Source organism: Phenylobacterium sp. VNQ135 (assembly GCF_049445735.1).
Taxonomy (GTDB): Bacteria; Pseudomonadota; Alphaproteobacteria; order Caulobacterales; family Caulobacteraceae; genus Phenylobacterium.
The window spans coordinates 384237-495353 of sequence record NZ_JBMSDS010000001.1; the positions used below are offsets into that span (position 1 = coordinate 384237).

Genomic DNA, 111117 nt, shown 5'->3' on the forward strand with positions numbered 1-111117 from the left:
GCGCCGTCCAGACAAAGAACCGGGGGAGGATACCGATGGCTCGGCTCCATCAAGCCGCTCGCGCCCGCTGCTGGCTGCAATCGGCCAGCGCCATGGCTCTGCTGGCCGCGGGGCTCTGCCCCGGCGCCGCCTACGCTCAGGCCCCAGCCAGCGAACTCGGCGAAGTGGTGGTGACGGGCTCCCGCACCGCCCGCGACGGGTCGCAGGCGCCGACGCCGGTCACCGTCGTCGCGGCCGACGAGCTGGAGCGCTCCTCACCCCGCAACGTCGTCGAGGGCCTCATCAGCCTCCCCGCCTTCCGCGGATCGACGAGCACGAACACGCCGGCGCTGAGCACGGCCAACAACAACACGGGAAGCTTCCTCAACCTGCGAGGCCTAGGCGCGCAACGCACCCTTGTGCTGCTCGACGGCCGCCGCGTCGCGCCGGCGGCCAACAACGGGGCGACCAACTTCAACCTGCTGCCGCAATCGCTGATCAGCCGCGTGGACGTCGTCACCGGCGGGGCCTCGGCCGCCTACGGCTCGGACGCCGTCGCGGGCGTGGTCAACGTCGTGCTGCAGACGGACTTCGAGGGCCTGAAGGGCTCAGTCCAGGGCGGTCTGTCCAGCCATGACGACGTGGCCTCCCAGAAGATCAGCCTCACCGCCGGAGAAGGCTTCCTCGACGACCGCCTGCATGTCGTAGGCAGCCTGTTCTACAATCATACCGACGAGGTGCTGAGCGCGCTCGGAGCCCGCGACTGGGCCTCCGACGGCGACGGCCGACTGATCATCGGAACCGGCGCCGGGCAGTACAGCGCCATCTTCCGGAATGTGAACCAGAACAACTACAACGGCGGCGTCATTCTTCCCGGCACGGCGAACGGCCCCGCGAACCTCGTGGGTCCGAACGGCCTGTTCCCCACGGGCGTCAAGTTCCTGCCCGGCGGCGTGTCGTCGGTCTACAACCGGGGCACGAACGTCACCGCAAACAACGCGGTCGGCGGCGACGGCTCGCGCAACACCACCAGCCTGGCCGGCGGGCTCGAGCAGACCAGCGTGTTCGGCCGGGCGACCTACGACGTCAGCGAGGACCTGGAGATCTATGGCCAGGTGATGGGCGCGAGGGCGCGCAACATCTACCAGCCGTCGACGAACCAGAACGTGACGGCGACCGCGATCACCATCTTCGAGGGCAATCCATTCATTCCCGCGGACATCGCCGCCGCCCTGGCCGCCTCGGCGCCGACCACCACCGCCGGGACCGCCTGTGGCCGCGCAGCCGGGACGCCGACCGTGGGCCTGCGTTGCTTCAAGCTCTCGCGGATCCACCAGGAGGACGTCGGCGGTTTCAACCGCATCACCAACATCGCCAAGAACGAGACCATCGACGTGGTGGTGGGCTTCGACGCCCGCGTGTTCGGCGGCTACCGCCTGAGCGGCTACTACGAACACGGATACAACGACTACAAGACCCGCACCCACGACAACGCCAAGTGGGAGAACTTCTTCGCGGCGGTCGACGCCGTCCGCGATCCGGTGAGCGGCCAGATCGTGTGCCGCACGACGCTGACGAACCCCGGCCTTTATCCGGGCTGCACGCCGCTGAACCTGTTCGGCTTCGGCTCCCCGTCGCAGGAAGCGCTGCAGTACGCGTTCGTGACCAGCTGGTTCCGCACCGAGATCGAGCAGGACACCGCCGCCCTCGACCTGGCCGGCGAGCCCTTCAGCCTGCCGGCGGGACCCGTTGCGGTCGCCGTGGGCGCCGAGTACCGCCGCTTCCGGGTGGACCAGACCGCCGACCCCGGCAACAGCGAGATCAAGGACGGCACCGGCATCCGCGGGTTCCCCTCGTCTCTCGTCGGACTACCGGGCGCCTACAACTTCGGCAACGTGTCGGTGTTCGAAGGCGAGGTGAAGGTTAAGGAGCTCTACGCCGAGGCCACCATCCCCCTCGTGCGCGACGCGCCGCTGTTCCACAGCCTCGAGCTGAACGCCGCCGGTCGCTACACCCACTACAGCACCAGCGGCGGCGTCACGACGTACAAGCTGGGCGCCGTCTGGAGCCCGGTCGAGTCGGTCCGCTTCCGCGGCACCTATTCGCGCGACATCCGCGCGCCGAGTCCGATCGAGCTGTTCCAGGGCAACGGCCAGGGGGCCCAGACCGTCATCGACCCCTTCAACGGCAGCCAGACGTTCAACATCCTGGGCAGCGTGCGCGGCAATCCCGACCTGGATCCGGAGAAGGCCGACACCTTCGCCGCGGGCGTCGTCCTGCAGCCCGCCTTCCTCCCCGGCTTCACCGCCGCGATCGACTACTACGACATCACCGTGAAGGGTGCGATCGGGACCCTCACGACCCAGGTGACCGTCGACTCCTGCTTCCAGGGCAACGCGGCCCTCTGCTCCAACATCGTCCGCGACGCCAACGGCGTGATCATCTCGGTGCTGCAGCCCTACCTCAACCTTCAGAAGCTGAAGACCAGCGGGATCGACGTCGAGCTCAGCTACCGCACCGAGCTGCCGGGCGTGCCCGGCCGCTTCAACGCCCGCGCGCTGATCGGCTATCTCCACGAGTTCTCCACCCAGGCGCCGGGCTCGGCCACGCTCGACACCACGGGACAGGTCGGCTCGGGCGTGTCGAACCCCCGCTACCGCGCGCAGGCGGCGGTCGTCTGGGACAACGGTCCCCTGTCGCTCGGCGTAGAGGCCAACTTCATCGGCGCGGGGTATCAGAACAAGCAGCTGGCGGAAGCGCCCAACGGTCCCAACACCATCGTCGACAACCACGTGCCCGCGGTCACGACCTTCGACGTCAGCGGCCGCTACCGGTTCGGAGACCAGGACCAGTTCGAGGCGTTCGTCGTCGTGAACAACCTGTTCGACAAGGACCCGCCCGTCGCCCCCGGCACGAACTCGGCGAACTTCATCCAGACCAACTACGAGCTCTACGAGACGATCGGGCGCTACTACACCGCCGGCGTACGGTTCCGCTTCTGACGGCGGAAGCCGCGCCTGCCGGGACCCCCGGCGGGCGCGGCGCGTCATGGCCAGCCCGGGCGAACGCCGCGCGGCGCGTCAGACGGGCGGTCCGGGCTTCTTCTGGAAGAAAGCGGTGAAGTCGCCGTCGAGCCAGGTCTCCTGACCGGTCTCGCAGACGTTGCGCAACACCTGGGGCCCGACTTCGCGCAGACCCAGGCCCGGACGCGGTGTCACCAGGATGGGCGGATCGCCCGGCAGGTAGGCGAACTTGGTCCAGCCGGTGAAGGCGCTGGTCGCCGGATCCTTCACGTTCACCTCGCCGCAGAACACGATGCGGTCGTTGACCAGCTCGAAACGCTTGTAGTTGGCGCGCACGTTGCGGAACTGCGCCTCGCCGTAGTTCGGGATCTGCGTCTGGCCCTGCCGCGGCAGGGCCAGGGTGTTCGGCGCCTGGGTCGCGTAGGTCTTCGCCGCCTCGGCCATGTCGGCGGGATCGGACGCCAGCGCGGGCGTTGCCGCGGCGACGAGCGCCCCGGCCAGGACGAGACCGCGCCTCACGCCATGACCTCCGTGATCGGTTTGGACGTGGCCATCGAGCCGGTCCCGAACGTACCCACCGGCACGCCGACCAGCTGCTGAGCGGTCAGCGAGACCCGGGTGACGGGATCGGCGCCGACCTTGATGTGCTGGCCGCCCTTGTGCCGCCCGTTGGCGCCGCCGACCAGCAGCATGGGGATATTGTCGATCGAGTGGATCTTGGCCCAGCCCGTGTCGCTGTAGCCCAGCACCAGGGCGTGATCGAGCAGGGTGCCCTCGCCTTCCCTGATGCCCTCGAGCGTTTTCAGGAAGTGGCCGAAGCCGCCGACGCTGATGTCGGCCAGCTCGGACGAGATCGGCTGGTAGCCGAGCTTGCCGTCGATCGGCTCCTCGTGGGTGTGGGCGTGGTACACCGGCGTGTCGCCCGGCCGGTACATCTCGGACGTCGCCGGCGTGAACATGTAGTTGACGACGTTGGTCTGGTTGCAGGCCAGCGCCATCGCGATCAGCTCGCACATGTGCTTGTTGTTGTAGGTCACCGTCGGCACGTCGCCCTTGCGGGGCAGGTCGACGGGCGCTTTCGGCACGACGCAGGCCTCGGCCGGCGGCGGTTCACGCAGCTCGGCGTCCAGCTTCTGCTCCAGCTCGCGGACGGCGGTGTAGTACTGGTCCAGGCGGGCGCGGTCGGAGGTCCCGACATCCTGCCACAGGGCGTCGCGCTGCTCCTTCACCGCCGACAGGACGCTCTTCTTCACCAGCACCTGAGGGTCGGGCTTCCAGTCGCCGGCGTTGGGGTCGTGGAAACCGGGCCCGAACAGCCGCGTGTAGAGGGCCAGCGGGGAGTCGTCGGCCATCTTGAACGCGTCTTCGCCGCGCGAGCTGTACGCCGAGACCGCGCCACGGAAGGGCGTCGCCTCGATCGAGCGGAAGCGGGTCCCGCCGCCGATCTTGTCCGAGATTACCGTGTCGAAGCTGTTCAGCCGGTCGAACGACTTGTCCTTCGCGGGACATTGTCCGGTCATGATCGCCGCCATGCCGGTCCAGTGGGGGTGGGACGGCCGGCCGTCGAGGCCCACGGTGAAGCCGGTGAAGACGCTCGTCTTCTTCTGCAGCGAGCCCTCCAGGAACGCGAGCTGCGGCGGGAGGTCGAAGTTCGGGCCGACCGTCTTGGGCTCCCAGCGCGTGGGCGTCAGCCCCAGGCCCCAGAAGAAGGTGGCGAAGCGCGTAGGCAAAGGCGCGCCGTTGGCAAGCGCCGCCCCGTGTCCGTCCAGGAAGACGTCCAGCAGCGGGATGCCCATCGTTACGGCGCCGCCCCCCAGCAAGCCGCGCAGCATCGAGCGGCGATTGAAGCGCAGGGTTCTCATCGGCCGGTCTCCTTGCGGGGTGCAAAGGTCGCCACGCGGGTGGACGGCTCCGTCGGACCCTTCGTCGCGGGGCTGGCGCCCGGGCGGGCGGTGTAGAGGGCGGGATCGGCCGCCAGGCGCTTCATCAGCGCGGGGACGCGATACCCGTCGTCGGCGAAGCTCTTCGCCAAGGACTGGGCCAGGGGCTTGTCGGGGCCGCTGGCTGGCCGGCCGATGCCTGAGGCCAGCAGGTTCCGGGCGAGACAGGCTGGCGCGCGCGGATTCGCCCGCAGCAGCAGCCCCAGTCCGGTCGCGCCTTCGAACGCTTGGCCGTCGAGCTCGGCCTTCACGTCGATGGGCTCGCCGTTCTCGAACTCGCGGTATTCGCCGAGGGTGTCGAACCGTTCCAGCGCCAGTCCGGGCGGGTCGACCATCGAGTGACAGCTGGCGCAGGTCTCGTCGGTGGCGTGCGCCTCCAGGCGCAGTCGCACCGTCTTCTTGACCATCCCCGCCTCGCCATTGACCTGGCTGAAGTCGACGTCTCCCGGCGGCGCGGGCGTGACCTCGCAGAGGAAGATCTCGTTCAGCGCCACCCCGCGCTTGGTCGGCGAACTGCGCGCCGGATGCGAGAACAGCGACAGGAAGCTGATCTGCGTGAGCACCCCCGAGCGGCCGGAGCCCTCCGGGAAGGTGTACGGCGCCCATTCGGCCTTGGCGGCGTAAGGGGTCTTGTAGACCATCGCCAGGGTCCGGGTGAGGAAGGTCTCGCGCGAGGTGAAGATGTCCCGGTAGTCGCCATTCCGGCGGACCAGCAACTCCACCACCGTACGCAGCGTCTGCTCGCGAGCCTCGCTGGCGAGCTGCTGGCTGTACTTCGGGAACTTGCTCGGATCCTTCGACTGGTGGTCGAAGAGCTCGAGCTGCAGCATGTCGTCGAAAAAGGCGCGCACCCCGTCCTCGAGGCGCGGCGAGGCGGTCAGCCGTTCGACCTGGCCCTGCAGGCCGGCGGGCTTGAGCAGCTCGCCCGTCTCCGCCGCCCGCAGAAGCTCCTCATCCGGCGTGGTGTTCCACAGCAGGTAGCTCAGGCGCGAAGCGCGCGAATATGCGTCGAGGGCGACCGCGCCGTCCGCCGTCCGCCCCTTCCCGGCGCGCTCGATACGGAAGAGGAAGTCAGGGGCGGCCAGCAAGCTCGTCAGCCCCTCGCGCAGGCCGGCGTAGTAATCCTGGTTCTGCGCGGCCACCTCGTGGGCGAGTTTCACCCGCGAGCGCAGCTCCGCCTCGGTGAGGGGTCTGCGGAACAGCAGGCGACCGTACTGGCTTAGCGTCTCGGCCGCGCACGCGTCATCGGGCCCCGCCGGGGCCGCCGGACGACATCCCTTCAGGTTCTCGCGCTGTGCAGGCGCCGTCGCCTGCTCGGCGATGCTCGCCGCCATGGCGTAGTACTGCTCCAACCCGGCGGCGGAGATCGCCGCCCCCGCGGCGCCGACGGCCAGCAGCCCCTCGCGCCGCACTTCGGGTTCGAACCGACCCTGGACCTTGACGCCGGCGCCGAAGATGTCCGCGACGGAGCGCCGATACTGCTCGGCGGTGAGCCGGCGCATCCCGACCACCTCGCCGGCCGAAGCGGACGACCGCGCCGCCACGCCGGCGTCCGTCGCGCAACCGGCGACCGTCATCGCGCCGATCGCCACTGCGGAGGCCAGGGCGAGCGCCCTGAAGGTGCGCCGGGCCATCATGGCGCCACCGGCCCGGCGGCGGCCGCCAGTTGGCTGGGCGCCTTGCCGTCGAAGACGCGCGGCACGGAGACCACCTCGCGCGAGTCCGGCGTCAGCACGAAGGCCGGCACAGCGCGCAGGCGATAGGCCAGCGAGATGCGCCGGTTCTTGCCGGTCTTCGGATCCGGATCGGCGTCGGCGTGCCGCTCCAGCGCATAGTAGAAGCTGGGCAGGTCGATGCCCTGGTTCATCTCGGTGTCGCGGCCGTTCACGGCCTGCTTCTTGTAGAGCACCTTCCAGTCGCGGTAGCCGCCGACATACCCTTCGAGGCCGCCGTCCGGCTTCATCTGGAAGCGAAGGCGTGCCTGGGTGAGCTGGATCTGGTCCGGCATGCGGATGTTCCAGGCCTCGTCCCGGAAGCGCAGCTCCGACGGCGCCTGAGTCTCCACGACCCCGTCGCGGATCGTCGCCTTGACGATGCTCTGCGTCCGAAGGTCGGGCTTCACCGAGAAGCTGACGTCGTGCGCCACCTGGCCGAGCGCGTCCTTCATGATGCGCTCCTGCGCCTGGTAGAAGGCGAAGGTCACGTCGTCGTCGTTCATCGGGTCCTTCGTGCCCGACATCACGATGAGGACCGTGTACAGGCCGTCGCGCATGTAGCCGTTGATGCCGACGCCCCTCTGGGACTTGTAGGGCTGGCCGCGGTAGGACGCCCAGCATCCGGCGGCGCGGTAGTACGCATTGTCGATGCCGGCGACGCCCTCGGGCGTGGCGAAGCCGCCGGTCTTCGGATTGCCGTCGAGGTCGAACCCGTAGGCGATCTTCCCCGTCACCGGCGGCAGGCCCAGGTCCGGCGCCAGCGTCGGGTTCTCCCAGACGTTCTCGTAATTCGGGCCGCGGAAGCGCAGCACGCGCTGCAGGTCGGGCCGATGCTCGGCGTCCATGTAGTAGGCGATGTCGGCGTCCTTGCGCCAACGCGTCTTCAGGACCTTCTTCCAGCCATGCGGCGGCGCCGTGCCCTTCGGACAGTCCGTGCCCGGCGCCGGGTTCTCATCCTTCGGACCGCCGTGGAAGAAGGCCGGCTCCATCCAGTCGACGACATATGCGCGGGTCCAGGGTTCGGCCGCGGCCGCGGACGGCAGCGCCGCCGCGGCGAGCAAGAGGGCGAGAAGCCTCATTCCATGTCTCCTCCGCCGGCTTCTGCGAGCCGGTCCGCACCGTCGCGGCGGGCGCATACATGCAGGGCTGAATGTATACGCGGCGCGCTACGAACCGTCCAACCATCCGGCGCCGAGCAAATAAATGCAATCAAGAATGTTTGTGTGTTGACGACATCGCGTCGCCCTCGTTAGCTCGGGGCAAGAAGCGGCGCTCGACCGCCCGGGAGGACAGGAATGCAGCCCATCCGACGTCGCACGTTCGTGGGGGGCGCGGCGGCGGTCGCGGCCCTCGCCTCGGCCGGCCGCGCCGCGGCCAAGACCCACACGGTCACCATGGACCCGGCGGGCTCGAAATTCACCCCCGACACGATCACCGTACGCCGCGGCGACACCGTCGAATGGGAAAACACGACCAGCGTGCTGCACAGCGTGACCTTCGATCCGGCGAAGTCGAAGGTCGCCGGCAACGTGGAGCTGCCGGCTGGCGTCGCCGCCTTCGATTCCGGGCCGATGCGGCGCGAAGCCAAGTGGTCGCACGTGTTCGAGACGCCGGGTGTCTACCGGTACATCTGCCGCTACCACGAGAACATGCGGATGGTCGGGACCGTCGTCGTCAAATGAGCCCGACGGACGCCAGCGTCGCCCAATCCGGCGCGAAAGCCATCCCCCTCGCCCCTGAGACGGCGAGCGGCGCGACCCTGGGCCCTGGCTATCGGCGCTACGCGCTTCTGCTGCTCCTCGGCATCTACATCCTGAACTTCCTGGACCGGCAGGTGATCAACATCCTGGCCGAGCCGATCAAGCAGGACCTCGGCCTTGCGGATTGGCAGATCGGCCTGATGTCCGGCCTGGCCTTCGCCCTGTTCTACACGGTGCTTGGCGTGCCGATCGCGCGCGTCGCCGAGACCCGCAGCCGGCCGGCGGTGATCGCCGCGGCGCTCACGATCTGGAGCGGCTTCACCGCCCTTTGCGGCGTGGCGCAGAACTTCGTGCAGCTGTGCCTGTTCCGCATCGGCGTCGGCGTCGGCGAGGCCGGCTGCACGCCGCCCGCGCATTCGCTCATCACCGACTATGTTCCCAAGTCCCGACGCGCCTCGGCCTTGGCGTTCTACTCCATGGGCGTGCCGCTCGGCTCGCTGCTGGGCATGGCCATGGGCGGCGTCGTCGCCGACGCCTACGGCTGGCGGGTGGCGTTCCTGGTCGCGGGCCTGCCGGGCCTCGCGTTCGCCGTCATCGCCTGGCTGACGCTGAAGGAGACCCGTTCGCGGGTCCGGGAGGACGTCGCAGCGGCGCGGGCGGCGCAGCCGTCCTTCGCTGAGGCCATGCGGTTGCTGGCGCGGAAACGCACCTTCTGGCTGCTCGCGCTCGCCGCCGCGATCAAGTCTTTCATCAGCTACGGCCAGGCGCCGTTCGTCGCCTCGTTCTTCCTGCGCAACCATCCGGACCAGATCACCGGCCTGGCGGCCGGCTTCGATCTGAAGTCGGTGGGCTTCCTGGGCCTCGCCCTCGGACTCATCTCCGGCCTTTGCGGCGCGTTCTCCTCCATCGCCGGCGGCTGGATCGCCGACCGCACGTCGGCCCGGAACGTGCGCGACTGCCTGATCGCGCCGGCGCTGGCGGTGCTGGTGTCGGTCCCGGTCTTCATCCTGGCGCTGCTCACGCCCGACGCCCGCCTGGCCCTGGCGATCCTCGTGGTCCCCTACGCTCTCAACTACTTCTGGTACGGCCCGGTCTATGGGACGACCCAGGGCATCGTTCCGCCCAACATGCGCGCCACCGCCGCGGCGATCCTGCTGTTCGTCATCAACCTGATCGGCCTTGGCCTTGGGCCGCTCGCCGTAGGCCTGCTCAGCGACTACGTGGCGAACGGACTGGACCTCGGCCCCGGAGCCGGGATCCGCTGGGCGCTGATCATCGCCTCGCTGTTCGGCGTCCTGTCCGCCGGCCTGTTCTGGGCCGCCCGCAAGACCATCGCCCAGGAAATGGAAAGTTGACCGGTCCCTGCCGCAGAGGAGTCTCGATGTTCCGTGTTCGCGTAATCATGGCCGTGTGCGCCGCCGCCCTTGCCCTGGGCGGCGTGGCGAGCGCGGCCGGCATGGCCGATGTCGTCAAGACGCGCCAGGCCGCCCTGAAGGCCCTGGGCGCCGAGTTCAAGGCGCTCAACGATGAGAGCCGCAAGGGCGAGCCCGACCTGAAGCGGATCCGCGCCGCCGCGGCCGCGATGCGCAAGGCGTCCGGCGAGCTGCCGAAGTGGTTTCCGAAGGGCAGCGGCCCGGAGGCCGGCGCGCCGACCAAGACCAAGCCTGCCGTCTGGTCGGATTCCGCTGGCTTCGCGCAGTCGGCGCGTGAGTTGGGGGCCGAAGCCGCGAAGCTGCAGACCGTGGCCGCGGGCGGCGACGTCGACGAGATCCGCGCCCAGGCGAAGACGGTGGGCCAGACCTGCGGGGGGTGCCATGCGAAATTCCGTGAGAAATAGCGCTGCAGCGGCGCTGGCGTTGGCGGCCGCGCTTCATGTGGGACCGGCGGCCGCGCAGGCGCAGGGTGACTGGGTCAATGTCCGCAACGCCCGCGTCGCGGCCGCGGATGTGGCGAAGGCGGCGGCGTTCTACCGCGCCGCGTTCGGCATGCAGGAGATACAGCGCTACGAGCGGCCGGGCTTCCTGGAGGTGATCTTGAACTTCGGCCGCACCGTCGAGGAAGCGAAGGCTGCGCAGACGACGCGCATCGCCCTGATCACCCGGCGGCCCGACCAGCCGGCCGACGGGGTGTCGAACCTCGTGCTGAACGTGGGCGACATGGACCGAGTGATGGCTCGCGTGGCCGCGGCGGGCGGAACGGTCGAAAAGGCCCCCGCACGCTCCGCCGTGAGCGGCAATGTCATCGCCATGGTCCGCGACCCCGCGGGCAACCGGATCGAGCTCCTCATGCGGCCCTAGGGGGGCCTGCGTCGAGACCGGGCGCCGATCCTCGACGCGCAGATGCGGGCCGTCCGTCGTCGCCGTGACGATTCAGGTTGCCGCACGCGGCGGCGCCCCTGTACGCCCCACCTCAAATCGCAAGGGGAAACGCCATGAAGACGCAGATCACCGAACTCTTCGGCATCGAGCATCCGATCATCCAGGGCGGCATGCACATGGTCGGCTACGCCGAAATGGCCGCGGCGGTGTCCAACGCGGGGGGCCTGGGGATCATCACGGGGCTCACCCAGGGCACGCCCGAAAAGCTTGCCCAGGAGATCACGCGCTGCCGCGAGATGACCGACAAACCGTTCGGGGTGAACCTCACCTTCCTGCCGGCGGTGACGCCGCCGGACTATCCGGGCTTCGTCGAGGTGATCGTCAAGAGCGGCGTCAAGGCCGTGGAGACCGCCGGCAACAATCCGCAGAAGTGGCTGCCCGCCCTGAAGGAGGCGGGGATCAAGGTGATCCACAAGTGCACCTCCGTGCGGCACTCGCTGAAAGCCCAGGCGATCGGCTGCGACGCCGTCAGCGTCGACGGCTTCGAGTGCGGAGGGCATCCGGGCGAAGACGATGTGGGCAACTGGGTGCTGCTGCCGCGCGCGGCGGAGGAGCTGGAGATTCCGTTCGTGGCGTCCGGCGGCTGCGCGACGGGCAGCCAGCTCGTCGCCGCCCTGGCGCTCGGCGCCGAAGGCGTCAACATGGGCACCCGCTTCATCGCCACCGTGGAAGCGCCCGTGCATGAGAACGTGAAGCAGGCGATCCTCGCGGCCAACGAGCTGGACACCCGCTTGATCATGCGTCCGCTGCGCAACACCGAGCGGGTGCTGAACAACGCCGGCGTCGAGCGGCTGCTCGAGAAGGAGCGGACGCTGGGCGACAAGATCACCTTCGCCGACATCGCGCCCGAGGTGGCGGGCGTCTATCCCGCGATCATGAAGGACGGGAACATGGACGCCGGCGGCTGGAGCTGCGGGATGGTGGTGGGCCTGATCCACGACGTGCCCACCGTCGCCGAGCTGATCCAGCGCATCATGAGCGAGGCGGACACGATCATCCGCAGCCGCCTGGATCGCTTTGCGAGCACCTGAGGCGCCGCCGGAGCCTGACCGCTGGGGACCACGTCCGCGAGCGGTCCGCCCCACGACGCCACCACGTCCTTCCCGTAGATTCGCAGGTTGTGGCGGCGTCTTCAGCGCCGCCCTCATCCTCGTGCGTCAGAACGGGAAGAAGGCCGGGACGGTCAGCACCGCGGTCACGCCGGTGACGACGTTCAGCGGCAGGCCGATCCGCACGAAGTCCATGTAGCTGTAGCGGCCCATTTCGAAGACCAGCACGTTGGTCTGGTAGCCGAACGGCGTGGCGAACGCCGCGCTGGCGGCGAGCATCAGGCCCACCAGGAACGGCTGCGGACTGACGCCCAGACTCTCGGCGAGGGCCACCGCCACCGGCGTCATCAGCACCGCCACAGCCGCGTTCGACAGGATCTCCGTCAGCACCAGGGCGATGACGTAGAACAGGCCCAGCGCCAGGTGGGGCCCGAGGCCCTGCACGAGTGACGCCAGGCGGTCGGTCGCCGCCGCGGCCAGGCCCGTCACTTCCAGCGACAGCCCGACCACCACCATGCCGGCGATGAGGATGAGGATCTCGGGCCGCAGGCCTCTGTAGGCGTCGTCGGCGCTGATCACCCGGGCGAGGATCAGGCCGACCGCGCCGGTGAAGGCCGCTGCGGCGATCGGCGCGTAGCCCAGGGCGGAGATCGCCACCACCGCCACGAACACGCCGAGCGAGGCCAGACCGCGTCGCAGGTCCAGCGGACGGCGCTCGATGAACAGGCTGGCGTCACCCACCGCCACGTCCCGGCTGGATGCGGCGTCCTCAAGCGCCTGCGCAACCGACGGGGCCTCGGCGCCGTCTCGATCGCGCAGCAGCCGCGGCGCCACGAGCACCAGGTAGAGGCCCCCCACCGCGGCCACAATCACCGCGACGGGAGTGATGTCGAAGAGGCCGAATCCGGGCTGGCCGGCCGAGCGGGCCATGTCGTTGACCAGCAGGTTGGTGGAGGTGCCGATCAGGGTGCAGCAGCCGCCCAGGATGGTCACGTAGGAAAGCGGGATCAGGAACCGCTGCGGCGGCAGCTTCAGGGAGGCGGCCACGTCGCGCACGACGGGCGCCGCCAGCACCACGATCGGCGTGTTGTTGAGGAAGGCCGACACGACGCCGCAGAAGGCGATCATCAGCCAGAGGCCCGCCGCGCCCATGCGGCCGCACAGGCGCACCCCGGCGCGGATCAGCAGGTCCAGCAGGCCCGACAGTTCCATGGCGTAGGCGATGACGAACAGCGAGGCGAGCGCGATCAGCGCCGGGCTCGCGAAGGCGCCCTGCGCCTCCACCGGGCGTATCACGCCCAGCCCGAGGAGGGCCGCCGCGCCCGCGAGCGCCACGACGTCGGCGCGCATCCGGTTCCAGATGAGCGCCGCCATTACCGCCGCCAGGACGGCCAGCGCACAGCCCTGGTCGAAGGTCATCGCGACACCCTAGGTGACCCGCGCGACGGCTGCTATCCTCGATGCATGGATAGTGTCCGCGCCTGGCCGGCGGTCGGGCTGATGGCGGCTCTGGCGCTGCTGTCGAGCTGTGGCCCGCGTGAACAGGCCGCTCCGCCCGAGCCCGCCGCGCCGCCGCAGACGGCTCCCACTCCGCCGCCCACCCCGCCTGTCGTGGGCCGCGCAGAGTTGCTGGCCGCCGTCGCCGCGGCGGCGTCGGCCGTCGCGGCCGGCGATCCGCCGCCTGCGGCCGCCGGCGCCCTCGCCGGACGTCGTTTCGCGCTGCGCCTGCCCTTCGGCTGCTTCGGGCCCTCGCCCGACGCTGCGGCCGGCTACGCCTATGACGCGACGAAGCAGGTTCTGAAACTCTCCGCGCGGCCCGAGCCCTGGACCGACGCCGACTGGGCCCGCGAGTTGGCGGGAACGCCCTCGACCGAGGCTATCGAAGGCTTCTGGATCCGCCGCCCGTGGATGGCGGCGGAAGCCTGCCCCAAGGCCGCGCCGGCGCCGATGATCGCCCCGGCGCCTGAGACGGTCGGACTGGCGCAGGTGTTCGAAGAGGGCGGCTCGCGCCTGCAGCGCCGGGCGGGCCGGCCCTACGAGGCCACCGAGAAGCTTGAGACCGAGCCGCCGCCCGGCCAGGGCGGTTTCCGCCTCGCGCTGGAGGGCCGCGTCGCCGCGCCGGCCGCCGGCGGCGGCCCGATCCGCTGCCGCGCCGCACACCCCGACACCCCGCCCCTCTGCCTCGTCCTGGTCGACATCGACAGGGTCGCCTTCGAGGACGCCGCCGGCCGGCAGCTCGCCGAGTGGCGGAACTGAGCCATCCGGCGGCATTGAGGCCGGGCGGCTTCCGGCGCAGAACACGGCCATGGTCCTGACTCGCATCATCGCCGGAGCCGCCGCGTGACGGCCGAGCCCGCCGAGGCCGGCGTGGGCGCGATCCTGAAGCGCGTGGTGGCCAACGCCGGCGTGCTGCTGGGCGGCCGCACGGTCAACGCGGTCCTGGGACTCGCCTACCTCGCCATCGCCGGCCGCAGCCTGGGCGCGAGCCAGATGGGCGTGCTGGTCCTGATCACCGCCTTCGCCCAGTTTCTCGGCGATGTCGTGAAGTTCCAGTCGTGGCAGACCGTGATCCACTACGGCGCCCGCCCGCTGGCCGACGGCGACCGGCCGGCCTTCCAGCGCATGCTGCGCTTCACGCTCTTCCTGGACGTCGTCAGCACGCTGCTGGGCCTTGGCATCGGGATCGTCGGATCCTTCGCCTTCGCCGGCCGGCTAGGCTGGAGCCAGGAGATGGCGCCGGTGGCGGCGCTCTACATGCTGAGCATTGTCTTCGTCGTCTCGGCCATGCCGACGGGCTTGCTCCGGTTGTTCGACCGGTTCGACGTGCTGGCCCAGCAGACGGCGCTGGTGGGTCTCGTGCGCGTGCTGGGCAGCGTGGCGGCCTGGACCGTCGGCGGCGGCGTGCCCGCCTTCCTGCTGGCCTGGGCGGCGGGCAGCATCGCGGGCTGGCTCTACCTGGTGGCGCTAGGCTTGGCGGAGCTGCGCCGCCGCGACCTTCTGACGGGCTTCTCGTGGAAGGGCCGGCTCACCGAGGGGATGCCCGACGCCTGGCGCTTCGCGTGGAACACCAACCTCGCGTCCACGCTGGACGTGGCCTTCACCCATGTCGCGACCCTGGTCGTGGGCGCCCTCGTCGGCCCCGCGCAGGCCGCCTTCTGGCGGGTGGGCCGCCAGGTCGCCGACGCCATCGCCAAGCCGGCCAAGCTCCTGACGCCTGCGCTCTATCCCGAACTGGCCCGCCTGCGCGCCGGCGAGCACCACGACGCCATGTGGCGGCTGGCCCGTCAGGTCGGCTTGCTGGCCGGCGGCGCGGGCATCGTCCTGCTCGCGCTCGCAGCCCTCGCCGGCGGCCCCCTGCTGTCGCTGGTGATGGGCAAGGCCTTCGCGCCGGCGGCCGGCGTGATGACCTGGCAGGTGGCCGCAGCCGTGGTCGGCATCTTCGCCTTGCCGCTTGAGCCGATGCTCGTTTCCCTGGGCAAGCCCGGCCGCGCCGTCTGGGTGCGTCTGGTGGTCGGCGCCGCCTTCCTTGTCGCACTCCCCTTCCTTGTCGAGGCGTTCGGCCTTACAGGGGCCGGCGCAGGCCTCGTGGGGGCGGCGGCCGCCCTTGCCCTGGGTCTGCTCTGGTTCATCCTGAGAGAGAACGGGAATCGCCGCGGCCCACCTTCGAACGAGCCCGCCGCCGACCCCGACGAAGTCTGAAAGACCTAGCGTGACGCCCACCCCCACAGCTCCCGACCGGCCGTTCCGCACCGGCGGATTCGCGACCCTCACCGAAGCGCTCGACTTCGCCGCCGCCGGCCCGACGGGCGTGAACCTTTACGGCCTGCGCGGCGAGCTGGTCCTGGCCCTGCCTTACGCCGAGCTGCGCGAACGCGCGCGCGCCCTGGCCGCCCGCCTGCTCGCCGCCGGCGTCCAGCCGTTCGACCGGGTCGGCCTCGTGGCCGAGACCGACACCGATTTCGTGGTCGCCTTCTTCGCTTGCCAGTACGCCCGCGTGACCCCGGCCCCGTTGCCGCTGCCCGCCCCGCTCGGAGGGCGCGAGGCTTATGTCGAACAGATCGGCCGCATGCTGGCCTCGGCCAAGGCCGCCGCCGTCTTCGGGCCCGAGGCGCTGATCCCGTGGCTGCAGGACGCCGCCGCCGTCGCGGGCACGCCTCGCGCCCTGCGGGTCCAGGACCTGCCGGAAGCTGCGCCCGTCGAGCTTGCGGCGCCGCAGCCCGACGACCCCTGCTACGTCCAGTTCTCCTCGGGCAGCACGCGCAACCCGACGGGCGTGCTCTGCACCCACAGGGCGCTGATGGCCAACGCCACCGCCATCACCCGGGACGGCCTGAAGGTCGTGCCGGCCGACCGCGCCTTCTCCTGGCTGCCGCTCTACCACGACATGGGTCTAGTCGGGTTCCTGATGGCGCCGCTCTCGGCGCAGATGACGGTCGACCTGATGCCGACCGGCGCCTTCGTCCGCCGGCCGCTGATGTGGCTCGACCTGATGTCCAAGAACAAGGCGACCATCTCGTACAGCCCGACCTTCGGCTACGAGCTGTGCGCGCGACGCGGCGACGGCTCGCGTGAGGGCCTCGACCTCTCGGCCTGGCGCATCGCCGGCTCCGGCGGCGACATGGTGCGGCCGGGCCCCTTGGCCGCCTTCGCCGAACGGTTCGCCCCCGCCGGCTTCTCCGACAAGGCCTTCGTCGCCAGCTACGGCATGGCCGAAGCGACCCTGGCGCTGACCATGGCGCCGCTCGACCGCGGCCTGCGCTTCGAGACCGTCGACACCGACCGGATGGAGCGCGACGGCGCAGCGATTCCCGGAGACGGCGGCCGCAGCCGCGCCTTCGTCCGCTGCGGCCCGGTGCTGCCGCTCCACGAGCTCGAGGTCCGCGACGAGGCCGGCAAGGTCCTGCTCGAGCGCCAGGTCGGCCGCATCTTCGTGCGTGGACCCAGCCTGATGCGCGAGTACTTCGGCGAGCCTGAGGCCTCGGCCCGGGTGCTGTCGCCCGACGGCTGGCTCGATACGGGCGACCTGGGATTCCTGGTGGACGGCGAGATCGTGCCGACCGGCCGCGCCAAGGACCTGATCCTGCTGAACGGCCGCAACGTCTGGCCGCAAGACCTTGAATGGTCGGCGGAATCCGAGATCGAAAGGTTGCGCAGCGGCGACGTGGCGGCGTTCTCCATCGATCGCGACGAGGGCGAACAGCTCGTCGTCCTGGTGCAGGCCCGCACCAGCGACCCCGACGCCCGCCAGGCCCTCGTCGACGACGTGGCCGCCCTGCTCCGCGCCCGCCACGGGGTGGAAGCCAAGGTCGAGCTGGTGGGAGCGCACGCCCTGCCGCAGACCTCGTCCGGCAAGCTGTCGCGGTCCAAGGCCCGCGCCCTCTATCTCGCCGGCGCCTTCCAGGCGGAGGCCACGGCCTGAGCAGGCTGGCCGCGGTCACCGGAGCCACCGGCTTCCTCGGCCGCCGGCTCGTCCGGGCGCTCGCCGAGGCCGGGTGGCGGGTCCGCATCCTGGCCCGCAGGGATCCGATCGACCCGCTGTGGGCGGGGATCGAGCCCGAAGTGGTCCCAGGCGACCTTTCCGATCCGTATGCCCTGGCCTCGCTCACGCGCGGCGCCGACGCCGTGATCCATGGCGCCGCCGTGGTGAAGGCCCGGAGCGCGGGCGAGTTCGCCGCCGTCAACCGCGAGGGCGCGCGCCGCCTCGCCGAAGCGGCGGCCGACGTTCCCCAGGTGGTGCTGGTCTCCAGCCTCGCCGCGCGCGAACCCCAGCTCTCCCGATACGCCGTCAGCAAGCGGGCGGCGGAGGAGGCGATGGCCGAAGTCCTCGGCGGGCGCCTGACCGTCGCCCGGCCCCCGGCGATCTACGGGCCGGGCGACCGCGAGCTGCTGCCTGTTTTCCAGGCGGCCGACGCCCTGCCGGTGCTTCCTGTGCTGAGTCGGACGGCCCGTGTCGGGATGATCCACGTGGACGACGCCGCGCGTCAGGTCGCTACGCTGGCGGCGCTGGCTCCCGGTCGCGTGGTGGGCCTCAGCGACGGCCGGCCCGACGGCTATCTCTGGTCGGAGCTGATGACCGAGGCCGCCCGGGCCTGCGGCCGTACGGCGCGGTTGGCCGCCGTACCGGCGTTGCTTGTCCACGCCGTCGGAATCACAAATGATTTCAGCGCCCTTCTCGGCGCCAATCCGATGCTGACCTCCGGAAAAGCGCGCGAACTGCTGCATCCCGACTGGTCCGTCGCGCCGCACGAGCGGCTGGAGGGCCTTCCCGAGCCGATCCACACGTTGACGAGCGGATTCGCCGACACGGTGCAGTGGTACCGGCGTGCGGCGTGGATGAAACATTAGCTGCGGATTTGTGACGCGCCTCGCAGGGGAAGGTGGAAATCCTAGGCCAACATGCTTAGGTACCGCCGCTGCGGTTGCAGTCTGTACGTACTTGGGGGCTTGGCACATGGTGGAACTCGCGACGGATCTTACCGTCCGCGAAGTCGCGAAAGCGGCTGAGACCGTGCTCCAACGGCCGGTGAACGTCACCCCGGACACGGACATCGCCCGCGACCTCGCCGTCGACTCGCTCGCGCTCATGAACATCGTCATGGAGCTCGAGGATCGCTTCGACCTGTCGATCCCCCTCGACCGGCTGGCGACCGTCCAGACCGTCGGCGACCTCTCCGAACTGATCAATACGCTGCGGACGAAGGCTTAAGAATGGGGCTGCTCGACAAGCATCTGGGCTATCGCGCCCCGCTGGAAGCCATCCGCGCCGTGGGCGCCGATCCCTCCAACGTGCGCTTCGAAGCCATCACCTCGCCCACCGAGGGCGTGCTGAACGGCAGGCCGGTGATCCTGCTGGGCACCAACAACTACCTGGGCCTGACCTTCGATCCCGACTGCATCGACGCCTCCGCCGAGGCCGTCCGCCAGTGGGGCACGGGCACGACGGGGTCGCGCTTCGCCAACGGCACCTTCCAGGGTCACGCGGCGCTCGAGCAGTCGCTCGCCAAGTTCTACGGCCGCAAGCACGCCATGGTGTTCACCACCGGCTACCAGGCCAACCTGGGCTCGATCTCGGGCCTGGTCGGGCGCGGCGACCACCTGATCCTCGACGCCGACAGCCATGCGTCGATCTATGACGCGGCCAAGCTCTCGGGCGCCGAGGTCATCCGCTTCCGGCACAACGATCCCGACGACCTGCACAAGCGCCTGCGCCGCCTGGGCGACGCGCCGGGCGGCCGGCTGATCGTCGTGGAAGGCATCTACTCCATGATCGGCGACGTCGCGCCGCTGAAGGAGTTCGTCGACGTCAAGCGCGAGATGGGCGGCCACCTCCTGGTGGACGAGGCCCACTCCATGGGCGTGCTGGGCGAAAAGGGCCGCGGCCTGGCCGAAGCGGCCGGCGTCGAGGACGGCGTCGACTTCATCGTCGGCACCTTCTCCAAGAGCCTGGGCTCGGTGGGCGGCTTCCTCGTCTCGGACGAAGAGAATTTCGACCTGCTGCGCATCGTCAGCCGGCCCTACATGTTCACCGCCTCTCTGCCGCCGGCGGTCATCGCCTCCACCCTCTCGGCGCTGAAGCGCCTGGAGGAGGACGCCAGCCTGCGCACCCGCCTGTCCGCCAATGCCGACCGCCTCTACGACGGCCTGCGCGACATGGGCTATTCGGTGGGTCCGCACGCCAGCCCCATCACCGCCGTCGAGATGCCCGACCAGGCGACCGCCGTCGGCATGTGGAACGCCCTGCTGCAGAACGGCGTCTACCTGAACCTGGCCATCCCGCCGGCGACGCCCGAGAACAAGTCGCTGCTGCGCTCCAGCGTCAGCGCCGCCCACACGCCCGAGCAGATCGACGCCGTCCTGGCGGTGTTCGAGCAGCTTGGCCGGGAGTTCGGGCTGCTGGAAGGCCGCCGCCGGGCCACGGCCTAGCGCTTCCGGGTCTTCCTCAGCGTCCACAGCACGCCGGGCGCCGCCAGGATCGGATGACGCTCGCGGAAGGGCGTGACCTCCAGGGCCACGCCTGTGTGCTTCTCGATCTTGTAGGCGGCATACTTCGCCGCGCCATCGAAGGTGAAGGCGGCCTTCGCCAGCCTCGCCAGGTTCAGCGGCTTGCCGAGCGCCGAGCGCACCGCCCAGCCGGGCAGGCCCTTCTTCTTCGGCCAGTAGGTCCCGGCCATCTCCGAGAATTCCACGCCCGCCGCGCGCCAGGCCATCGGCAGCAGCCGCGCGAACCGGTCGGCGTTCGAGCCCAGCACCGTGTCCGCGCGCTCAGGGCTCTCCACCCGGAACTCGGCGGCGTAGGTCTGCCGGAACAGCGCCGTCCAGTAGGCCTCCGCCCGCCCCTGCTGGGGGCCGAGCGCCGCCGCGTACCGGGAAGCGGTCTTCACCGCCTCGGCCACCGCGGCCGCCACCTCGGCCTCCTCCCCGCCCGACCAGGCGATCGCGGCCGGCTGCACGAAGCGGGTCCAGATGGTGGTGTCCAGCGTCCGCCCCTCGGCCGCGCGTCGGAACACCGAAAGCGGCAAGGTCGCCACCTTGGCCTTCAGGCCTCCGAACTCATGGTAGCTGACCTCGGGCCACAGCACCCGCTCCACCGCGCCGTGGAAGCCCGTCCGGTGCGGCCGCTTCGTCAGCACGTAGAAGTCCAGCAGCCCCGACAGGTCGCCGGTCCTGAGCGTCGAGCCGTAGTACAGCACGGCCACGTCCCGCGACCGGTCGGCCAGCGCGGCGGCGAACGCGCCCACCGGCTCGGGCAGCGGCCGCGCCAGTTCCTCGGCCAGCAGCGCCTCCAGCGGCCCGCTCACGTGATCACGAACTCCAGGTCCGGCCCCTGGCGCACGATCAGCTCGCCGCCCGGATAGATCTCGCCGTCCAGGGTGAAGTCGCCGTTGAACGCGAGCCCCATCTCCGGCACGTCGCGGCGGCGATAGCCGGCCTGCTCCAGCCACGGGGCCTCCGAGCCGGCCAGCAGCGCCGGCACGGCCCTGGGCAGCTTCAGCGGCGGGGCCTCGACGGCCAGCACCTTCAGGCCCTCATGAGGCGGCCCGAACGGCTTCAGGCCCAGCGGGAAGCGCTTGAGCGTCGCGGCCAGCACCAGGAACCAGTCGCGGGTCTCGGGCGCAGCCTCGCCGAGCGTGAGCATGGCCGGCTCGCCGCGCCGCCAGGGATCGGCCGGCCCGCCGGCCAGCGTCCGCCCGGCCGCGCCCAGGATGGTCATCACGATGGCGGCGTTGTCGAAGAAGCCGAGGCCGTGCGTCTTCTGCGCCAGCTCGGTGCCGCGCACGAAGGCGCCCATGCCGAACAGGAAGCCGCGGTGTTCCGGCACGGTTTGGCCGGGCCGCACCACCTCCAGGCAGGCGCGCAGCTTGCGCTTCTTGGGATCGCGGGCCGCCGCCAGCATGGCGCGCACCGGGGTGCCCAGCGGCACGCCCAGGTCCAGCGCCAGCGCGTTGGTCTTGCCGTTCGGGATCACCCCGAAGGTCGGCAGCTTGTCGCCGTAGGCTTTGGGGGCGCGGGTCAGCACGTCGCGCACGGTGCCGTCGCCGCCGTCGATGACAACCAGGTCGACGCCCGACTTCGCAAACCAGGCGAGGGCGTCGTAGAGGTCGTCGGGCTTCTCGGGCACGGCTTCCAGGACGCCGGGCGGCGCGTCGACCGGCCCCGCCGCCTGGTTGCGGTGGCTTTTCAGGTTGCGGATGACGCCGGCGCGGATCAACGCGCCAGCCAGGACACGACCTGGCCTTTCGGAACGGCCATCGCCTGCAGCACCTGAACGAGATGGACGACGAGGCAGATCGCGGTCCAGACGCCCACGACGAACAGCCCCCATCCGGGCTGGCCGACCAGCCAGGCCAGCGTCAGCACGATCATGTTCGGGTTCCGCCTTGCTGTGATCAGCCGGAAGAAGCTGTCGAACGGCCGCCACGAATGCACGTGGAAGCCGAACAGGCGCATGAACGCGCCCTCCTCCAACCGCTGCAGCACATAGCCCGCCAGGATCACGCCGAGCGTCAGCTCGGGGAACGGCGGCGGCAGGCCGACCTTGAAGCAGCCCACGTACCAGGCCCACCACCAGAACGGCGGGTGGATCAGGTCGATGCCATGATCGAAGACGTTGCCCCACTTGGACGAGGTCATGGTGGTGCGGGCAAGCTTGCCGTCCACCGTGTCCAGGAAGGTCATGATCCAGCCGGCCAGCAGGCCCCAGCCGAACTCGCCGATCCAGAACAGCCAGAACGCCAGCAGCACCAGCAGGAAGCCTGCGGAGGTCACCATGTTCGGCGTCAGCTTCGCCTGGGCGCACCAGCGGGTTACGATCCGCGCCGGCACGGGCCAGACGTACTTGGTCACGATGTCCGTCACGCCCTTGTACGAGCCGGCGAAGGTGCGCGCCTCGATGGCGCGGACGTTCTCGCGGGTCAGCGGCGCCAGCACCGGCGCCTCCCGCTTGCGCAGCGCCTCGTTGTAGGCGAGCTCGGCCGGCGACAGCACCGTCAGGCCTTCAGGAGCCCGGCCCAGGGCCAGATCCGCCGACGCCGCCTCCGCCGCCTCGCCGTCCACGTGCGCCGCCACGGCGCGGCCATCGTCCGTCACCAGCACCGAGCCCGGCCGCCTGGCCAGCGTCGCCACCAGGGCCTCGTCATAGACCCAGTCGCCCAGGGTGATGACCGCGCCGCGGCCTGCCTGCGCTTCCTCCGACGGCTCGACGCCGGCCCGCACGTACTGGCGCCGCAGCCGCTCGCGGGCGGTCATGCCCCAGAGGCGCACCTCGCCCGAGCCGAGGATCAGTCCTGCCGGAGTCGTCTTGCCCTCGGTCGTCAAAGTTCGCTCGCGCCTCTCACGCAAATCGCCGGAAACTGGTACGTGCCTAAGGCCCTGCAAATATTACGCGGCCCCGAATTGTCCACCTTCCGCCTCGCCCACCTGTCGGACCCGCACCTCGCGCCGCCCGAGTCGGCGATGCGCGGCGGCGGCCTCTCCAAGCGCGTGCTCAGCCGCTTCGCCTGGCGGCGCAAGCGCCATCGTCACGATCCGGCGGTTCTGGACGCGATCGCGGAGGATCTGCGCGCCGCCGGTCCCGACCATGTGGCCGTAACAGGCGATCTCACCAATTTCGCGACAGCCGAGGAATTCGCCGCCGCCGCCGTCTGGCTGGAAAGCCTCGGCCATCCGTCCGCCGTGACGGTCAGCCCCGGCAATCACGACGCGCTGGTGGCCCGCGGCGCGCCCGACCGCTTCGCCCCCTGGCGCCCCTGGCTCGGCGACGAAGCCGACGACGACTTCCCCCGCGTCCGCGTCCGCGGGCCCGTCGCCATCGTCAACGCCTGCTCGGCCGTGCCCACCGCGCCTCATCTGGCCACCGGCCAGCTCGGCGGCGCCCAGCTCGACCGTCTCGCGGACGTTCTGACCGAAACGGGTGCGAAGGGACTTTTCCGCGTGTTGCTGCTGCATCATCCGATCGCCCCCGGCGTGGTCTCGAAGCGCAAATCCCTCGATGACGCGCCGGCGCTGCGCGAGATCCTCGCCCGCCACGGCGCCGAACTCGTCCTGCACGGTCACGCCCACGAGGCGCTGCTGAACCGCGTCGCCGGGCCCGCCGGACCGATTCCCACCATGGGCGTGCCTTCCGCCTCGACCCCAGCCGGCCACCACGACCCGGCGGCCCGCTGGAACCTCATCGAGATCGCCCCGGGCGCCGCCGGCTTCCAGGTCCGCATCGAGGCGCGCGGCGTCGTGCCCGGTCCGGCCGTCCAGCCGGTCGGCGCCTACGTTCTGGCCGCCTGAACCCTTTCACGGCGCAGGCGCGGTCCCTATGATTACGGCCGCGCCGCCCTTCATCTCAGTCCGGGAACGTCGTGACCAATCCCACGGCCCAAAAGTTCGGTTATCCCCGCACGCTCGTCGCCGAGACCGCGTCCTGGCTGGTCCTCGTCCGGCCGCAGCAGCCCACGTTCGGGTCGCTGGTGCTGGTGTGCAAGGAGGACGCCCAGGCCTTCTCCGACCTCACGCCCGCCGCATTCGCGGATTTGAAGGCCGCCGTGCAGGGCATCGAAACCCTGCTCCGCGACGCCGTCGGCTACGAGAAGATCAATTACCTGATGCTGATGATGGTCGATAAGGACGTGCACTTCCACGTCCTGCCGCGCTACGAGGGCTCCCGTGAGCACGACGGGAAGAGCTTCGCCGACGCCGGCTGGCCGGGCCAGCCTCAGCTTGGATCGCACGTCGCCCTGTCCGACGACGAGGCGGCCGGACTCGCCGCGCACTTCGCCGCCCGCTGGCGAGCCTGAAAGCCGCCGCGCGTGAACCTCATCGACCGCTATCTCCTGCGAAGCGCGCTGTGGCCGATGGTCGGCGCCACGGGCGTGACGCTGGTGGCGCTGCTGCTGGAACGCATCCTGCGACTGCTCGACATGCTGTCGGCCTCCAGCGAGCGGTTCAGCTTCGTCGCCCAGCTCGCCGTCAACCTCGTGCCCCACTACATGGGCCTGACCCTGCCGGCCGCCTTCTTCATCGCGCTGATCATCGTCGTGAACCGGATGAACCAGGCGTCCGAGGTCGACGCCCTGTTGGCGGCCGGCGTTTCGCTGACCCGCCTGGCCGCGCCGTTCCTGGCCCTGGCCGCCGTCCTCAGCTTCCTGACCCTCATCGTCTTCGGCGTGCTGCAGCCCTACAGCCGCTACGCCTACCGGGCCGTGCTGCACGCCGCCCAGAACGCCGGCTGGAGCGGCGTCGTCCCGGAAGGGACGATCATCGAGCCGAACGACAAGCTGACCATGACCACCGACCAGGCGGACGCCGCCGGCCAGAGGCTCAGCCGGGTGTTCATCCGCCGCATCGACGAGCAGGGCCGCGAGGAGGTCACCACCGCCGGCATGGCCGAACTCCGCCGCTCCGAGGACGGCAAGAACGTCACCCTGGCGCTCAAGGACGGCCAGCAGCTCCGCTTCAACGCCCGCGGCGAGCCCGAGCTGCTGAGCTTCAAGGACTTCACCATGCAGCTCCCGCTCAGCGGGCCGGCCCGGCTGTTGCGCGCCCGCGGCGGCGACGAGCGTGAGCTGAACCTGTTCGAACTGGCGTCCAGGTCCCGCGACCCGCATTCGGTGATCCCCAAGGAAACCCTGCTGGCCGAACTCTACGGCCGCCTGGCCCGCGCCTTGGCCCTGCCGCTGCTGCCGCTCCTGGCGGTGCCCCTTGGCCTGTCCGCCAAGCGGTCGGGCCGGGCGCCCGGTGTGATCGTCGGCGGGCTCCTGCTGCTGGCCTTCCACCACCTGATCCAGCTGGGCCAGGGCTTCGCCGAAACCGGCCGCGCGCCCGCCGAGCTCAGCGTCGGCCTGCCGTTCTTCGGCTTCGCCGCCATCTGCCTCACGGTCTTCCTCACCAGCCGCAAGCGGCCCGGCGAGACGCCGATCGGCCGGCTGATGGAGCACCTGTCGGTGATCGTCACGCGCATCCGGGCGCGCTTCCGGCGTGAGGCCGCGAGCGAAGGCGCGCCCGCGTGAAGCTCGCCCGCTACCTCTTCCTGCTGACCGCCGGGCGCATCCTGGCGGCGCTCGCCGTCCTGGTCGGGGTCCTGCAGATCCTCGACCTGCTGGATGTGACCACCGACATCCTGGACCGCGGCCTGGGCGCGGGCGGCGTCTTCTACTACGGCCTGCTGCGGCTCCCCCGCCTGATCGAGCAGGCCGCGCCGCTGGCCGTCCTGGCCGGCTCCCTCTTCGCCTTCGCCAAGCTGGCGGGCGAGAGCGCCGTCACCGCCATGCGCTCCACCGGCATCTCCGCCTACCGCATCACCGCCCTGGCCCTCCCCGCCGCCGCCCTGCTCGCCGCCGTCCAGCTCGTCAACGGCATGATCGTCGCCCCGCGCGCCGACGCGCGCCTCACCGACTGGTGGCAGGCCACGGCTCCTCAGGAGGATCAGGTAAAGCCCCAGGACCAGATGACTTTCCGCGTCGGTCAGGAGATCGTCGTGGGCCGGCCGTCCGAGGACGCCCGCCGCCTCGACCAGCTCACCATCTACCGCCGCGACGGCCAGGGCCGCCTCGTCCAGCGCACCACCGCCGAGGCGGCGGTCTACGACCAGGGCGCCTGGCGTCTCGTCTCGCCGCGCTTCGAGGCCGTCAGCCCCGACGGCGTCAGCTCCGGCGCCGCCCAGTCCATGACCTGGACCCAGAACATCCGCCCGGCCGACATCCAGGCGCTGCGCACCGGCGCCGCGACCGTCTCGGCCGCCGAGGCTCGCCGCGCGTTGCAGGGCGGCGTCTCGGTCCGGCCCAAGACCTTCTACGACACCCAGGTGCAGCGCGCCTGGGCGGCGCCCTTCGCCTGCATCGTCATGCTGCTGCTGGCCGCGCCGGCCGCCATGGCGAATTTCCGCGGCGGGGCCTCGACCCTGATCGTCCAATGCCTGGCGGCGGGTCTGGTCTACCTCGTCTTCGACGGGGCCTTCACCGCGCTCGGCGAGAACGGGGCCGCGCCCGCCGTCCTGGCGGCTTGGGCGGCGCCGGCCATCTTCGCCGCCCTGGGCGTCACCGCCCTGCTCTACCTGGAGGGCTGATGGCTTACGACAGCCCGGCCTCCAGCGTCCGTCTCGTGCCGGTCTCCACCGCCGCCGAGCTGGAGCGGTTCATCCGCCTTCCCATGCGGCTGCAGGCGAACGATCCGAACTACATCGCGCCCCTGCTGCTGGAGCGGCGCGAAGCCCTGTCGCCCAAGACCAACCCCTTCTTCGCCCATGCCGACGTGCAGTTCTGGCTGGCGGTGAAGGACGGCCGGGACGTGGGCCGCATCTCGGCCCAGATCGACCGCCTCAACCCCCAGACCGCCGAGGGCTACGGCAACTTCGGCCTCATCGCCGCCGAGGACGATCAAGAGGTCTTCGCCGCCCTCTTCGCCGCCGCCGAGGCCTGGCTGCGCGAGCGCGGCTGCAAGGCGGCGCTGGGGCCCGTGAACCTCTCCACCAACGAGGAGGTGGGCCTGCTCGTCGAGGGCCACGACACCCCGCCGATGGTGATGATGGGCCACGACGCGTCCTTCACCGGTCCTCGCATCGAGGGTCAGGGCTACGTCAAGGCCAAGGACATCTACGCCTACGAGTGCAGCGTCGCCGACGACCTGCCCGCGCCCATCCTGCGCCGCGTGCGCAAGCCGCTGGCCGAGGGCGTGGTGCTCCGCACCCTCGACATGAAGCGCTTCGAGGAAGAGGTCCGCACGCTCACCGACATCCTCAACGACGCGTGGAGCGGCAACTGGGGCTTCACGCCCACCACCGAGGCCGAGACCAAGCAGCTCGCCACGGCGCTGAAGATGGTCATCGACCCGCGACTCACCTGGTTCGCCGAGATCGACGGCGAGCCCGCCGGCTTCATGGTCCTGCTGCCCAACGTCAACGAGGCCATCGCCGACCTGAAGGGCAAGCTCGTTCCGTTCGGCTGGGCCAAGCTGCTCTGGCGTCTCAAGGTGTCTCGGGTGAAGTCCGGCCGCGTGCCGCTGATGGGCGTGAAGCGCAAGTTCGCCTCGACCCATCGCGGCCAGCTCCTGCCGTTCCAGCTCATCGACGCCGTCGTGCTCGCCGCCCGCAAGCTGGGCTACCGCCGCTACGAGCTGTCGTGGATCCTCGAGGACAACGCGCCAATGCGGCGCATCTGCGAGGCCGGCGGGGCGCGGATCTACAAGACCTACCGCCTCTACGAGAAGGCGCTTTGACGGCCTTCTCCGCCCTGATCCTGGCCGGCTCGCGAGAGGGTGGCGCCGACCCCGTGGCCGACTATGCGGGCGTCCCGCACAAGGCGCTGATCCAACTCGAAGGCCGGCCGCTGCTGGCCCGGGTCGCCGAGGCGCTGCGCGCCGCCGGCGCCGCTCGCATCGGCGTCTCATGCAATCACCCCGCCGTCGAAGCCCTGGCGTATGAGCTTGGGCTGGAGGTGCTGGCCTCGGCGTCGGGACCCAGCCAGAGCGTGCTGGACGGCGCAAACGCACTGGGCTTCCCGCTGCTGGTCACCACCGCCGACCACGCCCTGCTGCGGCCCGAGTGGGTCACGCGCTTCCTCGCCGACGTACCGGCCGGAACGGACGTCGCCGCCATGGTCGCGCCGAAGACCGCCGTCGAGGCCGCCGCGCCGACGACGAAGCGCACCTACCTCAAGCTCGCCGACGGCTGGTGGTCGGGCTGCAACCTGTTCTGGCTGGCTTCGGAGCGTGCGCTCGGCGCAGTCGCCTTCTGGCGCAGGCTGGAAGCCGAGCGGAAGCGCCCGTGGAAGATGGCCCAGATCCTGGGGCTGGGCATGCTGTTGAAGTACGTGGCCGGCATGCTCAGCCTGTCCGGGGCCGCCAGGCGCCTCGGCGAACGCGCGGGCGTCGAAGCCCGGGTCGTGGCGACGCCCTACGGCCTCGCCGCCGTCGACGTGGACAAGCCCGCCGACCTCGATCTGGTGCGGGCGCTGACTGCGAAGGCCTAGGCCTTCACGGGCTCCTTCACCCACGCGGCGGACAGCTTCATCAGGTTGTCGACGTCGGCGGGGAAGTCCATCTCGCCCCACTGCAGGCCTTCGATCGACTGGACGCGCACGTCCACGCCGCTCCGGGCCAGCTCGTCGATCGCCGAGAGGTACCAGCGCTTCAGGCCCTCGGGCCGCTGCAGGGCGTGCTCGACCGCCGCCCGGAACTTGGCCGCGCCCACGGTCGAGAAACGCAGGAAGCCGATCGACTCGGCGTCATAGGCCTCGATCGTCTTGCCGATAGCCAGCAGCCGGCCGTTGTCGGTCAGCACCTTCATGTCGTCGGCGTCGTATCCCGGCTTGCGGTCCACCGTGACGGTGATCTCGGCGGGCGGCGCTTCCATCAGGCGCTCGACGATGCCGGGGCCCGGCAGGGTGTCGCCGTTCAGCAGCAGCACCTCGCGGTCGAACAACTCGCGCACGATCCACACCGAGGCCAGGTTGTCGGCCACCGAATAGAAGGGATTGAAGGCGAGCCGGACGGCCAACTTCAGGTCCAGCCGCTCGATCTCGGCGGCGACGGCGTCGGCGCGGAAGCCGGTGACGATCACCACCTCCTCGACGCCCGCGGCCTCCAGCCGCTGGAGCTGCCAGGCCAGCAGGGTCTTGCCCGAAAGCTCCACCAGGCACTTCGGGCGGGTTTCGGTCAGCGGCAGCAGGCGCTTGCCCTGCCCTGCGCTCAGGATGATGGCTCTGTTCGGCGACTTCACGGGCTTGATCCCTGGCGGACGGTCTGGGCCTGGATACACCGGAGGCTCACGCTCGCGGCCGTGATGCATTGCCGCGCCCCGCCCCCGTTGGCGAGGACCTTATCTAGTTCGCCTATCCGAAATGTGAAGAAACCCCGCAGGGCGAGCGGCCCGCGAGGTTTCTTTGTACCAAGTCTGGCAGGCCGCGGCGACGCGCGCCGTGGCCGGTCGGCGCCTACTTCAGGTGCTTCGCCAGGTGCTTGTTCATCTCGAACATCGAGACCTTGTCCTTGCCGTCGAAGATCGGCTTCAGCTTGGCGTCCGCCAGGATCTCGCGCTTGTTCTGGGGATTCTGAAGATTGTTCTTCTTGATGTAGTCCCAGATCTTCGAAACGGTCTCGCCGCGGGACAGCTGCCCCGAGCCAACCACCGCAGCCAGTTCCGACGAGGGCGTCAGCGGCTTTTGCAGCGCGTTCGTGTTCTTTCCAGTGGCCATGGGCTCCCCCAGCTAGAGTGTCCACGCCTCCCCGGCGCGAGGGATGCGCCGAGTGAGTCGCTTGGAAGTATCCTAGCGTGACCGGCGCATCGCGCTACAGGGAAGCGCACGTCGGCTCGCTTTATGGGCGCAGGCCGCCCGTGGTGGGGTCTTCGTAGGCGCCCGCGGCGCGGGCGGCGTCGCGGTCCAGCGGACGGCGGGCGTCCGGCGAACGGCTGATGTCGTCGTCTCCGCCGGCCGCTTCCACCATGTCGTATTCCGCACGGGTGGCGGCTTCCGTCAGGGCGTCGGTGCGCTTGTCGCGGCTGAAGTAGCGGTAGGCGCCGTAGGCCAGCGCCAGGCCGAGTACGACCACGCCGACGACGTTCATCAGGCCCCAGCCGACGCCGCCGGCGTCCACTTCGCCCGGTCCCGGCCCGTTGGCCGAGCCCATGGAGTTCAGGATGCCGACGCCTGCGGTCAGGGTGAACGCCCAGAAGGCGGCGGCGAGCGCCCAGGCCACCCACAGGAAGATCTTCCCGCCGACGCCGCCGCTCGTGGTCTCGACCACCTCGTGGCGGCGCTCGTAACCCGTGTCGTAACGGGTGCTGTCCAAGTCGCTATAGGGCCGAACGGCCATGTCGCGTCTCCCGATTTGTCTCGGGAGTTCCAACACCTGGGCCGCCGGGCCGTTCCCGCGAACTGCGCCGCGAGCCCGAGGGGATGAGGGCGAAGTTCCTGCGCTCAGCCGTCCAGCTTCACCGTCACCTTGGCAGACAGCCCAGGCCGCAGCTTCGCCACTTCGGGCTGCCCCGGCTCGAAGACCAGCCGCACCGGCACCCTCTGGACGATCTTGGTGAAGTTGCCGACGCCCGGTTCGAACGGCAGCAGGGCGAATTCCGAGGCCGAACCGGGCGCGAAGCTCTCCACCCGCGCCTTCAGGGTCACGCCCGGCATGGCGTCCATCTTCACGCTCGCCCTTTGGCCCTTCAGCATCCGGGCCGTCTGCGTCTCCTTGAAGTTGGCCGTGATGTAGAGCCGGTCCAGCGGCTCCAGGGTCATCAGCCGCGAGCCCGGCTGGACGTAGTCGCCGACGTTCGCCTGCCGGTCGCCGACCACCCCGGCGATCGGGGCCCGGATCGCCACATGGGTTTCGTCCTGGCCCGCCAGGGCGCGCGCCGCCGCCGCCTTCGCCCGGGTCGCCCTGGCCTGCGCCAGCGCGGCCTCCAGCTCCCCTCGCCGCCGCTCGGTGGCCAGCGCCTCGCTGCGGCTCACGGCCAGGCTCGCGCGGCTCTTCTCGGCCTGGGCCTGGGCGGCGATAGCCTGGGCCTCCACCCGGTCGGCGTCGCGCCTCGGCGCATAGCCCACCGCCAGCAGCTTTTCGTAGCGGTCCCAATCCGCGCCGGCGCGCCGCGCCTCGGCGTCCGACGCCCGGATCGCCGTCTCGGCCTCGCGCACCGACGCCCGGGCCAGCGCTTCCTCGGCGTCCAGGCGGGCGAGCGCGGCCTCCGCCGCCTGCACTGCCGCGTCGGCCACGGCCACGTCGCCCTCGGCCGACGCCAGCCTTGCGGCATATTCCTCGGGGTCCAGCCGCACCAGCACTTGGCCCGCGCGCACAGCCTGGTTGTCGGCCACCAGCACTTCGGCCACGTGGCCGCGCACCCGCGGCGCCACCACCGTGGAATAGGTCTTCACATAGGCGTTGTCGGTCGTCACCGAGCCCTTTGCGGCGTGCAGGTAGCCGACGCCGCCGGCCCCCACCACGAGCGCCGCGCCCAGCACCATGAGCCCACGGGCCGGCAGCTTGCGGGCTGGCTTCGCCGGCGCCGCCTCGATGGCTTCCATCTTCATCTGTCGAACACCAGCAGCGTGGAGGTGGCGGTGGCGTAGAGCCGGCCCTGCAGGTCGGTCAGCTTGCCCTCGGCGAAGGCGGCCCGCCGGCCGAGCTGAACCACCACGCCCTCGGCGCGGATCGGTCCCGTGTCCTTCGTCAGCGGCCGGTGGTAGGCCACCTTCAGCTCCAGCGTCGTGTAGCCCTGGCCGGCCTTCAGCTTCGAATGCACCGCGCAGCCCACGGCCGAGTCCAGCAGGGTCGCCGCATAGCCGCCGTGCACCGTGCCGATCGGGTTGTAGACGCTCTCGTCGGGATGGCCGCCGAACACGACGCGGCCCTCCTCCAGCTCCACCAGGTGGAAGTTCAGCGTCTTGCCGATGCCTTTGAACCCGTCCCTGCGTTCGGGGTCGAAGGCGGCCTGGAGCTGTTCCAGCCCGGTCATCTGGGAGAGGTCGGTGACGGCGTTCATTGGGAAGGATCCTCTGGCGCGCCCATGCGGGCCTTGATGCTGCGGCGGCAGTCGGCCAGCAGCCGCTCCGCCAGGTCGTCGTCGGCGACGGCGCGCGACAGCGTCACCGCGCCGGCCATCTCGGCCACCAGCGAGGCCGCCAGGCCGTCGCGGTCCGGCTCCGTCTCGGGCAGCCAGGCGGCGATCCGCCCGATCATGCCGCGCAGGCCCGCGTCGAAGGCCGCGCGCACGGCTTCCGGCTGCCGCGGCAGCTCGCTGGCCAGCGCCGTCACCGGACAGCCCCGCGCCCGCCGCGCCCGGTGCGCCATCGAGACATAGGCGTCGACGAAGACGCCCAGCGCCGCCTGTCGGTCCAGGCCTTCGGTCAGGCGCGCGAAGCGCCGACGGCTCTCGGCGAAGGCCTCCTCCAGGGCGGCGACGATCAGCGCCTCCTTGTTCCGGAAGTGGGCGTAGAAGCCGCCGTGGGTCAGGCCGGCCTCCGCCATCACCTCGGCCACGGCCACGCCGTCGGGGCCCTTCGCCCGCACAGCGGCGGCCGCGGCCTTCACCACCTTCTTCCGGGTCTCTTCCTTGTGGGTTCCGCTGTAGCGCATTGCACGGCCCGCCTTTATATGATGTGCATCATATTATGAGCGGCCGCGCGGAACGCAAGCCATGACCTCCTTCAATCCGGCCGCCCTGCCCGAGCGCCGCAAGCTGACGATCTTCGCCATCATGGCCTTCGGCCAGTTCATGGCTCTGCTCGACATCCAGATCGTCGCCGCCTCCCTGAACTCGATCCAGGCGGGCCTCAGCGCCGGCCCCGACGAAATCGCCTGGGTCCAGACCGCCTATCTGATGGCCGAGATCGTGATGATCCCCCTGGCCGCCTTCCTGTCGCAGGCGATCTCCACCCGCTGGCTTTTCGCCGCCTCGGCCGCGCTCTTCACGCTCTCGAGCCTGCTCTGCGGCCTGGCCTGGGACATCGAGTCCATGATCGCCTTTCGCGCACTCCAGGGCTTCGTCGGCGGGGCCATGGTGCCGCTGGTCTTCGCCACCGGCTTCGCGATGTTCGAGGGCCCGAAACGCGCCGCCGTCCCGGCCATCCTCGGCATGGTCTCGACGCTGGCCCCCACCCTCGGCCCCAGCCTCGGCGGCGTGATCAGCGACGCGCTGGATTGGCGCTGGCTGTTCTTCCTCAACGTGGTCCCCGGCCTCGCCATCACCATCCTGCTGCCGATCCTGGGCAAGGTGGACGAGGCCCAGCCCGCCATGCTCCGCCGCATCGACTGGCTGCACGTGGCGTCCCTGGCCGTCTTCCTGGGCGCCCTGCAGTACGTTCTGGAGGAAGGCACCCGCCACGAGTGGTTCCAGGACCCGGCCGTCGCCACCGCCGCCTGGCTCTCCTTCGTCGCCGCCGTCGTCTTCTTCGAACGGACCTTCTTCTCGTCCATGCCGGTGCTGAAGCTCACGCCCTTCCGGCGGCCGACCTTCGCCATGGCCTGCGTGCTGAACTTCGTGATCGGCTTCGGCCTCTACGCCGCCACCTACCTGACGCCGGTCTATCTCGGCCGGGTGCGCGACTTCTCCAGCCTGCAGATCGGCGGCACGGTTTTCGTCACGGGCGTCGCCATGATGATCACCGCCCCCATCGCCGCCCGCCTCTCGACGAAGGTCGACGGCCGCTATGTCATCACCGTGGGCTTCCTGATGTTCGCCGCGGCGCTGTGGATGTTCTCCTGGGTCACGCCCAATTGGGGCTTCGGCGAGCTGTTCTGGCCCCAGGTGATGCGGGGCCTCGCCATGCTGCTCTGCATCGTGCCCGCCGTCGGCATGGCGCTGAACGGCGTCGCGCCGGCCGAGCTTCGCTATGCCTCGGGCCTCTTCAACCTGATGCGCAACCTGGGCGGCGCGGTCGGCATCGCGCTCGTCAACACCTGGCTGGGGGACTTCACCCGCGCCCACGCCTCCAGCCTGTCGGCGGGCCTGGGCGAGCGGCCCGACCGCGCGGCCGAGATGCTGGCGGGTCTCGCCCGCAACGCCCAGGCCCTGACCAGCGACGCCGCCCAGGCGCTGCAGATCGCTCAGGCCCAGATGGGCGCCGTAGTGGTCCGCCAGGCCCTGACGCTCGCCTTCGCCGACACCTACCGGCTGATGGCCTGGCTGTTCCTGGCCGCCCTGCTGATCGTCCCCTTCGCCAAGCCCGCGCCGGCCGGGGGACCGCCGCCGTCGGACCACTAGGCGATCATTGACTTAACCCCACGGGAAGCCGCCAACTTCCGCGCAAGGGACACAGAGCCTGCGTTGGGAGGAATGGTCATGGCCGGATGGACGATCGCGCCGATCTGGGAGGCGGTGGCCCAGTCGCAACCCGACACGCCGGCGCTGGTCCACGGTGAGCGCGAGATTTCCTGGGCCCAGTTCGACGCCCGCGCCGATGCGCTGGCCGCCCACCTGCTCGCCAGGGGGCTGGGCCATCAGGCCAAGGTCGCCGCCTACCTCTTCAACGGCCCCGAATACCTCGAGACCTACTTCGCCGCGTTCAAGGGCGGCTTCGCCCCGGTCAACACCAACTACCGCTACGGCCCCGAGGAGATCCTCTACCTCTTCGACAACGCCGACGCCGAGGCCGTCGTCTTCCATGCCGGCTTCGCCGAGGTCCTGGAGCCCATCCGCGGCCGCCTCGCCCAGGTGAAGACCTGGATCGCCGTCGCCGAGTCCGGCCGTCCGGTCCCGCCCTGGGCCGAGGACTACGACGCCATCGTCGCCCGCGCGCCGGCCCAGCGCCCGGTCCGCGGCCCCTGGGGCGTCTCCGGCGACGACCTCCTGCTGCTCTACACCGGCGGCACCACCGGCATGCCCAAGGGCGTCATGTGGCGCCAGGACGACCTCTTCCAGGTGCTGGGCGCCGGCGGCAACGCCGCGCTCGGCATCCCGCCGGTCGCCTCGATCACCGAGCTGATCGAGCGGATCCGCGGCCCCGAACACCTGCGCCCCGTGACCATGACCGCCGCGCCCATGATGCACGGCACCGGCCAGTTCTCGGCCTTCATCTCGCTGAACATCGGCGGCACGGTCTGCGCCCTGCCCTCGCGCCGGTTCGACCCCGTCGAGCTTTGGAACGAGGTGGAACGCCTGCGCGCCACCAACGTCGTCATCGTCGGTCTGGCCTTCTCCACCCCGATGCTCGAGGCGCTGGACGCCAATCCCGGCCGCTGGGACCTCGCCTGCGTCCGCGCCATGAGCTCGTCCGGCTCGATGTGGAGCCAGGAGAACAAGCGCGGCCTGCTCGGCCACATGCCCCAGGCGATGATCGCCGACAGCTTCGGCTCCTCCGAAGCCGTCGGCCTCGGGGCATCGGCCTCCGCCGCCGGGATGGAGGCGCCCACCGCCGCCTTCATGCTGGGCCCGAACACCGCCGTCTTCACCGAAGACGGCCGCCGCGTAGAGCCGGGTTCCGGCGAGCGCGGGCTCGTCGCCGTTTCCGGCTTCCTGCCCCAGGGCTACTATAAGGACCCCGAAAAGACGGCCAAGACCTTCAAGGTCATGGAGGGCGTCCGCTGGTCCGTTCCCGGCGACTGGGCCGAGGTCAACGCCGACGGCACGCTGAAGCTGCTCGGCCGCGGCTCGGTCTGCATCAACACCGGCGGCGAGAAGGTCTTCCCCGAAGAGGTCGAGGAGGCGCTGAAAACCCACGCCGACGTCCGCGACGCCGTCGTCGTCGGCGTGCCCGACGCCCGCTTCGGCGAGCGCATCTGCGCGGTGGTCGAGCCGGAGGCCGGGGCTGCGCCCGGCCTTGCCGAGCTGTCCGCTCACGTCCGCGAGCACCTGGCCGGCTACAAGGCGCCCCGCGAGCTGATCCTGGTCGACACCATCGGCCGCGCCCCCAACGGCAAGGTCGACTACAAGGCCATCAAGGACCGCGCCCTGAAGGAGCTGGGCCAGCCCGCCTAGCGGAGCCGTTCAGTCGGCGGGCCTATTTCCGGGGCCGCGCTTCCTTGCTCAGCCGCGTCATCAGCAGCGCCGCGCGCTTGGCCTGCACGTCCAGGCTCTTGAGGTCCACGGTCTCGCCCGGCGCGTGACTGCCGTCGCCCGCCGTGCCCAGGCCCACCAGCCCGTCGATGAAGGAGACGAAGGCGATGTCGCCGGCGCCGCGTCGGGCCGGGTCGCCCTGCGGCATCTGCCGCAGGCCCAGCGTCGTGTTCACGTCGTTCAGCTTGGCGAGCAGCGCCTTGTTGCCCTCGGTGGGCGCCATGGCCGGATAGCCGCCTTCGTCGAAGGTCAGCTTGGCGTCTGTCTTCGGCAGGTGCCGGGCGACGATGGCCTGCATCTTCGCCCGTACGCGCGCCTCCTGCTCGTTCGACAGGGTGCGGATGTCGCCCAGCGCGATCGCCTCGGCCGGGATGACGTTCGACTTGCCCGTCGCCTGGCCGCCGGTCTTGTCGCCCGCCACCGACGCCTGGGCCCCGCCCACGACGACGCCGACGTTGTAGGTCAGGTTCGGCTCGGCCAGTTCGCGGCGGAATTCGTCGAGGATCCGCGTCAGCTCGTAGATCGCGCCGCAGCCCGGCCCTTCCATGCAGACGCCCGACGAATGGCCCGACCTGGCGGTGGCCTTCAGGGTCCAGGAGTTGGACGAGCGGCGGGCGATCGAGCCGATGTCCTGGTCGCCGTCGCGCGAGAGGCCCTCGAAGTCCAGCGCCACGTCGCTGGCCTCGCCGGCCGCGATCAGGTCGCCCCGGGCGACCGCGATCGGCGCCCCCGCGTCCTCCTCGTCGCCGGTCAGCACAACGATGATGTCGGCGTCCTTCAGCGTGCCGGCCGCCTGCATGGCCCGCAGGGCCGCGACGATCACCACCATGCCGCCCTTGTCGTCGCCGACCCCCGGCCCCTCGCCGATGTCGCCCTTGCGGGTCCAGGCCTGGAACGGGCTATCGGGCTCGAAGACGGTGTCCAGATGACCGATCAGCAGCATGCGCTTGCCGCGGCCGTTCCCCTTGTGGGTGGCCACGATGTGCCCGGCCCGGCCGGCCTTCTCCATCGGGACCCATTTGACGTCGAACCCCAACGGCTCCAGCTCGGCGCGCATCATCCGGCCGACCTGCTCCACGCCCTTCAGGTTCATGGTGCCGGAGTTCACCTTCACCAGCTCTTCGAGCAGCTTGATGTGCCGCTCGCGCTCGGCCTCGACCGTGGCGATCATCTTCGTCTCCGCCGGCGTCGGCGGAGCGGCGAAGGCCGGGGCCGCGAACGCAAGGCAAAGCGCGCCCATCAGGGCGGGACGAAGACACGACATCGGTAAGCTCCCGAGGCTGGGTTCAGCCCGGCTGATTGCTGCGCAGGCTGCGGACGAATTCGACGAGGGCCGAGCGCGAGACGCCCCGCGGCAGGTCGGCGTAGGCCTTGAGCAGTTCCAGCGCGCCCGGCTCGGCCAGCAGCGCGGCCACCTCGTCGACGGCGCTGGAGGTCGGAGAGGCCTCTCCAAACATCTCGGAGACCGGCACGTTCAGGGTCTTGGCGATGCGGGCCAGCATGGAGGCGCTCACGCGGTTCGCGCCGCGCTCGTACTTCTGGATCTGCTGGAAGGTGACCCCCGCCGCTTCCGCCAGCGCCTGTTGGGACAGGCCTTTCAGCTTGCGGAGCAGCCGGATGCGCGCGCCGACGGCGATATCCACGGGGTCGGCGACCGCATCGGGTTTGTTGGCCATGAACGTTCCGGAGCCTCTACTGTAGTCGGCGTGTCTAGCGCGCCCGGTTCGCCTCGTCATCCGTCGGAGGCGCCCAATCCTCCTGCGGCGACTTCTGATCCGAGATGCAGTAGCACGCCTCGGCGATCACGATGCCCAGCGCCCGCCGCAGGGCGCCGACGGCGGGATTCTCGCGCTCCACCGCGATGAGTTCCTCTTCGTAAGGGGCCAGCAGCTCAACCAGGTTCTGGGCCAGCTTTCTGGCGTGCTCCGGATCGTGACTCATGTCGCCCCCTGTGGGCCGAACCTGTGCGATTGCAAAGTTGAATGCAAGCGACCCCAGGGTGCGCCCTGGGGTCGTGTTCGCGTCGGCCTGATTGGCGATCAGTTGGCGGCGATGGCCTGCGCCGCCGCCTGGGCCTGGATCACCGTCCGGCCTTCCCGTTCGGCGATCCGGCGGAAGGTGGCCAGCGCCTGCCCGGTCACTTGGTCCATGTTGTAGTAGCGATAGGTGGCCAACCGCCCGACGAAGTGGACCTCGGGCGTGTCCAGGGCGAGCGCCTCGTACTTCTTGTACAGCGCCTGGTTCTCGGGCCGCGGCACCGGATAGTAGGGGTCGCCTTCGGCGCTCGGATATTCGTAGGTGATCGTCGTCCTTTCGCACTCCTGCCCGGTCATGTGCTTGTACTCGCTGACGCGGGTGTAGGGCGTTTCCTCGTTCGGGTAGTTCACCACCGCCACCGGCTGGAACCAGGGCTGGTCCAGCGTCTCGTGCTGGAACCTGAGGCTCCGGTACGGAAGCTTGCCGTAGCGATAGTCGAAGTATTCGTCGATCGGGCCGGTGAAGATCAGCCGGTCGAAGTCGGCCTCCTCGCGCACATCCTCGTACTCGACGCCAAGCGCGAGGGTGATGCCCTTCTGGTCGACCATGTTCTCGAACATCCGGGTGTAGCCGTCGAGCGGCATGGCCTGGAACTGGTCGGTGAAGTAGCGGTCGTCGGTGTTCGTCCGCGTCGGGACGCGCGCGGTGACCGCCTTGTCCAGCTCCGACGGGTCCATGCCCCACTGCTTGCGGGTATAGCCGCGGAAGAACATCTCGTAGAGCTCGCGGCCCACTTGGCTGATCACCACGTCCTCGGACGTGCGGATCTTCTCCACGGGCTCGGCGCGGCCGGCCAGGAACGCCTCGGCGTCGGCCTCGGTCTGCAGGTCCAGCCCGTACAGCATGTTCAGCGTGGTGCGGTTGATCGGCATCGGCACGTGCAGGCCGTTCTTCACGCACGCCAGCACCCGGTGCTCGTAGGGCCGCCACTTCGTGAACTGCGACAGGTAGCGGAACACCTCCTCCGAGTTGGTGTGGAAGATGTGCGGCCCGTACTTGTGCATCAGGACGCCGCCGGCGTCCTTCTCGTCGTAGGCGTTGCCGCCGACGTGCGGTCGGCGGTCCACCAGCAGGACCCGCTTGCCGAGCTGACTGGCGAGGCGTTCGGCCAGCACCGAGCCTGCGAATCCGGCGCCGACGATCATGTAGTCGTAGGGCTTGGCGCGTCCCGCCGGACGGATGGCCGGCATCGCGACGTCGGTCGCCGCGCCCGGGCTCATCAGCTCGGTCTTCGCCTGCTCGCGCGAGAGCAGCACACGGCTGATCTCCAGGTTCATGCGGGTGAAGGTCTCGTCCCAGGACAGGGCGGAGAGCTTCGTGTCCACCGCCTTCAGCCAGTCGCCCTTGAGGCGCGACAGGGCCAGCGCCTGGTCGCAGGCGGCGATGAAGTCCTCTGCGGTCTCGGCGATCTTCACCGCCTCGAGGTCGCCGTAGTGGCGCACCACGTCGACGATCGGCGTCGAGACCACCGGCCGGCCGCCCGACAGGTATTCCGGCGTCTTCGTCGGGCTGATGAAGCGGGTCGACTCGTTGATCGCGAAGGGCATCAGGGCGACGTTCCAGCCGCCCAGGTAGGTCGGCAGCTCGTCGTACGACTTGCCGCCCAGGTAGTGCAGGTTCGGACGCTTGGGCAGGCTCTCGGGGTCGATCTTCACCACCGGGCCCAGGATCACCAGGCTCCATTCCGGCCGGGCGTCGGCCAGGGCCGCCAGCAGGTCCAGGTCCATGCGCTCGTCGACGACGCCGTAGAACCCGAGCCTCGGCCAGGGCAGGTTCGCCTGGTCCGCGGGTTCCTCGCGGGCGGCGCGGGCCTTGGCGAAGTGCGCGCGGTCCACGCTGGACGGGAACGGATGCGCGTTCGGGTGCCGGTCGCGCTTGGCTTCCCACAGGCTGTAGCCGCCGGTGAACACCACGTCGGCAAGTTCGAAGAGCTCGCGCTCCAGGATGGTCAGTTCGGGCGGCGCGAACTTGAAGTTCGCCAGTTCGTCCATGCAGTCATAGACGGTACAGGCGGCGTCGAGGTGCCGCGAGAACGGCAGCATCATCGGCGTGTAGTACCAGCGCAGCAGCGCAGCGGAGCCGCTGCCTGCCAGCATCGCATCCAGCAGGCCCTTCAGCGCGGCGTCGCGCTCTTCGCCCTCGAGGCCCTCGGGAAGCTGCGGCGTGGCCACGATCACCCCGCTGTCGGGGCAGATCTTGCTGGAAAGCGCCGGCGGCGAGCCGGCCCGGGCCGGCATGGGCTCCTCCCAGAACACCACCTTCCGGGTCTGGGCGAAACGGGTCATCAGATGCTGAGGACGCTGGAACACGAAATCCCATCGCAGATGGGAGAAGCAGACGAGGGTCTCTCGACCGTGGGAACGCGCCCCCACGTGCGGCGGAAACGGCGCAGCGCCGACGGCGCTCGGAACCCACGGAGTGTTCAAGACGCGATCCCCTGGAATGAAAAAAGACACACGAAGCCCGGGGGTAAAACGCCAAGCGGCGGCGATGGTTCCAAAGCTTTGCTTCGGACGCCAGAATTCGCTCCAGTAATCAAAAGATAACAGGCTCAAGTTATCTTGAAACTTGAGCTTATGTCGGGATCTCGACTGTTTATGTTGCCGCTTCGACCTTGCGGCCGGTCGAGCGACGCCCCGACCCGTAGGCCGGTTGAGCCTCCCACCGCAATGCGTCCGCGACGATGCGGTCCAGGTCCGAATACCGGGGCTCCCACCCCAGCAGATCCTTCGCGCGGCTGGCGTTGGCCACCAGGCTTGGCGGATCGCCCGCCCGGCGCGCGCCGACACTGTGCGGAACCGGACGGCCCGCCGCGCGGCCGACGGCCTCCACCACCTCCCGCACGGAATTGCCCTTGCCGGTGCCGACATTCACCGCCTCGAAGGCGCCCGCTGGAAGCTCCACCTCCAGCGCCGCCACGTGCGCGGCCGCCAGGTCGTTCACATGGATGTAGTCGCGCAGGCAGGTGCCGTCCGGCGTGTCGAAGTCGTCGCCGAACACCGTCAGCGGCTTGCCTTCACCCAGCGCCGCGGCGATCGCCAGCGGGATCAGGTGGGTCTCCGGCTCGTGCGCCTCGCCGATCAGGCCCGACGGGTCGGCGCCGGCGGCGTTGAAGTAGCGCAGCGCCACGGCGCTCAGGCCATAGGCCTTGCACTGGGCCTGGATCATCCATTCGCAGGCGAGCTTGGTGTCGCCATAGGGGCTAGCCGGCGCCTTGGCGGCGTCCTCGGGGATGGTCTCCAGCGCCGCCCGGCCGCCCTGCCCGTACACCGCCGCGCTCGACGAGAAGACCATGCGCTCGACGCCGCGCTCGCGCATGGCGGTGAGTAGGCTCACCGTGCCGCCGACGTTGATCTCCCAGAAGAGGTCCGGCTGGACCACCGAACGGCCGACTTCGATCAGCCCGGCGAAGTGGATCACCGACTTGGCGCCGTACTCGTCCAGCGCCTCGGTCACGGCCCGGACGTCGCGGATGTCCCCATGGACGAACGCGCCCCAGCGCACTGCCTCGCGGAAGCCGGAACTGAGACTGTCGAAGACGACGGGGAAAAAGCCCCGCTCGCTCAGAGCCTTCGCCGTATGCGCGCCGATATAGCCGGCCCCGCCCGTCACGAGGACGGCGGGCTTCGATCCCCGATCCATGGTTCGGATAATCCCCTGTCCGCGGGTCGGGTTCCAGCGCCGAACGCCGGTTTTGGAACGAAATCCGTCAGCCGCGGCTTAGAAAATCGGGATGTGACGGGAAAGCCAGGGTCTATGCCAAGCACAGTCGAGCTGTGGGGCGGTCACGAATGCACCGTGAACCGCGTCGGACCTGCGTTCTACGATCAGACGATCCGCTCAGGCCACCAGGACCGCCCCGAAGACCTCGACCGCTTCGCCGCCCTCGGCCTCACATCGCTGCGCTACCCGGTGCTCTGGGAGCGCGTTGCCCCCGACACGCCGCACAGCCGCGACTGGCGCTGGAGCGATCAGCGGCTCGCCCGCATCCGCGAGCTGGGCATGAACCCGATCGTCGGCCTGCTGCATCACGGCTCGGGGCCCCGCTACACCAGCCTGGTCGATGACGCCTTTGCCGGCCTGTTCGCCGACTACGCCCGCGCGGCCGCCGAGCGGTACCCCTGGGTCTCGGACTGGACGCCGATCAACGAGCCCCTGACCACCGCCCGGTTCTCGGCCCTCTACGGCCTCTGGTACCCGCACCTGTCGGACGAGCCGTTCTTCTGGGCGGCCCTCCTCAATCAGATCGACGCCACGCGTCTGGCCATGCGCGAGATCCGCCGCGTGAACCCCGACGCCCGCCTGATCCAGACCGAGGACCTCGGCCGCACCTACGCCACCCGCCCGCTCGCCCCGCAGGCCGAGTTCGAGAACCATCGCCGCTGGCTGACCTGGGACCTGCTCGCCGGCAAGGTGACGCCCGACCACCCGCTGTTCGGCCGGCTGGCGTCCTGTGGCTTCGGCGACCGGCTGCGCGCCATCGCCGACGATCCCTGCCCGCCGGACGTCCTGGGCGTGAACCACTACCTCACCAGCGAGCGGTTCCTCGATCACCGCCTCGACGCCTATCCGCCGGAGCGTCACGGCGGCAACGACTGGGCGCGCTACGCCGACGTGGAGGCCATTCGGGTCACCCTCCCCGCGCCCGGCGGCCTCGAGCAGGCGCTGGAGGAGGCCTGGGCCCGCTACGGCCGGCCGCTGGCCGTGACCGAGAGCCACAACGGCTGCACCCGCGAGGAGCAGGTCCGCTGGGTGCGCGAGGCCTGGGAGACCGCCCAGCGGCTCCAGGGGCGCGGCGTCGACATCCGCGCCGTCACGGTCTGGGCGCTGCTCGGGACCTACGACTGGAACAGCCTGCTGACCCAGCCGCTCGGCCACTACGAGACCGGCGCCTTCGATGTCCGGGCCGGCGAGCCCCGCCCGACCGCCATCGCCGCCGAGATCAAGCGCCTCGCCCAGGGCGGCGAGCCGCACCCCGGCACGGAAGGCCCCGGCTGGTGGCGGCGCGACATCCGCCTGGAGTTCCGCCCGGTGTTCCGCCACGCCGAGACGCCCGAGCCCCGGTCGGCATGGCGAACGGACGGTACGCGGCGGCCGCTGCTGATCGTGGGCGCCACCGGCACGCTCGGCAAGGCCCTGGCCAGGGCCTGCGAATGGCGCGGGATCGCCTACCACCTCACCGCCCGCGCCGAGCTGAGCCTCGACGACGAGGCCTCCATCGCCGCCTGCCTCGACACCTGGGATCCCTGGGCCGTCGTCAACGCCGCCGGCTGGGTGCGCGTGGACGAGGCCGAGGACTGCCGCGACGACTGCATCGCCGCCAATGCGACGGGCGCGGTCCGCCTCGCTGCGATCTGCGCCAGCCGGGGGCTGCCGGTCGTGGGCTACTCGAGCGACCTGGTGTTCGACGGGACGGCGGGCCGTCCCTATGTCGAGAGCGACGCGCCCTCGCCGCTCAACGTCTACGGCGAGAGCAAGGCGCTCGCCGAGGCCGGCGTGCGCGAGGCCAATCCGCAGAGCCTGATGATCCGCACGGCGGCGTTCTTCTCGCCCTACGACCCATACAATTTCGCGAGCCACGTCCGCCGCACCCTGTCGGCGGGCCACTCGCTGCCGGCGGCGGAGGATCTCGTGGTTTCGCCCACCTACGTGCCCGACCTGGTGGACGCGAGCCTCGACCTGCTCCTCGACGGCGAGACCGGCGTCCGCCACCTCGCCAGCGCCGGCCAGGCGAGCTGGGCCGACTTCGCGCGCATGGTCGCCCGCGCGCTCGACCTGGACGAGGCCCTGGTGATCGGCGTGGAGGCGAAGAGCTTCGGCTGGGCCGCCCAGCGTCCGCCGCACGTTCCGCTCGACACCGAGCGCGGCCAGGTGATGCCGAGTCTCGACAACGCGGTCGCGCGCTACGCCGCCATCGTCCGCCAGGCCGAATTCGCGCCGGAGGCCGAGGCCATGGCCGACCTCCTGCACCCCGACATGCCGGTGCGCAGCCTCCAGCGACTGTCCTAGCCGGGCGGACCTAGTTGCGGGTGGCGGCCGGCGCGTCGTCGCCGTCGTCCTCGTCGTCCTCGACCTCGAAGACGTCCTCCTCGGCCTCGGCCAGCAGCTCGTCGAGGGCGTCGATCACCGCGTCCAGCTGCTCGGGGCTGGCGGCGAAATCCATCTTCTCGCCGGCGTCGTCCTCGAGGTGCAGGACGAAGTCCTCCTCGCGGATCGAGATGGCGAACTTGGCGAGCTGTCTCATGCGGGCCTCCTGACCGACTAGGGGCATAACCGCCGGGCGCGCCTTTCGTTCAGGTGAGCTCGCGCAGCGCCGCCATCACGCGGGCCGCCTTCTCCGCCGTCTCGTCCGGGCTCTGTCCGGCGCGGTACAGCTCGCCGCCCAGTCCGAACGCGCGGCAGCCGGCCGCCCACCACTCCGCCATGCTGTCGGGGCCCACGCCGCCCACGGCCCAGACCACCGCCTCGGGCGGCAGCACCGCCTTGAGCTGCTTCACATGGCCGGGGCCGTAGGTCGCCGCCGGGAACAGCTTCAGGTGCCGGGCCCCGGCCTCGATCGCCTGGAACGCCTCGCTCGCCGTCGCGAACCCCGGCGCCGGGTCCAGTCCGAGCTCCACCGCCCGGCGGATCACCTCGGCCGAGGTGTTCGGCGAGACGATGATCCGCCCGCCGGCCTCGGCCACCGCCTCGACGCGCTCGGCCGTCAGCACCGTGCCGGCCCCGATGCACATCCGGTCGCCGAAGCCCTCGGCCAGCTTCCGGATGCTGGTCAGCGGGTCGGGCGAGTTGAGCGGAACTTCCATCCCGCGCACGCCGGCCTCGAACAGCGCCTGGGCATGCTCGGCCGCCTCCTCGGGCCGAATGCCGCGGACGATGGCCACCACGGGGGCTTCCGCGAGCGCCGCTTCCAGCTTCATGGCCGAACCCTCTCGTAGAGCGCGAAGAGGCCCGCGACCGCCGCGGCCTCGCCGTCATGCACGTCGGCCTCGATGCCCCGCGCCGCAAGGGCCCGCGCGTAGAGGCCGCACAGCTTCGCATCCCCCAGCAGCGACACCGGCTCGTCGCCGGTGCAGCCGAGCAAGGCCGGCGTCGCGGCCACCTCGGCCCCGATCAGCAGGCCCGAGAGGTAGCTGGGCGTCTCCTCCGCCGGTCGCCCCTCGCCCACCACCCGCGCCCGGGCCGTGAACAGCCGCGCCGCCAGCGCATCGCCCGCGCCCGCCGCCGCGACCCCCGCGTCGAACGCCGCCATGTCGTCGGCCGCGACCTCGCTCTTCAGCACGCTGTGCGTCTTCAGCACCGCGAACAGCTCGCCGGTCATGGCGGTGACGAACCGCGTGAGCCGCCCGTCCTCCACCAGCATCCACTTGGCGTGGGTGCCGGGATGGCAGACCAGCCTGCGCCCGCGTCCCCGCTCAGGCTCGGCCGCCAGCCAGCCGAAGAGCTGCGTCTCCTCGCCCCGCATCACGTCGCCCTGACCGTTGAAGCCGGCCCAGCGCACGCCCGGGACGATGCGGATCCAGTCCGGTCCATCCACAGCCTTCAGCCGCGCCGCGAGGTCGTCGAGGTCCGCCGGCGCGTCGGCATAGGGCGCCAGCGTCCAGCCGAGGTTCGAGCCCACCATGCCGCACAGCATCGCCGGCAGGCGCTCAGCCGAAAGCGCCGGCCGCACCTCGTCCCGGAACCGCGCCTCCGCCTCGCCCGGCTTCAGCTTTGCGACGCCCAGGCCCGGGAAGTCCCGATCCGCGACCACGCCGCCGCGCGCGTCCAGCGTCCAGGCGCGCAGGTTCGTCGTGCCCCAGTCGCACGCCAGCAGCGCCGCCGTCACAGCCGCCCCGCGTCGACGATCAGGTTCTGGCCGGTGATCATCCGCGCCGCGTCCGAGGCCAGGAACAGCGCCGCGTCGGCGATGTCGTCGGGATAGAGCCGGTCCTTCAGCGCCACCTGCTCGCGCCACTGCGCCTCGGCCTCCGGCGTCAGCCACAGCTCCAGTTGCCGCTCGGTGATCACCCACCCGGGCGACAGGGCGTTCACCCGCACCTTGTCCGGCCCCCATTCGCGCGCCAGGCCCTTGGACAGCGAGTTGATCGCCCCCTTCGCCGCCACATAGGTCGCCATGTGAGCCGGTCCCCACAAGGCGTTGATCGAGCTCACGTTTATGATCGCGCCGCCGCCGGCCTGCTTCATCATCGGATAGGCCGCGGTCGAGGCCACGAAGGCGGGATCGAGGTTCACCGCCAGCCCCTTGCGCCAGGCTTCCACCGAGGTGTCGGCCGCGTCATGCCGGGTGTCGTTGGCCACGTTGTTGACCAGCACCGTCACCGGCCCCAGAGCCTCCGCCGCGCCCGCGATCGCCGCCTGCAGAGCGGCCGCGTCGGTCACGTCGCAGCGCCGGAACCACGCACGCTCTCCCAGCTTCGCCGCCAGCGCCTTCCCCTCGTCCTCCTGCAGGTCGACGAAGCCCACCTTGCAGCCCTGGCCGTGGAAGCGTTCGACGAAGCAGGCTCCGATGCCCGAGGCCCCGCCGGTGACGAACACCGTCCGCCCCTGCAGGTCGGGATAGCTGGCGCGGCTCATCTAGTGGCTCTCGCGGGTGACTTCGGAGCTCGACTTCCCGACCAGGAAGTCCAGGTCGGCCCCCTGGTCCGCCTGTAGCACCGTGTCGATGTAGAGCTTGTACCAGCCGCGCTCGAACTGCGAAGGCGTGCGCGCCGCCTCCCATTCGTGCCGCCGCTTCACCAGCTCCACCTCGCTGACCAGCAGGTTCAGCGTCCGGTTCGGGCCGTCGAACTCGATCTCGTCGCCGTTCCGCACCAGCGCCAGGGGCCCGCCCGCCTCGGCTTCCGGCGAGACGTGCAGGATCACCGTGCCATAGGCCGTGCCGCTCATCCGCGCGTCCGAGATCCGCACCATGTCGCGCACGCCCTTGTGCAGCAGCTTGGGCGGCAGGGCCATGTTCCCCACCTCGGGCATGCCCGGATAGCCCTTCGGCCCGCAGCCCTTCAGCACCAGGATCGAGGTCTCGTCGACCTCCAGGTCGGGGTCGTCGATGCGGGCGTGGTAGTCCTCGATGTCCTCGAACACCACCGCCCGGCCGCGGTGGGTCAAAAGCTCCGGCGTCGCCGCGCTCGGCTTCAGGATGGCCCCGTCGGGACAGAGGTTGCCGCGCAGCACCCAGACGCCGGAGGACGGCCCGATCGGCTCGGCCACCGTCCCGATCACCTCCCGGTTCCAGACCTCGGCGGCCTCGGCGATCTCGCCCTGGGTGTGGCCCGAGACCGTCAGGGCCTCGCGCCGGAACAGGCCGCCCAGCTCCTTCATTACCGCCGGACACCCGCCCGCGTAGCAGAAGTCCTCCATCAGGTACTTGCCCGACGGCATCAGGTTGACCAGCAGCGGAACCTCCCGGCCCAGGCGGTCGAAGTCCTCCAGCGAAAGCTCGATCCCCACCCGGCCGGCCAGGGCCAGCAGGTGCACCACCGCATTGGTCGAGCCGCCGATCGCCGCGTGCATCAGGATGGCGTTCTCGAACGCCTCCCGCGTCAGGATCTGCGACAGCTTCACGTCGTCCTTCACCAGCTGGACGATGCGGTTGCCGGTCAGGTGGGCCAGCGTCTTTCGCCGGCTGTCCACGCCCGGCAGGGCGGCGTTGTTCGGCAGGCTGACGCCCAGCGCCTCGATCAGGCTCGCCATCGTCGAGGCCGTGCCCATGGTGTTGCACACCCCGTGGCTGCGGCTCATCGAGCTCTCGGCCGACAGGAAGTCCTTCAGCGTCATCTCCCCGGCCCGCACGGCCTCGGAGAACCGCCACACGTCGGTGCCCGAGCCGATGTCCTTGCCGTGCCACTTGCCGTTCAGCATGGGCCCCGAGCTGACCACCATCGTCGGCAGGTCCACCGAGGCCGCGCCCATCAGCTGTCCCGGCGTGGTCTTGTCGCAGCCGCCCAGCAGCACGACGCCGTCGATGGGATTGGCGCGGATGCTCTCCTCAACCTCCATCGCCAGCAGGTTGCGGAACAGCATCGCCGTCGGCCGCATCTGGGTCTCGGGCAGGCTCATAGCCGGGAACTCGATCGGCACGCCGCCGGCCTCCCAGACGCCGCGCTTCACGTATTCGGCCAGGTCGCGCAGGTGGAACTGGCAGGTCACCAGCTCCGACCAGGTGTTGCAGATGCCGATCACCGGCCGGCCGTCGAACACATGGTCCGGCAGGCCCGTGCCCTTGATCCAGCTGCGATGGATGAACCCGTCCCGGTCGAGCTTGCCGTAGCTCTTCTGGCTCCGCAGCGGCTTCTTCGCCATTCCCGCGACCCCTCGCCTTTTTCTGGATGCCCGCAAGATAAACCCTTCAACGTGGCGGCGGTTCAGGCCGGCCGCCTTCGCCGACCGCGAATTGACGCCTTCACCGCATGAGGTGACGCTGCGGCCCCCAGGTCGCCTTCGTCGATGGAAAAAGCGCATGATCGGATTGGGCGTGGCGTTCCTGGTCTTCGCTGCAGACGGCGCGGCTGGCGCTCCGTTGGACGCGGATCCGCTTTCCGCCTTTTACGGCGCGACCCTCGAGATCAGCACCCTTGACGGCTGGCGCGCGGAGCGCCGCATCCGGCCCGATCATACCTTCACCCAGACCGGATCTGACGGCGCCGTCGAAGGGACCTGGACGCTTGAGGCTGGCAAGCTCTGCACGACACAGCGCAGACCAGCGCCCCCCGCGGATCGCGCAGCGACCTACTGCAACACCGGCCCAGGGCAGAAACTCGGCGACAAGTGGATCGACCGCGATCCGGTGACCGGCAACGCAATCTTCTTCAGCCTGATCCCGAGCGCCGACTGAGCGGGACCTCACCCCTCGAACACTGGCAGCGGCAGCCCCTTCACGCCCACGTCCAGGGCGAACAGCCCGCCCGCCAGCGGCTGCTTTGCGCGCGCCTCGTCCGACAGCTCGTCCCAGGCGCTGGTGACGTAGAGGGTGCCGAGGTCCGGCCCGCCGAACGCGCAGCTCGTCGGCTGTTCCACCGGCAGTTGGACGATCTGGTCGACGCGGCCGTCGGGGCTGTAGCGGACGATCCGCCCGCCGCCCCACTGGGCGTTCCAGAGATAGCCCGCCGCGTCCACCGCCGAGCCGTCGGGGGACGCCGGCTGGCCGCGCGTATGGGCGAACTCCCGCACCTTCGACAGGTCGGCCACCTCATGGGCGAACAGGGTCTGCAGCTTGGAGTCGGCCATGTAGAGCGTCCTGCCGTCGGGACTGAACGACACGGTGTTCGGGATGTGGATGCCGCTCAGCACCCGCGTCGTCTTGCCGCCCGGGTCGGTGCGGAACACGCTGCCCGGCCGCTTGCCGCCGTCGTCGTCCATGGTCGACCACCAGAAGCGGCCTTCCATGTCGATCTTGCCGTCATTGGTGCGGAAGCCCTGGCCCAGGTCATAGCGCTGGACCATCTCGATCGTGCCCGGCTCGGGATGGATGACCGCCAGCCCCTGCTCGGTTGCGACGAACAGTCCTCCCTTCGCCCGCGGAACGGCGGCGCTTGCCCGCATCGGCAGGTCGAAGCTGCCGCTCTCCTCGGTGGCCGGCTCATACCAGGCCAGACGCCGGCCCTTGATGTCGAACCAGTAGAGCTTCTGCTCGGCCGCTGACCACACCGGGCCCTCCCCGAGGCGGTCTGCCGCATTCACGACGCAACGAACTTGCACCACATCGGCCTCCAGACCGAGCTGACTAAGAATCGTGAGACCGTTCGCGGACCACCCGCGCCCAGCCTGCGACACCCTGACTTCAGCGTTTTGGTTCCATTCAGAGTCACCGCACTACTATCCTAGTCGACAGAATCGGTAGGGGTCTCACCCAGTGTCGCTCTCCAGCTATTCCGACGTCTTCGCGATCGACCACGAACGTGGCTACGAAGAGACGATCGCTCCGGGCGACCTCGTCCGCACGGGGCCGAACCTCTATCCCCACTTCGAGGTTCTGGCCGTCCACGGCGACAAGGCCTGGGTCCGCAATGTCCTGACCGGCGCCGACCACCTCGCCATCCTCACGCGCTGCCGCAAGATCAACGGCCAGCCCGGCATCGCCGAGGCCGCGGAGTAGCGCCCGGGTCTCCCCCCCTCGGGGGAGACCGATCCCACAGCTTTTCATCTGAACCGCCCGCGCGCCCCGGAGTTATCGACTCCGGGGGAGCGATTTCGCTCGCGCGGAAGACCAGGGGAGGACGCGCCATCTCCGCCTTCATGTTCGCCACGGGGATCGAGAATTCCATCCCCACGATCCAGAACGGCCGCGTTCGCGTGGACCAGATGGACTCCTGCGGCCACTACCGCCACTGGCGGAAGGACTTCGACCTGGTCGAGGAGCTGGGGCTGAAGTACCTGCGCTACGGTCCGCCCCTGCACACCACCCTGCTCGGCCCGGACAAGCACGACTGGGAATTCTCCGACGTCACCTTCGCGGAGCTTAGGCGGCGCGACATCAACCCGATCGTCGACCTCTGCCACTTCGGCGTGCCCGATTGGATCGGCGACTTCCAGAACCCCGACTTCGCCGAGATCTTCGCGGCCTACGCGGGCGCCTTCGCCCGCCGCTTCCCGTGGGTGCAGCTCTACACGCCGGTCAACGAGATGTTCATCTGCGCCCAGTTCTCGGCCAAGTTCGGCTGGTGGAACGAGCAGGGCACGACGGACCTCACCTTCGTCACCGCGCTGAAGCACATCGTGAAGGCCAATGTGCGGGCCATGCAGGAGATCCTGAAGGTCCGCCCCGACGCCATCTTCATCCAGAGCGAGTCCTCGGAATACTTCCACGCTGAGAACCCCGCCGCCATCAAGCCGGCCGAGATCGAGAACTCGCGCCGCTTCCTCTCGCTGGACCTCAACTACGGCCACCGCGTCGACAGCGAGATGTACGAGTACCTGATGGACAACGGCATGACCCGGGACGAGTACCACTTCTTCCTGGGCAACTCGCTGCGCCACCACTGCATCCTGGGCAACGACTACTACTGGACCAACGAGCACCGCGTGTCGGCCGACGGCCTGCACCGCGCCTCGGGCGAGATCTTCGGCTACTCCGAGATCACCCGGCAGTACTACAACCGCTATCGCCTGCCGGTGATGCACACCGAAACCAACATCGCCGAGGGACCGAACGGCGACGAGGCGGTGAACTGGCTCTGGAAGGAATGGGCCAACGTCCTGCGCGTCCGCAACGACGGCGTGCCGACCGTCGGCTTCACCTGGTACTCGCTGACCGACCAGATGGACTGGGACACGGCGCTGCGCGAGACCAACATGCGCGTCCATCCGGTGGGCCTCTACGACCTCAACCGCGAGATCCGGCCGGTCGGCGTGTCGTACAAGCAGCTCATCCGCGACTGGGGCGAGGTGCTGCCGACCCAGAGCGTCTGTCTGACCGTGCCCATCGTGCCGCCGAACGAGTACGGGGAAATGGCCTCGGAACGGCACCGCGCGGACGCCCGGCGCCTGCGGGCGGTCGAGCTCGCCTCCGGCGGCGAGACGGGCTAGGGCCGCCTCATGGCGGCGGCGCTCGACATCGTCACCCTCAGGGCCGAAGCGCCGGCGGACCGACCGGGGTTCGTCGAGGCCCGGATCCTGCCCGGCCGCGGCATGATGCTGCTGCAGGCCAGGCTGCGCCTCCCCTCGGGAGAGGTCGTCGACGGCCTCTTCGCCCCGGAGGATCCGGCCGCCGAATTCGGCGGAGCCGACGACTTTGCGGGCAACAAGGCCTTCGCCTTCGGCGGCGCGGTGCTCGTCCCCTACGCCAACCGCATCCGCGGCGAGCCGATCGGAGACGCCCGCGAGATCGAGGCCGTCGTCGACGGCCGCCGCGTGCGCCTGCCCCGCAACTGGGGCGGAAAGGCCGCGGGCGCCGAGCAGTACGCCATGCACGGCCTGATCCTCGACCGCGCCGTGCCTTACGAGCAGCCGACGCCCGGACGCCTCGCCGGTCGTCTCGACGCTGGCGACTTCGGCGGCCGCTGGCCGGGACAGCTCGCCTTCGACCTCGAATGGGGTCTTGAGGCCGGCGTGCTCACGCTCGCCATCCGCGCCCACAACACTGGCGATGAAGCCGTCCCGCTGGGGGTCGGCTTCCATCCCTACATGGCCCTCCCGTCGGGCGATCGGCGCCAGGCCCGCCTGCGCCTGCCCGCCCGGATGCGGACCGAGGTCAACGACTACGACGAGGTGCTGCCCACCGGCCGGCTGCTGCCCACGGCCGGCGGCCCCTACGACTTCTCCGACGGCCGGGCGCTCGGCGAGCTCTATCTGGACGATTGCTTCACCGACCTCGTCCGGACGGGCGGCCAGGTTACCGTCGAGGTGGAGGATCCCGCGGCCGGCGTGGGCTATCGTTTCACCTCGACAAGCCCGCACGTGAAGGCCGTGCAGGTCTATGCGCCGCCCGACAAGGCCTTCGTCGTGGTCGAGCCGCAGTTCAACCTGGCCGACCCCTTCGGCGGCGTCTGGGACTCCGGCGTGGACACGGGCATCGCCCGGCTCGAGCCCGGCCAGAGTTTAACTTATGATTGCCAGCTAACGGCCTTCGCCGTGGGGAACCGCACGCGGGGGTAGTGCTTTCCCCCGCCCATGGGACACGCACGAAAGAGTGAAACGAGGCAGAAGCCCTGCGAAGTCATCGACTTCGACGACGCGCTGCTCGACTCCTGCCCGGCCGAAGAGAAGGCCGAGCTGCTGACCGAGGCGCGCATCGTGGCCCAGGCGTTCGCCCAGGAGGGCGGCGTCGAGGAGCTGCAGGAGATGGCCGAGACCCTTTCGTCCGGCTTCCGCGACGCCGAGATGGAACGCGCCCACGCCCGCAAGCTGTCCGCCGCGCTCAAGCGCCTCGCCAAGGACCCGTGGAAGGATCCCGGCCAGGCCTGACGGCTACTCCGCCGCCGCGGGTTCGCGGGCGCGCTTGCGCTTCTTCTCCGGCCGATCCAGCAGCTTGCGCAGCATCGAGGCCATCACCGGCGTCTCGTAGGGCTTGTCCAGCAGCGGGAACTCGCGGCCCTCGTTGATCTGGCCGTCGCCGACGAAGCCGGACGTCAGGAGCACCCGCAGGTCCGGCCGCAGCTCGCGGGCCGTCCGCGCCAGGCTGAGCCCGCTCACGCCGCCGGGCATGACGACGTCGGTGAACAGCAGGTCGACCTCGATGTCGGTGTGCAGGAGTTCCAGCGCCTCGGCCGCGTTCGTCGCCGTCTGCACCTGGTAGCCCAGGCCGGTCAGCACATCGAGGGTCAGGGCCAGGACCGTGGCGTCGTCCTCCACCAGCAGGATCTTCTCGGTCCCGCCGACGATCTCGGTGGCGGTCTGGGCGACCCGAGCCTCGACCTTCGCCTCGGTGCCGGGCAGCAGCAGGCGGAAGGCCGTGCCCTTGCCCACTTCGCTCTCGACCTCGACCTCGCCGTCCGACTGGCGCACGAAGCCGTACACCTGGCTCAGCCCCAGGCCCGAGCCCTTGCCCACCTCCTTGGTGGTGAAGAACGGCTCGAAGACCCGCTCGCGCACGTCGGCGGTCATGCCGGTGCCGCTGTCGCGCACCTCGATGCAGACGAGGCCCGGCCCCTTCGGCGTGGGCCGCCGCGTGGTGCGGATGGCCAGGCGCCCGCCCTCGGGCATGGCGTCCCGGGCGTTCACGGCCAGGTTCAGCAGCGCGGTCTCGAGCTGGGTCGGGTCGACGTGGGTGCTCAGCGTCTCCTCGGCGAGTTCCAGGTCGATCGTCACCGCCTCGCCCACCGCCTGGCGCATCAGCGGCGCGAAGTCGGTGATCAGCGCGTTCACGTCCAGCGTCACGGGCGACAGGTGCTGGCGGCGCGAGAACGCGAGAAGCTGGCGGGTCAGGTCGCGGCCGCGCTCGGCCGCCTGGCGGATGGCGTCAATTCGCCGGGCCTTGCGGCTCTCTTCCTCATCCTGCTTGCGGGCCAGCATGTCGATGTTGCCCAGCACCACCGTCAGCAGGTTGTTGAAGTCGTGCGCCACGCCGCCGGTGAGCTGGCCCACGGCCTCCATCTTCCGCGCCTGGGCGAGCTGCTCCTCCAGGCTGCGGCGGTCGGTGGCGTCCAGGATAACCCCGAAGATCTCGCGCGCCTCGCCGTCCTCGGACGGCGCGATCACGCCCTGGTCGTGCAGCACCCGGTACTGCCCGTCGGCGCACAGCCAGCGGAATTCGCAGGAGTACTGGCCGGTCTGGGTGGCGTTGCGGAACGCCGCGACCGTCCGCTCCAGGTCGTCCGGATGGATGCGGCTGGAGCCGAAGTCCGCCTCCTCGGTGAAGCGGCCCGCTGGGAAGCCGGTGATCTCCACCACCGATTCCGACACGAACAGCGGGGTGAACGGCGGCTCGACGCTGCGCGAGGTGAAGACGATCGGCAGCGACTTCAGGATCGCCTGCTGCTGCATCTCGGCGCGGCGCAGCGCCCGCTCGGTCTCGGCCTTCTCGGTCTTCACCCGGGCGTGCTCGTCCAGCAGCCACTGCTTGTAGGCCGACTGCCGGTTGGCCTCCTGGGTCTTCAGGTAAAGGTCGGTGAAGACCTTCGTCTTGGCCTTCAGGATGAACGGGTCGACGGGCTTGAACACCACGTCGACGGCGCCGGCCGAATAGGCCTGGAAGATGTGCGCCTCGTCCCGGAAGATCGCCGTCAGGAAGACAATGGGCGTGTCCGCGGTCCGCTTGCGCGACCGGATCAGCGCCGCCGTCTCGTAGCCGTCCATTCCCGGCATGTGCAGGTCGAGGAGGATGAGCGCGAACTCCTCGGTGAGCAGCCGCTTCAGCGCCTCCTCGCCCGACTTCGCCGTCACCAGTTCGTGGCCGAGGTCCTCCAGCGCCTGCACCGCGGCGAAGGCGTTCCGCTCATCGTCGTCGACGATGAGGATCCGGGCCTGGAGCGGGGCGTCCAGGTCGGGCGGAGCTTTCGGCTCCGCCCGCCAGGATCCGCCCGCCGGCAGTCTGGCGGCGGCTTGGTTCGTCAAGTCAGCTCGCTTGCGGCATGAGGGACACCACCGTGTCGCTGGCCAGCTTCATCGCGTCCGCGCGCTGGATCGAGACGCGCAGCACCGAGATGAGGTGGTCGATGTCGACCGGCTTCGACACATAGTCCGAGGCGCCGGCCTGGATGCACTTCTGCCGGTCGCCCTTCATGGCCTTCGCCGTCACCGCCACGATCGGCAGGTCCGACAGGGCCTGGCGGGCGCGGATCTCGCGGATCGTCTCGTAGCCGTCCATGTCCGGCATCATGATGTCGACCAGCACGACGTCCACATCCCCCTTGGCGTCCAGCGATTCGAGCCCCGCGCGGCCGCTCTCGGCGTAGCTCAGCTCGATGCCGTACTCCTCCAGCGCCGAGGCCAGCGAGAAGATGTTGCGGATGTCGTCGTCGATGACCAGCACCTTGCGGCCGGCCAGCACGGTGTCCTCGTGCTTGCTCTGGCTGAGCTTGGCCTTGGCCGGCGCGGGCAGCTTGTCCAGCGGCGCGTGCAGCAGCAGCGTCGCCTGATCGACCAGTTGGTCCACCGAGCGGGCCATCCGCACCAGGCCGCCGAACACCGCCAGCCGCAGGCGCTTGTCGTCCTCGGCCTCCAGCTCGGCCGGGGCATAGACCACCGCCGGCACGCAGCGGCCCTCAGCCTGCTTCAGCTGCTCGACGAGCTCCTTCACCGGCAGGGCGGAGGCTTCCACCACCACGCCGTCGGGCCGCTCGTTCGCGGGCCTCGCCAGCACCTCGGCGAAGCTGCCGGCCAGCTCCACCTCGGTGAAGCACTGGCGCAGCGTCTCGGCCGCCTCGCCTTCGGCGCCCACCAGCACGATCCGCCGGTCCGCCTTGTCGACGAACGTCTTCACGCCCTGCAGGGTCGAGACCACCACCTCGCGCTCCACCGGCTTGTGGGTGAAGCCGAAGGCGCCCATCGACAGCCCCAGGCCCTTCTGGTCGTCCGCCGAGATCATGTGCACGGGGATGTGCCGCGTCTCGGGCGTCCGCTTCAGGAGGTCCAGCAGCGCCAGGCCGTCCATGTCGGGCAGGCCGATGTCCAGCATGATGGCGTCGGGGCCGAACCGGCGCGCCAGCGAGGGCGCCGCGGCGCCCTCGCCCGTCACGACGCCCTTGAACCCGCTGTCGCGCACCAGGCTCAGCAGGATCGAGGCGAAACGCGGATCGTCCTCGACGATCAGCACCACCGCATCGCCCGAGTTCACGCTGTCGCGGTCGTCCGCCACCGTCTCCGCCGGCTCGTCCGAGAACGAGGACGACATCAGCGCCCGCGACGCCGCCAGGCTCGCCGCCGTCCGCGCGCCCTGGCCCGAGCTCGGGGTCTGGGCGGCCGGGCTGAAGTTCAGCGGCAGGTAGAGGGTGAAGGTCGAGCCCTTGCCCGACCGCGACTCCACCTTCAGCTCGCCGCCGAGCAGGCGGGTGATCTCGCGGCTGATCGACAGCCCCAGGCCCGTGCCGCCGTACTTGCGGCTGGTGGTGCCGTCGGCCTGCTGGAAGGCCTCGAAGATGATCCGCTGCTTCTCTTCGGGGATGCCGATCCCGGTGTCCTCGACCGAGAACGCCAGCACCTGGCCGGCGGTGTTGAGGTGGTCGTTGGCCGCGTTCCAGCCGGAATGCGCCCGCGCCACCTTCAGCTTCACATGACCCTTCTCGGTGAACTTGAAGGCGTTCGACAGCAGGTTCTTGATGATCTGCTGCAGCCGCTTGTCGTCGGTGTACATCGACCGCGGCAGGCCCTGGTCGACCTCGACCTGGAACTCCAGCTTCTTGTCGGCCGCGATCTGCGAGAACGTGCGGTCGACGTGGTCCTTGAGGCTGGCGAACGACATCTCGCCGATGTCCAGCGTGACCGTGCCGCTCTCGATCTTCGACAGGTCCAGGATGTCGTTGATGAGGCCCAGCAGGTCGGTGCCGGCGTCGTGGATGTTCTTCGAGAACTCCACCTGCTTGTCGCTCAGGTTGCCCTGGGCGTTGTCGGCCAGCAGCTTCGAGAGGATCAGCAGCGAGTTCAGCGGCGTCCGCAGCTCGTGGGACATGTTGGCCAGGAACTCGGACTTGTACTTCGAGGTCAGGGCGAGCTGTTCGGCCTTTTCTTCGAGGGCCAGCTTCGCCTGTTCCACTTCCCGGTTCTTGGCTTCCACCTGCTGGTTCTGGATCGACAGCAGGTGCGCCTTCTCCTGCAGCTCGGCGTTGGTCTGCTGCAGCTCTTCCTGCTTGGTGCGGAGCAGTTCCTCCGACTGACGCAGCGACGCGGCCTGCTGCTCCAGGCGATCGTTGGTCTTCTTCAGCTCCTCCTGCTGCGCCTGCAGTTCGGAGGTCAGGAGCTGCGACTGCTTCAGCAGGCCTTCCGTCCGCATGTTGGCGGCGATGGTGTTCAGCACGATGCCGATGGATTCCATCAGCTGGTCGAGGAACGCCATCTGCGTCTCGTTGAACTCGCCGAAGGTGGCGAGCTCGATCACGGCCTTCACCTCGCCTTCGAACAGCGCCGGCAGGACGATGATGTTGGCCGGCGGCGCCTCGCCCAGGCCCGAGCTGATCTGCACGTAGTCCTTCGGCACGTTGGCCAGCAGGATCCGCGACTTCTCGTAGGCGCACTGCCCGATCAGGCCCTCACGCAGCTTGAACTGGTTGGCCAGGTGCTTGCGGTTGTTGAAGGCGTAGGAGGCGGCCAGGTTCAGCACCGCCTGGCCTTCGTCGTCCCGGTCGGTGACGTAGAACACGGCGTGCTGGGCGTTGATCAGCGGCGCCAGTTCCGACAGCACCAGGTTCGACACCGTCGAGAGGTCGCGCTCGCCCTGCAGCATCCGCGTGAACCGGGCCAGGTTGGTCTTCAGCCAGTCCTGTTCCGTGTTCTTGAGCGTCTGCTCCCGCAGGTTGCGGATCATCTCGTTGATGTTGTTCTTCAGCTCCTCCACCTCGCCCGAGGCTTCGACGGTGATCGACCGCGTCAGGTCGCCCTTCGTCACGGCGGTGGACACCTCGGCGATGGCGCGCACCTGGGTGGTCAGGTTGGCGGCCAGTTCGTTCACGTTGTCGGTCAGGTCGCGCCACAGGCCGGCGGCGCCGGGCACCCGGGCCTGGCCGCCCAGCTTGCCTTCGATACCCACCTCGCGGGCCACGTTGGTCACCTGGTCGGCGAAGGTGGCCAGGGTCTCGATCATCCCGTTGATGGTGTCGGCCAGCGCGGCGATTTCGCCCTTGGCGTCCAGGGTCAGCTTGCGCTTCAGGTCGCCGTTGGCCACCGCGGTCACGACGTCGGCGATGTTCCGGACCTGGCCGGTCAGGTTCGCCGCCATCATGTTCACGTTGTCGGTCAGGTCCTTCCAGGTGCCGGCCACGCCGGGCACCTGCGCCTGGCCGCCCAGCTTGCCCTCGGTGCCCACTTCACGCGCCACCCGCGTCACTTCCGAGGCGAACGAGTTCAGCTGGTCCACCATGGTGTTGATGGTGTTCTTCAGCTCCAGGATCTCGCCGCGCACGTCCACGGTGATCTTCTTGGAGAGGTCGCCCTTGGCCACGGCGGTGGTCACGTCGGCGATGTTCCGCACCTGACCGGTCAGGTTGGCGGCCATCAGGTTCACGTTGTCGGTCAGGTCCTTCCAGGTGCCGGCCACGCCCTTCACCTGCGCCTGGCCGCCCAGCTTGCCTTCCGTACCCACTTCACGCGCCACCCGGGTCACTTCCGAGGCGAACGAGTTCAGCTGGTCCACCATCGTGTTGATGGTGTTCTTCAGCTCCAGGATTTCCCCGCGCACGTCCACGGTGATCTTCTTGGACAAGTCGCCCATGGCCACGGCGGTGGTCACTTCGGCGATGTTCCGCACCTGGCCGGTCAGGTTGGCGGCCATGAAGTTCACGTTGTCGGTCAGGTCCTTCCAGGTGCCGGCCACGCCCTTCACCTGCGCCTGGCCGCCCAGCTTCCCTTCCGTACCCACTTCACGCGCCACCCGGGTCACTTCCGAGGCGAAGGCGTTCAGCTGGTCCACCATCGTGTTGATGGTGTTCTTCAGCTCGAGGATTTCGCCCTTCACGTCCACGGTGATCTTCTTGGACAGGTCGCCGTTGGCCACGGCGGTCGTCACCTCGGCGATGTTCCGCACCTGGCCCGTCAGGTTCGCGGCCATCAGGTTCACGTTGTCGGTCAGGTCCTTCCAGGTGCCGGCCACGCCCTTCACCTGCGCCTGGCCGCCCAGCTTGCCTTCCGTACCCACTTCCCGGGCCACCCGGGTCACTTCCGACGAGAACGAGTTCAGCTGGTCCACCATGGTGTTGATGGTGTTCTTCAGCTCCAGGATCTCGCCGCGCACGTCCACGGTGATCTTCTTCGACAGGTCGCCGTTCGCCACGGCGGTCGTCACCTCGGCGATGTTCCGCACCTGGCCGGTGAGGTTGTTCGCCATTAGGTTCACGTTGTCGGTCAGGTCCTTCCAGGTCCCGCCGACGCCCTTCACGTTCGCCTGGCCGCCCAGCTTCCCTTCCGTACCCACTTCACGCGCCACGCGCGTCACTTCCGAGGCGAAGGCGTTCAGCTGGTCCACCATGGTGTTGATGGTGTTCTTCAGCTCGAGGATCTCGCCCTTCACGTCCACGGTGATCTTCTTGGACAGGTCGCCGTTGGCCACGGCGGTCGTCACCTCGGCGATGTTCCGCACCTGACCCGTCAGGTTCGCGGCCATGAAGTTCACGTTGTCGGTCAGGTCCTTCCAGGCGCCGGTCACGCCTTCCACTCGGGCCTGGCCGCCCAGCTTGCCCTCGGTGCCCACTTCACGCGCCACGCGCGTCACTTCCGAGGCGAACGAGTTCAGCTGGTCCACCATCGTGTTGATGGTGTTCTTCAGCTCGAGGATTTCGCCCCGCACCTCCACGGTGATCTTCTTCGACAGGTCGCCCCGGGCCACGGCGGTGGTCACCTCGGCGATGTTCCGCACCTGACCCGTCAGGTTGGCGGCCATCGAGTTCACGTTGTCGGTCAGGTCCTTCCAGGTGCCGGCCACGCCCTTCACCTGCGCCTGACCGCCCAGCTTGCCCTCGGTGCCCACTTCACGCGCCACGCGCGTCACTTCCGAGGCGAACGAGTTCAGCTGGTCCACCATCGTGTTGATGGTGTTCTTCAGCTCCAGCACCTCGCCCTTCACGTCCACGGTGATCTTGCGGCTCAGGTCGCCGTTGGCCACGGCGGTCGTCACCTCGGCGATGTTCCGCACCTGGCCCGTCAGGTTGGCGGCCATGAAGTTCACGTTGTCGGTCAGGTCCTTCCAGGTGCCGGCCACGCCCTTCACCTGCGCCTGCCCGCCCAGCTTGCCCTCGGTGCCCACTTCACGCGCCACCCGCGTCACTTCCGAGGCGAACGAGCCCAGCTGGCCCACCATGGTGTTCACGACCTTGCCGATCCGCAGGAATTCACCCCGCAGCGGGCGCTCCTCGTTCTCCAGGTCCATGGTCTGGCTCAGGTCGCCCTTCGCCACGGCGCCGATCACGCGGGCCATTTCCGCGGTGGGGTGGATCATGTCGGTGATCAGGGTGTTCACAGCGTCCACCGAGAACGCCCACGAGCCCTGGGCGCCCGGCAGCTTGGCCCGGTGGCTGATCTTGCCCTGCCGGCCCACGGTGTCGCCCAGCCGCTCGAATTCCTTCGTCATGCGGTCGTTCAGCTCGACGACGTCGTTGAAGGCTTCGGCCAGTTCGCCGGCGACGCCGGTCAGGCCGCGCGGCATCCGAACCGAGAAGTCCCCCCGCCGGAAGGCCCGGAGCGCGGCGAGCAGCTGCCCGGTGTCGACGTCGACCCCCGCGCCCCTGGTGCTCGAAACCGTGCGCGACTTCGTGGCCTTTGCGGTCTTCGCAACGACGTTGGCAGACATTATTCCCCCGAGGGCATGCGTTTGTTGCGTGGCGGGAGATACCCGGCTGCGCCCAAGCCTCGCTGGCTCGGGTCGACGCCAAGACACACCCCGCCCTCTTGGGAAAACGTAGGGTCTCCGCCATCGGTTCCAGCTTGGCTGGAAATAAATTTTGCGAGGGAAATTCGAGACCTAGAACCTATCGCATTCGGGTTCCGCCGCCAACCGGCGTTGGCGGAACTCGGCCTCCGGGGCGCCGTTTCGGCGTGGGGCGTCGAGGCCCCTGCTGGAGCGAAACCCTTAAGCGCATGTCGCAGCCTTATGACGCCGCCGCCTTCGAGCCGCCGCCGGACGCCGAGGCCTTCTACGCCGAGAGTCTCAGGCTGCTGACCCAGTCCGGGATACCGTTCCTGCTGTCGGGCACCTACGCGGTGACCGCCTACACCGGCATCTCGCGCCCGACGAAGGATCTCGATGTCTTCTGCAAGGCGGGCGACTATCCCAAGATCCTCGCCTACTTCCAGGAGTGCGGCTACCGCACCGACGTCGAGGACGAGCGTTGGATCGCCAAGGTCTGGCAGGACAACCGCTTCTTCGACGTGATCTTCGCCATGTCGAACGGCACCGCGCCGGTGACAGACGCCTGGTTCGAGAACAACGACACGATCAACGTCTACGGGACCGAGGCCAAGATCACGCCGCCGACCGAGCTTTTGGTCTCGAAGATGTTCATCCAGGACCGCTACCGCTACGACGGCGCCGACGTCGCCCACGTGATCCTTCGGGCCCACGACCGCATCGATTGGCAGCGGCTCATGACATACATGGAGCCGTACTGGGAGGTGCTGCTCACGCACTTCCTGAACTTCCGCTTCATCTATCCGACCGAGCGCGACCTCATCCCCCGCTGGGTGATGGACGAGCTGTCGGCCCGCCTGAAGGCCCAGGTCGGCCTGCCCGCGGCCCGGGTGAAGGTCTGCCGCGGCCGGCTCTTCAGCCCGCGGGACTACGTCATGGACATCAGCGAGTGGGGCTTCGCCGATGTGGTCGGCAAGGGCCTGGAGGAGCGGCATGAGCCAATCGCCTAACGGGGACACGCCGGGCAGCCGATTGAAGGTCGCGGCGATCGGCGACCTGCACGTCGGCGAGAACCACCAGCATCCCTACCGCGACCTGTTCTCGCGCATCAGCCAGGAGGCCGACGTCCTGGCCCTGTGCGGCGACCTCACCAACTTCGGCAAGACGCCCGAGGCCGAGATCCTGGCCGAGGACCTGATGTCCTGTTCGATCCCGGTCGTCGGCGTGCTCGGCAACCACGACTACGAATGCGGCCAGCCCCAGGAGGTCGCCCGCATCCTGCACCAGGCCGGCATGAAGGTGCTGGACGGCGAGGCGGTCGAGGTCGGCGGCGTCGGCTTCGCCGGCTGCAAGGGCTTCGTGGGCGGCTTCGGCCGCTACATGCTGTCCGCCTTCGGCGAGCCCGAGATCAAGTCGTTCGTGCAGGCGGCGGTCGACGAGAACCTCAAGCTCGAAACCTCCCTGCGCATGCTGCGCACGGACCGCATCGTCGTGGTCACCCACTATTCGCCGGTCTGCGAGACGGTCCAGGGCGAGCCGCCTGAGATCTTCCCCTTCCTCGGGAGCGCGCGCATGGGCGAGACCATCGACCGCTTCGAAGGCGTGAAGCTCGCCTTCCACGGCCACGCCCACCGCGGCGCCTACGAGGGCCGCACGGCCCGCGGCGTGCCGGTCTACAACGTCGCCAAGCCGGTCCTGAACCGCGACGTCGGCGTCGAATACGCCCTCTTCGAGGTCTGATCCGCAAGCGAAGCCGGTCTCATCCCCGGAAGCCGCGCAAGCGGCTGTCCGGGACTCCTACGCGCCAGATCCTTCCGGCCGACCCGACGCGGGACGACGGCTTTCCCTTGACTTCGCGTCCGTTCTATGTTCTTCTTTTGTTCATGTTGAGCGACGCCGACATGCTGCAGGAGATGGACGCGGGCCTCGCCCATGTCGCCAGCCTCCAGCTCGCGCTTGCTGACAAGCTCCACGGCATGGCCCAGGCGGCGGAAGAGGCGTCCGAGGTGGCCGATCTCGCCAAGGCCCTGGAAGGCGTGAGCCGCTCGCTGCGCCTGACCTATGCGCTCCGCGTGAAGCTGCGGAAGGACGTCCGTTCGCTCGACCGCGAGGAGACCCGCCGCGCCGAGAGTGCGGCCCGCGAAGAGGCCGAGCGGCCCTGGAACCGCATCCGCAACACCGTCCAGACGCTGACCTGGCGCGAGATCGACTGGGAGGAAGAGGACGAGGACGAGTTCGCCGAGAAGCTCGACCGCATCCTCGACTACGAAGCCCTAGACCCCGCCTTCATCCACCTGCCCCTCGAACAGCAGGTCGCACGCGTGATCCGGGCCCTCGGCTTCAAGGCCGTCCTCTATCCTCCCCCACAGGGGGAAGCGGTAGAGGCCGAAGCCCCCAGCTTCCAAAGCTCCGCCTGACCACTCCCAGCAAGGGTCAACCACGAACGAACACGAACCAACACGAACAGCACGGTTGGTCGTCGCCCCTCAGAGCTTCAGCCCTGTCGCGCGCCTCGGGCGCGCCTTCCCCCCGCAAGCCCCGCGCTTCCGGGCTCGCGCCGCATGCGCCGACCCGTTCGTGTGGGTTCGTGTTCGTTCGTGGTTCTAAAGGAGCGCCGCCCCGCCCTACTCCGCCGCCGTCAGCCGCGCGCTCTCGTCCCGCGACCGCCGCTCGCCGTCGCGGCCCTCGAACCAGGCGATCGTCGCCCGCAGGCCCATCTCCAGCGGCGTCGTCGGCCGCCAGCCCAGCAGCCTGTCGGCCTTGGCGATGTCTGGCCGCCGCCGCTTCGGGTCGTCGGTCGGCAGCGGATGAAACACGATCTCCGAACTGGAGCCGGTCATCGCCAGGACCAGGTCCACCAGTTCCCGGATGGTCCGCTCGGAAGGGTTGCCGATGTTCACCGGCCCCGGCTGAGGACCGTCGTATTCCATCAGCCGAACCAGGCCGTCGATCTCGTCGTCGACGTAGCAGAAGGACCGCGTCTGCGAGCCGTCGCCGTAGATGGTGATGTCCTCGCCGGCGAGGGCCTGGCTCACCACGTTCGACACCACCCGGCCGTCGCTGGCGTCCAGCCGCGGCCCATAGGTGTTGAAGATGCGCACGACCCGCACCTCGGCGCGGCCCAGGCGGTCGTAGTCGAAACACAGCGTCTCGGCCGCCCGCTTGCCCTCGTCGTAGCAGGCCCGCGGGCCCGTGCAGTTCACATTGCCCCAGTAGCTCTCGAGCTGGGGGTGGCTGTCCGGGTCGCCGTAGACCTCGCTGGTCGAAGCCTGCAGGAACCGCGCCCCGCATTCTTCCGCCAGCTTCAAGAGGTGCTGGGTCCCCAGCACGCTGGTGAGCAGGGTGTGCTCGGGATCGGCCTGGTAGAGCGGCGGCGAGGCGGCGCAGGCCAGGTTGTAGATCCGGTCGAACCGCATCTTCGCCAGCTTCGGCGGCAGCGGGTCCACCACGTCGGCCGTGACCAGCTCGAAGCCCTCGCGGCCTTCCAGCCGGCGGAGGTTCTCGCGCCGGCCGGTCTGGAAGTTGTCCAGGCACACGACGCGTGCGCCGTCGCTCATCAGCCGCTCGCACAGGTGCGACCCCAGGAAGCCCGCGCCCCCCGCCACCAGCACGGTTTTCCGGTGTCCGTTCTTCATGCGAAAGCCCCTTCGGCCGGCTGCTTCGTGGTCGCTGCTGCGAGATGCGTTTCGAGCTCGGCGGCGCGGTGCGCCGCGGTGTGTCCGTCGAGGATCCGCCGCCGGGCCGCTTCGGCCTGGCCGTCGCGCTGGGCCTCGCCCATGGAGAGCGCCGCCAGCACCTGCTCCGGGCTCTCGGCCAGGACGATCTCCCGGCCGGGCGTGAAAAGGGTGTCCAGGCCCTCCCAGACGTCGGAGATGATCGGCGCGGCGCACGCGCCGGCCTCGAACAGGCGCACGCTCGGGCTCCACCCCGCCGCGATCATGTCGGCCCGGGTGACGTTCAGCGTGAACCGGCTGGCGGCGTAGAACGCCGGATGGTCCGCCGGCCCCACATGCTCCAGGCGCTCGACATTGGCCGGCCAGTCGATGTCGGCCGGATACTGCGGCCCCGCCACGCAGAACCTCAGGTGCGGCGCCCGCCGCGCCGGCTCGATCAGCAGCCGCTCCAGCGTCGGCTGCCGGTCGGGGCTGTAGGTGCCGAGGTAGCTCAGGTCCCAGCGCCGCTGGACCGCCACGGGTCGGTAGGCGTCGTCGTCCACCGAGCAGTACAGCGCCCGCGCCGCGGGCGAGCCGTAGCGCCGCTCCAGCTCCGTCAGCGTCGGCCCGCCGGTGAAGGAGAGATAGACGTCGTAGCCCGGGATCAGCTCGGGGGTCAGATACTCGTGGTCGCCGGCCGCCAGCTTGGCCAGGGTCACCGGCGTGTCGATGTCGTAGAAGGCCGCCACGCCCTTCGCCGTCGCCTGGACCCAGCGGCCCACCTCGACGCCATCGGGCACGTAGCTGCCGACGATCGCCGCATCGGCCCGCTCGACCTCGCCGCGCCAGTGGGTCTTCAGCTCCTCGAGGTCGCGGTACAGCGCCAGCTGGCAGAAGTCGGGCTCGGCGAGGTCGCGATGGTTCGCGTACCAGGGCACGTCCCGCTCCAGGAACGTGACCTCGTGCCCACGCGCCGCGAACGCCCGCAGCAAGGCGCGATAGGTCGTCGCATGGCCGTTGCCCCACGAGGACGACAGCGAGAGGCCGAGGACGACCAGCTTCACGCCGGGCTCCTTTCGCGCTTGGCGGCGGCTTCCTGTTTCAGCAGGGCGTCCACGTCGGCCGCACGCCGGGCGTACGTGTGCTCGGCGACGATCCGTTGCCGGGCCGCCTCGCCGATCGCCCTCGCCCGCTCCGGCGTCAGGGCGTCCAGGTGCTCGGCCACGTCCTGGCCGTCGCGCGCGACCAGCACCTCCTCGCCCGGCGTCAGGAACAGCTCGACGCCCTCCCAGGCGTCGGTGATCAGGCAGGCGCCCGCCCCCGCAGCCTCGAACACCCGCGTCGCCGGCGAGAAGCCCACGTCAGCCATCGAATCCCGCGCGACGTTCAGCACCGCCAGGCCCGAGCCGTTGAAGGCGTTGTGGTCGTTCGTGCCCACGTGCCCCAGCCGCCGGACGTTCTGCGGCATTGGCTTGTCGTCCCAGCCGTTGCCGCCCAGCACGAAGCGTCTCTGCGGCGATCGGGCGGCGGCCTCCAGGAAGAACCGCTCCACCCGCGCCTCGCGGTCGGGCAGCCGGTTGGCGAGGAAGTTCAGGTCGCCTTCGAACCGCGGATCGGGCGGCGCCGGATGATGGGTCGTCGGATCCAGGGCGTTGTAGATCGGCCGGCAGGTCCGTGCGCCGAAGCCTTCGTAGGCCTTCACCACCGGCGGCCCGCCGCCGTAGGTCAGCACCATGTCCAGCTTCGGCAGGACGCGGCCCAGCACTGCCTCGCCGCCGCCGCGCAGCGCCGACAGCGTCGCCGGCGCGTCCACGTCCCAGAAGATCTTCACCGCGTGCGGCCGGGCCAGGGTCATGACCCCGTCCAGCAGCTCGTCGTCGAACACGCCGACGCCGCTGGCCTTCACCACCACGTCGGCCTCGGACGCCCTGGCGACGACGTCCTCCACCGCCGCCGCGGTGGCCGGATAGACCACCACCTTCGCCCAGTCCGGCGGGTCGATGTCCCGGTGCTGCTGCCGTTCGAAGGCGTCGGGCTCGTAGAAGGTGACCTCGTAGCCGCGCTTGGCGAGCTCGCTCAGCATCCCGCGGTAGTAGGTCGCCGCGCCGTTCCAGTAGGCGGAGAGCAAGCTCGATCCATAGAAGGCGATCTTCATTCGGCGGCTTCCAGTTCAGGGGCTGCCAACTGGCGCGCGACGGCCATCAGCTCGTCGGCGCGGTGGGCGCAGGTGTGTCGGTTGCGGATGGTCTCAAGGCCCGATTGGGCCAGCGCCGCCCGAAGCTGCGGGTCGCGGGCTAGGTCCGTGAGATGAGCCTCCATCTCCGCCCCGTCGCGCGCGAACAGGAAGTCCTCGCCCGGCCGGAACAGACCCTCGCTGTCGGACCAGGGGGCCGAGACCAGCGGGATGCCGCACGCCAGCGCCTCAAAAACCCGGATGGTGGGGATGCCCGGCAGCACCTTGGTGTAGAACCGCCTCGGCACGTGCACGGTCGCCAAGTGGCGGGCGAACACCTCGGGCGCCCGGGCGTTCGGCAGCCAGCCCAGGTACCGCGCCCCGTGCCGCCGGATCATCGCCTTGGCGGTGTCGGGATAGCGAACGCCGTAGATGTCGAGCGGCAGGCGGGCGGCCTTCGCCGGCGCGAACAGGAACGTCTCCAGTTCCGCCGTCCGCTCGCCGTCGCCCCAGTTGCCGATCCAGACGAGGCCTTCGCGCTCGGCCTCCTCCGCCGGCGGCTTGAAGAGGCTGATGTCGGCCGCCTCGTGCCAGACGAACACGCGCTCGCCCCAGCCCCAGCGCCGGTAGACCTCCGCCAGCGTCTCGCCGAAGGCCAGCACGCCGTCGTATGCCGCGAGATCGAAGGCGCGGATCGCGTCCGGTTCGCTCACCGCCCGGTGATGGGTGTCGTGGAACAGCAGGGTGAAGCGCGCGCCCCTGGCCCGCATCCTCCCGATGTCGGCCACCAGTTTCGGGTCGTTCCACTCGTGGACGATGACCAGGTCGGCGCCGTCCAGCATCGCCGCCACGTCGGCGGCCGGGCCGAATATCGTCGAAACCAGCTCGGGATAGGCTGCGCGATACGCCTCCAGGCCCGCCTCGCCGTGGTCCGCCAGCAGGTTCTGCAGGCTCCAGGCGCCTTGCGGCTCGAAGACGCGGACGTCGTGCCCCTGCCGGATCAGCTCTCGCAGCACGCCCCGCAGGAAGTGGGCGTTGCCGTGGTTCCAGCAGGAGGCCAGCGAGTGGGTGAAATAGACGATCCTCATGCCGCCACGAGCTCCGGCTGTACGTGGCGGTAGAGTTCATGAACGCCGGTCGCCATCGCCTGCACCGAATAGCGCTGCGCCCGCGCGCGCGCCTTCCGCCCCAGCTCGACCCGTCGCGGCTCGTCGGCGAGCAGCGCGTCCAGGGCAGCGGCGAAGGCGCCGGGATCACGCGGATCCACCAGGACCGCCGCGCCCTCCCAGAGCTCCCGGAACGTGGCGATGTCGGACAGCACCAGGGCGCAACCGGCCTGCGCCGCCTCCAGCACCCCCAGGCCGAACGGCTCATACAGGGCGGAAGAGGCGAACACCGGCGCACGCGCCAGCCAGTCCGCAACCTCGGCGGCCGGCAAGCGGCCCAGGCTCGTCGCATGGGTCAGCCGAACGCCGGCGCCGTTCGGCCCCTCCAGCGGTCCCGCCGCGTAGATGGGCGCGGAGAGTCGTTCGGCGGCAGCGTCCAGCACGCCGATATTCTTGCCTTCGTCCCACAGCCGCCCCGACGTGAAGACCATGTCTTCACGTGCAGCCTCCGGCCGCGTTGGCGCATCGCGACCGTTCCAGACCACGTGCGGCGCAGGGAGGTCGTACGCCGCGGCGGTCGCCTCGGCGAAGGCGCGGGTCGGCGCGACCAGCACGTCGCACGCGTGCAGCCCCTGCCACAGCGCCTGGGTCCGCCAGCGGAAGTCCGGCGGCATGGGCCCGTCCTTCACGTCACCCCACCAGGTCGCGAGACAGGAATGACAGGCGCCCACCACCGGCGCCTCGAAGCCGCCGATGGCGGCGAAGGCCGGGCTGTTCAGGTGGATCAGGTCCGCGCGAACGCCGCGCGCAAGCCCGCGAAGCGCCGCGCCGACTTCGAGGATCTCCGCCGGTTCGCTCGCCATCCAGTCGAGCGGCAGGCCGGTCTCGATCAGCGTGAGCCCCGGAACGGCATGCGCTCCGCGGACCTGGTCCGTGGAAGGCGCTGGTCCGAGAACCGCAAGAGTGGTCCGCACGCCTGCCGCGCCCAACCCGCGGGCGAGATCGAGGGCATAGGTCCAGACGCCACCCACCGCGTCAGCGGTCATCAGGACCTGCATCAGACCGCCTCGGCCGTCTTGCGCGCCGCGGTCCGGCCGCGCTCGGCGGCCAGCCAATCCGCGAGCGCGGCCACACCGGAACGCCAGTCGCGGGGCTCGGGCAGATGAAGCTCCCGCCGGGCCGCGGACGGATCCGAAACGTAATAGCGCTGGTCGCCCGCGCGCCACTCGGAGAACCCGCCGTCGACCTTACGTCCGGTCACCTCTTCGATGTAGGCGATCAGTTGCAGCAGGCTGACCGCGTTCGCCGGCCCTCCGCCGAGATTGAAGGCCCGACCCGAGACCTGGTCGATCCGCCGCCAGGCGGAGATGTAGGCCTGCACCGCGTCTCCCACGTCGAGGATGTCGCGCACCTGCCGGCCATCGCCGTAGATCACGATGGGCTGGCCTTCCAGCGCACGGATCAGGAAGTGGGCGACCCAGCCCTGATCTTCCGTCCCCATCTGCCGCGGGCCGTAGATGCAGCTCATCCGCAGCACGCAGGTCGGCAGGCCGAAGCTGCGGGCGTAGTCCAGCACGTACTGATCGGCGGCCCCCTTCGAGCAGCCGTAGGGCGTGTGGAAGTCGAGCGGTCGCTGTTCCGAGATTCCGCGCGTGCGGACGTCCGGGTCCTGCGGCCGGTAGGCGTCGCCGACCAGCTCCAGGGGCACGTCGGCGAGATCGCCGTACACCTTGTTGGTGCTGGCGAAGATCACCGGTGTATTCCGTGGCCGCGCCGCCTCGATCACGTTCAAGGCGCCGCGGACGTTGATCTCGAAATCCTCGACGGGCTGGACGAGGCTCGTCGTCACCGCGACCTGGGCCGCCATGTGGAAGACGACATCGGCCTTCCGCCCCGCGTCGGCGACCGCCTGCGCATCCCGGATGTCGGCCTGGACGCTGACGATGCGGGCGCCGTGCCGCTCCTGGAGCCAAGCCAGGTTGCGCTCCACGCCGGGTCTCGCCAGCGCGTCGAACACCACGACTTCATGGCCGTCGCTCGCCAGCCGGTCGGCGAGGTTCGAGCCGATGAAGCCCGCGCCGCCTGTGACGAGCGCCCTCATGCCACGAGCCCGCGCATCTCGAGCTCGCGCCGGGCCTCCTGCACGCGGTCCTCGGCCTCCTGCCGCGCCACCCATTCCGCGAGCTCGGCGAGGCCTTCTCCGAAGTCCTCCTGCGCTTCGTATCCGAGGACCGTCCGAGCCTTGGTCAGATCCGGGATGCAGTGGCGGATATCGCCCGCGCGCGCCTTGCCCGCGATGTCCGGCTTGAGGTCGGGTCGCCCCATCGCCTTGGCCTGGAGCAGCGCGACGTCTTCGACCGTGCGGTCCACGCCCGATCCGATGTTGAACACCTCCCCGTCCGCCTCGGGCCTGTCGAGCGCCAGCAGGAAGGCGCGGGCCACGTCGCGGACGTGCACGAAGTCACGCCGCTGCTGTCCGTCCTCGAAAACCATCGGCGCCTGCCCGTTGGCGATCCGCGAGGCGAAGATGGCAAGCACGCCGGTGTAGGGGTTGGAGAGCGCCTGGCCGGGGCCGTAGGCGTTCCAGAGCCGCAGGGCCGAGCCGCCCATGCCGTACTGACGCGTGAGCGTCAGAGTCAGCCGCTCCTGCACGAACTTGCCGATTGCGTAGACGGACTTCAGGCCGTTCGCCTTCGTCTCGGGCGTGTGCACGGGGATCATCGGCCGACCCCGGTCGTCCAGCGGATCCCAGGAGCCGTCCGGATTGCGACCGCCGCGGACGACGTCCTCCATCAGCACGCCGTCCTGAGTGCGGTAGAGGCCCTCGCCGTAGATGGACATCGATGAGGCGACGACGACACGCTCGACGGGGTTGTCGATGAGCTGCTGGAAGAGGACGGCGGTGCCGTAGTCGTTCACAGAGGTGTAGCGGTCGACGGCGTACATGCTCTGGCCGACGCCGACCTCGGCCGCGAGATGGAGAACCTGGTCGACCCCGGACAGGGCCTTCAGGACCGCCGCCTCGTCCCGGACGTCGCCGACGACCAGTTCGGCGCCGGCGTCCAATTCCTGCGGGCGCTCGCGGGTCGGGTGGACTTGTTCGATGAGGCTGTCGAGGACGCGGACGCGGTCGCCGCGCGCCAGAAGCGCCGCCGCGACGTGCCGGCCGATGAAGCCGGCGCCGCCGGTGATTAACACGGTCTTGGCCATAGGTTCCCTCGCGCTGCTCCCGCGAAGCTAACCCTTCATCTACATGTAAGTTCCCCAAGCTGGGCAGTAATAGTTCCAGGCTTTACTGTTCGACTAACGCAAAAATGCGCGTGAACGCGACGCGTCATAACATATGACAACTTGGAGGCAAGAATTCCGGCGCCCCACAATTGATATGCGGGTTCCCCTACGCGTCGCGCGAAGGAACAAAGCTTTGGCGAAGCTGTTTCCAAGCTACTTACGCGCGAGGGGTCCGATGAGCCGCAGGAAGCTAAGAGTGGGCGTCGTTGGCGTGGGCAACTGCGCCTCGTCCTTCGTCCAGGGTCTCACCCACTACGCCGACGCCACAGCGAACGAGCCGCCGCCGGGCCTGATGCACGTGGAGCTCGGCGGATATCACGTCGGCGACATCGAGATCGCTTCCGCCTTCGACGTCCACGCGGGCAAGGTCGGGCGGGACGTCGCCGAGGCCGTTCTGGCCGCTCCAAACAACACGATGGTCTTCACCAAACCCGAGAAGACCGGCGTAACCGTCAGCCGTGGCCCGACGCTGGACGGCATCGGCCAGTATATGGTCGGCGATATCCAGGAAGCCGACGCACCCGTGGTCGATGTGGCCGAGGAGCTGCGGCGGACCGGCACCGACATCCTGGTGTCGTACCTGCCAGTCGGCTCCGAGCGCGCGACCGAGCACTACGCAGCCCAGGCCCTGGAAGCCGGCTGCGCCTTCGTAAACTGCATTCCGGTGTTCATCGCCTCGAACCCGGTGTGGGCGAAGCGCTTCGAGCAGCGCGGCGTGCCGATCATCGGCGACGACATCAAGAGCCAGGTCGGCGCGACCATCATCCACCGGGTGCTGGCCAACCTGTTCCGCGAGCGCGGCGTGCGCATCGACCGGACCTACCAGCTCAATTTCGGCGGCAACAGCGACTTCAAGAACATGCTGGAGCGGGATCGGCTGGCGTCGAAGAAGATCTCCAAGACCCAGGCGGTCACCAGCCAGTTCGACGTACCGCCGGACGCGGACGACGTGCACGTGGGCCCGAGCGACTTCGTGCCGTGGCTGACCGATCGCAAGTGGGCGCACATCCGGCTCGAGGGGACGACCTTCGGCGGCGTGCCCCTGAACGTCGAGTTGAAGCTTGAGGTTTGGGACAGCCCCAACTCGGCCGGCATCGTCATCGATGCGGTCCGCTGCGCCAAGCTGGGGCTCGACCGGCGGATCGGCGGCCCCCTGCTCGGCCCGTCCAGCTACTTCATGAAGTCGCCGCCCGAGCAGTACACCGACAACGAGGCGCGCGAGCGGACGCTGGAGTTCATCGCCGGCGCCGATACGGCGACGCCCACCAAGGTCCGCGCGAAGGTGCGGTTGGCGTCCTGATGACCGCCCTTTCGCAAACGGAGATCCGTGAACGGGCGGCGGCGCTCGGACAGTGGTTCCACAACATCGACCTCGAGGGTGTGCCAACGGCGCCCGACCACTTCCTGAACGACTACCCGAACGTGAAGTGGCAGCGGTTCAAGCACGCCATCCCCGAGAACCTGTCGGGCAAGACGGTGCTGGATGTTGGTTGCAACGCCGGCTTCTATTCGATCGAGATGAAGCGCCGCGGCGCGGATCGCGTCGTCGGGATCGACTTCGACGACCGGTATCTGGAGCAGGCGCGGTTCGCCGCCGAGGTGAAGGGCGCCGACATCGAGTTCCGCAAGCTGTCGGTCTATGACGTCGCCGAACTGGGCGAGACGTTCGACATCGTCCTGTTTATGGGGGTGCTGTACCATCTGCGCCACCCGCTGCTGGCGCTGGACCTGATCCACGATCACGTCGCGGGCGACCTCCTGATCTACCAGTCGATGCAGCGCGGCTCAGCCCAGGAGGCGCCGGTTCGCTCCGACTACGACTTCTTCGAGCAGGACCACTTCAACGATCCCGCCTATCCCAAGCTGCACTTCATCGAGCACGAATACGCCGGCGACTGGACCAACTGGTGGGCGCCGAACGCGGCCTGCTCGGCCGCCATGCTGCGCAGCGCCGGCTTCGAGATCCTGGAGCACCCCGAGGAAGAGGTCTTCGTCTGCCGGGTAACCGAACGGCCGAAGCCCTGGGGCGCGGTCTATCCGACGAAACCGAGGTCCAACGGCAACGGGAGGGGCAAGGCGTGATCGAAGCGGTCAAGATCTGGAACGAGCCCAACAACAAGTCGCACTGGGACCCGAACCTCGATCCCGAGTGGGACCTGTTTGCCAACATGACCCGGCTGGCAGGGCAGGCCATCGCGGCCGAGAACGCCCGCGTGCCGCGGGTCCTGGGCGGTATGTCCCCGATCGACCCGCACTTCCTGAAGCGGCTCGAGGCGCGCGGCGTGATGGACCACGTCGACGTCATCGCGATCCACGGCTTTCCGCTAGACTGGAACCTCTGGCAGATCGACGAATGGCCGGCGAAGGTCGACGAGATCGCCGCGGTGACCGACAAGCCGATCTGGATCACCGAGGTCGGGGTCTCGTCCTTCGGCTCGGAAGACGTGCAGGCCTGGGGCGTGAAGAAGACCGCCGAGCTGCTGATCGGCAAGGTCCCGACGGTCCACTGGTATTCGCTCTATGACCTGCCGAAAACATGGGAGGCGACCACGCGGCACAAGGAAGCCGAGGGCTCGTCCTATTATCGGCATTTCCACATGGGCCTGCTGCGCGAGGACGGCTCACCGAAGCCCGCGGTCGAAGCCTATGCGCCTTACGCCGCCGACATGGGCCTGTGCCAATGGTTCCACTTCGAGGACCACCGGCTGGACGACGCCGTGGCCTGGATGAAGCGCCTGGGGGTGCGGCAGCTGCGGACCGGCCTTTCGTGGGCCGACAGTTTCCGGCCTGACGCAGACCGCTGGTTCGACCGCCAGATGGAGGCGCTGGCCGATTTCGACGTGACCGTCACCTTCTGCTTCACGCCCGAACACAGGGGAATCGAGCCGCACCACACCAGTCCGCCCCAAGCGGCGGAGGAGTTCGCCGAGTTCTGCGCCGCCATGGTGCGCCGGTATGCGCCCGCCCCTGCGACCCGGTCCGCGTACGCGGCGGAGTAGGATGGCGGACGAGCCCAACTTCAGCTGGATCACGGCCGATCTGGCCGTGGGGGGCGCCTTCGAGCGGGGTCGGGCGGCGACGCTGGCGAAGGACCACGGCCTTGGCGCAGTCATCGATGTGCGCGTCGAGGAATGCGACGATCCCGACGAGCTGGCCGCCTGCGGGCTGAAATTCCTGCACCTGCCGACGGAAGACCTGCGCGGCGTCAGCCAGCCGATGCTGGACGAAGGCGTCCGCTTCGCGCGCGCCATGGCGCAGGAGCGGCGCAAGCTGCTCATCCACTGCCAGCACGGGATCGGCCGATCGGCCACGGTCGCGCTCTGCGTGCTGGTCGACCGGGGCTTGCCGCCGATGGAGGCGCTGACGACCGCCAAGGACGCGCGCGCCCTCGTCTCGCCCAGCCGGTGGCAGTACGAGGCCTGGGTCGCCTGGCTGCAGCGGCGCGGGCCGCGCGCCGCCGCGCCGAGCTATCATGAGTTCGGCTGCGTCGCTTACCGCCACCTCGCCCAGCAGGCCTGACCCGTGCTCGTCTATGGCGACCGACGCCGGGAGGTCGCGCCGCGGGAGGCCATCGCCTCGGGCGATTTCTTCCGCATTGCGGAGGTGGCCCAAGGCCTGGTCGACGCCGAATTCAACGCCCGAGGCGAGGATGATCTCACGCCCCTGCACGCCGCGGCCATCGCCGACCTGCGGGCTATCTGCGGCGGGCGTCGGCCAGGGGCTTTGGCGGAGCATGCGCTTCCCAGCGGCCTGATCGTCAAGGAGCCCGAGGGCTACGCCTTCTACGCCGTTCACCCTGAAGCCTATGCGGCGGCGGCGCGGCAGGTCGCCTGGCCTTCGCCGCCGCTGGTCATCGGCCTGCGCAGCATCGGGCTTGGGCTGGCGGCGGCCGTCGCGGAGGCAGCGGGGGCCCAGGCCATGGTCAGCCTTCGTCCGGTCGGAGCGCCGTTCCGCCGGGAAATCCGCGTGTCCGATGCCCTGCGCCGGCTGCTGACGACGCATGAGGGCCCCTTCGCCGTGGTTGACGAGGGACCCGGCCTCTCCGGCAGCTCCATCGGCGCCGTCCTGGCGGCGCTCGAGGATCTCGGCGCGGCGCCGGAGCGGATCGTCGTCTTCCCGAGTCACGACGGCGAACCCGGATCCGAGGCGTCGTCAGGAATACGCCGGCGATGGCGCGCGGTCCGCAAGGCCGCGCCCACCGCCGCCTCGATCACAGGGCTGTTCGACGACCTGACCGGCGCCCCGGATGGAATTGAGGACTTGTCCGCCGGGGCGTGGCGCGAAGGAGCCCGCCTTCCGGCCTTTCCGCAGCAGGAGCGGCTGAAGTTCCGTCTGACTACGCCTTCGGGGGTCTACCTGGCGAAGTTCGCCGGCTTGGGCGAACCGGGCGAGGCGAAGCTGGCGCTGGCGCGCCGACTCCGGCGCGATACAGGCATGACCGCCGGTCCCATCGCGCTTCGGAGGGGCTTCCTGCTCAGCCGCTGGATCGAAGGCGCCGCGGCACGACCCACCCGAAGCGAACTGACGAGCTATCTGCGCGTGCGGGCGCAGCAGCCCGCCCTGCCCGGCGCGGGTCCAGAGGAACTCGCCGAGATGGTGCGTGTCAACGCCGCCGAGCTTGGGCTCAAGCTGGATGTGGCTCCGCCGAGGTTGGCCGGGCGTCCGGTGGCGGTCGACGGGCGCCTGCATGCCTGGGAATGGCTGCGCGACGGCGCGGGCCGCCTCTTCAAGACCGACGCGGTCGACCACCACCGCGCCCACGACCTGATCGGTGGTCAGGACATCGCCTGGGACGTAGCCGGCGCGGCGGTGGAGTTCGAGCTGAGCGAGACGGACTTGGCTGCCCTCGCCAGGGCCGTCGACGCTGATGAGGATCTCGTCCGCCTCCACCGCATGGCCTACCCGGCCTTCCAGGCCGGGCTGTGGACGTTCGCCGGGGACGTCGCGCAGGTCGCGCGCTATCGCGGAGCGCTCGCAACCGGCGCGAGGCTTGCCGGTTGTCTCCGTGAGAGGAGCCCGCCATGCCCGAGCAGCCTGACCTGAACCCAGGCGACGAGGTGAAACCTGGGACCGAGCAAAGCGGCGAGCACATCTGCCCCGCCTGCAACGGCTTCGGTGAGGTGGCGGGCTCGCCGTGCCGCGAGTGCGGGGGCACAGGCCGGATCACCGCGCTGGTAGGCGATGCCTAGCCTTTGAGGGTTTCCGGAACAGCGTTCGTGCGCGGCGGTTGTGGCGCTGGCGACCGATGGAGGTCGCGGAAGGGACCTAAATATGCGCAGATTTCAGATCGCGGCCGCGGTTGCGGCCGTAGCCTTCGCCGCTCATGCGGCGCCGCTGGCAGCTCAGCCCGCTCCCGGCAAGCCGATGTCGCCCGACGAATTCGCCGCCGAAGCCGCACGCAGCGACGCCTATGAGGTGCAGTCCGGCCAGCTTGCCCAGACGAAGGCCGCTTCGCCCATGGTGAAGCAGATGGGCGCCATGCTGGTGAAGGATCACACCATGACGACCAACAAGCTCATGGACACCTTGACGGCGCTCGGTCGGCCGATGAATCCGCCCGGCCTCGATGCACGGCGGCGCACGATGATCGACCAACTGGCCAAGGCAGACGGCGCGGCGTTCGACCGGCTGTTCACCCAGCAGCAGATCACGGCCCACCAGGAAGCACTGGCGCTGCACACCGGCTATTCGCAGAACGGGACGGTGCCGCAGTTGAAGACCGTGGCGTCCGACGCGGCGACCGTCGTGCAGGGCCATCTGCAACACCTGCAGAGCCACGCCGGCCACTAGCGGAGGGCACAAAAAAAGACGGCCGCGTCCGAGGACGCGGCCAAGTCATAGGGAGGAAACGCCCAAAAGGGCGAGACCTTCATGCGCCTTTGCTGCACTGCACGCAAGTCACAATTTCATATCGCCGTGAAATGGATCGTTATCCCACCCAGTCGCGGGCCAAGCGGCGGGCGGCCAGGGCGAAGAGCGCGGCGCTGACGAGATAGAAGCCAAGTCCGGAATAGATCGCGTAACGTAGCGATTCCGCACCGAAATGAGGCGCGAGGGCATCCGAAACGGCGCCGAAGAACCACGTGCCGAGGCCCAAACCGATCAGGTTGTTCACGAACAGGAAGCAGGCCGACGCCGTCGATCGCTGCGAGGGCGCGACAAGATGCTGCACCGCGGTAATCACCGGCCCCAACCACACAAGGTTCAGACCGGTGGGGATGATGAACAGCACGAAGGCGAGCCACAGCGACTTGGCCTGGATCGCCAGGAAGAAGCAGGGCAGCGCGATCAGGAACGCGACAGCCGGAATCAGCAAATAGAACGCGGGCTTGGCGCGGCCGAGCCGATCCCCCAGATAGCCGCCCAGCCAGACGCCCGCCACGCCGCCCACGAGGGTCATCGAGCCCAGGAACAGCGAGCGGTCCACCAAGTCCATGCCGAGGCTCCGCTCGAAGAACGACGGCAGCCAAAAGGCCACGCCATAGCCGCAGACCGACGAGGCGGCCGCGCCCAGTGAGATCAGCCAGAACGTCGGCTTGGCCAGCAACGCGCCGATGCCGCCGGGAGCCGGCGCACCGGCGAGCGGAGCTGGCGAGGCCTCGCGCGGCGGTTCCTTCACCACGAGGCGGAAGATCGGAGCCAGGGCGACGCCCGCCAGGCCGACGACGATGAAGGCCATCCGCCAGTCGATGGCGTGGGCGATCAGGCCGCCGAAGAGGATGCCCAGCGCCGATCCCACCGGAATGCCGAAGGAATAGGCTGCGAGCGCCCTCGCCCGCTGCTCCTTGGGAAAGTAGTCGCTGATGAGGGAATAGGCCGGAGCCACGCCCCCCGCCTCGCCGACGCCCACGCCCATGCGGCACAGGAAGAGCTGCCAGAATCCGCCCGCGAAGCCGCAGAGCGCAGTGAAGCCGCTCCACAGCGCGAGCGCTCCCGTCATGATCCAGGTCCGGCTCCAACGGTCGGCCAGCCAGGCGATCGGGATGCCGAGGCCCGTGTAGAACAGGGCGAAGGCCAGGCCGCCCATCAGGCCAAGTTGGCTGTCGGTGAGTCCGAGTTCCGCCTTGATGGGCCCCGCCAGGATTCCCAGGATCTGCCGGTCGAGGAAGTTGAAGGTGTAGGCGAGGATCAGGACCGAAAGGACAACGATCCGGTAGCCGCTGCCCGCAGGCGCCTCTTTGGCCATATTCACTCCGCGAAGGAAAACGCCCGGCTCCAAGGAGCCGGGCGTCCGCTGATACTAGAACTTCGCTTCGAGCGAGAGCGTCACCGTCCGCGGCGGGCCGTAGTAGGCCGTGATCGAGTTCCCGAACGTGCCGCCCGGGAAGTTGTAGCCGCCGATGCGGTACTCCTCCTCGGTCAGGTTCTTGCCGTGCAGGCCGACGCGGTACTTATCGTCCGCCGAGGTCCACACGACGCTGGCGTCCACCAGCCAGTAGCCGTCCTGATCGAGGATCGAGGGAACCTCGAACATGCTGAAGGACGAGCGGTACGACGCCGAGGGAATGAAGCTGATCGAGCCGTGATCGCCCAGGTCGTGGGTGTAGGTCAGGTTCACCGACCCGTTCCATTCCGGGGTGTTCTGGAACACGCGGCTGTCGGCGAAATCCTCGATCTGGCCCGTCACCGGGTTCAGCGCCTGGTACTCGTCGAATTCCGCCTTGATGTAGCCGACCGAGAAGTTGGCGCGCAGCGCGTCGGTCAGGACGGCGGAGCCTTCCAGCTCGGCGCCGTACATGTGCGACTTGCCGACGTTCAGCACCTGGCTGGCGATCCGCACGGCCGTGCCGACCACGACCGGGGTCTGCAACGTGACCTGCTGGTCCTTGTACTTGGCGTAGAAGACCGCCGAGTTCAGGGTCAGCCGGCGGTCGAAGAAGTAGCCCTTCAGGCCGCCTTCGAACGAGTCGACGGTCTCGGGATCGTAGCCCTCGCGGGAGTCAGGCGTCAGCGACGTGTCCGCGCGCATGTCGAAGCCGCCCGACTTGAAGCCCTTCGAGTACGACACGTAGCCCGTGAGGTCCTCGTTGAGGTCGTAGCTGGCGCTGACCCGCGGCGTGAACTTCTCGAAGGTCTTCGAATTGGTGAAGTTCGTCAGGTACGGCGCTCCCACGCCCGCGGCTGGAACCAGAACCGCCTGGTTGTTGCCGAAGATGGGGCTGCGCAGGCCAAGGTAGTTGGCGCGGAAGACCTGGCCGGTCTTCTCGTCGCGCGTGAAGCGACCGCCCACCGACACCTTGAACGCCTCGGTCACGTCGAAGCTGAGGTCGCCGAACGCCGACCAGCTTTCCGTGTCCACGTAGCCGGCGCTGGCGACGGTCAGGTTCGCGCCGCCGAGTACGGTGTCGAAGGCGCCCGCCGCCGTGGCGTTCAGGTAGTACAGGCCGAAGACGCCCTGCATCCGGTCGCCGGTGTAGAGCAGCTGCAGTTCCTGGGTGAACTGGTGGTCGTTGTACTTGGCCGGGATGTCCAGGTAGGCGAACGGTTCGTTGTCGAAGTCGATCGTGCCCTCGGTCTCGCCGGCGCGATAGGCGCTGATCGACTTCAGGGTGATCGCGTCCGAGACGTTCCATTCGCCCAGGAACGACACGCCACGGGTTTCGACCTTGTTGTAGTCGCCCGAGCCCGCCCGGGTGTCATAGACGTCGTCCAGAACGACGGCCGTCGGAACCGGCTGGCCCAGGATGTTGAGGCCCGGCACCTCACGGTGGCCGTGACGGGGGTTGGACCGGTCGGTGACGATGTCGCCGGCCAGACGGAAGAACAGGTCCTCGGTGGGCGTGAACTCAAGCGTCGCGCGGGCCGCGGACACGTCTTTGTTGTAGTGTTCGGCGCCGGTGTTCAGGTTCTTGCCGAAGCCGTCGCGGTTGAAGGTCGCCCAGGTCAGGCCGACGCCCACCATGTCGTTCACCCGCGCCTTGGCCGAGGCCACGAAGTCGCGCTGGTCATAGGAGCCGACGGCGCCGCGGAGCTTCAGTTCCGGATCGCCTTCGATCTTGGCCGTCACGTACTTGATCGCGCCGCCGATGGTGTTGCGGCCGTAGAGCGTGCCCTGCGGACCGCGCAGCACTTCCACGCGCTCGATGTCGAAGATGTCGAGGACGGCGCCTTGCGGCCGGGCGACGTAGACGTCGTCGATGTAGAGACCCACGCCGGGCTCGAAGCCCCACAGCGGATCCTGCTGGCCGACGCCGCGAATGAAGGAGATCAGGGTCGAATTCGAGCCGCGGGCGACCTGGACGGTCGTGTTCGGCGTCGACTGCTGGAGCGTGGTGAGGTCGACCGCGCCGGTCGCCGCTAGGCGCTCGCCTGAGATGGCGCTCACCGCCACGGGCACGTCCTTCAGCGATTCCTCGCGACGACGGGCGGTGACGACCAGCTCCTCGACGACGCCGGTGTCTTCGGCGGCGGTGGTCTGAGCTTGGGCCATGGCCGGAATGGCGGACCAAGCGGCGCCCGCGAAGAGGGCCGCCTTCACAAAGGCTTTCATTTGTATCCTCCCGACGGCGCCGTGCCCGTCCCACCTTGGGGCGGTCGACGCCTGAAGATCTTGAAACGCTAAAATTTCACCGACAGGCGAATTAGCGGGAGTGTTCGTCGATCCGCGCGTGAAGCGCCACCCGCAGCACTACGGCTCAGGTTGGTTTTTGATCAGGTGATGAATTTCCGCCACAGTAGCGCTCACGATCAGGGCTTCCGCCGAACGACCTCGCTGATGCCGGCCGCGCAGTAGGCGTAGAGGCGCCGCCGCACCGCCTCTAGGTCGGTGGAGCGGCAGAGGCCGTTCGACAACTGGTCGATTCGGCCGGTCTCCGAGAGCGTCAGCATCATCGCCCCGGTCAGGAATTGGTAGCACCAGTAGAGGTCCCGCACCTCGGCCCGCGGCAGAGCTTCCTTGAGGGTCTCGACCAGGGCATGCACCACCGGATCGAAGAAGCGGTGCATGGTCTCGCCGCCCCATGCGGGCGTGTTGTTCACCAGGGCGACGAGGCGGAAGTAGTTCTTCCACCCCTCGTCATTGGTCATCGAGAGGTCGAGCAGCGGCCCGATGAAGGCCTCGATGATCCCTTCGACTTCGAGCTTGCCGGGATGAGAGGTCTTGTAGGCGGCCATGGCCTGAAGGCGCGCGGCGTTGAGGATCTCGGCGCGACGGGCGAACACGCTGTCGAACAGCTCGCGCTTGGCGCCGAAGTAGTAGTGGATCAGGGCGGTGTCGACGCCGGCCTCGGCGGCCACCTGGCGCACAGTCACGCCATAGAAGCCGTGCTTGCAGAACAGCGCCTCGGCCGCATCGAGGATCGCCTCGCGCAGGTCGGGCCCCTGCCCCTTCGGCCGCCGCCCCCGGGCCGCGCCGCCAGATCGTCCGTCCGCTCGCGCCATGCGCCCCCGCCCGGGCGGAACGCCCGAGTTGCTCAGGTTCGCGCTAGGCTGGAAGCGCCAGCCGGGTCAAGTGCGACGTCAGGCGACGGCGGCGTGGAAGAGATAGCCGCCGCCGCGCAGGGTGCGGATCAGGTCGCCGCCGGCGTCGCAGGCGTCCAGCGCCTTCCGGAGCCGGGCCACGCGCGTGTCCACGAGACGGGGGGTCAGGCCTTCGGCCGCCTCGCCGTGCAGGAGAGCCATCAGCTCGGGGCGATACAGCACCTCGTTGGGGCGCTCGCTGAAGACCTTCAGCAGCTCGGCCTCGCTGGGGCTGAGGCGGACGCAGCGGCCCGAAGGTCCGGTGAGCAGCCCGGTGAGCATGTCCAGCTCCCAGCCTCCGGGCGGCTCCACGCGGCCAGTGCGGCGCACGCGGCGCAACAGCGCCCGGGCCCGCGCCAGCAGTTCCAGGGCGTGCGATGACTTGTGGAGATACTCGTCGGCGCCGGACTCAAGCCCCGCCACTCGGTCCAGGGTGTCGGCCGCGGCGCTGAACAGCATCACCGGCGTGCCGGCTTCCTCGGCCAGGCGGCCGCAGAGCGCCAGCGGGTCCTCTCCAGGGATCGCCGTATCAAGGATCACCAGGCTGGGTTCCACCTCCGCCCGGGCAGCTTCCAGTTCGGCCAGGGTGTCGAAACCGCGGACCTCGAAGCCTGAGCGACGCAACATCTGCACGTGCGCCTCCACCGATGCGAGATCGGGGTCGGCCCAGTACACCAACGGCGGGTTGGTTGATCCACCCGACTCGGCCACGGGGGCGCCCGGCGGGCGGAAGGCGACGCGTCGCGGCGGCTGGGGCCAAGCCAGGCGACCGCGGCCGCCGTCGTCGGACCTGTGAGCGAGCGAGGCGGCCATGGGATGCTCCTGACGTAACGTTTCAGGCAGAAGACTAGCCGCTCACAAAATATCCGTGTGACGAAATCTCGTCACACGCTTGATGAACGACGCTCAACATAGGGACAAACGCAGTCACGCTGTTCGCCCCCTAGGCATCTGTCTTCTTTTTGCAACATCGGCAAAGTAACACCCGTTGCCTCTGATGGAACACGCGGCCCGCCGCTCCGCGCCCCCGCGGAGCCAAAATCTGTAATAGTTTCGCTTTTTCCGCGCGTTATGACCTTCTGCGCATTCTCGTCGAAGGCTGACGTCGAACAAATTTCAACTTGTCGGTTCGACAAATTCACTCAAGGCGGTGAGCGGCGCTCACTAGCGTTCGCCCCATCGGCGCGCAGCCCAGGCTGGCGCCCGATTTCGTTTTGGGGCTCGGCCCGCCGATCTCGGCGAGCCGCTGGAGGACCTTGACCTTGAAAATCAAATCCATGCGGGAGCGCCTTCTGGCGTCCTCGATGATCTGTGGCGCGGCCCTTGTGGGTCTTTCCGCCACCTCGGCCATGGCGCAGGAAGGCGGCGAAGTCGCTGAAGTCGTCGTCACCGGTTCGCGCATTCCGCAGCCGAACCTGACCAGCGCCAGCCCGGTGACCGTGCTGGGCGCCCAGGATGTCGCCACCCGTGGCGTCACGCGCACCGAAGACCTGGTGAACCAGCTTCCCCAGGTGTTCGCCGCCCAAGGCTCCACCTACGCCAACGGCGCGCTGGGCATCGCCTCGGTCGACCTCCGCGGTCTCGGCCCGACGCGGACCGTCGTGCTGATCGACGGCCGTCGTCTGCAGCCGGGCACGCCCTCGGCCAACGCCAACAACCTGGCGGCCGACCTCAACTTCATCCCCGCTTCGCTGATCGAACGCGTCGAAGTCGTCACCGGCGGCGCCTCGGCCGTGTACGGCGCCGACGCCGTGGCCGGCGTGGTGAACTTCAAGATGCAGCGCAACTTCGAAGGGGTGCGCATCGACGCCCAGTATTCGGGCTACCAGCACACCAACAGCAACGACTTCATGCAGGAAGTCGTCCGCCGCCGTCAGGCCGGCGCGCTGCGCCCGCAGGACTTCGCCCTGCCCGAGAAGGACGTCTGGGACGGCGGCACGACCGACCTGAACATCGCCATCGGCGTGAACTCGCCGGACGGAAAGGGCAACGTCACGGCCTACGCCGGCTACCGGAACGTCAAAAAGGTCGTCCAGTCGGACCGTGATTATTCGGCCTGTAACGCCAACTTCTCGAGCAGCGCGACGCTGTCGTTCAACGGCTTCGCCTGCGGCGGCTCGGGCACCACAGCTCCTGCGCAGTTCATCACCGCCGGCGGCAACGGCGACGCGCTGACGCTGAATCCGGCGGCGGCCGGCGGCCGCGGCTTCCGCGCCTACAACGGCGCCCGGGACGCCTACAACTTCGCGCCGACGAACTACTTCCAGCGTCCGGACGAACGCTACACGCTGGGCGCCTTCGCGAACTACAAGTTCAGCGACAAGGCCGAACTTTACGCCGACCTGATGTTCATGGACGACCGCACGGTCGCCCAGATCGCCCCGTCGGGGATCTTCGCCCTGGCGCTGAACATCAACTGCGAGGGCAATCCGTACCTCACGCCCGCCATGGCCGCCGAGATCTGCGCGCCGACGATCGACCAGCTTCCGGACGACGTCACGAACCCGGCGACGCTGGGCCTCAACACCGACGCCAGCGCGGCGACTCCCGGTCAACAGGCCAGCCTGGTGATCCTGCGGCGGAACATCGAAGGCGGCGGCCGCCAGGCCGACCTGCGCCACACCGACTACCGCGGCGTGATCGGCATGCGCGGCGAGTTGGCCGACGGCTGGAACTACGACGTCTACGGCCAGTACGGCGTCGTCGTGTACCAGCAGGCCTACTACAACGAGTTCTCCAACTCGCGCATCGCGCGGGCTCTGGATGTGGTAATCGACCCGACGACCGGCCAGGCGGCTTGCCGCTCTGCGGTGCAGTCGCTGGCGGGCTCCAACTTCGACCCTGCCTGCCGGCCGTACGACATCTTCGGCCTTGCCGGTCCCAGCGCCGACGCCCTCAACTACGTGCAGGTGCCCGGCTTCCAGAACGGCGAGTACGTGCAGGCGATCGTCAGCGCCGGCGTCACCGGCGATCTTGGTCAGTACGGCGTGAAGTCGCCTTGGGCCAACGACGGCGTGGGCCTTGCTCTGGGCACGGAGTACCGGCGCGAACGCCTCGACCTGAACACCGACGTCGCCTTCCAGACCGGCGACCTCGGCGGCCAGGGCGGCGCGACCCTGCCGGCCGGCGGCTCCTACGACGTCTACGAGCTGTTCGGCGAGGCCCGGATCCCGCTCGTGCAGGACCAGCCGTTCTTCCACAACCTCTCGGCGGAAGTCGGCTACCGCTGGAGCGACTACTCGCAAGGCTACAGCACCGACACCTACAAGATCGCCGGTGACTGGGCGCCGACCGAGGACTTCCGGTTCCGCGCCAGCTACAACCGCGCGGTCCGCGCTCCGAACGTGGTCGAGCTCTTCGCCACCGCGAACGTGGCCCTCAACGGCCTGAGCGACCCCTGCGAAGGCGACGATCCGACCTTCACGCTCGAGCAATGCGCCCGCACGGGCGTGACGGCGGCCCAGTACGGCAACATCGCGCCGAACCTCGCCGGCCAGTACAACGGCCAACTCGGCGGCAACCCGGATCTCGTGCCGGAGACGTCCGACACGGTGTCGTTCGGTCTCGTGCTGACGCCGACCTTCCTGCCCGGCTTCAGCGCCTCGGTGGACTGGTTCAACATCTCCGTGAAGGACCGTATCGGCCAGATCGGCCAGGATACGACCCTGCAGCGCTGCGCCACCACGGGAGACGCGTTCCTCTGCAGCCTGATCCATCGCGCGCCGGGCACCGGTTCGCTCTGGCTGGGCAGCAACGGCTACATCGTCGACACCACCTTCAACACCGGCAAGCTGGAAGTGGAAGGCATCGACTTCGAGGCGAACTACCGCTTCGACTTCGGCGACTTCGGTCTCACCAGCGCGCTGGATAGCTTCGGCGGCATGTCCTTCAACTTCCAGGGCAGCTACCTGAAGGACTATCTGGTGACATCGCTCCCGGGCGACGACGCGTTCGACTGCGCGGGCCTCTACGGCTCGATCTGCACCGGCTCGGCCACCACCGCCTCGGCTCCGCTGAACCAGTGGCGTCACAAGCTGCGGGCTACCTGGCGCGCGCCGTGGGACCTCGAGGTGTCGGGCACCTGGCGCTACGTGGACTCGGTGAAGGTGGACTCGGAAATCCCCGGTTCCGGCCCGACCCACGCCCAGGGTCCGGACGCCAAGCTCGCGTCGCAGCACTACTTCGACATCGCGGCGAACTGGTCGGTCCGCGAGAACATCACCGTGCGGTTCGGCGTGAACAACGTGTTCGACAACGACCCGCCGCTGGTGGGCTCGGGCGGCACGGCCATCAACAACTGCCCGTCGGGTCCCTGCTCGGGGAACACCTTCCCGCAGACCTACGACTCTCTGGGCCGGTACATGTTCTTCGGGGTGCGCGCCGACTTCTAGTCGGACGGAAGCTCGGGAACGGGGGCGGCGACTTCGGTCGCCGCCCCTTTTCTTTTGCCTCAACGGAAGAGGGCGGCGACCCTGCGGTCGCCGCCCTCTTCCGTCCCGCCGATGATCGGGCTGTGCGTCAGGCGGCTTGCAGCTCGGCCGCCGGCTGAACCGCGAGCGACCGGCAGAGCCGCTCGGCGAAGGCGTCGATGAGATCGCGCTTGGGCGACCCGGGGTTCCACAGCGCCCAGTAGCCCTCCGGCAGGAAGGCTTCGACGTCGCTGACGCGAACCAGCCGGCGCAGCCTGAGGTCTTCCTGCACCATCAACGCCGGAGCCAGGCAGACACCGAGCCCGGCACGCGCCAACTCCACGGCGACTGTGTGATCGTCGGCCTTCAGCGCCTCGCCCATAGGCGCGCGTTCGAGGCCGGCGGCTTCGAACCACAGCCCCCAGGGGCGAGCGTGACAGTGGATCAGCGGCGCCGCGAGCATCTCCTCCGGACGGGCGGGCAGCCGGGCGAAGAGCCCGGGCGCAGCGACGGCGATCAGCGCCTCGCGGGCGATCATCCGCGACTGGAAGCCGGCCGGCGCGGACGCACCCTGCGCCACCACCACGTCGACGAGCCCGCCGAGCAGGTCCGACACGCCGCCTTGGGCGCGAAGGTCGAGATCGAGGTCGGGGCGGCTCGCCCGCAGTTCGGCCAGTCCCGGCGCAACCACCTGTCGCATCAGGTCGCCTGGCGCGGCCACCCGCAGTACGGCGCGGTCGGCAGGCGCCGGCATATCGAAGGCCTGCGAGATCATCTCGAGGCTCAGCCGCAGCCGACCCGCGAAGATGCGGCCGGGTTCGGTGAGCACGACCGAGGGCCCGGTCCGCGCGAAGAGGTTCACGCCGAGGCGATCCTCCAGCGAACGGATGGCGTGGCTGATGGCGCTGCGGGTGAGATTCAGCTCTTCCGCGGCCTTGGAGAAGCTCTCATGCCGGGCGGCGGCCTCGAAGGCTGCAATCGCCCTGAGCGACGGCGGTCGAACCGGCACCTTGCCCACTCCCTCACTTTTGCTTCGAGGAATGGTCGCGGAACGGTGGAATTTGTCAGTCGAATTGCTGCGGATGGCGCCGTTGCAGCGACAAGCGGGCGGAAAATCTGTGAGCGGTCGATAATCCGCGACCAACGGTCTTTGGCGCAGCCCAGCTTCAGTGAAGTATCGTCACATTGGGCGACTTCGGGAGGCGGGCCGCTGCGGCGTCTTTATCGATACCTGTTTGCGAACCTCGCGCTGTGGGCGGTCACATATACCTTGCTGACCACCTTGATCCTGGTGATCCAGCCGATGCCGCATGCGGTCGACTCGGCGATCCGGCGACTGTTGGTGATGCTGTGCGCGGCGTTCTTCTGCGTAGGCATCGGCCGGGTGCTGGATTTGGGCGCCAAGCTGAACCTGCCCCTCAAGATGGCCTTGGCCTTCCTGTGCGCTGTCGTCGGCGCCCTGTTCTACGGCGTCGTCAACCACACGGCGTTCTACCTGATCTGGCCTCGCTGGGGAGAGATCACCTGGTGGATGAGCTTCATCTCCACCGGCTTCTGGGCGATCTGGGTGTTCCTCGCCTGGACGGCCGTTCACTTCGCGCTCGGCTACGAAGACCAGCTGAAGGAGAAGTCGCTCCGGCTGCAACGCGCCCAGACGCTCGCCGCCCGCGCCCAGAACCAGATGCTGCGTTACCAGATCAATCCGCACTTCCTGTTCAACACCCTGAACGCGCTTTCGGCCCTGATCCTGGCGCGCGAAACCGACCGGGCCGAGAAGGTGGTGCTGATGCTCTCAGGCTTCCTTCGCTACACGCTGGAGAAAGAGCTGCCCGAGAAGGTGCCGCTGCACGAGGAGTTGGGCGCCCAGCGGCAGTACCTTTCGATCGAGCAGGTCCGGTTCGAGGATCGGCTGCAGTTCCGCGCCGATGTCCCGGACGCTGTGCGGGACGCGCTCGCCCCGTGGCTGATCCTGCAGCCGCTCGTCGAGAACGCGGTGAAGTATGGCGTCGCCCGCTCGATCCGCCCCGTAACCATCGAGATCCGCGCCTGGGAACAGGAAGGCCGGCTGTGCGTGGCCGTGTGCGACGATGGCGACAACAGCGCCCAGGAGGCGCCGCCCAAACTGGGCCTCGGCCTGGAGAACGTGCGCTCGCGGCTGGACGCGATGTACGGGCGCGATGCCGATCTGGTCTGCGGCCCTCGCGCAGATCGGGGCTGGGAGTGCCGCCTGGAGCTCCCGCTGGAGCGCGCCGCATGACCGCGCCGCTGCGCCTGTTCCTGGTCGACGACGAACCGCCGGCCCTGCGCCGGCTGCACATGCTGTTGGACGCCGTCGAGGACGTTGAGGTGGTGGGTCAGGCCTCCGACGGCGCCGAGGCCCTGGCGGCGCTCCAGGCCGCGCCGGCCGACGTGGTGCTGCTCGACATCAAGATGCCTGGTCTGAGCGGGCTGGAGCTGCTCTCGCAGCTGAAAGCCGGGGGCCAGGCGGTGATCTTCGTCACTGCCTACAGCCGCTTTGCCGTCGACGCCTTCGAACTCGCCTCCACGGACTACCTGCTGAAGCCGGTCTCGCTCGACCGGCTGCGGCAGGCGCTCGCCAGAGCGCGCGACGAGATCGCGGCGCATAGGGCGACGCGTCGTCTGGCCGAGCTGGAAGCCGCGCTCGCCGTCTCGGCCCCGCCCGCCGCGGCCCCCGCCGCGGAGGACGGGTACCTCACCGAGATCTGGACCAAGGCGCGCGGCGAACGGGTGCGGCTGCACCTCGAGGCGGTCGATTGGATAGAGGCCGATGGGGACCACATCCGCGTGCACAGCGGCGGCCGCAGCTTCCTGTTGCGGCTCTCCATCCGACAGCTCGAACGGCGACTGGACCCCAGTCAGTTCGTTCGCGTCCACCGCTCGGCGCTCGTTCGGGCCGAGCAGATCGTGCGGGTGGTTCGCGGCGACGGGGGCCACGCCGTCCTGACCCTCGAGACGGGGGCCGAGGTGCCGGTCTCGCGGCGATACGCCCCACGGCTGAAGGCGTTTGCCCGGGCGCCCGGCTGACGGCCTAGCCCACCGTCAGCCAATCGCCCGTGAGACTGGAGACCTGAACCCCGACCAGCACCACCATGCCGCCGCCGCCCATGCTGACCACCGCGTCCGCCCCGGACTGGGTGACGGTGTAGGTCGTTCCGGCCAGCAGGTTCAGCCTGTCGCCGTCGGCGGCGCTGAAGTCCTCGATGCGGTCGATGCCCGCCTCGCCGAAGCTGTGGAAGCGATCCGCGCCGGCTCCGCCGAAGATGGTGTCTGATCCGCGGTCTCCGGCGATGAAATCGTCGCCCGCGCCGGCCTGGATCGAATCGTCCCCTTGGCCGCCCCGCACCCAGTCGTTGCCGACGCCGCCGGAAAGGGTGTCGTTGGCGAGGTTGCCGTAGACGACGTCGTGGTCGCCGTCGCCGAAGAGCACGTCCGAGCCCTGGCCGCCGACCACCCAATCCGGGCCATTCCCGCCCAGGACCGTGTCGTCGCCGAGGTTGCCGTGGGTGTCGTCGAATCCGTCGCCGCCCTCGATCCAGTCGTCGCCGGTATCGCCGCGGAGGAAATCGTCGCCCGCCCCGCCCTCGATCACGTCGTCGCCTGCGCCGCCGTAGACGGTGTCCAGGCCATCGTCGCCTGTGATCAGGTCCCAGTCGTCGCCGCCGCTGATCGAGTCATTGCCGGGGCCGGCGTACAGCTCGTCGTCGCGCCAGCCGCCCAGCAGGGTATCGTTGCCGAGACCGCCGATCAGGCCGAACCACTCGATGTTGACATAGGAGCCGCCGCCCGCCGTGAAGCTCCCGTAATCCATCACCACGCCGCCGCTTGCGCCGACGACGTACAGCGTGTCGTTGCCCTCGCCGCCGTCGGCGACGCCAGGGCCGGCGGAGAAGATCAGCCGGTCGTCGCCCGCGCCGCCGTCCAGGACGTCCAAGCCGCCGCCGCCCGCCTCGAGCACATCCCCGCCCGCGCCGCCGATGAGCGTGTCGACGCCGTCTCCGCCGCTGAGTGAGTCGTTGCCTTCGCCGCCGTCGAGGCTATCGGCGCCCCCGCGGCCGAAGATGCGATCGGCGCCCGTCGCGCCGTTGATGATGTCCGCACCGCCGACGCCGATCAGGGTGTCGGCGTTCAGCCCGCCCAGCTGGGTGAGCCGGCTGGCGGCGGCGTCCCACGACCAGCTGGCGGCCTGGGTCCCGTCCGTCGAGGCCGGCCCATAGATGTGCTGGACGGCCAGGACGTCCAGGGACCCTAGGCCCGTCGGCGGCCCGCCGGCGGGATTGTAGGTCATGACCGTGTGGGCGTAGTCGTCGATCGACGGCTCCAGCCGGGGATCGTCGTCATGCGGATGCTTCAGCCCCAGCGCGTGGCCGATCTCGTGGATCAGCACGGCGAAGGTGGCCGCGCCGCGGTCGATGTAGATGTCGCCGCCCAGCGGCAGATCCACCGCGTAGACGGACTCTACGAACACCGCCGGGTAGCGGGCGAAACCGGCGAAGCCGCTGATCGAGGCCGGACCGAGGTCGAAATCGTAGATGCCGAAGCGGATGTCGCCCTGGCCAGGAGGCGCTTCGAGGAAGGTGACGCCGGAAGCATCGGCCCACGCCTTGAGCGCCTGGCGCGCAATCGCCTGTTCAGCTTCGCTGAGCGCCTGGAAGCTCCCGGCGAACCCGGGAGAATAGACTGTCGAGGCGTCGGCCGGCGCTGCGGTATCGAAGGAGAAGGTGACGAAGGCCGGCCGTCCGGTCACGCCCTCGCCATTCCAACTGGCGCCGGAAAGCAGCGCCTCGAACGTGTTCACTGTCGGCAAGTCAGCCCCCCGGCTCGATGCGCCGGGAGATGAACACGTTCTGGTCGCGTGAACAACGATCCTACACCGGACGTGGTGCGGCCGCCGTTCTCCTCAGCCGAGGCGCGCTCAGGCGGCCTTGCGCTTCCGGTCGCTCGACAGCAGCGAGATCAGCGCCGCCGCCGCCGTCAGCGCGGCCGCAATCGAAGCGATCGGATGCTCCCTGGCTTCCTGCACGGCCTTGCGGGCGAGATCCTTGGCCGGAGCCGGCGCGTGCGCGATAGCCTCGCTGGCCGCGGCCTTGCCCTGCCGGGCCAGGGCCTCGGCGGCCTGGCGTACGGCGACCGCCGCCTGCGCCACCGCCTTCTCCGCGTCGTCGCTCAGGCCATCGGCCGCGTCGCGCAGGGCGTCGGCGATGTCCTCGAAGGTGTCGTCGACCTCGTGCTGGATCTTCCGGGCGAGAGACTTCTTGGCCATCTCTTGGTTCCTTATCATTATAGGGCGTCAGACGAAGGGTGCGGCCAGGGCCGCAAGCTGCGCCTTGATCTCCATCAAGCCTTGGCGCGGGCCTCACGTAGCCGCTGACGAATGGCGTCGGCCCCGTCGTGGACGCGCTCGTGAGCGTCGCAGACGTCGAGCCGGCGGACGCAGGCGGGGCCAAGCTCGGCCCTCAGGAGGCCGAGCGCCCTGGGCGGCGCCATCAGGACCAGCCGGTCGAACGCCTCGCGCTTGGCGGCCGCCTCGAGCGACTCGGCGACCCGACGCAGGAACCGGCGTTCGGCCTCGTCGGACGCCTCTCGAGTCCCGGCGCCATGTCGGCCGAACCCGCCGCTCTCGTGGACCGTCGCCATATGCCGGTGGGACTGCGGCTGGTCGCCGCTGTCGGCCCGCGCCCGCAGGTCCGTTCGCTCGCGGACCTCGCCCGCGCGCAGCCGCTCTTCGAAGATGCGAGCTTCTCCGGCGTCCGCAGCGACGATCCAGGTGGTTCCGGTGAGTTCCATGACCGAGGTCTCCTTCTTGAGAGCCAGTCTGGAGAGCCGGCGGCAGCGCCGCTGTGACGCGGATCAAATACGGAGGGCCAGCGCCTCCGTATGTCTACGTAGGGGGCGCCCCTTAGGGGGACGTCACGAATTTCGCAGGGCGCCGGCGCCGCGTACCCCTTCGTCATCACGAAGGACACCGCCATGTCGCTCGCCTACGACTTCCACGATCCCCGCACCGCCCGCCCGAGCGCAGCGCTCACCGAAGTGATGGACCGCCTCGGCGCGAAGTCGACCTTCGAGCGTGACGAGGAAATCTACGCGCAAGGGGATGACGTCGAGCATCTCTACCGGCTGGTCTCGGGCGTGGTGCGCACCACCCGCCTCGCCGCCGACGGGCGCCGCCAGGTGGGCGACTTCTACTATCCCGGCGACCTGTTCGGCCTCGAAGTCGGCCCGGATCACCAGTTCTCGGCCGAGGCGCTGACCTCCTGCGAGGTGCAGGTCGTCCGCCGGGCCTCGGTTCGAGCCTTCGCCGGCGACGTCGAGCTTGACCGCGCCATCCTGGAGGCGACCCGGCGCGAGCTGCAGCGGACGCAGGATCACCTGCTGCTGCTGGGCCGCCGCAGCGCCCGCGAGAAAGTCGCCGCCTTCCTGCTGAATCTCGCCGAGGGCGCCGTGCCCGGAGCCGTGGACCTGCCGATGGGCCGGCAGGACATGGCCGACTATCTCGGCCTGACGATCGAGACGGTCTCCCGGATGCTGACGCAGCTCCAGGACGAAGAGATCGTGGAATTCCCCACCTTCCGGCGCTTCCAGGTCAAGCGCCCCGAGATGCTGGCGGCTCTCGTGGACTGATCGTTCGTCGCTGGATCCTGGATCCTTCCCCCAACTGCGACGACGTAACGGCGTCGGGTGGCTTTCCATCCGACGCCGTTTTCTTGCCGAGCTTCGGCTGGCGCGGAGCGGCGCAACAGGCGACGATGCGCCCACAGGGGAGATGAAGATGAGCGACGGGGCATTGCGGGCGAGATCGGGAGACCGGTTCCTCGGCCGGGTCGCGGTGGTGGGCGCACTGGCGGCGCTTGCCCTGCTGATCCTGCGCCTGGCCGACGTGCTGCTGCTGGCCTTCGGTTCGATCCTCACCGCGGTCCTGCTGCACGCTCTGGCCGATCCGATGGTGCGCCGGGCCGGGCTTCCGCGGCCGTGGGCGTTGCTGGCGGCGGTCGTGGGCCTTGTCCTGGCGATCTCGGCGATGGTCTGGCTCTTCGGCCGCGAAGCGGCGATCCAGCTCGCGGCGCTCAGCGAACTGCTGCCGCGGGCGTGGCGCGCGCTGGAGGCGGACCTCTCGCGCTCGGTGGTGGGCGCTTACATCCTCGACGACCTGCGCCGGCTGCAGCACGCAGACGGGCTCGTCATGCAGGTCGGTCCGAAGCTCATCCGCGGCTCCGCCACGGCGGGCGCGGCGGCGCTGATCGTCATGTTCGCAGGGCTGTACCTCGCCTTCCACCCGCGCACCTACCTTGGCGGTCTCGTGCGGCTCACGCCCAAGAGCTGGCGGCCCCGCACGGAAGCCGTGCTGCTGGCGTGCGGCGGGGCGCTGAACCGCTGGCTGGTGGGCCAGCTCATCTCGATGCTGCTGGTGGGCGTGACGACCGGCGTCGGCCTGTGGCTGGCCGGCGTGCCCTCGCCGCTCGCCCTGGGCGTTGTCGCCGGCATCGGTCAGTTCGTGCCGGTGATCGGCCCGATGGTTTCGACCATCCCGGGTCTGATCCTGGCCGCCGGCGCCGGCTGGGACACCCTGGCCTGGACCGCCGTCCTCTACGTCGGGGCGATGCAGCTCGAGGCCAACCTTTTCACGCCGCTGGTGTTGCGCCAGATGGTCGAGCTGCCGATGGCGGTGACGCTGTTCGCGGTGCTGGCGATGGGCGTACTGTTGGGACCGCTGGGCGTGCTCTTCGCAACGCCGCTGGCGGTCGTCGCCTACGTGGTGGTGCGAATGGTTTACGTGGAGGACGTGCTTGATGATCGGCCGGCAAGCCAGGACCGCGCATGACCGTCGCTGAGGCCGGTCGTCGGCTGAACCCCGCCCTGGGCTATGGCGTCGCCTTGGCGGCGACGGTGGTCTGCGCCGGCGCGCGCGTCGCCCTCGAGCCCGTCTTCCAGGAACGCGCGGCCTTCCTGCTGTTCGTGCCCGCGCTGATGGCGGCGGCGGTGGTGGGCGGCTTCGGGCCGGCGGTCGCCGCCAGCGCGCTCGGCATCGCCGTTCATGCCGCGCTCCTTGGGCCGCAAATGTTCGACGACACCGCCAACGTGATCAACAGCGTGGTCTTCGTGGCCCTCGGCCTCGCCAGTGGGATCGCGGGCGGATACCTGCGGCGCTCCACGGCGGACACCGCCCATGCGCTCGACGACCTCGCAGCGCGGGAAGCCCACCTGCGCTCGATCCTGGACACCGTGCCCGACGCCATGGTCGTGATCGACGAGCGCGGGATCATGCAATCGTTCAGCGCCGCCGCCGAGCGGCTGTTCGGCTGGACGGCCGCCGAAGCGATCGGCCGCAACGTCAGCATCCTGATGCCGAATCCCTATCGCGACGCGCACGACGGCTACCTGCACCGCTACATCGACACCGGCGAGCGGCGGATCATCGGCATCGGTCGCGTGGTGGTGGGCGAGCGGAAGGACGGTTCGCCCTTCCCGATGGAACTCGCCGTCGGCGAGATGCGCTCGGGCGATCGGCGCTTCTTCACCGGCTTCGTCCGCGACCTCACCGAACGCCAGCAAACCGAGCGCCGCCTGCAGGATCTGCAGTCCGAACTGGTTCACGTCGCCCGCCTGACGGCCCTTGGCGAGATGGCCTCGGCCCTCGCCCACGAGCTGAACCAGCCGCTTTCGGCGACGGCCAACTACGTCAAGGGCTCGATCCGCCTCCTAGACCGTGAGCCGGCGGACCAGGCGAAGATTCGGGACGCGCTGGTCCAGGCGGGCGAGCAGACCCTCCGCGCCGGACAGATCATCCGCCGGCTGCGCGATTTCGTATCCAAGGGAGAGACGGAGCGGCGCCTTGAAAGCCTGCCGCAACTGCTGGAGCAGGCCGGCGCCCTGGCCATGGTCGGCGCGAAGGAGCGCGGCGTGCGCCTCAGCTTCCGGATAGATCCGAAGGTGGACGTGGTGCTCGCCGACAAGGTGCAGATCCAGCAGGTCGTGCTGAACCTCATGCGCAACGCAATCGACGCGATGGAGGACATGCCGCGCGCGGAGCTCGCCGTGTCGGCCCGCCCCGCCGACGATGGCATGGTCGAGATCTCGGTCGCCGACTCGGGTCCAGGGGTCAGCCCCGAGGTCGCCGATCGCCTGTTCCAACCCTTCGTCACCACCAAGCGCGAGGGAATGGGCGTCGGCCTGTCCATCAGCCGCACAATCGTGGAGGCGCACGGCGGCCGCATCTGGGTTGAACCTCGCCCGGGCGGCGGTGCTATCTTCCGGTTCACCCTCCGGGGAGTCGGGGACGAGGAGTTGAGGGACGTTGAGTAGCGGTCTGGTCCATGTGATCGACGACGACGAGCCCGTACGGCAGTCGCTGCAGTTCCTGCTCGATACTGCCGGTTATGCCGTGCGGACGTATGAGTCGGCGATCCAGTTCCTGCAGGGGCTCGATCGCCTGGAGGCTGGCTGCATCGTCACGGACATCCGCATGCCTGAGATGAACGGCCTGGAGCTGGTGCGCCGGCTGCGGTCGGAGGGCGTCACCCTGCCGGTCATCGTCCTTACCGGACACGGCGACGTGCCGTTGGCCGTCGAGGCGATGAAGGCGGGCGTGAAGGACTTCCTCGAAAAGCCCTTCGACGACGAAGTGCTGCTGATGGCGGTCGGCGCGGCGCTGGACGTCGGCGAAGAGACGCAGCGCGAGGAGGCGGAACGCCAGAAATTCGAGACCATGCTGGCCTCGCTGTCGCCGCGGGAGAAGGACGTCCTCCACGGCGTCGTCGCGGGCAAGGCCAACAAGATCATCGCCTACGAACTTGGGATCAGTCCGCGGACCGTTGAGGTCTACCGGGCGAACGTGATGACCAAGACCGGCGCCGGAAGCCTTTCTGACCTCGTCCGCATGGCGCTGCTCGCGCGCTTCTAGAGCGCGCGGGAGTGGCGCTCGGCGTCGGGAGCGAAGTAGGCGTCGAAACAGGCGGCGATCGAGCGGATCACCAGCCGCCCTGCCCCCACAGCCGAGATGCGTCCGCCGTCGATCCGCACCAGTCCATCGGCGACGAAGGGCTGCAGCCGCGTTAGGGCCGGCTCCAGGTCCGAGCGCAGGCGGCCATGACGGGCGCACGCCGCATCGAGATCAACAGCGAGATCGCACATCAGGCGCTCGATGATCTCGCCACGGAACCGGTCGTCGTCGGTCAGCGCCACACCGCGCGCCACCGGAAGGTGGCCGCCCTTCACCGCCGCGCGCCAGCCGAGCTCCTGGGCGATGTTCTGCACGAAGCCTTGCGGCAGCGAGCCGATGGCCGAGGCGCCGAGGCCGAGCAGCGTGCCGGCGGTGTCGGTGGTGTAGCCCTGGAAATTGCGGCGCAGATCGCCCTGAGCCAAGGCTTTCGCCATCGGGTCGTGCGGCGCGGCGAAGTGGTCGAGGCCGATCCGGACATAGCCCAGCGCCGCGAGACGTTCGGCGGCGGCCTCGCTCTGCTCCAGCCGCTCGGCGGGACCAGGCAGCGCCGCCTCGTCGATCAGCTGCTGGTGCGCCTTCATCCAGGGAACGTGGGCGTAGCCGAACAGCGCGATCCGCTCGGGCCGCAGACTGGCGATGGCGTCGACCGTCGCTAGGGTCGACTCCGTGGTCTGATGCGGCAGGCCGTACATCAGGTCGAGGTTGATCGATCCGATCTGCACGTCGCGCAGCCACCTGACGCAGCGCGCGATGTCCTCGAAGCTTTCGCGCCTGTTGACGGCCTTCTGCACGACGGGATCGAGGTTCTGAACGCCGAGGCTGGCGCGGCTGAGCCCATGGAACGCCGCGGCGTCGACCCATTCGCGGGTCAGGACGGCGGGGTCCAGCTCGGCCGCCACCTCGTACCCCGGCGTGAAGCGGAACGCAGCCTTCAGGGCGCCGAAGATCGCGGCGAGCTCCTGCGCCGTCAGCATGTTGGGCGTGCCGCCGCCCAGATGGACCGCGCTAGCCTTCATGCGCCCGGGCAGCGCCCGCTCCAGCAGCGCGAGCTCGGCCAGCAGCAGCTCGACGTATTCGCCCACGGGCTCGTGCCGGTTCACCGCCCGGGTGTTGCAGCCGCAGTACCAGCAGAGGCGCGAGCAGAACGGAATGTGCAGGTAGAGGGAGATCGGATCGCTGGCGGGCAGTTCGCGCAGCCAATCCCGGTAGATCGCCTCGTCCACGGCCGGCGTGAACTGCACGGCCGTGGGGTAGCTGGTGTAGCGCGGCGCGCGGCCGTCGTAGCGGGCGACCAGCTGCGCGAGCGACGGGCGGAGGTCTGGGGCGAGGCTCATGCGCCCTTGTCGCCGTGCCCGGACCGGCGCGCCCTGATCTGGATCAAGGCGTCAGGCGGGCGGTCTGTCGTCGGCATCGTCGATGAGGATGCGGTTTGCGTCGCCAACCGGATCTTCGTACTGGCCCGCCTTGAGCGTCCACCAGAACGCGGCGACGGCCATGAGGCCAAGGCCGACCGAGAACGGTGCAAGGATCAGCAGGATGTCCATCAGCGACCTCCGGTCCTGAGCGCATTGAGGGTGACGACCAGCGAGGAGCCCGACATCGCCAGCGCCGCGATGAACGGATTGACGAAGCCCAGCATCGCCGCGGGCGCGGCGACCAGGTTGTACAGGCTGGCGAAGCCGAAGTTCTCCAGCGCCCGACGCCGCGCCGACCGCGCGATGTCGTAGGCCTCGACGACCGCCATGAGCCCTTCGCCGGAGAACACCAGGTCGGCCGCGTTCTGGCTGGCCTCCAGCGCCGAGCCGGGCGCCATGGCGCAGTGCGCCTTGGCCAGGGCGGCGGCGTCGTTGAGCCCATCGCCCACCATCAGCACGCGATGGCCCTGCCGGGCGCAGGCGTCGACCGATGCAGCCTTCCCCTCGGGCGTTAGGCCGGCCCGCCAGACGTCGACGCCCACCTCGTCCGCCGCGCGCCGCACCGACGGCGCCACGTCGCCGGAAAGGATCTCCACCTCAAGGCCGCGGGCCTTGAGCGCAGCCACCGCAGCGGCCGCGTCGGGTCGGACGGCGTCAGTGAAACGGAAGCGGATCTTGGTGTCGCCCTCGAAGCCGAACCAAAGCTCGGTCTCCGATGCGTCTTGCGGCTCGATGCCGAGGAAGATTGCGCGGCCCAGACGCGCGCGGCGCCCGTCGATGACGCCCTCGACGCCCAGGCCCGCGTGCTCCCGCACCTCGGACGCGATCGGACCGGCTCCCGCCTCCCCTGCCAGGGCGCGCGCCAGCGGGTGACGCGACGCGCGCGCGAGCGGCGCCGCGAGCGCCAGGCACGACGGCACGGGATCGACCAGCTTCGGCCTTCCCTCGGTCAGCACGCCGGTCTTGTCGAAGATAACGTGGTCCACTTCGGCCAGCCGCTCCAGCGCGGCGCCCGATTTCACCAGCACGCCCTTGCGGAACAGACGGGCGGAGGCGGTGATCTGCACGGCCGGCACGGCCAGGCCCAGCGCGCACGGACAGGTGACGATGAGGACCGCGACCGCTCGGATAAGCGCCTCGCGCGGACCAAGGCCCAGCGCCCAGCCGCCCACGAAGGTGAGCGCCGCCACCGTATGCACCACAGGCACGTAGAGGGCGGCGGCCTTGTCAGCCAAGCGGACATAACGCGAGCGGGCCTGGGCTCCGGCCTCGACCAGGCGCGCGATGCCGGCCAAGGCGGAATCCTCCGACCGGGCTACGACCTTCAGCCGCAGCATGCCGGTAAGGTTGACCGCGCCGGCACGGCAGAGCTGGCCCGGGCCGACGTCCACGGCCGCGGTCTCGCCGGTGAGCAGGGCGTTGTCGAGCTCGGAGGCGCCTTCCTCCACCACGGCGTCAACAGGCAGCCGCTCGCCGGGCCGGACCAGCAGCACGTCGCCCGGCGCAAGCTCGCTGATCGGGACCCGACGTTCGCCACCGGCTTCGAGGCGGGTGGCGGCGGTCGCTTGCAGCGCCAGGAGGTCGGCGGCGGCCCCGCGCGCCTTCGCCCGCAACTGGTGATCGAGCCAGCGCCCGATGAGCAGCAGGAAGAGCAGCGAGACGGCCGCGTCGAAATAGGCGTCCCGGCCCTGCAGCAGGGTCTCGGAGAAGCTTATGACCAGGGTGAGGATGACGCCGATGGAGATCGGCACGTCCATGTTGGCGCGGCCGGCCTTCAGCGAGCGCCAGGCCGAGCGGAAGAAGGGCATTCCCGCGTAGATCGCGCAGGGCGCCCCGACCGCGCCTGAGAGCCACATCATGACCGTTCGCGTCGCGGGCCCCAGTTCCTGGCCGAACAGGCCGGCCCAGAGCGGGACGGAGAACATCATGGTGTTCATGGCGCCGAAAGCCGCCACGGCCATGGCCAGGATCAGCGCCCGGCCCTCACGGTCGTAGATCGCCTGGGCCTGGCTCGGATCGTAGGGTGTCGCCGAATAGCCAAGGCGCTCGACGGTCTCGACCACCCGCCCAGGATCGCCAGCCGTCGATGCGAAGCCGACCGTCAGCTTGCCCGTGGTCAGGTTGAAGCGCGCCTCCTTGACCCCAGGCAGGGCCAGGACTTCGCGTTCGATCTTGGCGAGACAGCCGGCGCAGCGCGCGCCGCGAACCAGCAGGTCCACCGAAGGCGCGCCCTTTGGGTCACGCTTGAGGAAGGCCGAGAGATCCGCCGGCCGTCCGGCGTCGTAGGTCACCGCCACGTCAGCCTCCGCTCGGCCACGAACCGGCGGCCGGCGGCGTCCACGGCTTCAGCGGTGAGGTCCCATGCGCCCTCGATCGCGCTGGTCGCGCCCTCGTAGCGGCCAGGCGCCGTCTCGATGAAACGGGGCGTGCGACGCCCGGATTCGGTGGCCGGCCGCTCCAGGCGACCCGTGACGGTTAATCCGCGCAGCGGGCGACCGGCGGCGTCCTGCACGGTCAGCACCACCAGGCCCGGAGCGACCTCGGCGGCGGCGCGCCAACCAAGTTTCGCCTGCGCCTCCTCCTGGGCGATGCGCTGGTTGTAGAGCAGCCCGTCCTCGTACGGCGTCACCGAGACCTGACCCGGAAAGGTGCGCAGCGCCATCACGGTGAAGCTGGCGTCGACGGCGATCACCACTGCGAAGAAGGCGCACACGGCGGCCAGCACATGCCAGCCGGTGATGCGGAAGCCGGGCTCGCCGGCGTCTGTGTGGGTGGCGCTCATAGCTCGTTCGCGGCTCCCGAAAGGAAGGTGGTCTTGGCCTTCACCGTCAGACCTTGGCCGGTGACGGCGAAGGCGGACGGCAGGCTCGGCGCGGCAAGCGCCTGGGGTTGCGCGATGACGAACACGCGGACGGCTGTGACTTCGTTAGGCTCCAGCGTCAGGCGCAGGGCGTCCGACGCCGGCTGGCCCGGACTGCGCAAACGCGCCCCGGCGACGCCCAGGAACCGAACCTCGACCGGCATCGGCTCGAAGCTGCGGTTGGCGATCTTCAGCGTGTAGCCGTTGCGGATCGCCCCATCGTGCAGACGCACGAAGGTGGGATTGCGGTCGCGCAGCGCATGCATGTCTATCGGGCGGCGGTGGCTGAGGCCCCACAGCATGAGGCTGGAGACCACCACCAGGGCGACGGCGTAATACACCGTCCGAGGCCGGACGAACTTGTAACGCGGGGTGTTCCCGCACTGCCGCTCGGCCACGGCGCTGTCGGTGTCGTAACCGATCAGGCCCTTCGGGCGGCCGATCCTGGTCATGATCTCGTCGCAGGCGTCGATGCAGAGCGCGCAGTTGATGCACTCCAGCTGCGCCCCGTTGCGGATGTCGATTCCCATCGGGCAGGCGACCACGCACGCATGGCAGTCGATGCAATCGCCGCGACCCTCCCAGGCCTGGCCCTTCTTGTGCGGCCCCCGCGGCTCGCCCCGGTCGTAGCGATACGTGACCTGCAGGGAGTGGTGGTCGAGCATCGCACCCTGAATGCGAGGCCAGGGGCACATGTAGATGCAGACCTGCTCGCGCATGTGGCCGGCGAAGACATAGGTCGTGGCCGTCAGCAGCAGCGAGAAGATGTAGGCGGTGGCCGGCGCCTGGCCGACCCAGTACTCCCGGATCAGCGTCGGCGCGTCGTGGAAGTAGAAGATCCAGGCGCCGCCTGTCGCGAAGCCGATGGCCAGCCAGGTCAGGTGCTTGCCGACCTTGCGCCAGATCTTGTTGAAGGACCAGGGCGAGGCGTCGAGGCGCATGCGGGCGTTGCGGTCGCCCTCGAAGGCGCGCTCGACGTAGATGAACAGGTCGGTCCAGACGGTCTGCGGGCACGCGTAGCCGCACCAGAGCCGGCCGAACAGCGCCGTGACCAGGAACAGGGCCAGCGCCGAGATCACCAGCAGGCCGGTGATGAAATGCACCTCCTGCGGCCAGAGCTGGATGTCGAAGAAGTAGAAGCGCGCGCCTTCGAAGTCGACGAGGATCGCCTGGTCCGGCAGGGCGCCAGGACGCTCCCACCGGATCCATGGGGTCACGTAGTAGATCGTCAGCATGACGATCAGCAGCGCCCACTTGATGGCGCGCCACCGGCCGTGGACCAGCTTGGGGTAGATCGGCGTTCGTGGCGAGTAGAGCCCCCCGCCGCCGCCCCGCTTCTTGCGCAGACGTGCGGCGGCCGAGACCGGCGCCGACCCGGAGGTCGGCGTCGGCTGCGGCTTCGAGACGCGATCGATGACGACGGTCATCGGGCCGACACGCCTCCAAGGCTTGCGACTTCTTCCTCGCCGCCGCCGGCGTTGGCGTGGATATAGACGGCGAGCGCCTTGATGGTCTCAGGGCTGAAGCGCGCCTCCCAGGTCGGCATGACGCCGTTGCGGCCGTTCCAGATCTGCTCGGTGATGGCGTCGCGGCCGGAGCCGTACAGCCAGTCCGCGTCCGTCAGGTTCGGCGCGCCCTTGACCGGATCGCCGCGGCCGTCCGGGCCGTGGCAGGCGGCGCACTGGTCGGCGAAGGTCTGCCGCGCGCGCCCGACGGCGGCAGGGTCGGCTTTGCGACCCGACAGCGCCACCACGTACTCGGTCAGGTCGCGGATCTGCGCCTGGTCCAGCATCTGGTCGCGACCGAACGCCGGCATGACCGTCTCGCCGCGCGCCTGGGCGTGGCCCGAGCGGATGCCCACCTGGATGGTGTGCTGGATGTCCTCCAGCGTGCCGCCGCCATACAGCCAGACATCGTCGCGCAGGTTCGGATAGCCTTTGGCTCCCGCGCCGCCCGCCCCGTGGCAGGTGGCGCAGTTGTCGCCGAACACCGACTGGCCGACCTGAAGGGCGAAGCTCTGCAGCTCCGGATCCTGCTCGATCTGCTCAAGGCTGACCGACTTCAGCTTCGCGCCCTGTGCGCCGCGCAGGGTCTCCAGCTTAGAAAGCTCCTGCACCACGTTGGCCCGGTCGGACTCGCCGCGGACCCCCTTGGTGTAGCTGTGCAGGCCAGGCCAGGCCGGCATGAACACCCAGTAGACCGCGGCCCAGACGATGCAGCCGTAGAAGATCCACAGCCACCAGCGGGGCAGCGGGTTATCCAGTTCCTTGATTCCGTCCCACTCGTGACCGGTAGTCTCGATGCCGGAATGTTCGTCGCGTTCGCGCTCAGACATGATCGCTCTCGTCCTTCTCGAGCGGCAGGTGGGCGAGGCGCTTGAACGCCTCCTTGTGCCGGGGCCAGAGCGCGTAGATCAGGCCGGCGATGAAGATGGCGGCGAAGTACAGGGTCCCGCCCTGCTGAGCGAACCGCGCGACCGCCTCGTAGGTCAGGCCGCTCACCGCAGGTTCTCCGGGTCTTCGGCCTTGTAGGTCCGGAAATCGACCGTGGTCCCGAGCATCTGGAGGTAGGCCACCAGGGCGTCGAGCTCGCTCAGCTTCTCCGGGTTACCGTCGAAGTCGCGTTGGGCGATCTTGGCGCCGTAGCGCTTCTTGAGCCCCGACTTCTCGCCGGCGAACGGATCGACCTGAGTCTCGAGGTCGGCCTTGGCGTTCTGGATTTGGGCGTCGGTATAGGGCACGCCCACGGTGCGCAGCGCGTTCAGCCGGGCCTCGATGGCGCGGTAGTCCAGATCCGTCTCCGCCAGGAAGCGATAAGGCGGCATGTTGGATTCCGGCACCACCGAGCGCGGGTTCATCAGGTGATCCCGGTGCCAGCCGTCGGAGTACTTGCCGCCGACGCGCGCCAGGTCCGGCCCGGTGCGCTTGGAGCCCCACTGGAACGGGTGGTCGTACATGCTCTCGGCCGCGAGGCTGTAGTGGCCGTAGCGCTCGACCTCATCACGCAGCGGACGGACCATCTGCGAGTGGCAGACGTAGCAGCCCTCGCGGACATAGATGTCCCGACCGGCCTGCTCGAGCGGCGTGTAGGGCCGCACGCCCTTCACCTTCTCGATGGTGCTCTCCAGGTAGAAGAGCGGGGCGATCTCCACGAGGCCGCCGACCGACACCACCAGCAGGATGGCGATCACGAGCCAGATCGAGTTCTTCTCGAGGTTCTGGTGCTTTTTCCACATGGGCCCGACCCTTACTCAGCCGCCAGAAGGGCGGGGGTGGGCGTCGAGACCGGCGTCGCCAGCTCCGTCTTCACGGCGCTGGGCATGCGGATCGTACGCCACAGGTTGTAGGACATGATCACCGCGCCCGCGAGGTACATGAGCCCCCCGACGGTCCGGATGACGTTCTCGATATGCTTGGCCGCGACGGTCTCGACGAAGGCGTTCGCGAGGTAGCCCTGCGGCGTGTACTCCCGCCACATCAGGCCCTCCATGATGCCGGAGACCCACATGGCGGCGATGTAGAGAAGGATGCCGGTGGTCGCGATCCAGAAGTGCCACTCGACCAGACGGTTCGAGTACAGCCGGTCCTTCTTCCACAGCCACGGAACCAGACAGTAGATCGCGCCGAAGCTGATGAAGCCGACCCAGCCCAGGGCCCCGGAGTGCACGTGGCCGATAGTCCAGTCCGTGTAGTGGCTGAGCGCGTTGACTGCCCGGATGCTCATCAGCGGGCCTTCGAAGGTCGACATGCCGTAGAAGGCGATGGCGACGACCATCATCCGGACCACCGGGTCGGTGCGCAGCTTGTCCCAGGCGCCCGACAGGGTCATCAGGCCGTTGATCATGCCGCCCCAGGAGGGCATCCACAGCATGACCGAGAAGGTCATGCCCAGGGTCTGCGCCCACTGCGGCAGAGCCGTGTAGTGCAGGTGGTGCGGGCCCGCCCAGATGTAGATGAAGATCAGCGACCAGAAGTGGACGATGGACAGCCGGTAGGAATAGACCGGCCGCTCCACCCGCTTCGGGACGAAGTAGTACATCATCGCCAGAAAGCCGGCGGTCAGGAAGAAGCCGACGGCGTTGTGGCCGTACCACCACTGGGTGAGCGCGTCCTGCACCCCGGCGAAGGCCGAGTAGCTCTTGGCTTCCAGGGGGCCCACCGGGATCGCCAGGTTGTTGACGACGTGCAGCAGGGCGATGGTGACGATGAACGCCAGGTAGAACCAGTTGGCCACGTAGATGTGGCGTTCCTTGCGCTTCCAGATCGTGCCCAGGAACACGAGGAGGTAGGCGACCCAGACTACGGTCAGCCAAAGGTCCACGTACCACTCAGGCTCGGCGTACTCCTTGGATTGGGTGATCCCCGCGAGGTAGCCGGTCGCCGCCAGCACGATGAAGAGCTGGTAGCCCCAGAAGACGAACCATGGCCATGCGCCGCCGGCCAGCCGCGCCTTGCAGGTGCGCTGCACGACGTAGAAGGAGGTGGCGATCAGGGCGTTGCCCCCGAAGGCGAAGATCACCGCGCTGGTATGCAGCGGACGCAGGCGGCCGAAGTTCAGCCAACCCGCCTCCGGGAAATAGAAGACGTTGGGCCACGACAGCTGGGCGGCGATCAGGACCCCGGCGAGAAGGCCGGCGATCGCCCAGAACATCGTCGCGATCACGCCAGCGCGGACGACGCCGTCGTTGTAGCGTGTGGGGTCGGGCCGGAAGCGGCCCGAGCCCATGCCCACGGACATGACGCAGAATGCGGTCACGAAGCCCGCGATCATCACGTAGCCGTGGAAGCGGAAGGATGGGTCGGGCGTGAAAGCCGTCGCCAGGATCGACCCCAGGGCAAGCAGCCCTGTGAGCGTGTAGAGAGCGACGGCGTCGAAGGACGCCTCCTCTCGCGTTGCAACTGCCTGCGTCATGGATCCGAACAGCGGTTGAGAGACTGTCCGATCCATGCCGCACCGGAGAATCGTCGGCCTTGATCTCCATCAACGACCGTCGCGGAGAGCCGCGCGACAAGACCTCGACAATCCTGGAGGATCTCTCGATGCGGCGCCGTCTGACGTCCGATGAAGATGCGATGCTGCGGACGGGGTTCGCTCTCCTGGGCGTCATCCTGCTGGCCAGCGGCGCCCTCGCGTTCGACATCGCCCGCGGCCACATGGCCTTCCTGGGCGACATGTGCGGGGCCCAGCAGCCGCACTGCGGCTGGTGCTATGCAGCAGCCGGCCTCGCGGCCGCCGGTCTGGCCGCACTTGTCGCTGCAGCGCGTCCGGCGCCCAGAGCGGCGAAGGCTCGCATCTGAAACCGCTGCTCCTCGCTCTGGCCGTCGCGCTCATGGCATCGACGGCGACCGCGGCAGAGACGCCGCGCGTGCTGAAGCCCGCGGTGCTGCGCGGCCGCGTCTTCGTGCAGAATCACTGCGTCGGCTGCCACAACGCCATGACCAAGGGCGATAGCGTCTATGCGCACGCGCCGCCCCTGCGCGAGCTGGGCGGCCGGTTCACGCCGGCCGAACTTCAGGAGGTATTGCAGGACGTGCAGGGCGGCGATCACTACGCCATGCCGCCGACGTTCGTCACGAGCCGCGACGCTCTGGACGTCGCCGCCTACATCGAGGCGTTGTCCAAGGCCGACAAGAAGACCCGCCGGAAACTCAGCGTCCCCTCCTGCGTGGGCTCGCTCTGCTGAGATTGCGGAAGATCAAGGCGGAGCTGCTCGACGTCTGCGACTCCTTCCCCACGAGGCAGGCGAACACACCGCCTCACCATCAAAGGGGATATTCCATGTACGCCAAACTCTTCGCGACCGCCGTCGGTGCGAGCCTGCTGCTTGCCGGCGCCGCGCAGGCCGAGGACTTCACTCCCAAGACCGCCGGCACGGTCATGCTCAACACGCGGCTCAGCGTCGTCGCTCCGGATGCGGGCGATCCGATCACGACTCTGGCCGGCGCCAACACGGGCCTGAAGGCGGAGGTCAGCGACGACGTGATGCCGACGATCGGCCTCACCTACTTCTTCACGGACAACGTCGCCGTCGAAGTGATCGCCGGCTCGACCCAGCACACCATCCGCGCCAAGGGCGGCGCGACGGACGTGAAGGTGCAGGAGACCTGGGTGCTGCCGCCGGTCGTGTCGCTGCAGTACCACTTCGCCCCGGCTTCGCAGGTGAGCCCCTACGTCGGCGCCGGCGTGAACTACATGCTGTTCTACAGCGAGAAGGACTACAACGGCTTCGGCCTGAAGGTGGACGACGGCTTCGGCTATGCGCTGCAGGCCGGCGTCGACGTCGCGATCCGCGACCGCTGGAGCGTCAATGTGGACGTGAAGAAGGTGTTCTTCGAGACGGACGCCGTCGATCGCTTCAACGGCGTGAAGTCCAAGGTGAAACTCGATCCGTGGGTCGTCTCCGGCGGCCTCGGCTACAAGTTCTAGCCATCACCGTGGCGGGCGCGCAGGCGCCCGCCACACGACGGCGCGCCGCTTGGGGCGGAACGAGCGCTCGATATCCCGGCGCCTAGCCCAGCGGAACACGCCCCAGGATCTTCAGTCCATAGCCGGCCGAGCCCGGCAGCACCGTTTGCGACGACGTGAGCAGCAGCATGTCGCGAACCCCCAGGTCGAGCAGGATCTGGGCGCCGATGCCATAGTCGCGGAGCACGTTCTGGCTGTGGTCGGCCTGCTGCCCATAGCGTTCCGACAGCCAGTGCGGATTGCTGTCACGGATGAAGACGGCGACGCCCGCGCCGCTGTGTTCGGCGATGGCCTTGAGCGCGTCGGGCACATAGGTGCGGCGGGCTTCGACAGCGCCCAGCATGTCGGCGGCGAGGTCGACGCGGTGCATGCGCACCAGGGTGGGCTTGTCGGGTTCGATACGGCCCTTGGTGAGGACCACGTGCTCGGTCTGATCCAGGACGTTGCGGTATATGACCATCCGGAACTTGCCGCCGTAGGCGCTCTCGAACGGGGTTTCCAGCACCCGTTCCACCTGCCGCTCGGTGCGGCGGCGGTAGGCGATCAGATCGGCGATGGTGCCGATCTTCAGGCCATGGAGCTGGGCGAAGGCCACCAGGTCCGGAAGGCGGGCCATCGAGCCGTCGTCCTTCATGATCTCGCAGATCACCCCGGCGGGCACGAGGCCGGCCATGCGGCTGATGTCCACCGCGGCCTCCGTATGGCCGGCGCGCACCAGCACGCCTCCGTCCTTGGCCACCAGCGGGAAGACATGGCCGGGCGAGACGATGTCGTCGGCGCCCTTGGTCGGGTCCACGGCGACGGCGATGGTGTGGGACCGGTCGTGGGCCGAGATGCCTGTGGTGACGCCCTCGCGGGCCTCGATGGAGACGGTGAAGGCGGTGCCGTGGCCCGACTGGTTGTCGCTGGACATCGGCGGCAGGCGGAGCTGGCGTGCACGATCAGCCGTGATCGACAGGCAGATCAGGCCGCGCGCGTGCTTGGCCATGAAGTTGATCTGCTCGGGCGTGGCGAACTGGGCCGGGATGATGACATCGCCCTCGTTCTCCCGATCCTCCGCATCCACCAGAATGTAAGGACGTCCGTTGCGGGCATCCTCGATGATGTCTTCGATCGGCGAGATGGCCTGGCTCACGGAGTCGGTCTCCGGATCAGCCTTGAGGCCGGTGGAGGGGGGAACGAGATAGGGGCGCTTCATGCCCGGGCCTCATCTTGCGCGCCGGGCGCGCCGGATGGCAGGCGCCCGTTGGAGCCTGGGATATACGACCGCGGGCCCTCGGCTCCAAGGAGGCCGGTGGCGTCGGCCCGATCACGCCGATCTTGCCCGTTTCGGCAGGGCCAGCAGGCGCCCGTCTCTTATCGATGGCCGCGCCGGGCGCGTTCAAAGTAAGTTATCGCCATGGATAGACGCGAATGCCTCCAGGGCCTGGCCGCCACCCTGACCAGCGCGCCAGCATCAAAGATGAACTTCGAATATCTCTTCGTCGAAGGCGAACGCGTGGCGCGGCAACGCTTCGCCCAGCAGGTCGCGAACACCCGCCACGTCGCGGTGGTCGGCGCATTCGAGGGGCAACTCGGATGGACCAACGAAGCCCTTGCGATGCTGCTCCTTCGAGGACCGGAAGCCGATCCCGCGAGGAAGTTTCAGGTCAGGGGCGCGCAACTGCGGGATCATGCCATGTTGACGCCCACCGCCCGACCGAACGATCTGCAGCCGCTGCCCACCGGCGGCATCTACGTGCACAGATGGTTCGTGGTCCGCGCGCCGGACGTCCCCCGCTTTGTGGATCTCTCAGCCGCGGGCTGGCAGGACTTTGAGCAGCGGTTCGATGCGCGGGTCTACGGCCTGTTTACGGCCGCTCCGACACAGGCGGAGCGCAGCGCCGGAAGCCGACGGCTGCTTCTCCTTACGCGCTACCGTGATCACGCGGAGTGGGAGCGTTCACGCGATCCCACGTCGGAGGCAATGGCCATCTTCCGCGAGCGCCAGAAGCTTACCCTGCGGACCTGGGCGGCGAGCAGTCGACTGCTGAGTTAGCCTCTGCCCCATTGCCGCTGCGCAAGTCGCGCACCAGCGAGTTCCTAGAGCTGCCGGGTGATGTCCAAGGCGCGCCCAGTGCGTTTCCCGCAGACTACCCTTGTGATCGGCGCCTGCGGTGCGCCCGGAACAGCCTGAGCTGCTCCGGCGGCTCATCGGCCGACAGGAGATCGAAACGCAGCCGGGCGCGTGACACGGCGACGCCATTCCTGTTCCGTACTGCCGACAGCCGGCGCGAGCAGATCCGGCCAAGCTCGAGCTCACGACGGAGACCAACTCCCGGGTGAGGATGCCGATGATGGGACACAGGAGCTCGTCGAGCTTTGTCCGGTACCGCCGCAGTCCGAGCGCGTACGCCTTGCGGACGCGATCGCCGACCGGGTGGCGCCTTGCGAAAACAGCGCCCGAACGGGATGTGGCAGAAAGGGCGGCAAGAAGGTGAAGTCTGCCGCCCAGAACAAAAAGGCCCGGGACTTTCCCGAGCCTCTTTAACGCCCTGTGATGGTACCGCCCTCCCGGATCGAACGGGAGACCTCCAGAGCCACAATCTGGCGCTCTAACCAACTGAGCTAGGGCGGCGCATCACGAGCGGGCTGTTCTAGTCGCGCGGGCTTGCCGGATCAAGGCTCCAGCAGAGGCCGGCGATAACGACGCGAACCGGCCACTTCGCGGCCGTCGCTCAGTCGCACGAGGAAATCGCCGGACGACCGCGACTCGACGCGGCTGACGGCGTCGCGCCGCACCAAGCGGGAGCGATGAATTCGCACGAAGCCGGCGCCCGCCAGTTCGCGCTCCATGTCTGCGAGGGAGGCGCGGTGCAGCACGGGCTGCCCCACGCGGTGAAGCTCCACATAGTTGCCCGCGGCCTCGACGATGACGATCTCCGCGACCGGCACGAAAATCCGTCGAGCCCCATCTTTGACTTCAAGCACGGCCGCAGCGGCCGAAGTGGTGCGACCTGGCGCCAGACGCATCCAGAGTGCGTAGAGCCCGACGAGAGCGACATAGACCAGGATATCCTTGCGGAACTCGTACAGGAACTCCGAGAGCGGTCCGAACGGCTGATAGACCTGATCGACGCCGAGGTAGATGGCCCAGCGCAGCACGCCCATGCCGGTGACGTGCGCCAGCGAGAACACCAGAGCCCCCGCAAGATGCAGAGGGATCGCGAGCCGCCACGGCGACTGCATCGGCGTGGCCCGACGCGTCAGAACCTGCACGAGCGGCGTCAGCATCACCAGCATCGTGACGCTCGTGAACTCCCACACAAGCGGCTCCCAGAGCGGGATCGGACGGCCGGCCTGGCTCAGGTCGTGTGTGACGCTCAAGGCATCGACGATCGCGATCGCCGCGCCGATCACCAGCACGCCCGCGACGAACAGCGCATCGCGCCGCCGACCGCTCATCCCTGCAACGCCACCGCTCATCCCTGAGCCTGCTCCAGACGTCACGGCAGCGCCGCCAGACGACCCAAGGCGGTGGCCGCCGCTGCGGCACGCGCGGCATCAACACCGGCGTCGAAACCTGGAGCCGCCAAAATGTCCGCCTCGTCCCGTCGGCATGACCTCGACGCCCTACGCGTCGGAGCGTTCATGCTGCTGATCCTCTACCATCTGGGGATGTTCTACGTGCCTTGGGGATGGCACGTGAAGAGCGACCATATCGTGCCGGCGCTTGAGCTCCCGATGGGTCTGCTCAATCCCTGGCGCCTGACCCTGCTGTTCGTGATCTCCGGCGCAGCCACGCGGTTCATGATGGAACGGCTCACGGCGGGCCGCCTGGCGGCTCAGCGGTCGCAGCGCCTGCTTATCCCGCTGCTGTTCGGGATGCTCGTGATCGTCGCCCCGCAAAGCTGGGCCGAGGTCGTGGAGAAGAATGGATATGCCGGCGGCTTCCTGGATTTCTGGCCGCGTTACCTAACGTTCGATCCCAGTTTCGGGATCATCCTGCCGACCTACAACCATCTGTGGTTCGTCGCCTATCTCTGGGTCTACACGATGGTGCTGGCGATCGCCGCGCCGCTGCTGCCGCGCCTGGACCGACTTGCCGCCCGAACGCTCGGCGGCGGGGGCCTCTTCCTGGTCCCAGTGCTTGCCTTCGGGACGTACCTCGCTACCGCCGGCCGCGCATGGGGCGAGACCCACATCGTCTTCGCCGACGGCTATGGGCATCTGCAATACGGAACCGCCTTCCTGCTGGGCGTGCTGCTCGCGAGACGTGACGACGCGTGGGAGCGGCTGCAGAAGGCGCGAGGCTGGAGCCTCTCGGTCGCCATCGGCATTGCGATAGTCGGTTCAGTTCTGGCGAGGCAGGGCGTGGAAGATGCGCCAGGCTGGCCGGGCGCGGCTTTCGCCTTCGTGCGCGAAGCTTACGCCTGGGCTGTGATATGCGCCCTGTTCGGATTCGCCCGCCGCTACGTCCGCAAGGGGGCCCGCCTGCTCTCGACGCTGAACGAGGCGGTCTTCCCGTTCTACATCATCCATCAGACCGCGATCGTCCTCGCCGGCCATTTGCTGAAGCCCGCCGGCCTGCCGCCACTCGCCGAAGCGAGCGCGATACTCGGGATCACCGTGGCGAGTTG

Annotated in this window: 102 protein-coding genes and 1 tRNA gene (1 of these 103 cut by a window edge); 48 read left to right on the forward strand and 55 right to left on the reverse strand. The window is 69.3% G+C overall.

The genetic code is table 11. From position 1 onward, the window contains the following. The first annotated feature begins 35 nt into the window (after window positions 1–35). Window positions 36–2981, forward strand: a complete 2946-nt coding sequence (locus tag ACO2Q0_RS01905) for a TonB-dependent receptor plug domain-containing protein (protein WP_423349784.1) — start codon at window positions 36–38, stop codon at window positions 2979–2981. 78 nt (window positions 2982–3059) lie between these two features. Here the strand turns inward: ACO2Q0_RS01905 and ACO2Q0_RS01910 are convergent, their stop codons facing one another. Genes ACO2Q0_RS01910 through ACO2Q0_RS01925 form a run of 4 tightly spaced genes read right to left on the reverse strand, consistent with a single transcriptional unit; the run spans window position 3060 to window position 7736 of the window. Beyond that, window positions 3060–3521 carry a hypothetical protein gene (locus ACO2Q0_RS01910; protein WP_423349785.1) on the reverse strand — a complete coding sequence of 154 codons (462 nt, stop codon included), beginning with the start codon at window positions 3519–3521 and terminating at the stop codon, window positions 3060–3062. Beyond that, on the reverse strand, window positions 3518–4864 hold the full coding sequence (locus ACO2Q0_RS01915) for a DUF1552 domain-containing protein (RefSeq protein ID WP_423349786.1): 1347 nt from the start codon (window positions 4862–4864) through the stop codon (window positions 3518–3520). Before ACO2Q0_RS01915 ends, ACO2Q0_RS01910 begins: the two co-directional genes overlap by 4 nt. After that, window positions 4861–6576, reverse strand: a complete 1716-nt coding sequence (locus tag ACO2Q0_RS01920) for a DUF1592 domain-containing protein (RefSeq protein ID WP_423349787.1) — start codon at window positions 6574–6576, stop codon at window positions 4861–4863. Before ACO2Q0_RS01920 ends, ACO2Q0_RS01915 begins: the two co-directional genes overlap by 4 nt. Continuing rightward, window positions 6576–7736, reverse strand: coding sequence for a hypothetical protein (locus ACO2Q0_RS01925; protein WP_423349788.1), 1161 nt, complete (start codon window positions 7734–7736; stop codon window positions 6576–6578). Before ACO2Q0_RS01925 ends, ACO2Q0_RS01920 begins: the two co-directional genes overlap by 1 nt. A gap of 216 nt (window positions 7737–7952) precedes the next feature. Here ACO2Q0_RS01925 and ACO2Q0_RS01930 point away from each other — a divergent pair, with 216 nt between their 5' ends. From ACO2Q0_RS01930 to ACO2Q0_RS01950, 5 genes are all read left to right on the forward strand, one after another. Next, on the forward strand, window positions 7953–8339 hold the full coding sequence (locus ACO2Q0_RS01930) for a cupredoxin domain-containing protein (RefSeq protein WP_423349789.1): 387 nt from the start codon (window positions 7953–7955) through the stop codon (window positions 8337–8339). Beyond that, window positions 8336–9712, forward strand: coding sequence for a spinster family MFS transporter (locus ACO2Q0_RS01935; protein WP_423349790.1), 1377 nt, complete (start codon window positions 8336–8338; stop codon window positions 9710–9712). The genes ACO2Q0_RS01930 and ACO2Q0_RS01935 overlap by 4 nt, the downstream gene beginning before the upstream one ends. A 26-nt stretch (window positions 9713–9738) precedes the next feature. After that, a complete protein-coding gene (locus tag ACO2Q0_RS01940; RefSeq protein WP_423349791.1) occupies window positions 9739–10194 on the forward strand; it encodes a c-type cytochrome in 456 nt (151 codons plus the stop codon). Continuing rightward, the gene (locus ACO2Q0_RS01945; RefSeq protein ID WP_423349792.1) at window positions 10184–10654 is read left to right on the forward strand and encodes a VOC family protein; all 471 of its coding nucleotides are present in this window, start codon (window positions 10184–10186) and stop codon (window positions 10652–10654) included. Before ACO2Q0_RS01940 ends, ACO2Q0_RS01945 begins: the two co-directional genes overlap by 11 nt. A 134-nt stretch (window positions 10655–10788) precedes the next feature. Continuing rightward, window positions 10789–11766, forward strand: a complete 978-nt coding sequence (locus ACO2Q0_RS01950) for an NAD(P)H-dependent flavin oxidoreductase (protein ID WP_423349793.1) — start codon at window positions 10789–10791, stop codon at window positions 11764–11766. A 126-nt stretch (window positions 11767–11892) separates the two neighbouring features. On the opposite strand, the gene ACO2Q0_RS01955 is transcribed toward ACO2Q0_RS01950, so the two are convergent. Further along, entirely contained in the window at window positions 11893–13203 is a 1311-nt protein-coding gene (locus ACO2Q0_RS01955; protein WP_423349794.1) for an SLC13 family permease, read from the reverse strand. Between the two features lie 45 nt (window positions 13204–13248). On the opposite strand from ACO2Q0_RS01955, the gene ACO2Q0_RS01960 reads away from it, so the two are divergent. The 6 genes from ACO2Q0_RS01960 to spt all read left to right on the forward strand — a co-directional run bounded on the left by ACO2Q0_RS01960 (window position 13249) and on the right by spt (window position 19707). Further along, window positions 13249–14040 (forward strand): hypothetical protein, encoded by a 792-nt coding sequence (locus tag ACO2Q0_RS01960; protein WP_423349795.1) that lies wholly within the window; start codon window positions 13249–13251, stop codon window positions 14038–14040. 84 nt (window positions 14041–14124) lie between these two features. Continuing rightward, window positions 14125–15483 carry a lipopolysaccharide biosynthesis protein gene (locus ACO2Q0_RS01965; RefSeq protein WP_423349796.1) on the forward strand — a complete coding sequence of 453 codons (1359 nt, stop codon included), beginning with the start codon at window positions 14125–14127 and terminating at the stop codon, window positions 15481–15483. Window positions 15484–15493: 10 nt separating this feature from the next. Beyond that, window positions 15494–17203 carry a fatty acyl-AMP ligase gene (locus ACO2Q0_RS01970; protein ID WP_423349797.1) on the forward strand — a complete coding sequence of 570 codons (1710 nt, stop codon included), beginning with the start codon at window positions 15494–15496 and terminating at the stop codon, window positions 17201–17203. Between the two features lie 5 nt (window positions 17204–17208). Further along, window positions 17209–18129, forward strand: coding sequence for an NAD-dependent epimerase/dehydratase family protein (locus ACO2Q0_RS01975; protein WP_423350509.1), 921 nt, complete (start codon window positions 17209–17211; stop codon window positions 18127–18129). A 109-nt stretch (window positions 18130–18238) separates the two neighbouring features. Further along, the gene (locus ACO2Q0_RS01980; protein WP_257839214.1) at window positions 18239–18490 is read left to right on the forward strand and encodes an acyl carrier protein; all 252 of its coding nucleotides are present in this window, start codon (window positions 18239–18241) and stop codon (window positions 18488–18490) included. Window positions 18491–18492: 2 nt separating this feature from the next. Then, window positions 18493–19707, forward strand: coding sequence for a serine palmitoyltransferase (gene spt, locus ACO2Q0_RS01985; protein WP_423349798.1), 1215 nt, complete (start codon window positions 18493–18495; stop codon window positions 19705–19707). On the opposite strand, the gene ACO2Q0_RS01990 is transcribed toward spt, so the two are convergent. Genes ACO2Q0_RS01990 through ACO2Q0_RS02000 form a run of 3 tightly spaced genes read right to left on the reverse strand, consistent with a single transcriptional unit; the run spans window position 19704 to window position 22599 of the window. Further along, window positions 19704–20582 carry a hypothetical protein gene (locus ACO2Q0_RS01990; RefSeq protein ID WP_423349799.1) on the reverse strand — a complete coding sequence of 293 codons (879 nt, stop codon included), beginning with the start codon at window positions 20580–20582 and terminating at the stop codon, window positions 19704–19706. The two genes, spt and ACO2Q0_RS01990, sit on opposite strands and share 4 nt — an antisense overlap. After that, the gene (locus tag ACO2Q0_RS01995) at window positions 20579–21493 is read right to left on the reverse strand and encodes a diacylglycerol/lipid kinase family protein (protein WP_423349800.1); all 915 of its coding nucleotides are present in this window, start codon (window positions 21491–21493) and stop codon (window positions 20579–20581) included. Before ACO2Q0_RS01995 ends, ACO2Q0_RS01990 begins: the two co-directional genes overlap by 4 nt. Beyond that, entirely contained in the window at window positions 21490–22599 is a 1110-nt protein-coding gene (locus ACO2Q0_RS02000; RefSeq protein WP_423349801.1) for a CDP-alcohol phosphatidyltransferase family protein, read from the reverse strand. The genes ACO2Q0_RS01995 and ACO2Q0_RS02000 overlap by 4 nt, the downstream gene beginning before the upstream one ends. Window positions 22600–22677: 78 nt before the next feature. Between ACO2Q0_RS02000 and ACO2Q0_RS02005 the strand changes: the two genes are divergently transcribed. The 6 genes from ACO2Q0_RS02005 to ACO2Q0_RS02030 all read left to right on the forward strand — a co-directional run bounded on the left by ACO2Q0_RS02005 (window position 22678) and on the right by ACO2Q0_RS02030 (window position 28235). After that, complete coding sequence (locus ACO2Q0_RS02005) at window positions 22678–23562, forward strand: metallophosphoesterase family protein (protein ID WP_423349802.1); 885 nt, start codon at window positions 22678–22680, stop codon at window positions 23560–23562. Between the two features lie 71 nt (window positions 23563–23633). After that, entirely contained in the window at window positions 23634–24068 is a 435-nt protein-coding gene (locus ACO2Q0_RS02010) for an HIT family protein (RefSeq protein WP_423349803.1), read from the forward strand. 57 nt (window positions 24069–24125) lie between these two features. After that, window positions 24126–25280: an LptF/LptG family permease gene (locus tag ACO2Q0_RS02015; RefSeq protein ID WP_423350510.1), complete on the forward strand. Its 1155-nt coding sequence runs from the start codon at window positions 24126–24128 to the stop codon at window positions 25278–25280. Beyond that, window positions 25277–26335 (forward strand): LptF/LptG family permease, encoded by a 1059-nt coding sequence (locus tag ACO2Q0_RS02020; RefSeq protein WP_423349804.1) that lies wholly within the window; start codon window positions 25277–25279, stop codon window positions 26333–26335. The genes ACO2Q0_RS02015 and ACO2Q0_RS02020 overlap by 4 nt, the downstream gene beginning before the upstream one ends. Then, a complete protein-coding gene (locus ACO2Q0_RS02025; protein WP_423349805.1) occupies window positions 26335–27483 on the forward strand; it encodes a dATP pyrophosphohydrolase in 1149 nt (382 codons plus the stop codon). The genes ACO2Q0_RS02020 and ACO2Q0_RS02025 overlap by 1 nt, the downstream gene beginning before the upstream one ends. Next, window positions 27480–28235, forward strand: a complete 756-nt coding sequence (locus ACO2Q0_RS02030) for a nucleotidyltransferase family protein (protein ID WP_423349806.1) — start codon at window positions 27480–27482, stop codon at window positions 28233–28235. Before ACO2Q0_RS02025 ends, ACO2Q0_RS02030 begins: the two co-directional genes overlap by 4 nt. Here ACO2Q0_RS02030 and ACO2Q0_RS02035 read toward each other — a convergent pair. The 6 genes from ACO2Q0_RS02035 to ACO2Q0_RS02060 form a co-directional block, all read right to left on the reverse strand. Beyond that, window positions 28232–28984 carry an NTP transferase domain-containing protein gene (locus ACO2Q0_RS02035; RefSeq protein WP_423349807.1) on the reverse strand — a complete coding sequence of 251 codons (753 nt, stop codon included), beginning with the start codon at window positions 28982–28984 and terminating at the stop codon, window positions 28232–28234. The genes ACO2Q0_RS02030 and ACO2Q0_RS02035 overlap by 4 nt on opposite strands. Before the next feature lie 214 nt (window positions 28985–29198). After that, a complete protein-coding gene (locus ACO2Q0_RS02040; protein ID WP_309088138.1) occupies window positions 29199–29459 on the reverse strand; it encodes an SWIB/MDM2 domain-containing protein in 261 nt (86 codons plus the stop codon). A 121-nt stretch (window positions 29460–29580) separates the two neighbouring features. Next, on the reverse strand, window positions 29581–30078 hold the full coding sequence (locus ACO2Q0_RS02045; RefSeq protein ID WP_423349808.1) for a hypothetical protein: 498 nt from the start codon (window positions 30076–30078) through the stop codon (window positions 29581–29583). A 104-nt stretch (window positions 30079–30182) separates the two neighbouring features. Continuing rightward, window positions 30183–31289 carry an HlyD family secretion protein gene (locus ACO2Q0_RS02050; RefSeq protein ID WP_423349809.1) on the reverse strand — a complete coding sequence of 369 codons (1107 nt, stop codon included), beginning with the start codon at window positions 31287–31289 and terminating at the stop codon, window positions 30183–30185. Beyond that, window positions 31286–31741, reverse strand: coding sequence for a PaaI family thioesterase (locus tag ACO2Q0_RS02055; RefSeq protein WP_423349810.1), 456 nt, complete (start codon window positions 31739–31741; stop codon window positions 31286–31288). The genes ACO2Q0_RS02050 and ACO2Q0_RS02055 overlap by 4 nt, the downstream gene beginning before the upstream one ends. Continuing rightward, window positions 31738–32334, reverse strand: coding sequence for a TetR/AcrR family transcriptional regulator (locus ACO2Q0_RS02060; RefSeq protein ID WP_423349811.1), 597 nt, complete (start codon window positions 32332–32334; stop codon window positions 31738–31740). Before ACO2Q0_RS02060 ends, ACO2Q0_RS02055 begins: the two co-directional genes overlap by 4 nt. Before the next feature lie 61 nt (window positions 32335–32395). Between ACO2Q0_RS02060 and ACO2Q0_RS02065 the strand changes: the two genes are divergently transcribed. Next, window positions 32396–33961: a DHA2 family efflux MFS transporter permease subunit gene (locus tag ACO2Q0_RS02065; protein WP_423349812.1), complete on the forward strand. Its 1566-nt coding sequence runs from the start codon at window positions 32396–32398 to the stop codon at window positions 33959–33961. 78 nt (window positions 33962–34039) lie between these two features. Further along, a complete protein-coding gene (locus ACO2Q0_RS02070) occupies window positions 34040–35674 on the forward strand; it encodes an acyl-CoA synthetase (RefSeq protein ID WP_423349813.1) in 1635 nt (544 codons plus the stop codon). A 22-nt stretch (window positions 35675–35696) separates the two neighbouring features. Here the strand turns inward: ACO2Q0_RS02070 and ACO2Q0_RS02075 are convergent, their stop codons facing one another. The 5 genes from ACO2Q0_RS02075 to galE form a co-directional block, all read right to left on the reverse strand. Further along, window positions 35697–37016 (reverse strand): M20/M25/M40 family metallo-hydrolase, encoded by a 1320-nt coding sequence (locus tag ACO2Q0_RS02075; protein WP_423349814.1) that lies wholly within the window; start codon window positions 37014–37016, stop codon window positions 35697–35699. A gap of 22 nt (window positions 37017–37038) precedes the next feature. Continuing rightward, window positions 37039–37428: a helix-turn-helix domain-containing protein gene (locus ACO2Q0_RS02080; protein ID WP_423349815.1), complete on the reverse strand. Its 390-nt coding sequence runs from the start codon at window positions 37426–37428 to the stop codon at window positions 37039–37041. 34 nt (window positions 37429–37462) lie between these two features. Beyond that, window positions 37463–37693, reverse strand: coding sequence for a hypothetical protein (locus ACO2Q0_RS02085; protein WP_423349816.1), 231 nt, complete (start codon window positions 37691–37693; stop codon window positions 37463–37465). 98 nt (window positions 37694–37791) lie between these two features. Continuing rightward, the gene (gene glf / locus ACO2Q0_RS02090) at window positions 37792–40074 is read right to left on the reverse strand and encodes a UDP-galactopyranose mutase (RefSeq protein ID WP_423349817.1); all 2283 of its coding nucleotides are present in this window, start codon (window positions 40072–40074) and stop codon (window positions 37792–37794) included. 310 nt (window positions 40075–40384) lie between these two features. After that, entirely contained in the window at window positions 40385–41431 is a 1047-nt protein-coding gene (galE, locus tag ACO2Q0_RS02095) for a UDP-glucose 4-epimerase GalE (RefSeq protein WP_423349818.1), read from the reverse strand. A gap of 114 nt (window positions 41432–41545) precedes the next feature. Between galE and ACO2Q0_RS02100 the strand changes: the two genes are divergently transcribed. Continuing rightward, entirely contained in the window at window positions 41546–43798 is a 2253-nt protein-coding gene (locus ACO2Q0_RS02100; RefSeq protein ID WP_423349819.1) for a family 1 glycosylhydrolase, read from the forward strand. A 10-nt stretch (window positions 43799–43808) separates the two neighbouring features. Here the strand turns inward: ACO2Q0_RS02100 and ACO2Q0_RS02105 are convergent, their stop codons facing one another. Genes ACO2Q0_RS02105 through ACO2Q0_RS02125 form a run of 5 tightly spaced genes read right to left on the reverse strand, consistent with a single transcriptional unit; the run spans window position 43809 to window position 48088 of the window. Beyond that, window positions 43809–44033, reverse strand: coding sequence for a hypothetical protein (locus ACO2Q0_RS02105; RefSeq protein WP_423349820.1), 225 nt, complete (start codon window positions 44031–44033; stop codon window positions 43809–43811). A gap of 49 nt (window positions 44034–44082) precedes the next feature. Next, window positions 44083–44706, reverse strand: a complete 624-nt coding sequence (locus ACO2Q0_RS02110; RefSeq protein WP_423349821.1) for a 2-dehydro-3-deoxy-6-phosphogalactonate aldolase — start codon at window positions 44704–44706, stop codon at window positions 44083–44085. Continuing rightward, window positions 44703–45614, reverse strand: a complete 912-nt coding sequence (locus tag ACO2Q0_RS02115) for a 2-dehydro-3-deoxygalactonokinase (RefSeq protein ID WP_423349822.1) — start codon at window positions 45612–45614, stop codon at window positions 44703–44705. The genes ACO2Q0_RS02110 and ACO2Q0_RS02115 overlap by 4 nt, the downstream gene beginning before the upstream one ends. Beyond that, window positions 45611–46363: an SDR family NAD(P)-dependent oxidoreductase gene (locus ACO2Q0_RS02120; protein ID WP_423349823.1), complete on the reverse strand. Its 753-nt coding sequence runs from the start codon at window positions 46361–46363 to the stop codon at window positions 45611–45613. The genes ACO2Q0_RS02115 and ACO2Q0_RS02120 overlap by 4 nt, the downstream gene beginning before the upstream one ends. Next, a complete protein-coding gene (locus ACO2Q0_RS02125; RefSeq protein ID WP_423349824.1) occupies window positions 46364–48088 on the reverse strand; it encodes an IlvD/Edd family dehydratase in 1725 nt (574 codons plus the stop codon). It abuts the gene before it with no gap. 112 nt (window positions 48089–48200) lie between these two features. Here ACO2Q0_RS02125 and ACO2Q0_RS02130 point away from each other — a divergent pair, with 112 nt between their 5' ends. After that, on the forward strand, window positions 48201–48620 hold the full coding sequence (locus tag ACO2Q0_RS02130) for a hypothetical protein (RefSeq protein WP_423349825.1): 420 nt from the start codon (window positions 48201–48203) through the stop codon (window positions 48618–48620). 8 nt (window positions 48621–48628) lie between these two features. Here ACO2Q0_RS02130 and ACO2Q0_RS02135 read toward each other — a convergent pair whose 3' ends face one another. Next, window positions 48629–49558: an SMP-30/gluconolactonase/LRE family protein gene (locus tag ACO2Q0_RS02135; protein ID WP_423349826.1), complete on the reverse strand. Its 930-nt coding sequence runs from the start codon at window positions 49556–49558 to the stop codon at window positions 48629–48631. Between the two features lie 79 nt (window positions 49559–49637). On the opposite strand from ACO2Q0_RS02135, the gene ACO2Q0_RS02140 reads away from it, so the two are divergent. The 4 genes from ACO2Q0_RS02140 (at window position 49638) to ACO2Q0_RS02155 (ending at window position 52687) form a co-directional block, all read left to right on the forward strand. Continuing rightward, a complete protein-coding gene (locus tag ACO2Q0_RS02140) occupies window positions 49638–49880 on the forward strand; it encodes a hypothetical protein (RefSeq protein ID WP_423349827.1) in 243 nt (80 codons plus the stop codon). A 140-nt stretch (window positions 49881–50020) separates the two neighbouring features. Next, window positions 50021–51310, forward strand: coding sequence for a family 1 glycosylhydrolase (locus ACO2Q0_RS02145; RefSeq protein WP_423349828.1), 1290 nt, complete (start codon window positions 50021–50023; stop codon window positions 51308–51310). Between the two features lie 9 nt (window positions 51311–51319). Next, complete coding sequence (locus ACO2Q0_RS02150; protein WP_423349829.1) at window positions 51320–52378, forward strand: aldose 1-epimerase; 1059 nt, start codon at window positions 51320–51322, stop codon at window positions 52376–52378. Between the two features lie 15 nt (window positions 52379–52393). After that, window positions 52394–52687 (forward strand): hypothetical protein, encoded by a 294-nt coding sequence (locus tag ACO2Q0_RS02155; protein WP_423349830.1) that lies wholly within the window; start codon window positions 52394–52396, stop codon window positions 52685–52687. Between the two features lie 3 nt (window positions 52688–52690). Here the strand turns inward: ACO2Q0_RS02155 and ACO2Q0_RS02160 are convergent, their stop codons facing one another. Together ACO2Q0_RS02160 and ACO2Q0_RS02165 are read right to left on the reverse strand one after the other, a co-directional pair. After that, the gene (locus ACO2Q0_RS02160; protein WP_423349831.1) at window positions 52691–54775 is read right to left on the reverse strand and encodes a response regulator; all 2085 of its coding nucleotides are present in this window, start codon (window positions 54773–54775) and stop codon (window positions 52691–52693) included. A gap of 1 nt (window position 54776) precedes the next feature. Next, the gene (locus tag ACO2Q0_RS02165) at window positions 54777–60653 is read right to left on the reverse strand and encodes a HAMP domain-containing protein (protein WP_423349832.1); all 5877 of its coding nucleotides are present in this window, start codon (window positions 60651–60653) and stop codon (window positions 54777–54779) included. Between the two features lie 287 nt (window positions 60654–60940). On the opposite strand from ACO2Q0_RS02165, the gene ACO2Q0_RS02170 reads away from it, so the two are divergent. The 3 genes from ACO2Q0_RS02170 (at window position 60941) to ACO2Q0_RS02180 (ending at window position 63127) form a co-directional block, all read left to right on the forward strand. Further along, window positions 60941–61720: a hypothetical protein gene (locus tag ACO2Q0_RS02170; protein WP_423349833.1), complete on the forward strand. Its 780-nt coding sequence runs from the start codon at window positions 60941–60943 to the stop codon at window positions 61718–61720. Next, window positions 61704–62450, forward strand: coding sequence for a metallophosphoesterase family protein (locus ACO2Q0_RS02175; RefSeq protein ID WP_423349834.1), 747 nt, complete (start codon window positions 61704–61706; stop codon window positions 62448–62450). The genes ACO2Q0_RS02170 and ACO2Q0_RS02175 overlap by 17 nt, the downstream gene beginning before the upstream one ends. 143 nt (window positions 62451–62593) lie before the next feature. Beyond that, window positions 62594–63127, forward strand: coding sequence for a hypothetical protein (locus tag ACO2Q0_RS02180; protein WP_423349835.1), 534 nt, complete (start codon window positions 62594–62596; stop codon window positions 63125–63127). A gap of 207 nt (window positions 63128–63334) precedes the next feature. Here the strand turns inward: ACO2Q0_RS02180 and ACO2Q0_RS02185 are convergent, their stop codons facing one another. From ACO2Q0_RS02185 to ACO2Q0_RS02215, 7 genes are read right to left on the reverse strand one after another with little or no spacing between them, the layout of a single operon-like run. After that, window positions 63335–64345: a UDP-glucuronic acid decarboxylase family protein gene (locus ACO2Q0_RS02185; protein WP_423349836.1), complete on the reverse strand. Its 1011-nt coding sequence runs from the start codon at window positions 64343–64345 to the stop codon at window positions 63335–63337. Then, a complete protein-coding gene (locus ACO2Q0_RS02190; protein WP_423349837.1) occupies window positions 64342–65427 on the reverse strand; it encodes a CgeB family protein in 1086 nt (361 codons plus the stop codon). Before ACO2Q0_RS02190 ends, ACO2Q0_RS02185 begins: the two co-directional genes overlap by 4 nt. Continuing rightward, a complete protein-coding gene (locus ACO2Q0_RS02195) occupies window positions 65424–66518 on the reverse strand; it encodes a CgeB family protein (RefSeq protein WP_423349838.1) in 1095 nt (364 codons plus the stop codon). The genes ACO2Q0_RS02190 and ACO2Q0_RS02195 overlap by 4 nt, the downstream gene beginning before the upstream one ends. Beyond that, a complete protein-coding gene (locus ACO2Q0_RS02200) occupies window positions 66515–67624 on the reverse strand; it encodes a CgeB family protein (RefSeq protein ID WP_423349839.1) in 1110 nt (369 codons plus the stop codon). The genes ACO2Q0_RS02195 and ACO2Q0_RS02200 overlap by 4 nt, the downstream gene beginning before the upstream one ends. After that, entirely contained in the window at window positions 67621–68700 is a 1080-nt protein-coding gene (locus ACO2Q0_RS02205) for a glycosyltransferase family 4 protein (RefSeq protein ID WP_423349840.1), read from the reverse strand. Before ACO2Q0_RS02205 ends, ACO2Q0_RS02200 begins: the two co-directional genes overlap by 4 nt. Beyond that, a complete protein-coding gene (locus ACO2Q0_RS02210) occupies window positions 68700–69743 on the reverse strand; it encodes an SDR family NAD(P)-dependent oxidoreductase (RefSeq protein WP_423349841.1) in 1044 nt (347 codons plus the stop codon). Before ACO2Q0_RS02210 ends, ACO2Q0_RS02205 begins: the two co-directional genes overlap by 1 nt. Next, a complete protein-coding gene (locus ACO2Q0_RS02215; protein ID WP_423349842.1) occupies window positions 69740–70852 on the reverse strand; it encodes an NAD-dependent epimerase/dehydratase family protein in 1113 nt (370 codons plus the stop codon). Before ACO2Q0_RS02215 ends, ACO2Q0_RS02210 begins: the two co-directional genes overlap by 4 nt. A gap of 256 nt (window positions 70853–71108) precedes the next feature. Here ACO2Q0_RS02215 and ACO2Q0_RS02220 point away from each other — a divergent pair, with 256 nt between their 5' ends. From ACO2Q0_RS02220 to ACO2Q0_RS02250, 7 genes are all read left to right on the forward strand, one after another. After that, complete coding sequence (locus ACO2Q0_RS02220) at window positions 71109–72233, forward strand: inositol-3-phosphate synthase (protein ID WP_423349843.1); 1125 nt, start codon at window positions 71109–71111, stop codon at window positions 72231–72233. Continuing rightward, window positions 72233–73015 carry a TIGR04290 family methyltransferase gene (locus ACO2Q0_RS02225; protein ID WP_423349844.1) on the forward strand — a complete coding sequence of 261 codons (783 nt, stop codon included), beginning with the start codon at window positions 72233–72235 and terminating at the stop codon, window positions 73013–73015. The genes ACO2Q0_RS02220 and ACO2Q0_RS02225 overlap by 1 nt, the downstream gene beginning before the upstream one ends. Further along, window positions 73012–73932: a beta-xylosidase gene (locus ACO2Q0_RS02230; protein ID WP_423349845.1), complete on the forward strand. Its 921-nt coding sequence runs from the start codon at window positions 73012–73014 to the stop codon at window positions 73930–73932. The genes ACO2Q0_RS02225 and ACO2Q0_RS02230 overlap by 4 nt, the downstream gene beginning before the upstream one ends. A 1-nt stretch (window position 73933) precedes the next feature. Beyond that, entirely contained in the window at window positions 73934–74452 is a 519-nt protein-coding gene (locus tag ACO2Q0_RS02235) for a protein-tyrosine phosphatase family protein (RefSeq protein ID WP_423349846.1), read from the forward strand. Between the two features lie 3 nt (window positions 74453–74455). Continuing rightward, window positions 74456–75976, forward strand: a complete 1521-nt coding sequence (locus tag ACO2Q0_RS02240) for a hypothetical protein (protein ID WP_423349847.1) — start codon at window positions 74456–74458, stop codon at window positions 75974–75976. Then, complete coding sequence (locus tag ACO2Q0_RS02245; RefSeq protein WP_423349848.1) at window positions 75955–76122, forward strand: hypothetical protein; 168 nt, start codon at window positions 75955–75957, stop codon at window positions 76120–76122. The genes ACO2Q0_RS02240 and ACO2Q0_RS02245 overlap by 22 nt, the downstream gene beginning before the upstream one ends. Window positions 76123–76204: 82 nt before the next feature. Beyond that, window positions 76205–76723, forward strand: a complete 519-nt coding sequence (locus ACO2Q0_RS02250) for a DUF4142 domain-containing protein (protein WP_423349849.1) — start codon at window positions 76205–76207, stop codon at window positions 76721–76723. 139 nt (window positions 76724–76862) lie between these two features. On the opposite strand, the gene ACO2Q0_RS02255 is transcribed toward ACO2Q0_RS02250, so the two are convergent. From ACO2Q0_RS02255 to ACO2Q0_RS02275, 5 genes are all read right to left on the reverse strand, one after another. Further along, on the reverse strand, window positions 76863–78119 hold the full coding sequence (locus ACO2Q0_RS02255; RefSeq protein ID WP_423349850.1) for a spinster family MFS transporter: 1257 nt from the start codon (window positions 78117–78119) through the stop codon (window positions 76863–76865). A 54-nt stretch (window positions 78120–78173) separates the two neighbouring features. After that, complete coding sequence (locus ACO2Q0_RS02260) at window positions 78174–80423, reverse strand: TonB-dependent receptor (protein ID WP_423349851.1); 2250 nt, start codon at window positions 80421–80423, stop codon at window positions 78174–78176. A gap of 197 nt (window positions 80424–80620) precedes the next feature. Beyond that, complete coding sequence (locus tag ACO2Q0_RS02265) at window positions 80621–81313, reverse strand: TetR family transcriptional regulator (RefSeq protein ID WP_423349852.1); 693 nt, start codon at window positions 81311–81313, stop codon at window positions 80621–80623. Between the two features lie 78 nt (window positions 81314–81391). Beyond that, window positions 81392–82204, reverse strand: a complete 813-nt coding sequence (locus tag ACO2Q0_RS02270; protein WP_423349853.1) for a response regulator transcription factor — start codon at window positions 82202–82204, stop codon at window positions 81392–81394. Between the two features lie 325 nt (window positions 82205–82529). Next, window positions 82530–82670 carry a hypothetical protein gene (locus ACO2Q0_RS02275; protein ID WP_423349854.1) on the reverse strand — a complete coding sequence of 47 codons (141 nt, stop codon included), beginning with the start codon at window positions 82668–82670 and terminating at the stop codon, window positions 82530–82532. Here ACO2Q0_RS02275 and ACO2Q0_RS02280 point away from each other — a divergent pair. Then, window positions 82669–85782: a TonB-dependent receptor domain-containing protein gene (locus ACO2Q0_RS02280; protein WP_423349855.1), complete on the forward strand. Its 3114-nt coding sequence runs from the start codon at window positions 82669–82671 to the stop codon at window positions 85780–85782. The two genes, ACO2Q0_RS02275 and ACO2Q0_RS02280, sit on opposite strands and share 2 nt — an antisense overlap. A 127-nt stretch (window positions 85783–85909) precedes the next feature. Here the strand turns inward: ACO2Q0_RS02280 and ACO2Q0_RS02285 are convergent, their stop codons facing one another. Next, window positions 85910–86809 (reverse strand): LysR substrate-binding domain-containing protein, encoded by a 900-nt coding sequence (locus tag ACO2Q0_RS02285; protein ID WP_423349856.1) that lies wholly within the window; start codon window positions 86807–86809, stop codon window positions 85910–85912. 261 nt (window positions 86810–87070) lie between these two features. On the opposite strand from ACO2Q0_RS02285, the gene ACO2Q0_RS02290 reads away from it, so the two are divergent. Beyond that, complete coding sequence (locus ACO2Q0_RS02290; RefSeq protein ID WP_423349857.1) at window positions 87071–88057, forward strand: sensor histidine kinase; 987 nt, start codon at window positions 87071–87073, stop codon at window positions 88055–88057. Beyond that, complete coding sequence (locus ACO2Q0_RS02295; RefSeq protein ID WP_423349858.1) at window positions 88054–88845, forward strand: LytR/AlgR family response regulator transcription factor; 792 nt, start codon at window positions 88054–88056, stop codon at window positions 88843–88845. Before ACO2Q0_RS02290 ends, ACO2Q0_RS02295 begins: the two co-directional genes overlap by 4 nt. A gap of 4 nt (window positions 88846–88849) precedes the next feature. Here ACO2Q0_RS02295 and ACO2Q0_RS02300 read toward each other — a convergent pair whose 3' ends face one another. The 3 genes from ACO2Q0_RS02300 to ACO2Q0_RS02310 all read right to left on the reverse strand — a co-directional run bounded on the left by ACO2Q0_RS02300 (window position 88850) and on the right by ACO2Q0_RS02310 (window position 91605). Beyond that, window positions 88850–90616, reverse strand: coding sequence for a M10 family metallopeptidase (locus ACO2Q0_RS02300; RefSeq protein WP_423350511.1), 1767 nt, complete (start codon window positions 90614–90616; stop codon window positions 88850–88852). A gap of 117 nt (window positions 90617–90733) precedes the next feature. Then, window positions 90734–91081 carry a hypothetical protein gene (locus tag ACO2Q0_RS02305; protein WP_423349859.1) on the reverse strand — a complete coding sequence of 116 codons (348 nt, stop codon included), beginning with the start codon at window positions 91079–91081 and terminating at the stop codon, window positions 90734–90736. 74 nt (window positions 91082–91155) lie between these two features. Continuing rightward, window positions 91156–91605 carry a host attachment protein gene (locus ACO2Q0_RS02310; protein ID WP_423349860.1) on the reverse strand — a complete coding sequence of 150 codons (450 nt, stop codon included), beginning with the start codon at window positions 91603–91605 and terminating at the stop codon, window positions 91156–91158. 183 nt (window positions 91606–91788) lie between these two features. Between ACO2Q0_RS02310 and ACO2Q0_RS02315 the strand changes: the two genes are divergently transcribed. The 4 genes from ACO2Q0_RS02315 (at window position 91789) to fixJ (ending at window position 95719) form a co-directional block, all read left to right on the forward strand. Further along, window positions 91789–92442: a helix-turn-helix domain-containing protein gene (locus ACO2Q0_RS02315; protein WP_423349861.1), complete on the forward strand. Its 654-nt coding sequence runs from the start codon at window positions 91789–91791 to the stop codon at window positions 92440–92442. A 148-nt stretch (window positions 92443–92590) separates the two neighbouring features. After that, complete coding sequence (locus tag ACO2Q0_RS02320) at window positions 92591–93640, forward strand: AI-2E family transporter (protein WP_423349862.1); 1050 nt, start codon at window positions 92591–92593, stop codon at window positions 93638–93640. Then, complete coding sequence (locus ACO2Q0_RS02325) at window positions 93637–95121, forward strand: PAS domain S-box protein (protein ID WP_423349863.1); 1485 nt, start codon at window positions 93637–93639, stop codon at window positions 95119–95121. Before ACO2Q0_RS02320 ends, ACO2Q0_RS02325 begins: the two co-directional genes overlap by 4 nt. Then, window positions 95114–95719, forward strand: coding sequence for a response regulator FixJ (fixJ, locus tag ACO2Q0_RS02330; RefSeq protein ID WP_423349864.1), 606 nt, complete (start codon window positions 95114–95116; stop codon window positions 95717–95719). Before ACO2Q0_RS02325 ends, fixJ begins: the two co-directional genes overlap by 8 nt. Here fixJ and hemN read toward each other — a convergent pair. The 9 genes from hemN to ccoN are packed head-to-tail and all read right to left on the reverse strand — an operon-like array spanning window position 95716 to window position 104770. Then, window positions 95716–97092 carry an oxygen-independent coproporphyrinogen III oxidase gene (hemN, locus tag ACO2Q0_RS02335; RefSeq protein WP_423349865.1) on the reverse strand — a complete coding sequence of 459 codons (1377 nt, stop codon included), beginning with the start codon at window positions 97090–97092 and terminating at the stop codon, window positions 95716–95718. The two genes, fixJ and hemN, sit on opposite strands and share 4 nt — an antisense overlap. Window positions 97093–97143: 51 nt before the next feature. Next, complete coding sequence (gene ccoS / locus ACO2Q0_RS02340) at window positions 97144–97302, reverse strand: cbb3-type cytochrome oxidase assembly protein CcoS (protein ID WP_423349866.1); 159 nt, start codon at window positions 97300–97302, stop codon at window positions 97144–97146. Then, window positions 97302–99464: a heavy metal translocating P-type ATPase gene (locus tag ACO2Q0_RS02345; protein WP_423350512.1), complete on the reverse strand. Its 2163-nt coding sequence runs from the start codon at window positions 99462–99464 to the stop codon at window positions 97302–97304. The genes ccoS and ACO2Q0_RS02345 overlap by 1 nt, the downstream gene beginning before the upstream one ends. Next, window positions 99461–99955, reverse strand: coding sequence for a FixH family protein (locus ACO2Q0_RS02350; protein WP_423349867.1), 495 nt, complete (start codon window positions 99953–99955; stop codon window positions 99461–99463). The genes ACO2Q0_RS02345 and ACO2Q0_RS02350 overlap by 4 nt, the downstream gene beginning before the upstream one ends. Further along, on the reverse strand, window positions 99952–101460 hold the full coding sequence (gene ccoG, locus ACO2Q0_RS02355) for a cytochrome c oxidase accessory protein CcoG (protein WP_423349868.1): 1509 nt from the start codon (window positions 101458–101460) through the stop codon (window positions 99952–99954). The genes ACO2Q0_RS02350 and ccoG overlap by 4 nt, the downstream gene beginning before the upstream one ends. Further along, window positions 101457–102368 (reverse strand): cytochrome-c oxidase, cbb3-type subunit III, encoded by a 912-nt coding sequence (gene ccoP, locus ACO2Q0_RS02360; RefSeq protein WP_423349869.1) that lies wholly within the window; start codon window positions 102366–102368, stop codon window positions 101457–101459. Before ccoP ends, ccoG begins: the two co-directional genes overlap by 4 nt. Continuing rightward, window positions 102361–102534, reverse strand: a complete 174-nt coding sequence (locus ACO2Q0_RS02365) for a cbb3-type cytochrome c oxidase subunit 3 (protein ID WP_423349870.1) — start codon at window positions 102532–102534, stop codon at window positions 102361–102363. The genes ccoP and ACO2Q0_RS02365 overlap by 8 nt, the downstream gene beginning before the upstream one ends. Then, complete coding sequence (gene ccoO, locus ACO2Q0_RS02370; protein ID WP_423349871.1) at window positions 102531–103268, reverse strand: cytochrome-c oxidase, cbb3-type subunit II; 738 nt, start codon at window positions 103266–103268, stop codon at window positions 102531–102533. Before ccoO ends, ACO2Q0_RS02365 begins: the two co-directional genes overlap by 4 nt. Window positions 103269–103279: 11 nt before the next feature. After that, window positions 103280–104770, reverse strand: coding sequence for a cytochrome-c oxidase, cbb3-type subunit I (ccoN, locus tag ACO2Q0_RS02375; protein WP_423350513.1), 1491 nt, complete (start codon window positions 104768–104770; stop codon window positions 103280–103282). A gap of 302 nt (window positions 104771–105072) precedes the next feature. Here ccoN and ACO2Q0_RS02380 point away from each other — a divergent pair, with 302 nt between their 5' ends. From ACO2Q0_RS02380 to ACO2Q0_RS02390, 3 genes are all read left to right on the forward strand, one after another. Beyond that, window positions 105073–105330 carry a hypothetical protein gene (locus tag ACO2Q0_RS02380; protein ID WP_423349872.1) on the forward strand — a complete coding sequence of 86 codons (258 nt, stop codon included), beginning with the start codon at window positions 105073–105075 and terminating at the stop codon, window positions 105328–105330. A gap of 32 nt (window positions 105331–105362) precedes the next feature. Further along, window positions 105363–105716 carry a c-type cytochrome gene (locus tag ACO2Q0_RS02385; protein WP_423349873.1) on the forward strand — a complete coding sequence of 118 codons (354 nt, stop codon included), beginning with the start codon at window positions 105363–105365 and terminating at the stop codon, window positions 105714–105716. A 95-nt stretch (window positions 105717–105811) separates the two neighbouring features. Continuing rightward, entirely contained in the window at window positions 105812–106459 is a 648-nt protein-coding gene (locus tag ACO2Q0_RS02390; protein ID WP_423349874.1) for an OmpW/AlkL family protein, read from the forward strand. A gap of 82 nt (window positions 106460–106541) precedes the next feature. Here ACO2Q0_RS02390 and ribB read toward each other — a convergent pair whose 3' ends face one another. After that, window positions 106542–107696 (reverse strand): 3,4-dihydroxy-2-butanone-4-phosphate synthase, encoded by a 1155-nt coding sequence (gene ribB / locus ACO2Q0_RS02395; protein WP_423349875.1) that lies wholly within the window; start codon window positions 107694–107696, stop codon window positions 106542–106544. A 264-nt stretch (window positions 107697–107960) separates the two neighbouring features. Between ribB and ACO2Q0_RS02400 the strand changes: the two genes are divergently transcribed. Further along, window positions 107961–108536, forward strand: a complete 576-nt coding sequence (locus tag ACO2Q0_RS02400) for a hypothetical protein (protein ID WP_423349876.1) — start codon at window positions 107961–107963, stop codon at window positions 108534–108536. A gap of 502 nt (window positions 108537–109038) precedes the next feature. On the opposite strand, the gene ACO2Q0_RS02405 is transcribed toward ACO2Q0_RS02400, so the two are convergent. Beyond that, a tRNA-His gene (locus ACO2Q0_RS02405) sits at window positions 109039–109115 on the reverse strand. A 41-nt stretch (window positions 109116–109156) separates the two neighbouring features. Continuing rightward, entirely contained in the window at window positions 109157–109963 is an 807-nt protein-coding gene (locus ACO2Q0_RS02410; protein ID WP_423349877.1) for a LytTR family DNA-binding domain-containing protein, read from the reverse strand. A 111-nt stretch (window positions 109964–110074) separates the two neighbouring features. On the opposite strand from ACO2Q0_RS02410, the gene ACO2Q0_RS02415 reads away from it, so the two are divergent. Continuing rightward, a protein-coding gene (locus ACO2Q0_RS02415; RefSeq protein WP_423349878.1) for an acyltransferase family protein crosses the window boundary here: on the forward strand, window positions 110075–111117 show its 5' portion. 103 nt of this gene lie beyond the right edge of the window; only the first 1043 of its 1146 coding nucleotides appear in the window; it begins with the start codon at window positions 110075–110077; its stop codon lies beyond the right edge, outside the window.

Excerpts from the sequence above, each read along its gene's own strand:
- ACO2Q0_RS01905 (WP_423349784.1), top strand. The coding sequence starts at position 36 with ATGGCTCGGCTCCATCAAGCCGCTCGCGCCCGCTGCTGGCTGCAATCG.
- ACO2Q0_RS01915 (WP_423349786.1), bottom strand. The coding sequence starts at position 4,864 with ATGAGAACCCTGCGCTTCAATCGCCGCTCGATGCTGCGCGGCTTGCTG.
- ACO2Q0_RS01920 (WP_423349787.1), bottom strand. The coding sequence starts at position 6,576 with ATGGCCCGGCGCACCTTCAGGGCGCTCGCCCTGGCCTCCGCAGTGGCG.
- ACO2Q0_RS01925 (WP_423349788.1), bottom strand. The coding sequence starts at position 7,736 with ATGAGGCTTCTCGCCCTCTTGCTCGCCGCGGCGGCGCTGCCGTCCGCG.
- ACO2Q0_RS01930 (WP_423349789.1), top strand. The coding sequence starts at position 7,953 with ATGCAGCCCATCCGACGTCGCACGTTCGTGGGGGGCGCGGCGGCGGTC.
- ACO2Q0_RS01935 (WP_423349790.1), top strand. The coding sequence starts at position 8,336 with ATGAGCCCGACGGACGCCAGCGTCGCCCAATCCGGCGCGAAAGCCATC.
- ACO2Q0_RS01940 (WP_423349791.1), top strand. The coding sequence starts at position 9,739 with ATGTTCCGTGTTCGCGTAATCATGGCCGTGTGCGCCGCCGCCCTTGCC.
- ACO2Q0_RS01950 (WP_423349793.1), top strand. The coding sequence starts at position 10,789 with ATGAAGACGCAGATCACCGAACTCTTCGGCATCGAGCATCCGATCATC.
- ACO2Q0_RS01955 (WP_423349794.1), bottom strand. The coding sequence starts at position 13,203 with ATGACCTTCGACCAGGGCTGTGCGCTGGCCGTCCTGGCGGCGGTAATG.
- ACO2Q0_RS01960 (WP_423349795.1), top strand. The coding sequence starts at position 13,249 with ATGGATAGTGTCCGCGCCTGGCCGGCGGTCGGGCTGATGGCGGCTCTG.
- spt (WP_423349798.1), top strand. The coding sequence starts at position 18,493 with ATGGGGCTGCTCGACAAGCATCTGGGCTATCGCGCCCCGCTGGAAGCC.
- ACO2Q0_RS02015 (WP_423350510.1), top strand. The coding sequence starts at position 24,126 with ATGGTCGGCGCCACGGGCGTGACGCTGGTGGCGCTGCTGCTGGAACGC.
- ACO2Q0_RS02025 (WP_423349805.1), top strand. The coding sequence starts at position 26,335 with ATGGCTTACGACAGCCCGGCCTCCAGCGTCCGTCTCGTGCCGGTCTCC.
- ACO2Q0_RS02040 (WP_309088138.1), bottom strand. The coding sequence starts at position 29,459 with ATGGCCACTGGAAAGAACACGAACGCGCTGCAAAAGCCGCTGACGCCC.
- ACO2Q0_RS02045 (WP_423349808.1), bottom strand. The coding sequence starts at position 30,078 with ATGGCCGTTCGGCCCTATAGCGACTTGGACAGCACCCGTTACGACACG.
- ACO2Q0_RS02050 (WP_423349809.1), bottom strand. The coding sequence starts at position 31,289 with ATGAAGATGGAAGCCATCGAGGCGGCGCCGGCGAAGCCAGCCCGCAAG.
- ACO2Q0_RS02055 (WP_423349810.1), bottom strand. The coding sequence starts at position 31,741 with ATGAACGCCGTCACCGACCTCTCCCAGATGACCGGGCTGGAACAGCTC.
- ACO2Q0_RS02060 (WP_423349811.1), bottom strand. The coding sequence starts at position 32,334 with ATGCGCTACAGCGGAACCCACAAGGAAGAGACCCGGAAGAAGGTGGTG.
- ACO2Q0_RS02065 (WP_423349812.1), top strand. The coding sequence starts at position 32,396 with ATGACCTCCTTCAATCCGGCCGCCCTGCCCGAGCGCCGCAAGCTGACG.
- ACO2Q0_RS02070 (WP_423349813.1), top strand. The coding sequence starts at position 34,040 with ATGGCCGGATGGACGATCGCGCCGATCTGGGAGGCGGTGGCCCAGTCG.
- ACO2Q0_RS02075 (WP_423349814.1), bottom strand. The coding sequence starts at position 37,016 with ATGTCGTGTCTTCGTCCCGCCCTGATGGGCGCGCTTTGCCTTGCGTTC.
- ACO2Q0_RS02080 (WP_423349815.1), bottom strand. The coding sequence starts at position 37,428 with ATGGCCAACAAACCCGATGCGGTCGCCGACCCCGTGGATATCGCCGTC.
- ACO2Q0_RS02085 (WP_423349816.1), bottom strand. The coding sequence starts at position 37,693 with ATGAGTCACGATCCGGAGCACGCCAGAAAGCTGGCCCAGAACCTGGTT.
- glf (WP_423349817.1), bottom strand. The coding sequence starts at position 40,074 with ATGACCCGTTTCGCCCAGACCCGGAAGGTGGTGTTCTGGGAGGAGCCC.
- galE (WP_423349818.1), bottom strand. The coding sequence starts at position 41,431 with ATGGATCGGGGATCGAAGCCCGCCGTCCTCGTGACGGGCGGGGCCGGC.
- ACO2Q0_RS02100 (WP_423349819.1), top strand. The coding sequence starts at position 41,546 with ATGCCAAGCACAGTCGAGCTGTGGGGCGGTCACGAATGCACCGTGAAC.
- ACO2Q0_RS02105 (WP_423349820.1), bottom strand. The coding sequence starts at position 44,033 with ATGAGACAGCTCGCCAAGTTCGCCATCTCGATCCGCGAGGAGGACTTC.
- ACO2Q0_RS02110 (WP_423349821.1), bottom strand. The coding sequence starts at position 44,706 with ATGAAGCTGGAAGCGGCGCTCGCGGAAGCCCCCGTGGTGGCCATCGTC.
- ACO2Q0_RS02120 (WP_423349823.1), bottom strand. The coding sequence starts at position 46,363 with ATGAGCCGCGCCAGCTATCCCGACCTGCAGGGGCGGACGGTGTTCGTC.
- ACO2Q0_RS02125 (WP_423349824.1), bottom strand. The coding sequence starts at position 48,088 with ATGGCGAAGAAGCCGCTGCGGAGCCAGAAGAGCTACGGCAAGCTCGAC.
- ACO2Q0_RS02145 (WP_423349828.1), top strand. The coding sequence starts at position 50,021 with ATGTTCGCCACGGGGATCGAGAATTCCATCCCCACGATCCAGAACGGC.
- ACO2Q0_RS02150 (WP_423349829.1), top strand. The coding sequence starts at position 51,320 with ATGGCGGCGGCGCTCGACATCGTCACCCTCAGGGCCGAAGCGCCGGCG.
- ACO2Q0_RS02155 (WP_423349830.1), top strand. The coding sequence starts at position 52,394 with ATGGGACACGCACGAAAGAGTGAAACGAGGCAGAAGCCCTGCGAAGTC.
- ACO2Q0_RS02165 (WP_423349832.1), bottom strand. The coding sequence starts at position 60,653 with ATGTCTGCCAACGTCGTTGCGAAGACCGCAAAGGCCACGAAGTCGCGC.
- ACO2Q0_RS02170 (WP_423349833.1), top strand. The coding sequence starts at position 60,941 with ATGTCGCAGCCTTATGACGCCGCCGCCTTCGAGCCGCCGCCGGACGCC.
- ACO2Q0_RS02175 (WP_423349834.1), top strand. The coding sequence starts at position 61,704 with ATGAGCCAATCGCCTAACGGGGACACGCCGGGCAGCCGATTGAAGGTC.
- ACO2Q0_RS02180 (WP_423349835.1), top strand. The coding sequence starts at position 62,594 with ATGTTGAGCGACGCCGACATGCTGCAGGAGATGGACGCGGGCCTCGCC.
- ACO2Q0_RS02185 (WP_423349836.1), bottom strand. The coding sequence starts at position 64,345 with ATGAAGAACGGACACCGGAAAACCGTGCTGGTGGCGGGGGGCGCGGGC.
- ACO2Q0_RS02195 (WP_423349838.1), bottom strand. The coding sequence starts at position 66,518 with ATGAAGATCGCCTTCTATGGATCGAGCTTGCTCTCCGCCTACTGGAAC.
- ACO2Q0_RS02200 (WP_423349839.1), bottom strand. The coding sequence starts at position 67,624 with ATGAGGATCGTCTATTTCACCCACTCGCTGGCCTCCTGCTGGAACCAC.
- ACO2Q0_RS02205 (WP_423349840.1), bottom strand. The coding sequence starts at position 68,700 with ATGCAGGTCCTGATGACCGCTGACGCGGTGGGTGGCGTCTGGACCTAT.
- ACO2Q0_RS02210 (WP_423349841.1), bottom strand. The coding sequence starts at position 69,743 with ATGAGGGCGCTCGTCACAGGCGGCGCGGGCTTCATCGGCTCGAACCTC.
- ACO2Q0_RS02215 (WP_423349842.1), bottom strand. The coding sequence starts at position 70,852 with ATGGCCAAGACCGTGTTAATCACCGGCGGCGCCGGCTTCATCGGCCGG.
- ACO2Q0_RS02220 (WP_423349843.1), top strand. The coding sequence starts at position 71,109 with ATGAGCCGCAGGAAGCTAAGAGTGGGCGTCGTTGGCGTGGGCAACTGC.
- ACO2Q0_RS02225 (WP_423349844.1), top strand. The coding sequence starts at position 72,233 with ATGACCGCCCTTTCGCAAACGGAGATCCGTGAACGGGCGGCGGCGCTC.
- ACO2Q0_RS02235 (WP_423349846.1), top strand. The coding sequence starts at position 73,934 with ATGGCGGACGAGCCCAACTTCAGCTGGATCACGGCCGATCTGGCCGTG.
- ACO2Q0_RS02245 (WP_423349848.1), top strand. The coding sequence starts at position 75,955 with ATGCCCGAGCAGCCTGACCTGAACCCAGGCGACGAGGTGAAACCTGGG.
- ACO2Q0_RS02250 (WP_423349849.1), top strand. The coding sequence starts at position 76,205 with ATGCGCAGATTTCAGATCGCGGCCGCGGTTGCGGCCGTAGCCTTCGCC.
- ACO2Q0_RS02255 (WP_423349850.1), bottom strand. The coding sequence starts at position 78,119 with ATGGCCAAAGAGGCGCCTGCGGGCAGCGGCTACCGGATCGTTGTCCTT.
- ACO2Q0_RS02260 (WP_423349851.1), bottom strand. The coding sequence starts at position 80,423 with ATGAAAGCCTTTGTGAAGGCGGCCCTCTTCGCGGGCGCCGCTTGGTCC.
- ACO2Q0_RS02265 (WP_423349852.1), bottom strand. The coding sequence starts at position 81,313 with ATGGCGCGAGCGGACGGACGATCTGGCGGCGCGGCCCGGGGGCGGCGG.
- ACO2Q0_RS02270 (WP_423349853.1), bottom strand. The coding sequence starts at position 82,204 with ATGGCCGCCTCGCTCGCTCACAGGTCCGACGACGGCGGCCGCGGTCGC.
- ACO2Q0_RS02280 (WP_423349855.1), top strand. The coding sequence starts at position 82,669 with ATGCGGGAGCGCCTTCTGGCGTCCTCGATGATCTGTGGCGCGGCCCTT.
- ACO2Q0_RS02275 (WP_423349854.1), bottom strand. The coding sequence starts at position 82,670 with ATGGATTTGATTTTCAAGGTCAAGGTCCTCCAGCGGCTCGCCGAGATC.
- ACO2Q0_RS02295 (WP_423349858.1), top strand. The coding sequence starts at position 88,054 with ATGACCGCGCCGCTGCGCCTGTTCCTGGTCGACGACGAACCGCCGGCC.
- ACO2Q0_RS02305 (WP_423349859.1), bottom strand. The coding sequence starts at position 91,081 with ATGGCCAAGAAGTCTCTCGCCCGGAAGATCCAGCACGAGGTCGACGAC.
- ACO2Q0_RS02310 (WP_423349860.1), bottom strand. The coding sequence starts at position 91,605 with ATGGAACTCACCGGAACCACCTGGATCGTCGCTGCGGACGCCGGAGAA.
- ACO2Q0_RS02315 (WP_423349861.1), top strand. The coding sequence starts at position 91,789 with ATGTCGCTCGCCTACGACTTCCACGATCCCCGCACCGCCCGCCCGAGC.
- ACO2Q0_RS02320 (WP_423349862.1), top strand. The coding sequence starts at position 92,591 with ATGAGCGACGGGGCATTGCGGGCGAGATCGGGAGACCGGTTCCTCGGC.
- ACO2Q0_RS02325 (WP_423349863.1), top strand. The coding sequence starts at position 93,637 with ATGACCGTCGCTGAGGCCGGTCGTCGGCTGAACCCCGCCCTGGGCTAT.
- hemN (WP_423349865.1), bottom strand. The coding sequence starts at position 97,092 with ATGAGCCTCGCCCCAGACCTCCGCCCGTCGCTCGCGCAGCTGGTCGCC.
- ccoS (WP_423349866.1), bottom strand. The coding sequence starts at position 97,302 with ATGGACATCCTGCTGATCCTTGCACCGTTCTCGGTCGGCCTTGGCCTC.
- ACO2Q0_RS02350 (WP_423349867.1), bottom strand. The coding sequence starts at position 99,955 with ATGAGCGCCACCCACACAGACGCCGGCGAGCCCGGCTTCCGCATCACC.
- ccoG (WP_423349868.1), bottom strand. The coding sequence starts at position 101,460 with ATGACCGTCGTCATCGATCGCGTCTCGAAGCCGCAGCCGACGCCGACC.
- ccoP (WP_423349869.1), bottom strand. The coding sequence starts at position 102,368 with ATGTCTGAGCGCGAACGCGACGAACATTCCGGCATCGAGACTACCGGT.
- ccoO (WP_423349871.1), bottom strand. The coding sequence starts at position 103,268 with ATGTGGAAAAAGCACCAGAACCTCGAGAAGAACTCGATCTGGCTCGTG.
- ccoN (WP_423350513.1), bottom strand. The coding sequence starts at position 104,770 with ATGTCCGTGGGCATGGGCTCGGGCCGCTTCCGGCCCGACCCCACACGC.
- ACO2Q0_RS02380 (WP_423349872.1), top strand. The coding sequence starts at position 105,073 with ATGCGGCGCCGTCTGACGTCCGATGAAGATGCGATGCTGCGGACGGGG.
- ACO2Q0_RS02385 (WP_423349873.1), top strand. The coding sequence starts at position 105,363 with ATGGCATCGACGGCGACCGCGGCAGAGACGCCGCGCGTGCTGAAGCCC.
- ACO2Q0_RS02390 (WP_423349874.1), top strand. The coding sequence starts at position 105,812 with ATGTACGCCAAACTCTTCGCGACCGCCGTCGGTGCGAGCCTGCTGCTT.
- ribB (WP_423349875.1), bottom strand. The coding sequence starts at position 107,696 with ATGAAGCGCCCCTATCTCGTTCCCCCCTCCACCGGCCTCAAGGCTGAT.
- ACO2Q0_RS02400 (WP_423349876.1), top strand. The coding sequence starts at position 107,961 with ATGAACTTCGAATATCTCTTCGTCGAAGGCGAACGCGTGGCGCGGCAA.
- ACO2Q0_RS02410 (WP_423349877.1), bottom strand. The coding sequence starts at position 109,963 with ATGAGCGGTGGCGTTGCAGGGATGAGCGGTCGGCGGCGCGATGCGCTG.